Raw genomic sequence first — 103,708 nt, 5'->3', positions numbered from 1 at the left:
TGACAACGAAATCCCAAACCCCAACAAACCCATAAAACAAAACCCCGCCGAAAATGACGGGGTTTGTCAGCGGTCTGAGCGGGCCCGTCGGCCCGCTTTTTGTTTGCCCGCGGGCGGTGGCTGTCCTACTGCTTGGCCGCCCGTGCCGGAGACCGAGATGCCGTCCAGATCCATCGACCACGCCTTTACAGCCCGAAAGCTTTCCGGCGCCGCCGGCGACCCCACCTATGCCGGGGCGCTGTCCTTCATGCGCCGCAGGTTCACCAAGAATGTGCGCGGCGCGGATGCGGTGGTATGGGGCATTCCCTTCGACTCGGCGGTCTCCAATCGCCCGGGCGCGCGCTTCGGCCCACAGGCGATCCGCCGCGCCTCGGCCATCTTCGACAACGACCCGCAATATCCCTTCGCGGCTGACCTGTTCGAGACGCTTGCCGTCGTCGACTACGGCGATTGCCTCATCGACTACGGCCACCCGCAGAAGGCGCCGGCGGCAATCGAACGCGAGGCCGGCGGGATCCTGCGTTCAGGCGCCTTCCTCGTCTCGCTGGGGGGCGACCATTCCGTCACCTGGCCGCTTCTGAAGGCCCATGCGGCGCGCTATGCGGCGCCCCTGGCGCTGGTCCAGTTCGACGCGCATCAGGACACCTGGCCCGACGACGGGCGGCGCGTCGATCACGGCTCCTTCGTCGGCCGCGCCGTGCGTGAAGGGGTGATCGACCCTGCCCGTTCCATCCAGGTCGGCATCCGCACGCATGCGCCGGAGGATTGCGGCATCCGCATCCTGCACGGCTTCGAGCTGGAGGAGATGCGGGCGAGGGAGATCGCCGACCTCATCACCGCGCATGTCGGCGACGCCCCGGCCTACATCACCTTCGACATCGATTGCCTGGATCCCGCCTTTGCGCCCGGCACCGGCACGCCGGTGGCCGGCGGCCCCTCCTCGGCCAGGATGCTGTCCGTCCTGCGGCAGATCGGCGCCCTGAATATCGTCGGCGCCGACATCGTGGAGGTGTCTCCGCCCTACGATCACGCCGACATCACGGCCATTGCCGGGGCGACGGTGGCCATGCACTATCTGGGCCTTCTGGCGGAGAAGAAGCCACGATAACGCTTCACGCAACGATTCAGGCGCTTTACGGATTGATTCCGAACGGCGCTTCAAGCATCTGAAATCGGACTCTTTTTCGGGCAAGACGACATGACGGCAAAAATCTTCATCGACGGAGAGCACGGCACCACGGGCCTGCAGATCCGCGCGCGGCTGGCGGAGCGGCGGGACATCGAAGTGATCTCGGTTCCGGTGGAGCGGCGCAAGGACAAGGCCGCCCGCGCCGAATGTCTCAACAGGGCCGACATCGCCATTCTCTGCCTGCCGGATGATGCGGCGCGCGAAAGCGTCTCCCTGATCGAGAACGGGACGACGCGCGTCATCGACGCCTCCACCGCCCATCGGGTGGCCGAGGGCTGGATCTATGGCTTCCCGGAGATGGACGGCGGCCAGGCGGCGGCGATTGCCGGAGCCAGGCGCGTGGCCAATCCGGGGTGCTGGCCGCAGGGGCCGATCGCCCTTCTGCGCCCGCTTGTGACCGCCGGTCTGCTGCCGGCGGACTTTCCCGTCACCGTCAACGGCATCTCCGGCTATTCGGGCGGCGGGCGCGCGATGATCGAGGATTACGAAGCCAGGGGCGAGGCGGCGCCGGAGTTCCTGCCCTACGGGCTCAGCCTCAACCACAAGCACCTGCCGGAGCTGCGCACCTATGCGAAGCTGGCGCGCGACCCGCTGATGCAGCCGGCGGTCGGCAATTTCGCGCAGGGCATGATCACCGCGGTGCCGCTGCAGCTCGGAGAGCTCGACCGCGTGCCGAAGGGCGAGGAGCTCCACGCGGCAATCGCCGATCATTATGCCGGGCTTGCCGAAAGCGTGGTGGAGGTGGCCCCCTTTGCCGCCATCGAACGCTCGGGCGACATCGAGCCGGAGCGCTTCAACGGCACCAACACCATGCGCCTGCATGTGTTCGCCAACGACGCGCGCGCCCAGGCCCTGCTGCTGGCGGTCTACGACAATCTCGGCAAGGGCGCCTCGGGCGCGGCGGTGCAGAATCTGGACCTGATGCTGAGCGCCATGGGGTGAGGCGGCGGGCGGACTACCGCTGCGCGCCCTGCAACCGCTCCAGCGCATGGTCGCGGCCAGTGACGATAACCTTCCGCATGGCTTCGGAGGCGCCTTCGGCATCGCCACGCGCGATGGCCTCGGCGATGTCCTCGTGCGAGGCGCCGATGCTGCGCGCCTCGCGCGAGGGGGCATGGGGAGAGCTCAGGCCGAAGGCTGCGACCAGAGCCGCTTCGATGAGCGTGCCGACGCCATACATGAAGGGATTTTCCGAGGCTTGCAGCACCGCGAGATGAAAGCGCAAATCGGCCAGGATCAGGTCTTCGTGCGAGGGGGCGGCGGTCATCTCCCCGGCTAGACGCTGGAGATGGCGTGCGGTCTCGGTGTCGGCCCGACTGGCGGCAAGGCCCGCCGCATAGGGCTCGAAGGACAGGCGCATCTCGCTCAAGTGCACGAGAAAGGTGCGGTCCACCCCCTGCTCCAGATGCCAGGCGAGCACGTCCGCATCGAAGAGGTTCCACTGCTTGCGCTCTGTCACACGCGTGCCAATGCGCGCCCGCGGCATGACGAGCCCCTTGGCTGAGAGAGTCTTCATCGCCTCGCGTAGAACGGTCCGCGAGACCTGAAAGCGCGCTGCCAGATCGTTGTCGCCGGGCAATATGCTGCCCACGGGATAGACCCCACCGATGATCGCCTTGCCCAGCTCGTTGACCACATGCGAATGGCTGGTGCGGCGGGCAGAACCGGATATGGCCGTCTCAAGCAATCCCATCAGCTTCCATGTGCATGTTCGAGTGTCGTCGCCCTCTTGTGGGAAAGCCAGAGAATACCCTTCTGCAAAAGTATGAAGACGAACAGGAGCACACCGATCACGATCTTGGTCCACCAGCTCGACAGAGTACCGTCGAAGATGATGTAGGTCTGTATCAGACCCATGATCAAAACGCCAATGAAGGTACCCGCGACAAATCCGCTGCCACCGGTCAGAAGCGTGCCACCGATGACCACGGCGGCAATTGCATCAAGCTCCACACCGACCGCGGAGAGCGAATAGCCGGCTGTTGTGTAAAGGGAGAACACGATGCCCGAGAGGCCTGCAAGGAACCCGGAAAGCGCGTAGATGCCGATGGTCGTTCTGCCCAGTGCGACCCCCATGAGCCGTGCCGTGGCCGCACCGCCCCCCAACGCATACACATTGGCGCCGAAGCGGGTGCGGTGAGCGGCGAGGACGCCCAGGATGAAGACCAGCAACATCAGGCCGCCAATCAGCGTCAGCCGCCCGCCACCGGGCATGCGCCAATACAGAGACTGAAGCGTGTCGTAGAACGGATGCACCACCGGTATGGAATCGATCGACAGGACGAATGCCATCCCGCGCGCGAGAAACATGCCGGCAAGCGTCACGATGAAGGGCGGCATCTCCAGATAGTGGATAACGGCTCCCATTGCGGCGCCGAAAAGCGTGGTAATCGCAAGTGCCAGGGCGAAGACCGCAAGCGGATGCAGCCCCGTGCCGGCGAGCAGCACGGCGACGAAGATACTGGTAAAGGCGATCACCGAACCGACGGAAAGGTCGATCCCGCCCGACAGGATCACGAAGGTCATCCCGACAGCGGTGATGCCGAGAAAGGCGTTGTCGGTCAAAAGATTGCCGATCACCCGCGTGGACAGCATTGCCGGAAACTGCATGTAGCAGAGCACATAGGCGAGGATGAAGATGAGAATGGTCGCCATGAGCGGCAGATGGCGGGACTTCATGGCACCGACCTTTCCTTGCTCTCCGCCGTCGTCTCCCGCATCGGCTGCCTGCTGCTCCAGAAGACGGCTGCCATGCGCAGCGCCGGCGACTGGATGACGAGGATCAGCATGATGATGACGGCCTTGATGATGAGGTTGAATTCGGGCGGGAAGCCCGACAGTAGGATGCCCGTGTTGATGGACTGGATGATCATGGCGCCGATCAGCGAACCCAGAACGGTGAATCGCCCGCCAAGCAGCGAGGTGCCGCCGAGCACGACGGCGAGGATGGCGTCCAGTTCCAGCCACAGGCCGGCATTGTTGGCATCGGCGCCGCGGATGTCGGCCGTCACGATGATGCCGGCGATAGCCGCGCAGAGGCCGGACGCCATGTAGACCATCACCAGCAGGACGCGGCTGTTGATGCCGCTCAGCGTGCTGGCGCGGCGATTGGCCCCAATGGCTTCGATGAGCATGCCGAGCGCTGTTCTGCGTACGATGAATGCGGCCACAACCCCCGTGGCAACCCACAGGATGAACGGCATGGGCAGGCCGAGCAGCGCGCCGCTGCCGAAGAAGGCCAGCCCTTCATTGTTGAAGGTTACAATGATGCCCTCGGTGATGGTCTGGGCAATGCCGCGGCCGGCAACCATGAGGATCAAGGTGGCAACGATCGGCTGGATGCCGAGCACGGCGACCAGGAGCCCGTTCCAGGCCCCGCAGGCCACCCCCACGGCAAGAGCCAGAAAAATTGCCGATGTCGCGCTACCGCCGCCTGCAACCGTCGAGGCGGCCACCGCGCCGCAGATGGCCATGACCGCACCCACAGACAGGTCAATGCCTTTTGTGGCGATGACCAGCGTCATGCCGATCGACAGGAGGGCCACCGGCGCTCCCCGATTGACGATGTCGACCAGGCTTCCATAAAGGCGGCCATTCTGCCAGGTGAGATTCAGGAAGTTCGGAAAAAGCACCGTGATCAGCGCCAGGATCACGAGGAGCGCGACAACCTGAGGCAGAAAACGGCGATAAGCGCCGCCGGGTTCGCCGTTCATGGGGTCTGCTCCCTGTGGTGGTCGGCGGCAATCGCGCGCACGATGTTGCCCGTGTTGATCTCCTCGCCCGCGAGCTCGGCCACGTGCCGGCGGTCACGCAGCACGATCACGCGGTGCGCATAAGCCACCAGTTCGTCCAGCTCCGAGGAGATGACGAGAAGGGACATGCCTTGCTCGCACAGGTTTTCGATCAGGCGGATGATCTCCGCGTGGGCACCGACATCGATGCCGCGCGTCGGCTCGTCGAGGATCAGAAACTTCGGGCTGGTCGCCAGCCAACGGGCCAGGATCGCCTTCTGTTGATTGCCGCCGGAAAGCAGCTTGATGGGCTTCTCCCGATCCGTGGTGCGAATGTCGAGCGCCTTTATGAAGCGGTCGGCGATTTCGATCTGCTCCTGCCGGGACAACGGCCGCGACCAGCCACGCCGCGCCTGAAGCGCGAGGATGATGTTTTCGCGCACCGACAGGTCGCCAATGATGCCGTCGGTCTTGCGGTCTTCGGGACAGAAGCCGAGGCCCGAGGCAATCGCCTTGCGCGGAGCACTCAGGTCGACAGGTTCTCCATCCATTTCCGCTTGGCCGCTGTCATGGGGGACCACGCCGAAGATCACTTCAGCCGTCTCCGTCCGCCCGGAGCCCAGAAGGCCGGCGACGCCCACCACCTCGCCACGGCGCACCTCCAGGTTGAACGGCTCGATGACGCCAGCGCGGCCGAAATCCCGAAAGCGGTAGGCCACGGTTCCGCCGCGCTGGCGCTGCGGCGTGTGGCCCGTCTCCTGCGAAAGCTCATGGCCCAGCATCATTGTAACGAGTTCGAGGCGCTCCATCTCCGCAGTCACGCGCGTGCCAACTCGCCGGCCATTTCGCAGCACGGTAATGCGGTCGGAAAGCTCGAAAACCTGATCGAGGAAATGGGTGATGAAAACGATGCCAAGCCCACGCTGGCGCAGGGTGCGCACGATGTTGAAAACCATCCGCACCTCCTGCGTGTCCAGGCTGGCGGTGGGTTCGTCCAGAATCAGGATCTTGCCGGAGAGATCGACCGCCCGGGCAATGGCGATGATCTGCTGAACGGCTACGGAGTAGGATGAAAGCTCCCGCGTGACATCAAGGTCGAGGCCGTAGCGGGCGAGCAATGTGCGCGCCTCGGCATTCATGCGGCGCGTGTCGACCATCCCGAAGCGCCTTGGCTGGCGCCCGAGATAGAGGTTTTCGGCTACCGTCAGATTGGGCAGCAGGTTCACTTCTTGGTAAACGGTGCCGATGCCCAGAGCCTGGGCCTCGAATGTGTCACGCGGGTCGACCGGGCGGCCATCGAGCATGACCTCGCCGCTGTCGCGGCGATAGGCTCCCGTCAGGCACTTGATGAGGGTGGATTTTCCCGCACCGTTCTCGCCCAGAAGCGCGTGCACCTCTCCTGCCCGCAGGCTGAAATCGACACCGTCCAACGCCAGCGCGCCCGGGAAGCTCTTGGTAAGGCTGACGACGCTGAGCAGCGGTTCCTGCGTTCGTTCCACGGCATTCTCCCGAAGAGCAGGGTGCCCGCCGCGGCCTGCACGTCGGGCAGGAGGGGCGGGCCCGCAAGCGGCCCGCCCGCCTTCTTCTTCCTAGTAGCCGAGGTTCTTCTTTTCCTCGTAGACCTTCATCGGGTCGTCCGCCTGGGTGTAGAGCTTCGACTCGGTCTGGATCCATTTCGGAGGCACGACGCCATCGTTAAGGTAGGCCTCCAGCGCGTCGAAGGCCGGGCCGGCCATGTTGGGCGTCAACTCCACCGTGGCATTGGCTTCGCCTGCATCGAGCGCCTTGAAGATGTCCGGCACCGCGTCGATGGAGACAACAAGAATGTCCTCGCCGGGCTTCAGGCCTGCTTCCTTGATGGCCTGAATGGCGCCGAGCGCCATATCGTCATTGTGGGCGTAGAGGGCGCAGATGTTCGCACCACCATTCTCGGCCTTCAGGAAACTTTCCATCACTTCCTTGCCCTTGGTGCGGGTGAAGTCGCCGGTCTGGCTGCGAATGATCTTCAGATTGTCGTGGCCGGCGATGGCTTCCTCAAAGCCCTTCTTTCGGGCGATTGCCGGGGAGGAGCCCGTGGTGCCCTGCAGCTCCACGATGTTGCACGCGCGGTCGCCGACGTTCTCCACGAGCCATTGGCCGGCCACCCTGCCCTCGTGCACGAGGTCCGACGTGACCGCTGTCAGATAGAGGTCGTCAGAGGCAGACACCGTACGGTCGAGCAGAATCACCGGAATTTCCGCATCCTTGGCTTCCTCCAGAACCGATTCCCAACCCGTTTCGACCACCGGTGCGAGCAAGATGGCATCGACGCCCTGGGCGATGAAGGAACGCAGGGCCTTGATCTGGTTCTCCTGCTTCTGCTGCGCATCCGCGAACTTCAGGTCAATGCCTCGCCTTTCCGCCTCCTGCTTGGTGACGGTCGTCTCGGCCGCACGCCACCCCGACTCCGAGCCAATCTGCGAGAAGCCGACTGTGAGCGCCGACGCCGCGGTCGCGCCAAAAACCGCCGACGCGAGCATGGTCGCGCCAGCCAGGACTGACTTGAAAAACATCTTTCTCCTCCCGAGTTCCTTGCTGGGGTACAGCGAGGGTCAAAAAATCATACAATATGACTTTTGTAAAGTAGATGCTGAAGCCCGACTGCGCCGCCGCCGCCCGGCGCATGGCGTGCGAAGCCACGCCTGGCACGCAGGCCCGGCAGCAGGTGCAGCGTTAGATTTGGATCGGTCAGAAACCCTGCGCAGCCCTGCCCGGCAGGGGATAGGGGCCGCGGGCGGCACGCCAATGGGCGGTGGCGAAGGCGAGCACGGCAAGGGCGGCGCCCTGATGGAGGAGCGCCCAGCCGAGCGGCACCACCATCAAAAGCGTGGCAATCCCGATCGCCGCCTGCACGACGACGAGCAGGAAAAGAAGCGCTGCGCGCCGGGCGTGGGTGGAGGCCGGCTCGGCCCGCCACACGGCGAGGGCATGCGCGAGCGCCAGCGCCAGCACCGCATATGCGCCCAGGCGATGGACGAACTGCACCGTCTTCGGGTTCTCGAACAGGTTGATCCAGAAAGGCTGCTGCACGAACAGCCCGCCCGGCACCAGCGCGCCGTCCATCAAAGGCCAGGTGTTGTAGGTCAGGCCGGCATTGAGCCCAGCCACCAGCCCGCCGAGATAGATCTGCACCAGCACCGCAACCACCAGCCAGCCGGCGAAGCGGCGCGTGCCCTCGCCCGCCGGGCCGGCGCTGTGCGGCGCCAGGCCCCTGGCCACCGCGAAAGTGGCCATGAAAATGATGCACGCGATGGTGAGATGGATGGCCAGCCGATACTGGCTGACATCGGTGCGCTCCACCAGCCCGGAGGCCACCATCCACCAGCCGATTCCCCCCTGCAGGGCGCCAAGCGCCAGAATGCCGAGAAGCCTGGGCTTGAGATGGCTCTCAAGCCGCCCGGTGAGCCAGAAGAAGGCAAGCGGCAGGGCGAAGACAAAGCCCACGCCGCGCGCCAGGAAGCGATGCGCCCACTCCCACCAGTAGATGGTCTTGAACTCCTCCAGGCTCATTCCCCGGTTGATTTCCTGGTACTGGGGGATCTGCCGGTACTTGTCGAACTCCTCCGCCCATTCCTCGGCGCTCAAGGGCGGGACGACACCGTGGATGGGCTTCCACTCGGTGATCGACAGGCCGGATTCGGTCAGCCGCGTCGCGCCGCCCACCAGAACCAGTGCGAACAGCGTGGCGGTGACAGCATAAAGCCAGATGCGCACCCACAGGCGGTTGCGCCCGATCTCGGCATCGGCTGCGGCGGGAAATGCGGAATGGGAGGTCGCGACCATCTCGTGCCCGATCGAAAAGTCCTGCGCGTAGGTGCCCCAAAGCCCCTGCCCTTGCAAGCCCGCGCGCGGCGACATGCGGTCGCGCCGTCCCTTCCCCCTGTCGCCGGGGCGCTGGCTGCGCTATTGCAACGCCTGAAAGGATGGTCGCAATGCCCATACGCATGAGGAAATTCGTCGGCATGCTGGCGCTGTTGGCGCTGGTGGTGCTTTATGCGCTCGTCTCCACGGCGGTGGCCGTTGCGGTGCTGGCCGAACGGGGAACGCTCGTGCACCTTGCCTATTATCTGGTGACCGGGCTTCTGTGGGTTCTGCCGGCCATGCTGCTCATCCGGTGGATGGAGGGCCGGCCGCGCGGCGAGGAATGACAGCCGGTGGAGTTTTGATTCACCTTTTTGCGCTAGCCTGCGGAAAATTGCGCGAAAACGGGCGCCGCCATGGTGAATGTCCCATCCCTTGCCAGACAGGAAGCGCAGGCTGCCGCCACGGTTCGGGCTCGGGGCGCGGCCTACAGGGCGCGCGTGCTTGCCGCGGCCCCGCCGGCATTCGCCGCCTATGGCGAGTTCTGCGCCCAGACCGTGCATTCGCCCACCCAAGGCCCGCTGTGGGCCCGGGCCTGGCTTGAAGGGCGCGGCGCGGAGGGGCTGATTGTCCTCCTCTTTCGCGACGGGCGCCCGGCGCTCGGCCTGGCGCTGGAGGTGGTGCGTCACGGTCCTGTGCACATTGCCCGCTTCGCCGGCGGCTCGCATGCCAATGGAAACTTTCCGGCGCTGGGGGCGGACACCGGCGAGGCAGGGGCGGCGATGGCGGCACTCACCGCCGCCATCCGCGCCGAGCGGCCCGACATCGACATGCTGGCGCTGGAGCGGCAGCGGCGCAGCTTCGAGGGGCTGGCCAATCCGACGCTTGCCCTGCCCCATACGACCAGCCCCAACATCGCGCTGTCGGCCGACCTGAGCGGCGGTTTCGAGCAGGCGCTGGAATGGGGCGGCAAGCGCAAGCGCAGGAAGCACCGCGCACGGGCCCGCAAATTCGAGCAGGCGGGCGGCTATCGGCTCGTCGAGGCGCGCACGCCGGCCGAGGTGGACGCGCTGCTGGACGCGTTCTTTGAAATGAAACATGCCCGTTTCGTCGAATGGGGTCTGCCCGACGTTTTCGCCCCACCGCAGGTGCAGGCGCGGTTGCGCGCCCTGTTCCACGCCGCCCTCGATGCGGACAGGCCGGCCTTCGTGCTGCACGGGCTGGAGGTGGGCGGGCGGCTGCGTGCCGTCACGGGGTCGAGCCGCACGCGTGACAGCATCATCTGCGAGTTCAACGCCTTCGCCCGCGACGAGCTTGCAAACCACAGCCCCGGCGAGTTCCTGTTCCACGAGAATGTGCAGGCGGCCTGTGCGGAGGGCCTCGCCATCTATGACTTCAGTGTTGGCGACGAGCCTTACAAGCGGCTGTGGTGCAACATCGAAACGCAGCATGCGGATGTCTTTGCGGGGCTGAGCCGGCGCGGCAGCCTGCTGGCGGCGGGCTGGCGGATGCTGGCGCGCCTCAAGCGCCGGGCAAAGCAGCACCCCGCCGCAGCACGCCTTGCAAGGCGGGCGCGCAGGATGCTGGGCGGCTGACCGGCGCCCTATGCCACGTCGCGGCCCGGCGGGGCCGGCGGCGGAATGCGACCTGCAGGAGAGACCAGAAGCGGCGTGCCGAGGCCGGCGGCACGCAATGTCTCGGCGGTGGTGGCGACGGCCCCGTCCTTGGGGTCGAGCACGCTCACCAGGAGGCGGGCATCCTCGTCGACGATGCGCGCCAGCGCCGTTGCTTCGGCCGCGCCACACTCCACCACCACCAGATCATAGGCCGTGGTCAGCGAGCTCATGATGATGGGCAACCGGTCGATGCCGCGCATGGCACGCGCGGGATCGGCGGTGCCGATGGGAATGACGTGGCAGGCAGAATAGAGGTCGCCATGAATGACGTCGGAGAAGCGGGCCTCGGCGGCCAGAAGGTTGGTGATGCCGGGATAGACGTCGCTTTCCAGCGTCGGCCACGACGCGGCACCCGTGGCCGTCAGGTCGAGCAGCAGCACGCGCAGTCCGGCATCGGCCACCTCGCGCGCCACGAGCACCGCCGTGGCGGCGGCCTCGTCGCCCTCCGGGGAGATGAAGATGGCGCGCGCCACGCCGGTGGAGATCAGTGCCTCGGCGGCCGCCTCGACGTTCACCTCGTCGGGTGGTGCGCCGCGCCCCGGCGCCGCCTCCTGCGCCCTGGCCGGCGGCATCTCCACCTGTTCCACCGGCGTGAAGGTCGCTGCGGCGGGGCGCAGCGCACGACCGCTGAACAACTCCTGCAGGAGCACCACAACGCCCATGACAAGCAGCGAGCCGGCAAAGGCCGCCAGCGTGATGGGCAGGACCTTGGGGAAATAGGGTTCGGCCGGCGCGATGGCACGGGAGAAGATGCGCGCGTCGACCGGCAGATAGTTGCGCTCGCCGCGCGCCGCGGCCTCGCGGTAGCGCGTCAGGTAGGATTCCAGAAGCTCGCGCTGCGCGGTGGCCTCGCGCTCCAGGGCGCGCAACTCCACCTGTTCCTCCTCGGCGCGCGCCGATTCGGCCTTGAGCGTCGCCAGATCGGCCATCAGCTCGCGCTCGCGCAGGCGCGCCGTCTGCGCCTCCTGCTCCAGCCCCTCCAGCACCTTCACCGTCTCGGCACGGATCTGGGCGTTGAGGTCGGCCAACCGGGACTGCAGCGCGCGAATGCGCGGATGGCTGCTCAGGAGCGCCGTCGACAAGTCGGCAATCTGCGCACGCAGTTCCACCTGCTGCTCGCGCAGGCGCTGGATGAGGCCGGAGGCCAGCACGTCCGGCAGTGTGTCGAGTGCGGTCCCCCGTTCGATGGCGGTGCGCACCGCCTGCGCCTTGGCTTCGGCGGCGGCGCGGCCTGCGCGCACCCGGGAAAGCTCGCTCGAAAGCTCGGCAAGCTGCTGCGTGGCGAGCACCGTGTTGTTCTGGCCGATCAGCAGGTCGGAACGGGCGCGAAACGCCGCCACCCGCTCCTCCGCCTCGCGCACGCGCTGGCGCAGATCGGCGATTTCGGGCTCCAGCCATTCGGTGGCGTCCTCATTGCTCTGTGCCTTGGCGGCCCGCTGGCTCGCCACATAGGCATCGGCAATCGCGTTGGGCACGCGCGCGGCCAGTTCCGGGTCTTCCGACGAGAAGCGGATGACGATGACGCGCGAGTTCTCCACACGATAGACCTGCAGCTTCTCGCGGAAGGCCTCAAGCACCCGCTCCTCCGGCGGGGTGGCGGCGGGATCGCTCTTCAGGCCCAGCGCGATGAGCAGGCGGCCCGGCAGCGAGGGGCCCGCGGCCTCGAACTCCTCCCGCGAGGCCAGATCCAGCTCACGGGCCACCTGGGTCAGAATTTCGGTGGAGGAGATGATCTCCGCCTGGCTTGCCACGCCTTCCGAGTCCAGCGCCGCGCGCTCGCCCGCCTCGGCGAGCTGCGGGCGGGTGTAGACCGACTCGCGCATCTCGATGAGAAGCCGCGTCTCGGCCCGGTAAAGGGGTGTCGCCGTCACCGCGATCAGGAAGGCGATGGCGGTCATGGCGAATGCGAAGACGGCAATGCGCCGCCATCTGCGCCGCAGGCTGGCGAACAGATGTGCCAGATCGACATCGACGTCGAGATCGCCAGCCTTCCTGATGTCGCTGCTCATGCGCCCCCTCCGGACCTTTCCGGCATGGAGGAAAGGTAAATGCTCATGGTTGCCACGAGGTTAACCGGCGCTGCTTAACCGGGTGTTAACCCTGACGGCGCGATAGTCCGCACGGCGAAACTCTGGCGCATCTGGGGGCACCGGCAGAGACATGGGCATCCGGCCATGAAGCATGCAATTCCATTCCTGCTGGCGCTTGCGGGAAGCCTGGCGCTCGCCGGCTGCACGGGCTATCGGCCGCCGCCCCCCGCCTTTCACGAGGCGCTGCACCAGCCCTATGTGATGGATGCGGGCGACCGGCTGCGCATCACCGTCTTCGGCCAGGCCGACCTTACCAACACCTACAATGTGGACCAGGCGGGTTATATCGCCTTTCCGCTCATCGGTTCGGTGCCGGCGCGCGGCCTGACGGCCAAGCAGATCGAGCAGAAGGTGGCCCAGATGCTGCGCGAGGGCTATCTGCGCGACCCCGATGTAACGGTGGAGGTGGACCGCTACCGCCCGGTCTTCATCATGGGCGAGGTCGGCGCGCCGGGACAGTATTCCTATGTGCCGGGCATGACCGTGCAGAAGGCGGTGGCGGCCGCCGGCGGCTTCACGCCACGCGCCAACCAGGCGAACGTGGATGTCACGCGCGCGATCAATGGCGAAGTCATCACCGGCCGCGTGGTCATTTCCGATCCGCTGCTGCCCGGTGACACGGTCTATGTGCGCGAACGGCTGTTCTGATGGGCCGGTGAGCGGGGGGCTACGCATCGTTCACTGCTTCCGTTCGCCCGTCGGCGGCATTTTCCGTCATGTGCGCGATCTGTGCGAGGCGCAGGCTGCCGCCGGGCATCAGGTGGGCATCGTCTGCGATTCCAGCACCGGCGGTGACTTCGAGGACCGGCTGTTTGCCGAGATCAGCCATCTGCTGGCGCTCGGCGTGACGCGCACGCCCATCCAGCGGCATATCGGACCCGGCGACCTCGCCTCGGCCTGGCGGTCCTTCCGCATCGTACGTCGGCTGCGGCCCGATGTCCTGCACGGCCACGGCGCCAAGGGCGGCGCCTATGCGCGGCTGTTCGGCACCGCCCTGCGCCTGACGGGGCGCCCGGTCGCCCGCCTCTACGCCCCCCATGGCGGCAGCCTGCACTATGACGCCGACACGCTGTCCGGGCGCTTCTTCTTCATGCTTGAGGGGCTGATGGGGTGGCTGACCGACCACCTCGTCTTCGTCTCCGACTATGAGCGGCGCACCTATCTCGCCAAGGTGGGCAGGCCGCGGGCGCCGGCCAGCCTCGTCTATAACGGGCTACGCGCAGAGGAGTTTGTGCCCGTGCGCACCGCGCCCGAGGCCGCCGACTTCCTCTATGTGGGCATGATGCGCGATCTCAAGGGGCCGGATCTCTTCATCGAGGCGCTCGCCGAAGCCGGGAGGCGGACGGGGCGGCGCCTGTCGGCGGCCATGGTGGGCGATGGCGAGGACCGCGACAGATATGCCGCCCAGGCTGCGGCACTGGGCCTTGGCGACCGCATCACCTTCCACGCCGCCATGCCGGCGCGGCGCGCCTTCGCCCTCGGGCGCATCATGGTGGTGCCCTCGCGGGCCGAGGCGATGCCCTACATCGTCCTGGAGGCGCTGGCGGCGGGCAGACCGCTCATCGCCACCGCCGTCGGCGGCATCCCCGAGATCCTCGGCGCCTCCTCCCCGGCCCTCACCGCGCCCAGCGCCATGGCGCTGGCGGAGAAGATGGTGCTGGCACTGGGCGACGAGGCAGCCTACGGGCGCGCCATGCCCAGCCGCGAAGCGCTGAAGGCCCGCTTCGGCGTGGAGGCGATGACGGCCGGCGTGGAGGCTGCCTATCGGCTGGCGCTCGGGGAGGATTGTTCGACAATGAAACCGTCCATCAAGGGAATGTTAGGTCGTTGATGCTATAGGCGCGTAAACCGGTTGTTATGCGCCCATGAGCACCATCGACCCCATGCACAGCGACGAGGAACGCGCCAGCGGCGATACCCGGCAGCAGCGCCGGCCCGCAGCGCAGCTCGGCCCCATCGCCCGGCAGGTCGCCCGGCAATACCGCCGCGACACCATGTCCCCGGTCATGGTCAGCGGCGTGATGCGCCTGATCGAGTTTGCCGCCCTGGTGCTTGCCGGGCTGCAGATCTATGCCGGCCATGTGGGGCTCGGCACCCATCTCTTCTGGCAGTATCCGCTCATCATCGTCTGCGTGGCGCTGCTTGCCGTGGTTCTGATGGAGTTCTGCGACTGCTACCAGATGCCAGCGCTGCGCAGCCCGCTCTCGCAGGCCTGGCGCATCCTGGCCGTGTGGTCGGCCACCTTCGCGCTTCTGACGGTGGCGCTGTTCTTCCTCAAGATCTCCTCGCAGTTCTCGCGCTTCTGGCTCGGCGCCTGGTATGTCTCCGGTCTGGGGCTACTCCTCCTCTTGCGGCTGGCCGCGGCGCGGCTCATCCGCCGCTGGGCGCGCAACGGCCGCATCGAGCGGCGCGCCGTCATCGTCGGCGGCGGGCGGCGGGCTGAAACCCTCATCCGCGCCATCGAGCAGCAGCCCTACAACGACATCCGCATCTGCGGCATCTTCGACGACCGCGACGACACGCGCTCGCCGCCCGTGGTGGCAGGCTATCCCAAGCTCGGCACGGTGGACGCATTGATCGAGTTCGCCCGCATCGCGCGCATCGACATGCTGATCGTCTCGCTGCCGGTGACGGCGGAGGCGCGCGTGCTGGCCATGCTGCGCAAGCTGTGGGTGCTGCCCATCGACATCCGCCTGTCGGCGCATTCCGAGCAGCTTCGCTTCCGCCCACGCGCCTATTCCTACATCGGCTCGGTGCCGATGCTCGACATCCTCGACCGGCCCATCAACGACTGGGACTCGGTGGCCAAGCGCGCCTTCGACATCGTCTTCAGCCTGCTTGGAATCGTCGTCTTCTCGCCGGTCATGCTGGCCACCGCCGTCGCCATCAAGCTCGACAGCAAGGGGCCTGTCCTCTTCAAGCAGAAGCGCCACGGCTTCAACAACGAGGTCATCGAGGTCTACAAGTTCCGCTCCATGTATGTGGACCAGTGCGACCCGACCGCGCGGAACCCCGTCACCAAGGGCGATCCGCGCGTCACACGCGTCGGCCGCTTCATCCGCAGGACCTCCATCGACGAGCTGCCGCAATTCTTCAACGCGCTGTTCGGCAGCCTGTCACTGGTGGGGCCGCGCCCCCACGCGGTGGCGGCGGAGGCGCACAACCGGCTGTTCGACGAGGTGGTGGACGGCTATTTCGCCCGCCATCGCGTCAAGCCCGGCATCACCGGCTGGGCACAGATCAACGGCTGGCGCGGCGAGCTGGATACGGAAGAGAAGATCAGGAAGCGGGTGGAGTATGATCTGTACTACATCGAAAACTGGTCGCTGCTGTTCGACCTGAAGATTCTCTTCCTGACGCCGCTGCGTCTTCTCAACGCGGAAAACGCCTATTGAGCGCGCCCGGCCACATGGCCGACGACCTGCGCATGGCGGTGAATGCGCGCCTGGTTTCGCTCATCCGCGCGGCGGCGGTGGGGCTTGCCGTTTTCCTGTCGGGCTTCGTGCTGCGCGAGCCGGCGCCCTACGAGCTCTACATGGCCGGGCTCATGGCGGTGTGGGCGCTTGCCGGTCTGCGCATCTCGCGCCGGGTGGCACCGCTTCTTGCGCTTCTGGTCCTCTTCAATGTCGGCGGCCTCGTTTCCATGAGCCAGCTCGGCACGCTGGGCGACGTCCCGCTCTATCTGGCCGTCTCGCTGTTCCTCGCCTTCACCGCGGTCTTCTTCGCGGCGGTGGTGGAGGCGCAGCCGCAGCTTCTGCGCGTCATCTTCACGGCGTGGCTGATGGCGGCCGCGGCGACGGCGGGGGCCGGCATTCTCGGCTATTTTCAGGCTTTTCCGGGTGCGGAAATGTTCACCCGCTATGGACGGGCAGCCGGCGTCTTCGAGGATCCGAACGTCTTCGGCCCTTTCCTCACCCTGCCGGCCATCTATCTCCTGCAGCGCGTGATGACGGGCAGCCTGCGCACGGCGCTACTGTGCCTGCCCGTCTTCCTTCTTCTGTGCCTGGGCATCTTTCTGTCCTTCTCGCGCGGCGCCTGGGGGCTGCTGCTGGTCTGCGCCGTCATGCTCACCCTCGCCCTGTTCATTCGCAACCGACACGGCCTCGTGCGCCTCAGGATCGCCGTCATGTGCGTGGCGGCCGTGGCGCTGGGGGCGCTCACGCTGCTGGTGGCGCTGCAGGTGCCGGCCGTGGCCGACCTGTTTTCCGAGCGCGCCCGGCTGCTCCAGTCCTACGATGCGGCCCGCCTCGGCCGCTTCGCCCGCCATGCCATCGGCTTTGCGCTGGCAGCCGAACGGCCGCTCGGCATCGGCCCGCTCGAATTCGGCAAGATATATGGCGAGGACACGCACAATATCTGGCTGAAGGCGCTGCTCGCCTATTCCTGGCTCGGCTTTGCCGCCTGGCTGGCGCTCATGGCATGGACGGCGGCAGCCGGCTTTCGCATCCTCTTTCGCGCCCGGCCCTGGCAGCCCTATCTGCTGGCCACCTACGTGGCCTTCATAGGTCACATCGCGCTGGGCACCGTGATCGACACCGATCACTGGCGCCACTTCTACCTGATCCTTGGCATGCTATGGGGCATGATGGCGCTCGAAGGGCGGCATCAGGCGACGCTTGCGGCGGGCGGGAAAAATCGAAAAATGGTCGGAGCGGCGGGATTCGAACCCACGACCCCTTGACCCCCAGTCAAGTGCGCTACCGGGCTGCGCTACGCTCCGAACCGGCAAGAACCCCTATAGTCTCTCGCCGTCCGGCGCAAGGAGAAAATCGGCGCTGCGCGCCCTCCGCCGCGCAGGGACGCCTGGCCACTCCCGATACGTTACTCACGCAAATATTAATGTTATTATTTCAATAATCACTTGCACGAAGACTTAGAATCCTTGTTTCCGAACGAAACAAATGATTACCATCCACAATAATTTTGACACGATTACTCCAACTTGCGGCCATTTTCCATTTCCACATTCTTACCACGGCGCGGGGGCGCAAGTGGCAGGGGTGTGAACCACCTGCCCATAGCAGATGGAGGACTATCACCATGAAACATCTTCTCATCGTCATTGCCGCCGCCGGTTTTGCTGCACCGGCTTTCGCACAGGCTGCCGACTTCGCCACCGTCGATGCCGATCAGAGCGGCACGGTTTCCATGGAGGAGCTGCAGGCTGCGATGCCCGACGTGACGGAAGAGGCCTTCACGGCGGCCGACACCGACGGAAGCGGCGATCTGTCGGAAGACGAGTTTAACGCGGCCTTCGGCGGCTGACGTTCAGGCGACGGACAAGCGAAACGATCATGCCGAAGATCCTGCTTGCCGTGGCCTCGGCTGCCGCTCTCTTCGCCCTTGCGGCGTGCGACGGCGGCGGCAGCAGCCCGCCCGAGGGCAGCACGGCGCCGGAACAGACGAGCCCGGCGCCCGAACAGCCCTCGCAGCCCGCGCAATAGGCCCTCGGGCCTCGGGAGGGGCGCTTCGGCGCCCCTCGCCGCTTGACATGGCCGCCCCGGTGCGCTTGCAAGAGGCCAAAGGGCATCGGCCTGATCTCATTCGTCGGGGGGCGAACATGGATGGACAGGCCCGCAAGGGCTATATCGTGCTGAGCGAGGCGCGCAGCGGAACCAATTGGCTTGGCTCGCTGGCTGACAAGACGGGGCGCATGGGCCGCCTTGGCGAAGCGCTCAATCCGACGCTTTTCAGGCAGCGCCCGCCCGAGGACGGTCAGCGCTTCGTCACATGGGCCGTTGACAACACCAGCACGCCGAACGGCTGCTTCGCCATCAAGATCTTCCCCTCCCATCTCGACTGGTTTCAGGCCCGCTACGGATTCGACTTCATCGCCGAGTGCCAGCGGCGGCACGCCGTGAAGACAGTCCTGCTCAAGCGGCGCGACAGGCTGGCGCAGGCGATCTCCCTCTACCGCGCCAGCGAGACGGCCCGGTGGCGCAGCGTCGAGACGGGCAGGAAGCAGGAGGCCGAATACAGTTTCGAGGGGATCTGCCGCGCCTATTTCCAGATCGACAGAAGCAATGCCTTCTGGAAATCCTATCTGGAAGTCCGGGGTATTTCGCATAGCGTCTTCTTCTACGAAGACCTGCTCGGCGATCCCTCGCCCTATCTGGAGGCGGTTGCCGCGCATTTGCAGGTTGCCCCGCCCGAGGACCATCAAAGCCCGCTTGCCGTGCAGCGCGACGCGCGAACCGCCGCCTGGGCCGAGCGATTCCGGCGCGAGGCGCATTCCAGGGACGTGCTGAACGCCGGCAGCCCGCCGCGGCCGGTGGCACGCACCCTGCCCAATCTCTGGCGCTTCCTGCGCAAGCGGCCGATTCCCGCTTGAGGCGCGCTACCGGACCTGGTCGAGCAGGCGCTTGCACTCCAGAAGGTCGAACAGCGTTTCCTGAAGCAGCGCCCGGTTGTCGCGCGAAAGCCGGCCATCGTCGGCAGAGACCGGCCCTTCCTCCCCGCCGAGACCGAAAAAGCGGCGGCTGGGCTTGGCCCTGGGCTTGCCCACCAGCATCTCCTCCTCGGCCCCCTTCTCCTTCGCCTCGGCCAGCTTCTTCTGGGTGATGGCCTCCACCGCGGCCACGTCGCCACGCCCGATGGCGATGACGAACTGATTGCCGTTCTCGCGCAGCAGCTTCTGCACGCCCTTGATCGTGTAGCCCTGGTCATAGAGCATGTGGCGGATGCCCTTGATCAGGTCTATGTCCTGGGGGCGGTAGTAGCGGCGGCCGCCGCCGCGCTTCATCGGCTTGATCTGCGCAAAGCGCGTCTCCCAGAAGCGCAGCACGTGCTGGGGCAGATCCAGCTCCTCGGCCACCTCGCTGATGGTGCGGAAGGCATCGGGGCTCTTGTCCATCGGATGATCACCTCATGGGCTGGCGACTCGGCGGCGCCATTTCAGCAGCTTCCGGCCTGGAAAGACAAGCGCCCGGCGCATGGACGAGAAAAAGCGCCCTCAGCCTGCCTTCTTCTCCTTGCGCGCGCGCGCCTTGTGGGCCTCGAGGATGCGGTTCTTGAGAACGTTGGACGCCTTGAAGGTCATCACCCGGCGCGGCAGGATCGGCACTTCCTCGCCGGTCTTGGGGTTGCGGCCGATGCGCTCGTTCTTGTTGCGCACCTGGAAGGTGGCGAAGGAAGACAGCTTCACCGTCTCGCCGCGTACCACCGCGTCGCACACCTCCTGGAGAACCATCTCGACGATCTGGGCCGATTCGGTCCGGGAGAGGCCCACCTTTCGGTAGACAGCTTCCGCCAGGTCGGCACGTGTGACTGTCTTTCCCCCCATCCGGCCAGATCCTTTGAAACTATTGGAAAATACAATGCAGTGCACAAGGAAGTTACATAAATCGACCTGCAAAGGTCAAGAACCAGCCGGAAAAGGCATGCGGGCGGGAGGATTCACCAGCGCACCAGCACAGCGCCCCAGGTGAAGCCGCCGCCCATGGCCTCCAGCAACACGAGGTCGCCGCGGCGGATCTTGCCCTGCTCCACCCCGTGGGCCAGCGCCAGGGGCACCGAAGCCGCTGAGGTGTTGCCGTGCAGATCGACGGTGATGATAACCTTTTCCTCGGCAATGCCCAGCTTTTTCGCGGAAGCGTCGATGATGCGCTTGTTGGCCTGGTGGGGCACGAACCAGTCGATGTCCGCGGCGGTGATCCCGGCCTTGGCGAACACGTCCTCGATCACGTCCGTTATCATGCCGACGGCATGCTTGAAGACCTCGCGGCCCTGCATGCGCAGGTGGCCGACCGTGCCGGTGGTGGAGGGGCCGCCATCGACATAGAGCTTTTCCTTCTGGGCGCCGTCGGAGCGCAGCGAGGCGGCCAGAACGCCGCGATCCTCGATGGTGCCACGGCCTTCCGTCGCCTCCAGAACCACCGCGCCGGCGCCATCGCCGAACAGCACGCAGGTGGTGCGGTCGCTCCAGTCGAGAATGCGCGAGAAGGTTTCAGAGCCGATCACCAGCACGCGCCGGGCCAGACCGCCGCGAATGTGCAGGTCGGCGGTGGTGATGGCGTATACGAAACCGCTGCACACGGCCTGCATGTCGAAGGCATAGCCATGGTCGATGCCGAGCCGGTGCTGGATCTCCACTGCGGTGGCGGGAAAGGTATTGTTGGGGGTGGAGGTGGCGAGGACGACAAGGTCGATGTCGTCCGGCTTCAGCCCCGCGTTCTCCAGCGCGTTGCGGGCCGCGGCCTCGCCCAGCGAGGCGGTGGTCTCGTCGTCGGAGGCGATGTGGCGCTGGCGGATGCCCGTGCGCTGGACGATCCAGGCATCCGAGGTTTCGACCAGCTTCTCGAACTCCTTGTTGGTCATGATACGGCGCGGCAGGCTGGAGCCGACACCGCGCACGGCGGACCTTATCATCATACCATCCTATGTATGGGAAACCGCGCTGCCCGCAAGCGCGGCCGGCTTGCGTGCGTGATAAAGGTCGAGGGTGGCGCGCGTCCTGTCGAAAACACCGCTCTTCACCATCTCATAGCCCAGCTCCACGGCGGCGGCAAAGCCTTCCTCGTCGGCGCCGCCATGGCTCTTCACGACGATGCCGCGCAGGCCGAGAAACACCCCGCCGTTGATCTTGCGCACATCCATCTTCTCGCGCAGCCGCTGGAAGGCGCCGTGCGCCAGAAGATAGCCGAGGCGGGCCAGAAACGTCTGGTTCATCGCCTCGCGCAGATACTCGGCGATCTGGCGGGCCGTGCCCTCCGCCGACTTCAGCGCGATATTGCCGGCAAATCCTTCCGTCACCACCACGTCCACCGTGCCCTTGCCGATGTCGTCGCCCTCCACGAAGCCATGGTAATGCATGGAATCGAGCGCCGCCTCACGCAGCATTCGGCCCGCCTCTTTCACCTCTTCCTGGCCCTTGATCTCCTCGACGCCGACATTGAGCAGGCCGACCGTCGGGCGCTCGACATCGAACAGCGCATTGGCCATGGCCGCTCCCAGAATGGCGAAATCCACGAGCTGCTGGGCATCGGCGCCGATGGTGGCGCCGACGTCGAGCACGATGCTCTCGCCACGAATCGTCGGCCAGATGGCGGCAATGGCCGGGCGCTCGATGTCGGCCATGGTGCGCAGGCAGAACTTCGACATGGCCATCAGCGCGCCGGTGTTGCCAGCCGAGATGCAGGCATCGGCCTCGCCGGTCTTGACCGCCTCGATGGCCTTCCACATGGAGGACTTCCACCGCCCCTGGCGCAGCGCCTGGCTCGGCTTGTCGTCCATGCGCACGGCCACGTCACAATGGGTGAAATCGCTGATCGCCTTGAGGTCGGGCAGCCGGTCGAGCACGGGACGGACCGCGTCCTCGCGCCCGAACAGGACGAAGCGCGCATCCGGTCGCCGCTCGGCGACCCGCAGAAGGCCCGGGAGTGTGACCTCGGGGCCGTGGTCTCCGCCCATGGCGTCAATCGAAATGCGTATCACGCGTGCTATGCCTCGGTTGTTGGGCGGATGGGCCCGTCGCGAAGTGCGGCGAAAATAGCGTTTTTGCCGCGCGGTACAACCTCGATCTCATACCTTTTCGCGCAAATTCAGCCCTTTTCGCGCAGCTTTCTGAGCTGCGCGAAAAGGGGGCCCGCTTCCCCGCCGCCATCTTCGCCGCCGGCCGGAATCTCCAGCCTGGCGGCCTCCTTGCGCGGATAGGGGTCGATACCGAGGGCGAAGAATTCCTCCGCCAGCGCGCCGAGGTCGATACGGCCGCCGGTGAAGGTCTCGGGCACGTCCTCCCCTTCCGCCTCCACCACCATCTCGCCGCTCTGCGCGGTGGGGCGGGACAGCCGCGAATCCTCCGGCACGAAGAGGGCGGCGATCTCCTCCTCCACGCGCGCGGCAAGCGGTTCGAGCGTCACCACGCAGGCCTGGGTGATCTCGGCGGCAAGATGGCCCGTCACGCGCACGCCGCCGCGCTTCCAGGGGCGGGCGATGAGCTCGGCGCTGAAGCGCTCGACGGAGAGCAACCCATGGGCATCGGCAAGGGCGGCACGCTGGGCGGCGTCGGCCTCGATCGTCACCGTCTCTCCCTTCGCGGGCAGACGGGCGACCTCGAGACTGCGGGAAACCGGGCTTCTCTCAGCGTGTGGATCGGTCATCCTTCGCTCCCTTCCTCCTGCGGCAGCGGGGCAAAGCGCAGCCTGCCGGCCAGCAGATCCTCGTCGGCCAGGTCCGCAAGGGCCGCGTGGGCCGCAAGCGTGTAGGCGGCCAGGGCCCGGGCCTCCTCCCAGCGCTCGCGCTGCGGTGCCACGTTGCGCCGCAGCGCCTCGGCAAGGGCGGCCGCATCCGCCGCATCGACGGCAGCACCATAGGCCGCCAGCCGGCCATAGAACATGCGCGCCAGCTTCTTCATGCGCTTGGGCACGCCGAGATCGCCCACACCAAGCTCGCGCAGGGAGTGGTCCACCTCCAGGAAGAAGTGGTCGGTCAGCTCCTGCGCGATGTCCCGCAGCGCTCCCTCCCTGCCGCGCAGGCGATGCAGCAGCAGGAAGAGATGCAGCGACATCATCTCGAAACGGCCGAGCGGCGTGTCGGGCACCTGCCAGTCGGAATAAAGCGGCGGCCGCCGCGCGGCTGCCACGATTTCCCCATAGAGCGTATCCAAGACGAGGCGGCGGCTGCGCCGGCGCGCGCCGGAAAGCCACTGGAACATGGGGCTTCCCTCCTTCGGGCTGGTTTTGACCGCGCATCGCAACCGGCCCGGACCGGCAGTCCGGTTGCATCGGCGCGCAAGCTGGTTTACCGGTTTTGCCGGCATGCGCAAGATGGCGGGCCGGAGCCGCCGGACGCAATCGTTTCCAGGGAGATGTCGTTGCCGGTGCGGAAAATCAAGACCAAACGTTCCCGTGAGTTGCTCCTCGCCACGGTTCTCGGCGCCGCCCTTGCCGGATGCAGCACCGTGGAGACGCTGCAGCCCACCGAGACGCTGACCCAGGGCTATGTGATCGACCAGGAGGCGCTGGAGCTGGTGCCCGTGGGCTCCAGCCGCGAGCAGGTGCTGCTTGCCCTCGGCACGCCCTCCACCACCGCCACCTTCGACAACGAGGTGTTCTACTACATCTCGCAGAAGCGGGTGCGCGGCGCCGCCTTCATGAAACCCAGGCTCGTTGATCAGGAGGTGCTGGCGGTCTATTTCGGCGACGATCAGCGCGTCGAGAAGATTGCCCACTACGGCATGAAGGACGGCAAGCTGTTCGACTTCGTCTCGCGCACCACGCCGACCGGCGGCAAGGACCAGAACTTCCTCGCGCAGGTGATCGCCGGCGTGGCGCGCGGCGAGCCGCCGTCCAACCCGCTGGGCGTGCAGTAGCCGCAGGCGCGGAATCGAAAGGCCGGCGGGGTAACCTCCGCCGGCCTTCCCTTTCCTGCCGCCAGCGCCTGCCGGCGGTGCGGCGTCAATGTGCGAGCACCGCCAGCAGCAACAGGGCGATGATGTTGGTGATCTTGATCATCGGGTTCACGGCAGGGCCCGCGGTGTCCTTGTAGGGATCGCCCACCGTGTCGCCGGTGACGGACGCCTTGTGCGCCTCCGAGCCCTTCTCGTGGCGCGTCCCGTCCTTGTCGATGAAACCGTCCTCGAAGGACTTCTTCGCGTTGTCCCAGGCGCCGCCGCCGGCCGTCATGGAAATGGCGACGAACAGCCCGGTCACGATGACGCCGAGCAGCATGGCGCCCACCGCCGCCAGCGCCTCGTTCTTGCCGCCGATCAGATAGATGACGGCGAAGACGACGAGCGGCGAGAGGACCGGCAGCAGCGAGGGAACGATCATCTCCTTGATCGCCGCCTTGGTGAGCATGTCCACCGCGCGGCTGTAGTCCGGCTTCTCCTTGCCCTCCATGATGCCCGGCTTCTCGCGGAACTGCCGGCGCACCTCCTGCACGATGGAGCTGCCGGCGCGCCCTACCGCCGTCATCGACAGACCGCCGAACAGGAAGGGTAGCAGGCCGCCGAACAGCAGCCCCACCACCACATAGGGGTTGGACAGGGCGAAATCGACCGACACCCCCTCGAAGAAGGAGCCGGGCTGTGCATTGGCCGCGAAGAAGCGCAGATCCTCCGTATAGGCGGCGAACAGCACCAGCGCGCCGAGGCCGGCAGAGCCGATGGCATAGCCCTTGGTGACCGCCTTCGTGGTGTTGCCCACCGCGTCCAGCGCGTCGGTGGTCTGGCGCACCTCGCTAGGCAGATCCGCCATCTCGGCGATGCCGCCGGCATTGTCCGTCACCGGGCCGAAAGCGTCGAGCGCCACCACCATGCCGGCCAGCGCCAGCATGGTCGTCACCGCGATGGCGATGCCGAACAGCCCGGCAAGACCATAGCTGACCAGAATGCCGGCGATGATGACGATGGCCGGCAGCGCCGTGGCCTCCAGCGAGACGGCAAGCCCCTGGATGACGTTGGTGCCATGGCCGGTGACGGAAGCCTGGGCGATGGACCGCACGGGGCGGAAGCCGACGCCCGTGTAGTACTCGGTGATCCAGATGATGAGGCCCGTGACCACCAGGCCGACAATGCCGCAGAAGAACAGGCTTGCCCCGGTGAAGCTCGTGCCGCCCGCCTCGAAGGTGGTGGAGCCGCCGAGCCACAGCCAGACGATGAGCCCAAGCGCCACCACGGAGAGCACCGCTGTGGCCCAGAAGCCCTTGTAGAGCGCGCCCATGATCGAGTTGTTGGCGCCGAGCTTCACGAAGAAGGTGCCGATGATGGAGGTGACGACGCAGGCCGCGCCGATGACCAGCGGGAACAGCATGAGCGTCACCGCCGTGGCGCCGGTGAAGAAGATCGAGGCCAGCACCATGGTGGCCACCACCGTCACCACATAGGTCTCGAACAGGTCGGCCGCCATGCCGGCGCAGTCACCGACATTGTCGCCCACATTGTCGGCGATCGTCGCGGGATTGCGCGGGTCGTCCTCGGGGATGCCGGCCTCCACCTTGCCCACCAGATCGCCGCCGACATCCGCACCCTTGGTGAATATGCCGCCGCCGAGACGCGCGAAGATGGAGATGAGCGAGGCGCCGAAGCCGAGCGCCACCAGCGCGTCGATCACCGTGCGGTCCGTCGCGCCATAGCCCATGGGGCCGGTCAGCGCCCAGAAATAGACGGACACGCCGAGCAGCGCCAGGCCGGCCACCAGAAGGCCGGTGATGGCCCCGGACTTGAAGGCGATGTCGAGGCCGGCGGCCAGGCTGCTGGAAGCGGCCTGGGCAGTGCGCACATTGGCGCGCACGGAGACGTGCATCCCGATGAAGCCCGCCGCGCCCGAAAGCACCGCACCGATCAGAAAGCCGAAGGCGGCGGCGGCGGTCAAAAGCCACCAGGCGATGAGAAAGACGACGACGCCGACAATGGCGATGGTGGTGTATTGACGCGTAAGGTAAGCCTGAGCCCCCTCCCGGATGGCACCGGCGATTTCCTGCATGCGCTGATTGCCCTGGTCGGCCGCAAGCACCGACCGCGTTGCCCAAATGGCATAAAGGACAGAAAGCAGGCCGCAGGCGATGACGACGTAAAGCATGGTCATTGCCAACTCTTCCCTTGATTTCGGCCCGCTGAACCCCTCCCGGGCCTTTTGAGAAAGGCCGACGGCGGAATGTGCCGCAGCCCAGGTCCGCGACTTTGTGAAAGAGACCGGCCCCCGTCAAGGCTTTCCTGCGACTTATGTTCGCAGCGCGTGGTCCGCCGCGCTCAGGCGGCCCGCGCCCGGCGGCGGCGCAGCGCCACCACGGCGAGCATGAGAAGGCAGCTGCCGGCCACGGGGAAGATGATCCAGTTGAGCAGATCCCACCCGAAGGCGTTGTAGACGCGGCCCGACATGAGCGAGGAAAAGGCCACGAGGGAGAAGAGAATCAGATCGTGCACACCCTGCACCTTGTTCCTCTCCGAGGGGCGGTAGCAGTCCGCCACCATGGCGGTGGCGCCGATGAAGCCGAAGTTCCAGCCCACGCCCAGCAGGATGAGCGCCAGCCAGAACTGCCACAGCGCAATGCCGGAAAGCGCCACCAGCCCGCAGCCGATGAGAAGGAGAAGGCCCACGGCCACCACCTTCTCTTTCCCGAAACGGGCGATCAGCCGGCCCGTCACGAAGCTCGGGGCGAACATGGCCATGACGTGCCAAGAGATGCCGAGCGTCGCCTCGTCGGGGGTGAAGCCGCAGCCCACCATGGCCAGCGGCGCGCCGGTCATCACGAAGGTCATCAGCGCGAAGGAGCTTACGCCGCAGAAAAGCGCCGCGACGAAGCGCGGCTGCCGCAGGATCTCGAAAAGCGGACGCGGCGGCTGGTGGTCGTCGAGTGCGGCCTGCGGCGCATCCTTGGGCAGGCGCAGGAAGGAAAGGACCACGGCACCGAGCCCAGCAAGCCCGATGATGCCCACGAAGGCGCCCGCAAACATGACCGGCGCGAAGAGCTCGCGCATGTGAATGGCCGTCTGGGGGCCGATGACGGCGGCAAAGATGCCGCCGCTCAACACCCAGCTTATGGCACGCGGCTTGAAATCGGCCGGCGCGTTGTCGGCGGCGGCGAAACGGTATTGCTGCGTGAAGGCGATGCCGCCCCCCACCAGCAGCATGCCGAATGCAAACAGCCAGAAATGCGCGATGAACAGCGCAAATGCCGAGACCGCGCCGCCCAGCGCCGCAACGCCGGCACCGGCCACGAAGCCGTTGCGCCGGCCCACGGCGCGCATCAGCATGGCCGCCGGCAGGGCTGCGAGCGCGACGCCGACGTTGTAGCCCGTGACCGGAGCGGTGGCGAGCGACTTGTCGGTGCCGAGGAGATAGCTGCCGGCAAGCCCGCCCATGGAGATGGCGATGGGGGCGCTGGCGCCCACGAGAGCCTGCGCCGCCGCGAGGATGAGGGCCGTGCGTTGTGCCTCGCGGTAAAGCGCCCGTTCGCTCATGAAGTGCCCCTGCCCTCGTTGCGCAGCCGGCGCGCCACGCGGTCGAGCACGGCGTTGACCAGTTTCGGCTCCTCTTCCTCGTAGAACGCCTTGGCGATGTCCACATACTCGGAAATGATGACCGCGACCGGCACGTCGGAGCGGCGGATGAGCTCATAGACCCCGGCGCGCAGGATGGCGCGGAGGGTGGAATCGAGGCGCGACAGTGGCCAGTCGTCGGTCAGCGAGCGGCGAATGACAGGGTCGATCGTCTTCTGGTTCTCGACGACCCCGGCCAGGATGGCGCGGAACCACTGCGGATCCGCCTCGCGGTAGGTGACGCCGTCGATCTCCTTGCCCAGCCGGAAGATCTCGTATTCGGCGGTGGTCTCCAGAAGGCCGGTGCCGCCCACATCCATCTGATAGAGCGCCTGCACGGCGGCAAGCCGGGCCGCACCGCGCTTGTTGGCGGGACGGAAGCCGGCCGGCTGGCGTTCGTCTGCAGGTTCGGCCACCTCAAGCTCCCAGGCGGTTCTTCAGTTCGATCATGTGCAGCGCGGCGCGCGCGGCGGCATATCCCTTGCCCCCGTCATGGCCGCCCTCTCCCTTCTCGATGCGGGCCAGGGCCTGCGCCTCGTTCTCCACCGTCAGGATGCCGTTGCCGATGGCCAGCCCGTGCTGCACGGAAAGGTCCATCAGGGCGCGGCTCGATTCGTTGGCAACGATGTCAAAATGATAGGTCTCGCCGCGAATCACGCAACCGAGCGCCACATAGCCGTGATAGGCCGTGCCGCCCTTCCCGCCCGCCCGGTGGGCAAAGGCCACCGCCGCGGGAATCTCCAGCGCGCCGGGCACCGTCACCACATCGTAGGCCACGCCTGCCTCCTCCAGCGCCGCCCTGGCGCCCTTCAGCAGGCCATCGGCCAGATGGTCGTAGAAGCGGGCCTCGACGATCAGGAGGTGCAGGTTTTCGGTCGTCATGGTTGCTCCTTGTCAGCGACGGCGCCCGACACCGTGGCCCCGGCTCCGGCCGGGGCCGAAGCGGCGGTCTTCAGGCATGGATTGCCGGGCCTCGACACGGAAATCCATGCCTGAAGGGTTCCAGTCCCGAGCGGTCGACGGGCCGTTGCTATTAGGCTTCTTTTCCCGCCTCCGCAAGCCGTGCAGCATAGCGGGCCATCGTGTCCACCTCGATGTTGACCCTTTCCCCCACCTGCCGCTCGCCCCAGGTGGTGACGGCCAGGGAATGCTGGATCAGAAGCACGTCGAAGCGGTTGCCGTCCACGCGGTTGACGGTGAGCGAGGTGCCATCGAGGGCCACAGAGCCCTTGGGAGCGATGAAGCGTGCCAGCTCCGCCGGCGCCTCGATCACGAAGCGCACCGCCTCGCCTTCCCCGCGCCGCTCGACGATTTCGGCGGTGCCGTCCACATGGCCGGAGACGATGTGGCCGCCCAGCTCGTCGCCCACCTTGAGCGCCCGCTCCAGGTTGACGCGCGTGCCCTCGCGCCAGTGGGCAATGGTGGTCAGCCTGAGCGCCTCCTCCCATGCCTCCACCTCGAACCAGCGCCCGTTGGCACCGGCCTCCGGCAGGGCCACCACGGTAAGGCACACGCCGGCACAGGCGATGGAGGCGCCGATGTCGATGGTGGCGGGATCGTAGGCCGTCTCGATGCGCAGCCGCACGCCCTTCTCGAGCCGGCGCACCGCCTGCACCGTTCCGACATCGCTCACCAGCCCCGTGAACATGGCTCAGGCCCTCACATACTCGAAATGGACATCCTCGCCGAAGCGGTCTTCGCGCCGCTTCCCGAACCCCGCCGGGATATTGCCGGGGCCGACGGGAGATGCAATGCCCTGCGGTCCGATCTCGCCGGGGCCAACGAAAAGGCTCAGCCGGTCCACCAGCCCCTCGGCCAGGAAGGACTGCGCCGTCAGCGCGCCGCCCTCCACCATGAGGCTCGATACGCCGCGTGCGGCCAGATCCTCCATCAGCTCCGGCAGCGCGATGCGCCCGCCCGGCGCCTCCACGGCCAGGAACTCCGCGCCGCACGCCGCCAGCGCCGCGCGGCGCTGCGGTGCTGCCGCGCCCTCGGCGGCCAGGAGCAGCGGCACCTCATGGGCACTGCGCGCCAGCTTGCCGTCAGTCGGCAGACGCAGCCGCCGGTCGAGCACGATGCGCGCCGGCGAGCGCGCTTCGAGCCCCGGCAGGCGGCAGGTGAGCGCCGGATCGTCGGCAAGCGCGGTGCCGATGCCCACCAGGATGGCATCCACCTCGGCGCGCATCATGTGCACCTGGCGGCGCGCCACGGGGCCGGTGATGGGCACCTGGCCCCTGCCCGCAATACCGATCTTCCCATCGGCCGAAAGCGCAAGTTTGAGAATCACTTCCGGGCGCCGCCTCACGGCGCGCGTGAGATAGCCGCGCAGCATGTCGGCCGCCGCCTCGGCCAGCACGTTCTCGCGCACCTCGATGCCGGCAGCGCGCAGGATGGCATAGCCCCCGCCGCTGACGCGCGGGTCCGGGTCGCTTGCCGCCCCGACAACGCGGCGCACCCCGGCGGCCACCAGCGCCTCGGCGCAGGGCGGCGTGCGGCCGTGATGCGCGCAAGGCTCCAGAGTCACATAGGCGGTGGCACCCCTGGCCCGCGGGCCGGCTTCCTCCAGCGCCTGGGTCTCGGCATGGGGGCGTCCGCCGAGCGCCGTCACTCCGCGCCCGACGATGCGCCCGTCAGCCACGATCAGCGTGGCGACGGACGGGTTGGTGCCTGTCAGGCCCCTGTGGCGGCGCGACAGGCGTATGGCGGCGGCCATGAAGCGCCGGTCGTCCGCTTCGCGAGGGGCGCGGCCCGCCATGGCTCACTCCATATCCGGCTCGCTCTTGAGCTCGCCCAGAACGTCCTGAAAGTCCTTCGCCTCGCGGAAATTTCGGTAGACGGAGGCGAAGCGCACATAGGCCACATCGTCGAGCGACTTGAGCGCTTCCATGACCAGGAGACCGATCTGGTCGGACGGGATCTCGCTTTCGCCGGAGTTTTCGAGCTGGCGCACGATGCCGGTCACCGCCCGCTCCACGCGCTCGGGGTCGACGTTGCGCTTCCTCAGCGCGATGTCGAAGGAGCGATGCAGCTTGTCGCGGTCAAAAGGCACCTTGCGGCCCGAGCGCTTCACCACCGTGAGGTCGCGAAGCTGCACCCGCTCGAAGGTCGTGAACCGGCCGCCGCAGTCCGGGCAGGCGCGGCGGCGGCGGATGGCGGCGCCGTCCTCGGCGGGCCGCGAATCCTTCACCTGGGTGTCTTCCGACTGGCAAAAGGGGCAGCGCATGGGCCTTGCTCGGGTGTCCTGTCTTCCCTTACCCCAGATGGGGGTACAGCGGGAAGCGGTCGAGCAGCGTCAGCACCTTCTTCCTCACGGCCTCTTCCACCGCCTGGTTGCCCTCGTCGGAGTTGGCGGCCTTCAGCCCGTCCAGCACCTCGGCGATCAGCTTGCCGATCTCGCCGAACTCGGCAACGCCGAATCCGCGCGTGGTGCCCGCCGGCGTGCCCAGCCGGATGCCTGAGGTGACGAAGGGCTTCTCGGGATCGAAGGGAATGCCGTTCTTGTTGCAGGTGATGTTGGCGCGTCCCAGCGCCGCCTCGGCGCGCTTGCCGGTGGCGTTCTTGGGCCGCAGGTCGACCAGCATGAGGTGATTGTCCGTGCCGCCCGACACGATGTCGAGGCCGGTTTCCTGAAGGCTGGCGGCCAGCGCGCGGGCATTGGCCACCACCTGCTGGGCGTAGGTCTTGAACTCGGGCTTCAGCGCCTCACCCAGCGCCACCGCCTTGGCGGCGATGACGTGCATCAGCGGCCCGCCCTGCAGGCCGGGGAAGACGGCGGAGTTGATCTTCTTGGCGATCGCCTCGTCATTCGTCAGGATCAGGCCGCCGCGCGGGCCGCGCAACGACTTGTGGGTGGTGGTGGTGACCACATGGGCATGAGGCAGCGGCGAGGGATGCACGCCGCCGGCCACGAGCCCCGCGATATGCGCCATATCGACCATCAGATAGGCGCCCACCGCGTCGGCGATCTCGCGGAAGCGCTGCCAATCCCAGATGCGCGAATAGGCCGTGCCGCCGGCCAGGATCAGTTTCGGCCTGTGCTCGTGCGCCAGCCGTTCCACCGCCTCCATGTCGAGGCGGTGGTCGTCGGGCCGCACGCCATAGGAGACGACGTTGAACCACTTGCCCGACATGTTGACCGGCGAGCCGTGGGTGAGATGGCCGCCGGAATTGAGGTCGAGCCCCATGAAGGTGTCGCCGGGCTGCAGGAGGGCCAGAAAGACCGCCTGGTTCATCTGGCTGCCGGAGTTGGGCTGCACATTGGCAAAGTTGCAGCCGAAGAGCTCCTTGGCGCGGGCGATGGCCAGCTCCTCCACCACGTCTACGAACTCGCAGCCGCCATAGTAGCGCTTGCCGGGATAGCCCTCGGCATATTTGTTGGTGAGCACCGTGCCCTGCGCCTCCATCACGGCGCGCGAGACGATGTTCTCCGACGCGATGAGCTGGATCTCGTCGCGCTGGCGGCCAAGCTCGCTGCGGATGGCGTTGAAGATATCACGGTCTGCATCCTCGAGCGGCCGGGAGAAGAAGCTCTCCGTCTCGATCGTCGCGGCGGACGCTTGTGCCATGGCAGTCACCCCTTGCGCTGAATAAGCCCCTTGATACGTGGCGGAACCGGCGCGGCCTTAGCACTTTTCCCGGTCCGCCACCACGTCTTGAACGGATTTTTTAGGCGGCTGCGACATCGTGGGCGACATGCGGCGGCGCGAACCGGCCGAAACGAAAAGGCCGCCCGTTTCTGGGCGGCCGGCAGGAAAAACATCCCGCGGTCTGCCTCAGAGCGCGGTGGAAATCTGCAGCTCCGCCACGCCGTCGCGGCCATAGATGTCGTTGCGGAAGTGCACCACACCGTCGCCGGTGGACCAGGCCGAGACATAGGCGAAGTAAAGCGGCACGGGATCGGCCACCGGAATGCGCTTGTCCTCTTCGGTCTGGATCGTCGTCTCGATGGTGCGCCGGTCCCAGCCCGGTGTGTCGCGCAGGATCCAGGTCACGAGGTCGCGCACGTTCTGCACACGCACGCAGCCGGAAGAGTGGAAGCGCGCCGGGTCGCCGAAAAGCTGCTGCTGCGGCGTGTCGTGCATGTAGACGGCGTGCGCGTTGGGGAAGTTGATCTTCACCGTCGCCATGGCGTTGATGCGGCCGGGATCCTGGCGGAAGCGGTATTTCGCCGCCTCGTCGGTGGACCAGTCGATGCTCAGCGGATCGACCTCGCTGCCGTCGGGCGCAATCAGGCGGATGTTGTTGTCCGCCAGATAGCTCGGGTTCTTGCGCACCATGGGAATGATGTCCTTCTTGACGATGGACACCGGCGCGTTCCAGTAAGGGTTGAGAATGATCTCGTTGATGTTCGATGTCAGGACCGGCGTCTGGCGGTCCACCTTGCCGACGATGGCGGTGTGGCGCAGCACGACACGGCCGTTCTCCACCGCTTCGACGATCGCTGCCGGAATGTTCACCATCACAAAGCGGGGCGGAAGCGGCTTTGCCGTCATGTCGCGCAGACGGCCGAGATTCGTCTGAAGCTGGCCAAGGCGGATGTCGGCCGGCACGTTGAGCGCCGAATAGGTGTATTCGCCGGTCACGCCGTCAGCCTCCAGCCCATGGCGGGCCTGGAAGCGGCGCAGCGCCGCATCGACATAGGAATCGAAGGCGGGCGACATGCCGGCATCCAGTGAAAGGTCGCCAGAGATCATCAGTCGGCGGCGCAGCATCTCCACATCCGGGTCGATGACGCCGAGTTGCAGCTTCTTGCGCGCCGGCACAACCGGCCAGCCGCCGCGCGCCACGAGATCGGTATACTGCGCGATGGCCTGCTCGACGTAAAACACGGTGTCGGAGCTCAGGACGGGTCGCGTGGAGGAGACCTGGCCGCCTTCGCTTGCCCGGGCATCGAAGCGGTCGCCCCACATGCCCCGCTTGGGCGAATTGATGATGGCATCGATGACGTTCTGTGCCCAGGCCGGACCGGCAAGAGCAGTCGCTGCGACGGTGCTGGCGGCACCGGTCAGAAACGTGCGGCGGCTGGATTTCATGTCTCTACCGAACCTTCAACGTGCAATGCGGATCGCCACGGGGCGAAGATCGAACATGGAGTCGACAGCGTTAATTTTTCGCCAAGCGCTCCCTGCGGGCACGAGGTCCGCGGGATCGCTCGCTCTCCATCGTCTGCAATTATGTTATTAACGTGGCGCCGCGCCCAGCCACGCACCATCAAAACAGCGTGATGGCCGGCGCCCGTCCCCGCGCGCCGGCCATGAGCCGCCGTCAAGGATTGCCGGCCGCTACATCCTGTAGGCGATGGTGTCGTTCCAGAAGCGGTCGAGCCGCTGCAGCGCCCGGTTCATCTGGCGGAACTCGTCGGCCTTCAGGCCGCCCACCTGCTCGATGGTGCCGATGTGGCGGTCGTAGAGACCGGAGACGATCTTGGCGATCTCCCGCCCCTTCGGCGTCAGGCTGATGCGCACGGAGCGCCGGTCAACGCGCGAGCGCTGATGGTGCACAAAGCCCATCTCGACCAGCTTCTTCAGATTGTAGGAGACGTTGGAGCCCAGATAATAGCCGCGGGTGCGCAGCTCGCCCGCCGTCAGCTCGGCATCGCCGATGTTGAACAGCAGCAGCGCCTGGATGGCGTTGATGTCGCTGCGGCCCTGGCGCTCGAACTCATCCTTGATGACGTCAAGCAGGCGCCGGTGCAGGCGCTCCACCAGCTGCAGCGCCTCCAGATAGAGGGAGCGCAGCGGCGCCTCCTCTTCCTGGTGGATGGATGTCTTCTGGGTCGCGGAACGCGTGTTGATCATGACTGGAGCCTCTCGTTTTGACGCCGGTGTGTTTTTGTTTTCACCTTGAGGGCGACCCTAGCGAATGCATCTAAAATTCGACTTAAACGCCAAGCTTAACAACGTCTTATAGAGAGAACTCCGCATTTAGGGCTAAAAAGGCGTTAACCTCGGTTAATGCGCCTGCTGCCGCCGTTCGAGATAAAGCAGCGTGCGCAGAGCGGCGAAGGCGGCGGCGATGAGGCCGTAAAGCACCACCAGCCATGGCCAAGGGCCGAACAGATGCGGCAGGAAGCCATACATCATCGTCTCCGTGGCCGCGCACAGGAACCAGACCACCGGCCCCCACGAGACCAACAGCCACAGCCCAACCGCGGCGACGGGAAGGAGGACGGCGAGCGGCGCAGCCGTCGCCTGCCAGTAGAAGGGCATCAGGTCGAAACGCCACTCCGGCCCCTCGAAGAAGCCCATCAGCCGTACCCAGTAACCCACGCCCTGGACGACGCAGAACAGCGCCACGCTGCGCTGAAACAGCTCCAGCCACTGCTCCAGCGGCGACCTTCGCACCGGGATGGGGGAGACCGCATCGTTCGTCACAGCGCCAACTCCCCTTCCGGCAGCGGCGCGAAATAGGCGTCGATGGCCGCGGCCTGCACGGCGTCCAGGGAAGCGGGCTGCCAGGCTGGCGCCTTCGTCCTGTCGATGAGGGCGGCGCGGATGCCTTCGTAGAAATCGGGATTGGCAAGCATGCGATTGACGATGCGGTATTCCATGCGCATGCACGCCTCCATGGAGAGCACTGCCCCCTGACGCAGCGCGCGGAATGCGACGTGAAGGCTGGTGGGCGAGCGGCTGGCGATGGTTCTGAGCGTCTCGCCGGCGAATACATCGCCCGTTGCGGCAGCGCGGGAGAGGCTGTCGATGCACGCCTCCAGCGTGGGATGGCGGAAATGCCGCTCGATGGCGGCGAGCGTGGCGGCGTCCCTGTCGCGCGGCACGGGGCGATGGCGCGCCTTGAGCGCGGCATCGGGGTCTCCGCTCTCGGCAATCTCGCCTGTGAGATCGGCCAGATCCTGCGAATCGACGGCATGGGTTGCAAGGCCGGCGCCCAGGGCCTCCCCCTGCCCGATGCGCTCCCCCGTCAGCGCCAGATACATGCCATAGTGGCCGGCAAGGCGTGACAGCAGATGGCTTGCCCCCACATCGGGAAAGAAGCCGATGCCAACCTCCGGCATGGCGAAGAGCGCCTTGCCTGTCATCACGCGGTGCGAGCCATGCGCCGACACGCCGACGCCGCCGCCCATGACCACGCCGTCGATCAGCGACACATAGGGTTTGGGAAAGCGCGCGATGGCCGCGTTGAGCCGGTATTCGTCGGCGAAGAAGGCGACCGGCGGCCGGCCGGCACGGCCGGCCTCGTAGACGGCCAGAATGTCGCCGCCGGCGCAAAATGCCCGCCCCTCGCCGCGGATAAGGACGACGCGCACCTCCTCTTCGGCCTGCCATGCGGCAAGCGCGCGGCCCATCGCCTTGACCATGGAATGGGTCAGCGCGTTGAGGGCGGCAGGCCGGTTGAGCGTGATGACGCCCGCCCTTGCCCGCCGCTCGAAAAGAACTTCCTCGCCGCCACCGAAATCGACCTGCAACCGCTCCTCCCGTGAAGAAACGTTCGAGCGCTGCTTAGGTGCGGCATGGCGCCGCGTCAATGCCGCTGTGCGGCGCTCACACGCCCTTGGCCGGGTGGACTTCGTGTTGTTCCGGCGTGCCGGCGCGTGATAAATGGTTGCACAAGATGGAGAAGAACCTGTGAACAAGCCTAGCCGTGCCAAGCCGGAAGCCATACGCAGCGTCGACGAGATTACCGCCGGGCGCCGGCTGCGGCGCATGCGCAAGGCCGACTGGGCGCGCCGGCTGGTGCAGGAGAACCACCTGCGCGTCGACGATCTCATCTGGCCGATCTTCCTGGTCGAGGGCGAAGGGCGGCAGGAGCCCGTTTCCGCCATGCCCGGCGTCTTCCGCTACTCGGTGGACCTGGCGGTGCGCCAGGCGGAACGTGCCGCGCGGCTCGGCATTCCCGCCATCGCCACCTTCCCCAACATCGACATGAACCGGCGCGACGCGCGGGGCTCGGCGATTCTCGATCCCGACAACCTGATCAACCGGGCCACCCGCGCCATCAAGGCAGCAGTGCCGGAGATCGGGGTCATTACCGATGTCGCGCTCGATCCCTTCACCGATCACGGGCATGACGGCATCCTGCGCGACGGCATCATCGTCAATGACGAGACGGTGGCGCAGATTGCCGAGGCAGCGGTGCTGCAGGCGGCTGCCGGTTCGGATGTCATCGCCCCTTCCGACATGATGGACGGGCGCATCGGCGCCATCCGCGACGCGCTCGACGGCAACGGCTTCCAGGACGTCGCCATCATGTCCTACGCGACCAAGTTCGCCTCCGCCTTCTACGGTCCCTATCGCGAGGCGATCGGCACCGGCGGGCTCCTGAAGGGCGACAAGAAGACCTACTACATCGACCCCGCCAACACCGACGAGGCGCTGCGCGAGACCGCCCAGGACCTGGCCGAGGGCGCCGACATGGTGATGGTCAAGCCCGGCCTTCCCTATCTCGACATCGTGCGGCGGCTGAAGGACGCGTTCGCCGTGCCCACCTTCGCCTATCAGGTGTCGGGCGAATACGCGATGATCAAGGCCGCCGCCGCCAATGGCTGGATCGACGGCGAACAGGCGATGCTGGAAAGTCTGCTTGCCTTCAAGCGCGCCGGTTGCGACGGGGTGCTGACCTATTTCGCGCCGGAGGTGGCGGCACTCCTGACCGGGCGGTGAGGTGGGAGAGGTTGGCCGGGCCGTCGAAGAGTCTGGCGCTTGAAACCCCGCCTGCCATCCCTATCTGGCAGAGACGTCTTTCCCGATGAGGGCCAAACGCCATGACCTACACCCAATCGCACTCGACCGCGCTCGATGACGGCAACGTCACGCAGCGGCTCGAAGACTGGCGCACCCTGCAGGGCGTGCGCACGCGGCGCGTCTTCGCCTTCATCATCGATTATCTGCTGATCGGCCTGCTGGTCATTCCCATAGGACTGTTCATCTTCCTGCTGGGCATCCTCACCGTTGGCCTCGGCTGGCTGCTTTTCGGCATCATCGGGCCGCTGACCGCCCTCACCTATGTGGCTGCCACGCTCGGCGGGCGGCATCAGTCGACCTGGGGCATGCGGCTGATGGGCATTCGCCTGGAAAGGCTCGACGGCCGGCGGGTCGATCCCCTGCTTGCCATCGTGCATACCGTTCTGTTCTGGGCGGCCAACGCCATCCTGACCCCGCTCATCCTGCTTGTGGCGCTTTTCCTTCGCCACAAGCGCACGCTGCACGACCTGCTGCTCGGCACCGTCGTTGTGCGCGTGGGCTGAGGGCAACGCCATCCCACGGCAAGGCCCGGCAAAGGGGCAAAGTTGCGCATGAGGGCGCGGCGCGGGCAAATCCATGCTTGCGGCGCGGGACGCGGTGCTTATGCTCTGGCCACCAGCGGGCAGCGCTTCGGCCCGCATTGCAGTTGAGTGCGGGACGCGATGGCCGACTTTCACGTCTGGATGACCTATGCGATCATCCTCCTCACCATGCTCGCCTACACCAGCGAGCGCTTTGCGCTCGAACAGGTGGCACTGGCGAGCCTGGCGGCCTTCCTGCTGCTGTTCGCCGTCTTTCCCTATGAGAACGAGGCGCTCGGCAGCCTGCACCCGGAAGAGCTTCTGGCGGGCTTTGCCAACCCGGCGCTGGCCACCGTGCTGGCGCTGCTGATCGTTGGCCAGGGGCTGTTCGCCACCGATGCCATGGACAGGCCGGTGCGCATGCTCGCCCGCGCCGGGGGGCGCTCGGCCACGAGGGCCATCGTCATCACCCTCCTGTCCGCGGCAACACTCAGCGCGGTGCTGAACAACACCCCGGTGGTGGTCATCTTCATCCCCGTGCTCACGGTCATGGCCGCCCATCGCCGTTTCGCCGCCTCCAAGGTGCTGATGCCACTTTCCTTCCTCACCATACTGGGCGGCATGACGACGCTCATCGGCTCCTCCACCAACCTGCTGGTGGCCGGTGTCGCGGCACGGGCGGGCGAGAGCATCGGGTTCTTCGACATCACCGTGCCGGGCATCATCCTGGCAACGGCGGGCGCGGTCTATGTGCTGGGCATCATGCCGCGCATCCTGCAGACGGCGGAGAACGAAAGCAGCCACCAGAAGACGGTCTCCGGCACGCAGTTCATCGGCGAAATCCGGCTGACGGCCGGCCACCCCTTCATCGGCATGGAATCCAAGGCCGGCATGTTTCCCGGCCTGCGCGACCTGACGCCGCGCCTCATCGTGCGCCGCGGCATGATCTTCTATCCACCCTTCGAGAACGTCACCCTGTCGGAGGGAGACCGGCTGGTGGTGACGGCAACGCGCCGCGCCTTCATGGACGCCCTGTCGCGCGGCGGCGCCAGCATCATCTCCAACGGGCAGGAACAGCTCGCCGGAACGGGCGACCCCTCGCAGCCGCTGGGGCCGGACTATCACCTGGCCGAGGCGGTCATCGCGCCGGGCTCGCGCCATGCCGGGCGCACCATCCGCAACGCCGGCATCGACACCACCCACGGCATCCACATGCTGGGGGTGCAGCGCAAGCACCGCATGGGACGCACGCCGATGTCGGAGATCCGCCTGGAGCCCGGCGACACCATCCTCATCGGCGGCACCGACCGGGCGCTCGAAGAGCTGCGCCAGAGCCACGACCTCTTGGTGCTGGAGTGGTCGGCCGAGCCCGTGCCGCAGCGCCGCAAGGCGGGCATCGCCATGGCCATCTTCGCCTTCATCGTCGCCACCGCGGCGCTCGACCTCCTGCCCATCGTTGCCACCTCCATCGCCGGTGCCTTCGCCATGCTGGCGACGGGGTGCCTGACCCTGCCGCAGCTCAGCCGCGCCTTCGACCGGCAGATCTTCCTGCTGGTCGGCTCCTCCATCGCCGCCGCCACCGCGCTGGAGCGCACCGGCGGCGCGCAGCTCATCGCCGACGGTGTCGTCGCCCTGCTCGACGGGCAGAGCCCGGCCATCATCCTGTCTGGCTTCTTCGCCGCCGTGGCGGTGCTCACCAACTTCCTGTCCAACAACGCCACCGCCGTGCTGTTCACGCCCATCGGGCTCGGCATCGCCCATGCCATCGGCGCGCCGCCGATGGCCTTCGTGGCCGCCACCATCTTTGCCGCCAACACCTGCTTCGCCACCCCCATCGGCTACCAGACCAACCTTCTGGTGATGGGGCCCGGCCACTATTCCTTCCGCGACTTCATCCGCGCCGGCGCGCCGCTGGTGGCAATTATGTGGTTGACGTTTTCGCTCGTCGGCCCATGGTATTATGGGCTTTGAGAAAGGGAGCGACGCCCGCGGACCATGACGCAGCAGCCGACCCAGTCCCCGCAGTTCTTCCTGACCGCGCCTTCGCCTTGCCCCTATCTGGAGGGCCAGTACGAACGCAAGGTCTTCACGCATCTGGTGGGCGACAAGGCGTCGGAGCTCAACGACCTGCTCACCCAGGGCGGCTTCCGCCGCTCGCAGAACATCGCCTACCGGCCGGCCTGCGAGACGTGCCGCGCCTGCGTGTCGGTGCGGATCCTCGCGCAGGAATTCTCGCCCACCCGCAACATGAAGCGGGTGATGAAGCGCAATGCCGACCTCATCGGCACCGCCCATGCCGCCCAGCCTTCCTCGGAGCAATATTCCCTCTTCCGCGCCTATCTCAACGCCCGCCACCGGCGCGGCGGAATGTCGGACATGACGGTGCTCGACTACGCCATGATGGTGGAGGACACCCATGTCGACACGCGGGTGATCGAGTATCGCCGCCGCGGGCCGGATTCCTTCGTCACCGGCCGTGGCGAGGGGCCGCTCATCGCCGTGGCGCTGACGGACGAGATGGCCGACGGGCTGTCCATGGTCTATTCCTTCTACGATCCGGCGCTCGAGGAACGTTCCCTCGGCACCTTCATGATCCTTGATCATATCCGCCGCGCCGCCGCCGCCGGCCTGCCCCATGTGTATCTGGGCTACTGGGTCAATGGGGCACGCAAGATGGCCTATAAGGTGCGCTTCAGGCCGCAGGAACATCTGGGGCCCAACGGCTGGGAGCGGTTCGGCTGAGGCGGCTGCTGTCCGCACGAGGGAAAGCGCGCCGTCGTGTCTGACGAGAATCGCAACCACGGCAAGGGGCTGCTGTTGACCGCCACGGGCGGGCTGGCACTCACCTTCGACATCCCGCTCATCCGGCTGGCCGAGGGCGACCCGTGGCCGGTGCTGATGGTGCGCAGCGGGCTCACCGTTCTTGCGGGTCTCGCGGTGTGGGCCGTCTGGCGCGCTTTTTCGCCCAAGGCGCCGCCGCTGGTGCCGGGCCGCCCCGGCCTTGCGGTGGCCGGTCTCTACGGCCTTTCGGCCATCACCTTCCTGGCCGCGGTCTACAACACGGCAACGGCCAACCTGGTCTTCATCCTGGCCTTCAACTCCATGTTCGCCGCGCTGCTTTCCTGGGTGTTTCTGCGCGAGCGGCCGCGCCGGGCAACGCTTGTCGCCATGGCGGTGATGTTCGCCGGTCTTCTCGTTATCGTCGGCGACGGCATCGGCACCGGCCATTTCTTCGGCGACATGATGGCGCTCGTCTCGGCCTTCTCCATCGCGCTTGCCATCACCATCACGCGGGCGAGCGGGCGCGACATGGGCTTTGCCGCGCTGGTGGCTGTCGCCCTGCCCTTCCTGGTCGGCGCCGTGATGACGGCGCACACCGGCTACCGCATCGAGGCGCCGCTGTGGATCGTGCTCAATGGCGGCCTCGTCATCCCGCTGGCCTTCTTCTGCCTCGCCAACGGGCCGAAATATCTTCCCGGCCCCGAGGTCGCGATGTTCTATCTCCTGGAGACCGTCCTGGCGCCCATCTGGGTGTGGCTCATCTTTTCGGAGGTTCCCACCACGGCAAGCCTGGTGGGCGGCAGCATCCTCGTCGTAACACTCGTCGCCCATTCCCTGTGGCAGCTTCACACCGGACGACGGCGGCGCCGCGCCGCCGGCACCATCCGGCACCCGGTCTAGACCGGTTCATCGTTTCAATGAAACGCTGATCCGGTCCATCCATCTGTTTTTGCCGCATTTATGCGACGCCAGATGATTCCATCTGGCTGCAAAATGCCGTAGCGCATCCGGCCCGTCAGGCGAACTTTCCCGTACGCGGAAAGCCCTTCGGCGCCATGCGGCCGGCGGCGGCGCGGCTGCCCAGCCACTCGGTCAGCTCCTGGCGCGCACGGGTGAAGGTCCGCCCGGCCGAATCCTGCCAGGAAAGCCCCTCCTCCATGGCGAAGGTCTTCAGGTCGCTCACGCCGCCGTCTCGGTAGCGCTGCAGGCGTACGCCCTTGCCGCGCGCCATCTCCGGCACCTCCGCGAGCGGGAAGACGAGCAGCTTCCTGTTCTCGCCGACGATGGCCGCGTGGTCGCCCGTCACCGCGACGCAGAGCTTGGCCTCGTCCGGCGTCTTGACGTTCATCACCTGCTTGCCCTTGCGGGTGTTGGCCACCACTTCCTTCTCCGCCACGATGAAGCCGTTGCCGCCGTGAGAGACGAGAAGCAGGCGGCGCTCGGGATCGTGTGCAAAGGCGGTGACGATCGCCTGGTCGGCCTCCAGATCGACCATCAGGCGCACGGGCTCGCCGTGGCCGCGCCCGCCGGGCAGACGGTCGCCCGGCAAGGTGTGGAACTTGCCGCCGGTGGTGAAGATGAGGATCTTGTCCGTGGTCTGGGCATGGAAGGCGAGCTTCAGCGCATCCCCTTCCTTGAAGGAGAGCGAAGCCAGGTCTGAAAGGTGCCCCTTCATGGCGCGGATCCAGCCCTTCTGGGACAGAACGACGGTGATCGGCTCGCGCTCGATCATCGCCTGCTGCACCTCTTCGAGATCATGGACCGGAGCATCGCCGAAGGTGGTGCGCCGCCGCCCCAGCGCCGGGTTCTTCTCCGGGTCGAAGGTCTCGCGCACCTTCGCCACCTCCCAGCGTACGGTCTTCCACTGCTTGTCCGTGGAACCCAGCAGCGCCTCGATCTGCGCCTTCTCCTCGGTCAGCCTGTCGAACTCCTTGCGGATCTCGAACTCCTCCAGCTTGCGCAGCGCCCTCAACCGCATGTTGAGGATGGCCTCGGCCTGCGTGTCGGTGAGCTCGAAGCGGGCCATGAGCACGGTCTTGGGCTCGTCCTCCTCGCGGATGATGCGGATCACCTCGTCGATATTGAGATAGGCGATCAGATAGCCGGCCAGAACCTCCAGCCGCTTCTCGATCTCGCCCAGCCTGTGCCGGGAGCGACGCACCAGCACCTCGCGGCGGTGATCCAGCCACTCGCGCAGGACCTGCTTCAGGGACAGGACGCCCGGCACCTTGCCCCGCGACAGGACGTTCATGTTGAGCGGGAAGCGCGCCTCGAGATCGGTGAGTCGGAAGAGCGATTCCATCAGAAGCTCCGGCTCGACGGTGCGGCTCTTGGGCACCAGCACGATGCGGATGTCTTCCGCGCTCTCGTCGCGAATGTCTTCGAGAAGCGGCAGCTTGCGCGAAAGGATCAGCTCCGCGATCTTCTCGATCAGCCTCGACTTCTGGACGCCATAGGGAATTTCCGTCACCACGGCGTTCCAGGTGCCTCGGCCCTGGTCCTCCTTCACCCAGCGGGCGCGCACGCGGAAGCCGCCGCGCCCGGTCTCGTAGGCTTCGCGGATCGACGCCTTGTCCTCGACGATGATGCCACCGGTCGGAAAGTCCGGCCCCTTCACGAAGTCGAGCAGGCGGGAGACCGGCACCTCGGGATCGTCAATCAGGGCGAGCGCGGCATCGCACACTTCCGCCGCATTGTGCGGCGGGATGGAGGTTGCCATGCCCACGGCGATGCCGGAGGAACCGTTGCACAGGAGGTTCGGAAAGGCGCCGGGCAGCACCACCGGCTCCTCGTCCTCCTCGTTGTAAGTGGGGCGGAAATCGACGGCATCTTCGGTGATGCCGGTGAGCAGCTCGGCCGCCACCTCCGTCATGCGTGCCTCGGTGTAGCGCATGGCAGCGGCATTGTCGCCGTCGATGTTGCCGAAATTGCCCTGCCCGTCGACCAGCGGATAGCGCATGGCAAAGGGCTGGGCGAGGCGCACCAGCGCGTCGTAGATCGACTGGTCGCCATGTGGATGGAACTTGCCCATCACGTCGCCGACGATGCGGGCGCACTTGGCAAAGCCCTGGTCGGGCGACAGCCGCAGCAGCCGCATGGCGTGCACGATGCGCCGATGCACGGGCTTCAGCCCATCGCGCACATCGGGCAGCGCCCGGTGCATGATGGTCGAAAGCGCATAGGCCAGATAGCGCTCCTCGAGCGCCTTTTTCAGATCGACGGCGGTTGCCGGATCGTCGCCGCCGGCGGGCGGAAGAAGCTCTTTTCCCATGGCTTCCGGTTAGACCAGCAGGCGATTCGCGGCAAGTGCGCCTTTCCCGGCAGGCGCAAGCGCCCATCGCCCGTGCGGGAACCGGATGCGCACCGGGTGTTCGGGAGAGCGAAAGGCCAGACGGCAAAGCCAGGTGTGGCAATGGTGGCCGCGCGGGCGCGGATCTTCCGGCGACGGCTCAGCGCGTGACCCGTTCCAGAAAGCGCTCGATCGCGGCGGTGGCGGCGTCGCCCGGCTGGCCGAGGCGGCGGGCAATGGAGCCATGCGTATAACGGCGGCCATCGAAGACCTCGACACGGGCGCCGCGGCTTCTCAGAAGGTTGGCATAGCCGTTGGTGAGCGCGCGCCGGCGCTCGCCATTGGAGCCCGAATGCAGGAAGAGATGCGGCGGATAGCCCGCGCCGTGCCTGGCGTAGGTGGCCGGGGACCAGCGCACCCAGTCCTGCGGGTCGGAGCCGAAGGCATCGAGATAGGGATAGCCGAGCGAGCCGCGCAGGCCGGCATAGGCGACCATGTCATAGGCTTGCACATCGTTGGGGATGACGCCACGCACATTGCCCACCATGCCGCGGGCTGCCGCCAATGCCACCAGATGCGCGCCGGCGGAATGGCCCATGAGCACAATGCGGTCCGGGTCGCCGCCATAGCGGTGGATGTTGGCGCGCACCCAGGCCACCGCCTGCGCGAGGTCGCGCACCTGGCCGTCAATGGTGGTGGACGGCACCTTGCGGTAGTCGATGGCGACGAAGAGATAGCCCTTTTGGTTCAGCCATTCGGGCAGGGAATAGACCTTCTTGCGGCTGCCCCTCACCCAGCCGCCGCCATGGGCGTAGATGACCACCGGCTTGCGCCTGCCGCCCGCAAGGCTGAAAAGATTGAGCTGAAAGACGCTGGCGCGGGCGGGCTCCTCCTCGGGGGTGTGGATGTCGAGCTGCAGGCCGCGCGCATAGACGAGGCCATCGTGCAAGCTGCCGCCGGCCGCCGGTGCGACGGTGAGGAGCGCCAGAAGCGCCGCCAGCATCGACAGAAGCGCGGCCGTTCGTCCAAGCGTCGCGTAAGGCATTGTCCCCCTTCACCCTGTCGGCGTTCATCACGAAACGCGCCGTAAATTGACACAGCCGGCGCCTCCCGTCATCTTTCCGGCGGAAATTTCCGCCACGGAAACGAAAATCATCCAGCCACAATCGGGGAACGCCGCATGGAACGCCACAGCCTCCGCCTGAAATCCTTCCTTCTTGCCGGCCTCCTCGTGGCGACAGGCGCGCCCGCCGCGCTCGCATTGGAGGCGGATGCGGTGGGCGAGCGCCTCAAGGCGCTGCTCGACCGACAGCAGATCGACATCGCCTACGGCGCGGCGCGGCTGAGCGGCGATGACGTCGTCCTCGAAGATGTCACGGTGCGCAGCGAGGCCGGCGGCGGCGCCCTGCCCCTCGGCGAACTCGTGCTGGAGGATGTGCGCGAGGAGGGGGACGGCAGCCTCGTTGTGGGCACGGTGGCCATGGAAGACTTCCGCCACCAGGCGGACGACGTGACCGTCTCGCTCACGGATCTGAGGATCGAGGGCCTGGTATTGCCGGCGGATCTGGCCAGCGATCCCTTCGGCGGCGCCATGCGCTACGAGCGCATGGAGGTCGCGCGCCTCGACGTGGAAGGCCGCGACGGGCCGATCGCCACGCTGGAAAACGCCCATGCCGACGTCGCCATAGCCGAGGACGACACGATGACGGTGGCGGGCGTGGCCGATTCCTTCTCGCTGAACCTGCGGGCCATGATGGCCGATTCGGCCAACGCCGCCGCAGCGCTCGCCGAGCTCGGCTACGAGCAGCTGCGCGGCCATGCGCGGATGGAGGGAAGCTGGCGCCCCTCGGACGGGCGCGTGACGCTCGCGAATTACGAGGCGACCATCGAGAATGCCGGCACGCTCAACATCATGGTCGATTTCGCCGGCTACACGCCGGCCTTCATCGCGACAATGGAAGAGCTGTCGGACAGCATGGAGGAAAGCGGCGGCCAGAACAACTCCGCCCAGGGCATGGCCATGCTGGGCATGATGCAGCAGCTCACATTCCACGGCATGACGCTGCGCTTTACCGACGATTCGCTGACCGGCAGGCTGCTCGACTACACGGCGCGCAAGCAGGGCAGCCGCCCGGCCGACGTCATTGCCCAGGCCAAGGCGGTCATCCCCATGCAGCTCAAGCCCTATCTCGGGGAGGAGCTGACCGGCGCGCTGACCGAAGCCGTGGGCGACTTTCTGGAGAACCCGGAGACGCTGGAAATCAGCGCCCGGCCGGAAACCCCGGTGCCCTTCGCCATGCTGATGGGCGCGGCGATGGGCTCCCCGGATCTCCTCATCAAGCAGATTGGCCTGGCCGTCACCGCAAACCGCTAGAGACAGGCATTTTTGCAGCCAGATGGAATCATCTGGCGTCGCACAAATGCGGCAAGAACAAATAGATGGACCGGATCAGCGTTTCAATGAAACGGTGACCCGGTCTGGAGGCATCAGGAGTCCTTCACCGGGGCGAGCCGCAGATGCAGCTCGCGAAGCTGCTGCGGCGTGGCTTCCGACGGCGCGCCCATCAGCAGATCCTGCGCCTGCTGGTTCATGGGGAACATCGACACCTCGCGCAGGTTCTTCGCGCCCACCAGAAGCATGACGATGCGGTCGATGCCGGCGGCCATGCCGCCATGCGGCGGAGCGCCATACTGGAAAGCGCGATAGAGGCCGCCGAAGCGCTCCTCCACGGTCGCGCGGTCGAAGCCGGCGATCTCGAAGGCCTTGACCATCACCTCCGGCAGGTGGTTGCGGATACCGCCCGAAGCGATCTCGTAGCCGTTGCAGACGAGATCGTACTGGAATGCCTTGATGGACAGCGGGTCCTGGCTTTCGAGCGCGGCCATTCCGCCCTGCGGCATGGAGAACGGGTTGTGGCCGAACTCGATGCGGTTTTCCTCGTCGTTCCACTCGTAGAAGGGGAAGTCGACCACCCAGGCAAGCGCGAAGCGCTCGCGGTCGACGAGGTTCAGCTCCTCGCCGGCGCGCGTGCGCGCGGCGCCTGCGAAGGCGGCGAACTTCCTCGGATCGCCCGCCACGAAGAAACAGGCGTCACCGTCTCCGAGGCCGAGCTGGGTGCGGATCGCCTCGGTGCGCTCAGGGCCGATGTTCTTGGCGATGGGGCCGGCGCCCTCCAGCGCCTCGCCTTCCCGGCGCCAGAAGATGTAGCCGAGCCCCGGCTGGCCTTCGCCCTGCGCCCAGGAATTCATGCGGTCGCAGAAGGCGCGGCTGCCGCCGGTCCTGGCGGGAATCGCCCAAACCTCGGCCTTCGGATCGCTTGCCAGGATGTTGGCAAAGACCTTGAAACCGGAGCCACGGAAATGCTCGGAGACGTCCTGCATCTCGATGGGATTCCTGAGATCCGGCTTGTCCGAGCCGTATTTGCGAATCGCCTCGTCATAGGGAATGCGCGGGAACGTCTGCGTCACCGGCTTGCCGTCCGCAAAAGCCTCGAAGATGCCGCGCATGATCGGCTCCATGGTGGAGAAGACATCCTCCTGTTCGACGAAGCTCATCTCCAGGTCGAGCTGGTAGAACTCGCCGGGCAGGCGGTCGGCGCGCGGGTCCTCGTCGCGAAAGCACGGCGCGATCTGGAAATAGCGGTCGAAGCCGGAGACCATGATGAGCTGCTTGTAGACCTGCGGGGCCTGCGGCAGCGCGTAGAACTTGCCGGCATGAAGGCGCGAGGGCACGAGGAAGTCCCGCGCGCCCTCGGGCGAGGAGGCGGTGAGGATCGGCGTCGAAAACTCCGTGAAACCCGCCTCGCCCATGCGCCGGCGCATCTCTGCGACGATCTTCGTGCGCGCCACGATGTTTCTGTGCAGCGTCTCGCGGCGCAGATCGAGAAAGCGGTACTTCAGGCGGATATCCTCGGGATAGTCCGGCTCTCCGAAGACCGGCAACGGCAGCTCCCTGGCCGGCGAGAGGACTTCGATCTCGCCGGCAAACACCTCCACCTCGCCGGTCGGCAGGTTGGGGTTCACCGTCTCCGCCGTGCGCGCCTTCACCTGGCCGTCGACGCGGATCACCCACTCGCTGCGCACGCGCTCCGCCTCCGAGAAGGCCGGCGAATCCGGGTCGGCGACGATCTGCGTGATGCCGTAATGGTCGCGCAGGTCGATGAAGAGCAGGCCGCCATGGTCGCGCACGCGATGCACCCAGCCGGAAAGGCGGACGGTCTGGCCCACATGCGATGTCCTCAATTCTGCGCAAGTATGGCTGCGGTAGCGATGCATTATCTTCGGTCCATATGTGAAAGGTCACGGGAGGGGCGCCGACGGCCCTCGTCAAATCGCCGGGAAAAGCGCATGCGCGCCCGGTTTTGTCAAGGCGAAGGCCGGGCAGCAGCCGGCCGGCGATACAATTTCTTCACATTTGGCGCTTCAACGCCTAAAGAGGAGACATGGAACTCATCACGACCCGCAAAGCGCTGGAAAAGGCTGTCGGCGCGCTCGAAACCTCCGATTTCATCACCATCGACACGGAATTCATCCGCGAGACCACCTTCTGGCCGGAGCTTTGCCTGATCCAGATGGCTGCGCCCGGCATCACCGCGATGGTCGATCCGCTGGCCCCGGATATGGATCTTTCCCCCTTCTTCCGGCTGATGGCCAACGAGAAGGTGGTGAAGGTTTTCCACGCCGCGCGCCAGGATATCGAGATCGTCTACAATATGGGCGGTCTCATTCCGCATCCGATCTTCGACACGCAGGTGGCGGCGATGGTGTGCGGTTTCGGCGACAGCATCTCCTACGATCAGCTCGTCTATCGCATCACCGGCGAACGGCTGGACAAGGCTTCGCGCTTTACGGACTGGCGCCGCCGGCCCCTGTCGCAGAAGCAGCTCGACTACGCGCTGGCCGATGTGACCCATCTCATTCCCGTCTACGAGCACCTGAAGGCCATGCTGGAACGCGAAGGCCGCGCCCACTGGCTGAAGGAAGAGATGGACGTGCTGACGGCGCGGGAGACCTACGACCTGCATCCCGACGATGCCTGGAAGCGGCTGAAGCTCAGGGTACGCAAGCCGATCGAGCTTGCCGTGCTGCAGCATGTGGCCGCCTGGCGCGAGCGTGAGGCGCGGGAGCGCAACGTGCCGCGCGGTCGGGTGCTGAAGGACGATGCCATCTACGAAATCGCCCAGCAGCAGCCGCGCGATGCCGAGGCGCTGGCCCGGCTGAGGAGCACGCCGAAGGGCTGGGAACGCTCTGCCGCGGCGGCCGGGCTTCTCAACGCCGTCAACACGGCGCTTGCCCTGCCCAAGGAAGCACTTCCCAGGCTGCCCAAGCCGCAGCACGCACCGGAAGGGGCCGCGGCCGCGGCCGAGCTCATCAAGGTGCTGCTCAAGCTGGTGGCGGAGAGAGAGGGCGTGGCGGCCAAGATGCTGGCATCGAGCGACGACATCGAGCGCCTGGCCGCCGAGGGCGAGGAGGCAAAGGTGCCCGCGCTTTCCGGCTGGCGGCGCGAGGTGTTCGGCGAGGAGGCGCTGAAGCTGCTGCGCGGCGAGATCGCCCTGCGCTTTGCGGGCAAGCGGATCGAGACCTTTTCGCCCCCGACGGCCATGGCGCGGGCGGCGGAATAGTCAGTCCGCCGCCACGTCCAGCACCAGATCGAGCCCCGCCACCTTCGCAAGCTGCGCCATGCGGCCGTGCGGGCGCTCACCCATCAGCGCGGCGCGGGCGCGCGGCACCAGCAGGGCGACGGAGCCGTCGCCGCGCCGCTCCCACCGCAGTTGCGGGATGACGCCAGGCATGGAAGCGCTCAGCAGATAGACCACGCGCAGGAGCCCGCCCAGAAGCCGGGCCCGCTCCACATAGCGCGGGGTGGCCAGCTTGCGCATCTCCGGGGACAGCGCATCGTCGAACAGGCCCTCGTGGCGGAACAGATTGGCCAGCGCGATGAAGGCGCGGCCGGGGTGATCTATGCCGATGAAGGAGCCGTGCGAGATGATGTTCAGCGACTGGGTGCCGCGATATTCCGGGTGGGCACGCCAGCCGATGTCGGCCAGCAGGCAGGCGGCACGGCGGTAGCGCGCCTCCTCGTCCGTCTCCTCGATGCCGAGGGCGGCAAAGGCCGCGCCCGACCACTCCGCAAGCTCGCGGGCATGGGTGACGGAGCGGGCGCGCAGCAGCGCCAGCTCCTCGGCCGCCGAGAGGAGCGGATCGGCCTGGCGTTCCTCCTCGCCGAGCAGCGAATAGACGAAGCCCTCGCGCACGCCATTTGCGGAAATGACGATTCGCGCCGGACGGGCGGCACGAATCACCTCCAGAAGGACGGCCGCGCCATAGGGCAGCAGCGCGCGACGGTTCTTGGACACCCGCTCGATGCCCTTCATCTTGCCGATGTCGCCCTTGGCGACGCGCTTCAGGAAGGCAGCGTCGCGCACGGGGTCGAGCTCGTAGTGGTGCATCACAGGCAGCGGGTATTTCGTAACGCTCATGTGAAGGCGGGCGAGGTTTCGCCACGTGCCGCCGACACAGTAGAAGTTGCGCCCCTCCCCCTGGACCAGCCAGGCGGCGCGGGAAAGCTCCTGCCGGGCGATGCGCTGGGCCTCAGCGGTCGAGGCGCCGGACATCTCCTTCAGCTTCAGCCCGCCGAGCGGGGTGGTGATGCCCTCGCCCATCGTCTCGCCCCGGACATCGACGAGCTCAAGGCTGCCGCCGCCGAGATCGCCCATGATGCCGTCGGCGCGATGAAAGGCCGAGATGACGCCGAGGGCCGCATAGCGGGCCTCCTCGCGCCCCGAAAGCACGCGGATCTGGGTGCCCAGGATATCCTCGGCGCGATGGATGAAGTCCGGCCCGTTCCTGGCCTCGCGCGCTGCGGCGGTGGCCAGCACATGCAGCGACTGCGCGCCTGCCTGCTCGGAAAGGGCGCGGAAACGGCGAAATTCCTCGACGGCGCGCGTGACGCCGTCGGGGTCGAGCTCGCCTGTCGTCACGATGCTGCGGCCGAGGCCGGCGAGCATCTTCTCGTTGAACAGCACGGTGGGCGAACGGGCCACCCCTTCATAGATCACCAGGCGGATCGAGTTCGAACCGATGTCGATGACCGAAAGGGGGCGCCGGTCCGGCAACCGGCCCTGAGAGACGGCTGGAGCCACGGTTCAGCCGGCGATGGCCTTCTTGCGCCGCTTGAAGGCGGCTATCCGCTTGGGCGCATGGGACTTCAGCGCCACGCCACGGCCGGACAGGCTGGGATTGGTCATGAAATATTCCTGAGCGTTGAAGGCTTCCTCTCCTTCCTCCGGCGCCAGGCGCCTGGAAGTCCCGTCAGGCAATACTTCGAAACTCTGCTGGTTGTCCATGATGTTTCCCAGCATGATCTGACCCAGAACCTGCTCATGCACGGTGGGATTGGTGATGGGCACCATCGTCTCCACCCGGCGGTCGAGATTGCGCGGCATCAGATCGGCCGAGGAGATATAGACGATGGCCTCGTCGGAGGGCAGGCCGTGGCCATTGCCGAAGCAATAGATGCGGCTGTGCTCCAGGAAGCGGCCGACGATGGACTTCACGCGGATGTTTTCCGAAAGGCCCGGCACCTGTGGGCGCAGGCAGCAGATGCCACGCACCACGAGGTCAATCTCGACGCCGGCGCGACCCGCCTCGTAGAGCGCGTCGATGATCGCGGGATCGACAAGCGCGTTCATCTTCATCCAGATCTGCGCCGGCCGGCCGGCCTTGGCATGTTCCATCTCTGCCTGGATGTGCTCCAGAATGCGGTTTCTCAGGGTGAAGGGCGAGACGGCAAGCCGCATGTTCACGTCCGGCTCGGCATAGCCGGTGATGAAGTTGAAGACCTTGGCCACGTCGTAGGCGATGACCGGATCGACCGTGAAGTAGGAAAGGTCGGTGTAGATGCGGGCCGTGATCGGGTGATAGTTGCCGGTGCCCAGATGCACATAGTTGCGCAGGCCCCTGCCCTCGCGCCGCACCACAAGCGACATCTTGGCATGCGTCTTCAGCTCGATGAAGCCGAAGACCACCTGCACGCCGGCGCGCTCCAGATCGCGCGCCCAGCGGATGTTGGCCTCCTCGTCGAAGCGCGCCTTCAGCTCCACCAGCGCCGTCACCGATTTGCCGGCCTCGGAGGCGTCGATCAGAGCGCGCACGATGGGACTGTCGTTCGAGGTGCGGTAGAGCGTCTGCTTGATGGCCAGCACATCCGGGTCGGCGGCGGCCTGACGCAGGAACTGCACCACCACATCGAAGCTCTCATAGGGGTGGTGGATGACGATGTCCTTCTCGCGGATGGCGGCGAAGCAGTCGCCGCCATGGTCGCGGATGCGCTCGGGAAAGCGCGGATTGTAGGGCCGGAACTTGAGATCGTCGCGCGGCAGCTTGACGATCTCGGAAATCTGGCTGATGGCCAGCGGCCCGTCGAGCACGCTGATCCGCGAGGATGGCACGCCGAGCTCCGTGGCCACGAAATCGCGCAGGCCCTCCGGCATGGAGCTTTCAAACTCGATGCGGATCACAGAGCCGCGACGCCGGCGCTTCAGCGCCGTCTCGAACAGGCGCACGAGGTCTTCGGCCTCCTCCTCCACCTCGATGTCGCTGTCGCGGATGATGCGGAAGGTGCCCGAGCCATTCACCTTGTAGCCGGGGAACAGCTTGGCGATGAACATCTCCACCACATCCTCAAGCGCGATGAAGCGGGCGCTCTTGCCCCGCGTAGGCAGGGCGATGAAGCGCTGCAGGGCCACCGGCAGGCGCAGAAGCGCCGTCATGCTCTCCTTGTTGCCCAGGTGCTGCAGGTCGAGCGCGATGGAGAAGCCCAGATTGGGAATGAAGGGGAAGGGGTGAGCGGGGTCGATGGAAAGGGGCGTGAGCACGGGATAGATGGATTCCAGAAACTGCTCCTCCACCCATTTCCTGTCATCCCGGTTCAGGGCCTCCGGGCGCACGATCTCGATGCCTTCCTTCTTGAGAAGCTCAAGCAGACGGGTGAGACTGGCGTGCTGCTCCACCTGCAGGCGGCTGACCTCGCGCAGCACATGCACGAGCTGCTCCTCCGGCGTGCGGCCATCGGCGCTGCGGGTGACGATGCCCTCCCGCACCTGGCCTGCAAGACCGGCCACACGCACCATGAAGAACTCGTCCAGATTGTCCGCCGAAATGGACAGGAAGCGCAGGCGCTCCAGAAGCGGGTGGCTGGTGTTCTGCGACTCTTCGAGCACCCGCCTGTTGAACTGAAGCCAGGAAAATTCGCGATTGACGAAGCGGTCGGGCCCGAAACGCTTGATCTCGCCCGTCGTCCCCTGCTGGGTCGGAAACTCGCTCTTGACCGGCTTCAGCTCGTTCATCGTCCGCTTTCTCGACTCGTTTTCCTCCGGCGACCGTTCGCCCCCACGATATTATGTCCTGACAGGGTTTTGCGACAGTTTCATATCACGGGGTTGCCAAGAAAGGATTTATGCTCCAAACGCAGCCACAATGTAGGGTCACTGCGGGAGAGATGAAATGGCGGGCCAGGAAACGCCGCATTTCCACAACACCGACGGCCATCGCACCATCGAGATCGGCGTCAAGGAATTCATGTGCATGGGCGCCGTTCCGCCGAACGACCACCCGCATGTCTTTCTCGACATGGGCGATGACGAGGAGCGCGTCTGCCCCTATTGCTCAACGCTCTATCGCTACAATGCGGCGCTGAAGGCGGACGAGACGGTGCCGGTGGGCTGCCGCTACCACGGGGAAACCGTCTGAAGCGCTGCGAAGCCCGTGGACAGCCGCAGCATCGCGATTGCCGGCGGCGGGATCGCCGGACTTGCGGCCGGGCTGTGCCTGGCGGCAGGGGGCTTCACGGTCACCATCCATGAGCGCGCCGAGCGGCTGGAAGAGGTGGGCGCCGGCCTGCAGCTTTCGCCCAATGCGACGCGCATCCTTGCCCGCCTCGGCGTGGTTGAACGGCTGAACGCGGCGGCGGTGCGGCCCTCGGGCGTGGTCCTCACGGATGCGGCAAGCCTGAGGCAGCTTGCGCGGATGCCCTTGGGTGCGGCCGCGGAACGACGCTGGGGCGCGCCCTATCTGGTGGTTCACCGGGCGGACCTGCAGGCCGCCCTCATCGCACAGGTGCGCACGACGGCGGCCATCCGGCTGGAACTCGGCACGGAGGTGGCCAATGCGGAGCTCACACCGGAGGGGGCCATGCTTGTGCTGGAGGATGCCGGCGGGCGGCGCCGCGAGACGGCCTGCGACCTGCTGATCGGCGCGGATGGCGTGTGGTCGCGCCTGCGCGCCCTCGCCGGCGGTCCGGCGAGCCGCTTTACCGGCTATGTCGCCTTCCGCACGGTCGTGGAAGCGGGCGAAGCGGCGGCGCGCACGCTGGCCGGCGATGCCGTCACCGCCTTTCTTTCCCCGCGATTTCACCTGATCGCCTATCCCTTGCGCGGCGGGGCGGCGTTCAATCTGGTGCTGGTGACGCGCGGCGCGCAGACCCCGCGCGGCTGGGCGACACCGGCCGATGCGTCCCATCCGGCGCAGGCGGTGCGCGGCGCAGCCCCCGCCCTGTCGCGCCTCGTCGGGATGGCCGGAGACTGGACGGCCTGGCCGCTCAACGAAGTCCCGCAAGGCGGACGCTGGACCATGAATGGACGGCTGGTGCTGATCGGCGACGCGGCCCACGCGCTCACCCCCCATGCCGCCCAGGGCGCCGCCATGGCGATCGAGGATGCGGCGGCTCTTGCGCACTGCCTGGCGGCAGAGGAACAGGCAACGGCGCTTGCGACCTTCGAGCGCCTGCGCAAGCCGCGACTTGCCCGGGTTGCCCGGCGCGGCGATCTCAACCGCCTGGCCTGGCACGCAGGCGGCGTGACCGCGCTTGCCCGCAACCTGCTCTTTCGGCTGCGCAGCGGAGAAAGCCTTGCCGCCGACCTCGACTGGCTCTATGGCCACGACGCCGCCGGCAGGCGATAGCTCCGCCGTCAGTGCAGGATCTGCGACAGGAACAGCTTGGTTCGCTCGTGCTGCGGGTTGTCGAAGAACTCGGCGGGCGTGTTCTGCTCCACGATCTGCCCCTGATCCATGAAGATCACCCGATTTGCGACCTGCCGGGCAAAGCCCATCTCGTGGGTGACGCAGATCATGGTCATGCCTTCCTGCGCCAGATCCACCATGGTGTCGAGCACCTCCTTGATCATCTCGGGATCGAGCGCGGAGGTCGGCTCGTCGAACAGCATGATGCGCGGGTTCATGCACAGGGCGCGGGCAATCGCTACGCGCTGCTGCTGGCCGCCGGAAAGCTGGCCCGGATACTTGCTGGCCTGCTCGGGGATCTTCACGCGCTCCAGATAGTGCATGGCGATCTCCTCGGCCTCGCGCCTCGGCATCTTGCGCACCCAGATGGGAGCCAGCGTGCAGTTTTCGAGAATGGTGAGATGCGGGAACAGGTTGAAATGCTGGAAGACCATGCCGACCTCGCGGCGCACCTCGTCGATCTTCTTAAGATCATTGGTAAGCTCGATGCCATCGACGATGATCTTGCCCTTCTGGTGTTCCTCCAGCCGGTTGATGCAGCGGATCATGGTGGATTTGCCCGAGCCGGAAGGGCCGCAAACGACGATCCGCTCGCCGCGCATGACCTTGAGATTGATGTCGCGCAGCACGTGAAACTCGCCATACCACTTGTGCATGCCGATGATCTCGATCGCCACATCGGTCTCCGAGATCTGCATCCTGGAGGGATCGACCTTCCTTTCCTGCGGGTCGACTGCGCTCGCGTTCTGGGCTGCCATCTTCTTTCCCCTTGAGCGGCCGTTGGCCGGTTATCGTTCGTGACCGGTGTGAAGCCGGCGTTCGGTATAGATGGAATAGCGCGACATGCCGAAGCAGAAGAGCCAGTAGACGAAGGCGGCAAAGACAAGCCCCGTGGCCGCCGTGGTCGGCGTGATCCAGTTGGGATCGGAAAAGCCGCGCCGCACCGTGCCCAAAAGATCGGCAAGGCCGATGATGTAGACCAGGCTCGTGTCCTTGAACAGGCCGATGAAGGTGTTGACGATGCCCGGAATCACCAGCTTGAGCGCCTGCGGCATGATGACGAGCCGCATCATCTGCCAATAGCCGAGGCCCAGCGCCATCGCGCCTTCATACTGCCCCTTGGGGATCGCCTGCAGGCCGCCGCGCACCACCTCCGCCATGTAGGCGGCGGAGAACAGCGCGACGCCGATGAGCGCCCGCAGGAGCTGATTGAAGGTGACACCGTCGGGCAGAAACAGCGGAATCATGAAAGCCGACATGAACAGGACGGTGATCAGCGGCACGCCGCGCCAGAACTCGATGAAGATGATGGAGAACAGCCTCACCGCCGGCAGGTGCGAACGCCGCCCCAGCGCAAGCAGGATGCCGAGCGGCAGCGAGGCGGCAATGCCGATGAGGGCGACGACCAGCGTGACCAGAAGACCGCCCCAAAGATTGGTGGGCACCGGCTGGAGGCCGAAATCGCCGGCAAGCAGGACGATGAGGGCCAGAACAGCCAGCGGCGCGGCAAGCACGGCCATCAGGTTTCCCCGCCCCCCGCCGGCGCGCGTGGACAGCGCGCTTGCCGCCACCGAGGCGAGTGCGACCAGAAGCGCGACAAGGGACAGGCCGGAGAAGCGGAAGACCATGATCCTCACCTGCCCGCTGGAGACGAGGTTGGAGAGGACGAGAACGGCAAACGCCGCCAAGGCGAGCCACGTTGCCCAGCGCACCAGCCGCTGCGACACGGCGACCTGACCGGCTGCAAGGGCGGCGGCCACGAGGCTCGCCGAGGCGAACAGGAAGGCCACCCAGCCGCCGCTGACCGTGAAATGCCCGCCCGTCAGAAGCACGAGCGCCACGAAGGGAAAGGCGCCCAGAAGCGCCAGGGCATTGAGCCGCTTGAAGGGGGCTGCGGGAATCGCCAGCGGCAGCGCGAGCGCCACCAGAAGCGCGATCACCACATCCACGCGCCAGCGCTCGGCCACCGGGTAGAGCCCGTAGACGAACTGGCCGAACTTGGCGTGCACGAACGCCCAGCAGGCACCCACCGCCTGCCCTTCCTGCGCCAGGCACGCCTCGCGGTTCTCGCCGGAAAAGACCGCCGAGAGGAAGGCCCACTGGAAGATGTTCCAGGCTGCCCAGAGGGAAAACAGGCCCAGCACCACCGTCAACATGGAATCGAACGGGGTGGCGAACAGGTTCCTGCGCAGGATGCCCCAAAGGCCGACCTCGCTGGGCGGCGGCGGCAGGGCCGGCTTCTGCTCGCTGGCGACATAGGCAGTCATATGCTCCTTCATCGCCGCCTCCTATCGCTCCACCAGCGCCATGCGCGCGTTGAACCAATTCATGAAGGCCGAGGTGGCCAGGCTGAGGCCCAGATAGACGACCATCCAGACCGCCACGACCTCCACCGACTGGCCGGTCTGGTTGAGCACCGTGGACCCCACGGCGACAAGCTCCGGGTAGCCCACGGCCAGCCCCAGCGAGGTGTTCTTCGTCAGGTTGAGATACTGGCTTGTGAGCGGCGGGATGATGACGCGAAAGGCTTGCGGCACGATGACCAGCCGCAGCGCCTGACTGCGCGTCAGCCCGAGTGCGGAAGCCGCCTCCGTCTGCCCCCAAGAGACGGCGAGAATGCCGGCGCGCACGATCTCGGCAATGAAGGATGCGGTGTAGAAGGAAAGCGCCAGAAACAGCGCCAGAAACTCCGGCTGCACGTTCCAGCCGCCGACAAGGTTGAAGCGCGTGGCCTCGGGATACTCGAAAGAGACGGGAAAGCCCGACAGCGCGAAAATGACGAGCGGCAGCCCGACGATCAGCCCGAGCCCAGGCCAGAGGGTGGAGCGCTGCTCGCCGGTGCGCATCTGGTGCCGCCTGTTGACCCGCGCAAGCACGAGCGTTCCGGCAATGCCGGCCACAATGGCCAGGAAAGTGAAGAGGGCCGATGGCTCGAACAGGGCAGCCGGCGTCTGCAGCCCGCGATTCGACAGATAGGAACCGAACGGCAGCTCGATGGCCTGGCGCGGCAGAGGCAGCACCGCCAGCACGCCGAAATACCAGAACAGGATCACGAGCAGCGGCGGGATGTTGCGGAAGACCTCGACATAGATGGTGCTGAGTCCGCGCACCAGATAGTTGCGCGACAGCCGCCCGATGCCGATGATGAAGCCCACGATGGTGGCGAGCGTGATGCCGGCACCCGCCACGATGATCGTGTTGGTGATGCCAACCAGCAGCGCCCGGCCATAGCTCGAGTTCGCCGTGTAGTCGATCGGCACCTGGCCAATGTCGAAGCCGGCGCGCGTCGACAGGAAGCCGAAGCCGGAGGCGATGTTGGCCTGGGCCAGGTTGCGCACCGTGTTGTTGACCAGCCATGCGGCGAAGGCCAGGATGGCAATGATCATCACGATCTGAATGATCAGACCGCGCGTGCGCGGGTCGCGCATGAGCGACACGCGCGGCTCGGAAACGCTTTGAATGTCAGCCGTCATTTGATCCGCCATGCGCAGCGGCGAACGCACGGCAGCCGGTGTGGCCCTCGCGCTCGCCCGGGTCCAAGCGGGCGGCGCCGCGTCTGCGCGCGCGGCGCCGGCTCAAGCGATCAGCGGATCGGCGGAGCGTATTGCAGACCGCCCTTGGTCCACAATTCGTTCATGCCGCGCTGGATGCGAAGCGGCGTATCGGGGCCGACATTGCGATCGAAGATCTCGCCATAGTTGCCGACCGCCTTGATGACATGGACCATCCAGTCGTTGGTCAGGCCGATATCCTGTCCGAACGAACCGTCGACGCCCAAGAGCCGGCGGATGTTCGGATTGTCGGAGTTCAACATCTCGTCGACATTGTCCTGGGTAATGCCCAGCTCCTCGGCGTTGAGCAGGCCGAAATGCACCCACTTGACGATGTCGAACCACTGTTCGTCACCCTGGCGGACCACCGGACCCAGCGGCTCCTTGGAGATGATCTCGGGGAGCACCACATGCTCCTCCGGGTTGGCAAGCTCCAGGCGCGTGGCGTAAAGGCCGGAGGAATCCGTCGTCAGCACGTCACAACGGCCCTGCTCGTAGGCGGCGTTGACATCCGACTGGGACTCGATGACGACCGGGTTGAACTCCATGTTGTTGGCGCGGAAGTAGTCCGTCAGGTTGAGCTCGGTCGTCGTGCCGCTCTGCACGCACACGGTGGCGCCGGAAAGCTGCAGGGCGGAGGTGACGTTCAGATCCTCGCGGACCATGAAGCCCTGGCCGTCATAGAAGTTGACACCCACGAAGTTGAGGCCGAGCGCGGTGTCGCGGTTCATCGTCCAGGTGGTGTTGCGCGCCAGCATGTCGACTTCGTTGTTCTGCAGGGCCGGGAAGCGCTGCACCGCCGAGAGCGGCACGTACTGCACCTTGCTGGCGTCGCCCTCGAAGACGGCCGCGGCCACGGCCTTGCAGTAGTCGACATCCAGGCCCTGCCATTCGCCCTGGTCGTTCTGCGATGCGAAGCCGGGAAGGCCTGTGTTGACACCGCAGCGCAACTGGCCCGCGCTCTTCACATCATCGAGCGTGGCTGCGGAGGCCGGAACGGCAGCGAAGGCCATCGCGACCGAGCCGAGCAGTGCCTTGACGAGATTGTTCATGATTGTTGACCCTTTTTCTGTCGTTGAGGGTTCATCCCCTAATGGTTCTGTGCGGAAGCAGACGCTGGCCGGCCAGCCTGGACGACTTCGGGCGCACGCTTCCTCTCCCAAGCACGCCGCCATCGAATGCCATAAATCCGCGCTGGTCAAGAGCGAATGGCCCCCGTTCACACCCTCCGGCAGGGTTGAGAATGCGACGCGAAGCTTCTATGCGGGAGCGGGTGCCCGCCGGCACGGGACGGCAAAGCAAGAGGATGACGCGATGGGACAGAAACGGCAGAAAGCGGGCGTCAACACCAGGCTTGCCCATATGGGAAACGACCCGCGCGACTTCTTCGGCTTCGTCAATCCGCCGGTCGTGCATGCCTCCACGGTGCTGTTTCCCGATGCCGCCACCATGGCCGCGCGCAACCAGAAATACACCTATGGCACGCGCGGCACGCCGACCACGGATGCGCTGGCTGCGGCGATGAACGAACTGGAGGGGGCGGCCGGCACGATCATCGTGCCTTCCGGGCTTGCCGCCGTGTGCGTGCCGCTTCTGGCCTTCCTGTCGGCCGGCGATCATGTGCTGATCGTCGATTCGGTCTACCATCCGACGCGCCGCTTTGCCGACACCATGCTGAAGCGGCTGGGGGTGGACGTCCAATATTACGACCCGCTGGCCGGGGCGCAGATCACCGGGCTGATGAAGCCCAACACGAAGGTGGTGTTCACCGAATCGCCCGGCTCCAACACTTTCGAGATGCAGGACATTCCGGCCATTGCCGCCGCCGCCCACGAGGGCGGCGCGGTGGTGATGATGGACAACACCTGGGCGACGCCGCTGTACTTCCGCCCGCTCGACCACGGGGTCGACATTTCCATCCACGCGGCGACGAAATATCCGGCCGGCCATTCCGACCTGCTGCTGGGAACGGTCTCGGCCAACGATGCCTGCTTCGAGCGGCTCTACGACACCTTTCTCACGCTTGGCGCGTGCGCGGGGCCGGACGATGTCTACCAGGTGCTCAGGGGGCTGCGCACCATGGGCGTGCGGCTGGCACGCCACCAGGAAAGTGCGCTTGAGATCGCCCGCTGGCTGGAAGGACAACCCGGCGTGGCGCAGGTTCTCCACCCGGCGCTCGAATCGCACCCCGGCCATGCCATCTGGAAGCGCGATTTCTCCGGCGCCAGCGGCATTTTCTCCATCGTGCTCGACGGCGGGGGCGAGCCGGCGGCTCACGCCTTCCTCGACGCGCTGGAAATCTTCGGCCTCGGCTATTCCTGGGGCGGCTATGAAAGCCTCGCCGTCCATGTCTTCCTCGGCGACCGGACGATCGCCACGGGCCCCTATGCCGGGCCGGTCATCCGGCTGCAAATCGGTCTTGAAGACGTGGACGACCTGAAGGCGGACATCGAGAAGGGTCTGAACGCCGCCCGCACTTGCTGAATGGCGCGGCAGGTCTTGCCGAGAAAAAGGCAAGGGCCCGAACCACGCGCAAGCCCATTCGCGCCGGAGAATGTGTCAACCATCTCTCCGGTATAAACCGTAACCTATGTCTCCGGAAGGCGACCATGCACGCGATCCTGTCTGCTCCCGCCTTCCTTTCCGGGCTTACGGAGGAGCAGGTGGCGCTTGCCCGCAACGAGGCGGCCAGGGTCGTCGCGGCGCAGGATTTCGAGCAGTTGCAGGCGCTGCAGAACGTGATTGCGGCTGTGGAGCAGGCCGGGGGAAAGATCGTCCTGCGCACGGGCGAATTAGCCCGCTACCGCAATGGCACGGGAGCCCACGTCGGCCGGGCCGTGAAGGGGCTGAAGGAGATCCGGTGATGACGTACGACCACGACACGCGCGAAATGCAGCGGCTTCGCGAGGAGAGGGCCCGGATGGAAGGCCAGCTTGCGGCCCATCGTCAGTTGCTTCTTCGTGACCCCGAATTTCTGGACGCCCTCCGGGCCCAGGCATGGCTCGTGCGGGACCGGAGCCGGGTCCGCTTAGGCGAAGACGGCCAGTCGGTGATCTTCCCCGACGAGTGGCCAGAGGGCGTAAACCCCGCCGCCTACGCCGAGCGGTTCCTTGATCGGTACCAGGAGCGTGCGGCGTTGCGGGCCCGGCTCCAGGAATTGGACGAGGGCGATGACTGAGCGGGAGCTAAAGCTGTCAGAGCAGCGCCGCATTGACCAGCAGCAGGTGCTGCTTCAGGCCACGTGACTCATGATTGCCTTTGGAAGTGAAGAGCCTGAGAGATAGCTCGTGATCCACCGAATGTGGCAGAGCATTCGCCTGGCTCGTTCCTCGGTAGAAAGGGCGGGCGTAAAGTAGGCTGCCTGTAGCAAATCGATTGCGAAGAGTCCCAGCATCCCATGCTCGTCATCGCAATCAGAGAGGTACTCCGCCGCATTCCGAAGATCATTCGCGATGACATCCCAATCGGGCTCGAACAGTTCGGGGTCTTCATCGGTAGAATAGCAAATGCGCATGTCTGCGCCTCCTTTCGCGGAAGGCGCTGACCGGATGGCAATGTCCATAGTAAATGCCGACGGCCAGCGCACAGTGTGGATTTTCTGTGGCTTATTCCGTCGGCTCGCTGGGTCCACGCGGCCGACCAAGCGGCCTGAAAAGCGATTTAAGGGGCTTGGCGTGTCGCCCGCCGGCTCGGTCCCGGACTGCACCGTCGTTGGTCATGCTGTCCCGAGCAGATTGACACTAAGCCGTATTCCCGGCGCTCGTCTACAGTTTTCTGATTCGCCCTTACGCACACACGGCACGAGCAATGCGCTTCACTTCATTCCATATGTATCATCCTAGTCCAATACCAGTAGAATTCTGTTTCGATGCGATAATTGCTTTGCTTTTCAATGCCTTACATGACGGACGAAATACATAAGAAACCGACATTGAGACCTGTCCATACACACCAATACATAATTCTTGCACAGGGAGCTTTTTCAAGTTACATAGATGAACTTGCAGTTGAAGGAGCGATGCTGTGGAAGAAAGCGAACCCAAAGAAACTTTTGCCATCACAATAAAGGGTGATGGCATTTCGATTGAGAAGAGCGTTTCCAGTCAAACTGCGCGGCAACTCATCAACATCATATTGGGTGGTGGTGGGAGTACGTATGAGAATGTACCGCGCCAAGAGCACCCGGTATCCAGTAACCGCGTTTCTGCTGAAGAACGCTCATCCGGCCCATTAGGCTCTCCTGGCCCCTCTGTCTCCCCTGGTCGCCGTGTATCGTTGCGTGAGTTTCTTGATGACGCGCAGGCCCAACGCAATCCGGACAAGATCGTAGCCATAGCCGAATACCTTTACGTCCACGACAGCATTGACCTGTTCACGCGAGATGACATTAAGGGACGGTTTCGCGTGGCGGGTGAGGCAGCGCCAGCCAATTTCCCGAGGGACTTCAGTTGGGCAGTAAGGAACGGATGGATCGCAGAGGATCTCAAGTCTGCGGGATCGTTTTATGTCACGCAGAAAGGGCGAACCGCTATTGAGAATAAGTTCTCAGGCGAGATTAAGAAAGCCACTTCCCAGCCAACTCCCCGAAAAAGGTCCCGCAAGACAAATAGCGCACCAGCAGTCGGAGAGGCTGCTGAATGACTCCGAAAGCACATGTCGCTCGGTTTCTTACTGCTCGCGACCCAGCTCTGGGTGATCCCCATGGTCTTGCTGATGATCGATTGCGCGTATTGTGGGTCTTAGCAGCTGTTCGCGAAGACCCTGAACTCGCTTATATGACTCCATCCCAGGTAGCGGACGTTCTCTGCGACGGAGAAGCTATTCACGTTCCCCGTCAGCGAGCCGCAGGTATCTTACAAAAGGAACGAGGCACAGTTGCCAAGAAGCGTTACCAAGGCCGTATCCACTACAGAATTATGAAGCAAGGACTTGAAGAAGTTGCACCTGCTTCTTTGTCCTCCGTCTATGTCGATCCTGAACAAGCGCTGTCTCAGATTCGGCGAATGGAGGAGGTTTTAGCTTCGCTGAAGGGTGATTTGAAAATTTGTGATCCGTACATTGAGAACAAGACGCTTGACTTCATCGCAGAGTGCACTGCGTCTTCATCGATAAAGCTGCTTACGGTCAATGTCCTAAAGGAGACAAAATTCCGGCGCGACTTAGCAGCTTATCAAAAGGAGCACACAAAACCGCTTGAGGTAAGGGTGGCGCCCAACGGCGGGCTCCACGATCGATATATTCTTCATGAAGATGGAATGCTGCTTATGGGTACTAGCCTAAACGGCTTTGCAAAAAAGCAATCGTTCCTGGTGACGCTCGGTCCTGATATAAAGGCTGCTACTGAAACTGCATTCAATAAAACTTGGGCCTCAGCTACGAAGTTTTGATGGCGACCCCGGCGTGACTCGAACACGCAACCTGTGGATTAGAAGTCCACTGCTCTATCCAGTTGAGCTACGGGGCCTCAACACGGTTCGCTACACGGTTCTACCGCATTGCAGCAAGACCTAAGTTACTAATCCTCCACCGCTTTTCCCATCGAAAGCCGCCACTTAGAAGGCCGGTGCTCTATCCAGCTGAGCTACGGGGCCGGTGCGGGTGGCGGGCTTCAGTGCGTCCACGGAATTTTGCGGTCATAGCGGAAATTGTCCGCATAGGAAACCTGGCGCCGCTTTGCCCGCTTGGCTTCCTCGACCTGATAGGGGATGCCGTGCCGCCGGGCATAGGCCACCGCCTCCTCCTTGGTGGGAAAGGTCAGGCGGATCTGGCTTCTGGCATCGGTGGTGCTGGTGTAGCCCATCAGCGGGTCGATGCGGCGCGGCGATTCGGGCTCGAACTCCAGCACCCACTTGCCGGTCTTGGCGGTGCCGGACTGCATGGCTGTTCTGGACGGGCTGTAGATGCGCGCGGACACTTGGGCCACCCTCACACTGTTGACGTCTTCCCATCCCGGCCCTTCCGGCCCGGGAGGCGCTGGTCGGAGCGGCAGGATTCGAACCTGCGACCCTCTGCTCCCAAAGCAGATGCGCTACCAGGCTGCGCTACGCTCCGCGGCGCAAAATTCCCTATAGCGTCCCGATCGGCGGGGCAAGCCCCGGCTGCGGCTTTCTTGCCGCACGGGCGCCCTGCCCCCAAAGGAGCTCAGCCCGCCTCCATGGCGCCGATCACCTCCGCCGCCAGGGCGCGCGTGATGCGCGCCTTGCGCTCCAGCGCGGCGCGGTCGAGACGCTCCACCACCTGCTGTGCCGCCGAAAGCGAGCGCTCGATCCGGCGCACCAGGAACTGCACCACATGCGGCTCCACCGCCACCTGGCGGTCGGCAAAGAGCTTGAAGATGACGCCCGACAGCAGCATGTCGTCGGGCTCGCCGATCTCCACCAGCGCGGCCGCCTTCAGCCGCGACAGGAGATCGGGCAGCGCCACGCCCCAGGCGGCGGGAAAGCGCCGGGCGGTGAGAAGCAGGTGATGGCCTGCACTCCTTGCCGTGTTGATGAGGTGGAAAAGCCCCCGCTCGTCGCGCCCAGGCGCATCGGCGTCGTCGATCAGCACCGGGCCACGCTCGGCAGCGGCAAACGCATCGGCACCGACATGGCCGGCGGGAACCGCCAGCGCGTCGGCGCGCGCGCACCAGATGGCGCCCAGATGCGACTTGCCGGCGCCGGCCGGCCCTGCCAGCACCACAACGGGCGACGGCCAATCGGGCCAGCCCTCCACCAATGCGACAGCGCGCGCATTGGCCGGCGTGACCACCAGATCGTCGCGCGAGCGCGCTTCCTCATGCGCCAGCTCGAGCGGCAATTGCCGCGGACGCCCCTTCGTCATCGCCGGCCTGCCGCGTCGCTGCCGTCTCTCTCCTGCGCGCCATAAAGGGGCGAGGCGAGGTAGCGGGCCAGGGCGAAGCGTACCAGGACGGCGATCGCCGCCGCCGCCGGCACGGCAATCAGAAGCCCTACGAAACCGAACAGATAGCTGAAGGCGAAAAGCGAGAACATCAGCCACACCGGATGCAGGCCGACGCTGCGGCCCATGAGAAGCGGATGGAGGATATTCCCCTCGATGAACTGTCCGACGAAGAAGATCACCGCCACGGCGGCCACCCAGTACCACTCCGGCCAGAACTGCACCACGGCAACGCCCACCGAAAGGGCGAGCCCCAGCAGCGAGCCGACATAGGGGATGAAGCTGATGAGCCCGGCGAACAGGCCGATGAGCAGGCCGAAATTGAGCCCCACGGCCGTCAGGCCCGCGGCGTAGAAAATGCCGAGGATGAGGCACAGCGTGCCCTGCCCGCGCACGAAGCCGGCCACCGCCGTGTCGATGTCGCGGGCGATCTGGCGCACCGTTTCCAGATGGTCGCGCGGGATCCATCCATCCACCTTGTCGATCATCCGGTCCCAGTCGAGCAGCATGTAGAAGGCGACGACCGGGGTGACCACGAACAGGCTGACGAGATTGACCAGCGCCAGCCCGGAGCTCCACAGCGAGCGGAAAAGGGTGGCGACGAAGCCGGTGCCCTGGGTAAGGAGAGAGTTCAACCCCTCCTGCAGGGTCTGCTGGTTGACGCCCACCGCCGCCTCGAACCAGCCCGGATCGAGACGGGAGATGAGCGCCTGCAGGCGGGAGAGATAGTCCGGCAGGCGGGCTGCGAACTCGACAAGCTGGTTGCTGAGCACCGGGATGACGAGCATGAGCGCCAGGACGAGCGCGATCACGAAGGCAACCAGGATGACGATGGTGGCGGCCAGCCGGCCGAGACCCAGCCGCTGCAGCCGGTCGGCCACCGGATCGAGGAAATAGGCGAGCACCATGCCGGCCAGGAAGGGCAGCAGGATGGAGCTGAACACATAGAGAAACAGGACGAGGCCGCCCGCCGCGGCAAGCCAGAAGGCAATCTGACGCGCCAGCCCGTTGCGCGCCGGCGCCCGGTCAGTCGCGTCCTTGTGGGGTGCCGGTATCGACATAGCCGCCCATGTGCTTGATCCAGGAGACGAGATAGGCCGCACCGGAAGCCACGGTCAAGAGGCCCGACAGATACACCAGGCCGCTATAAACGATGCCAGGCGTGAAGGACAGGGCAAGGCTGGCCAGCACGAGCGCGGCAAGCAGGATCTGCACCAGCGTGTTGGCCTTGGAGACGAGAAGCGGCTTCATGGGCACGGGATTGCCCATGACCGTGGACAGGACCACGCCGCCGACGATCAGCGCATCGCGCGAGACGGCGGCCACCACCAGCCAGAGCGGCAGATGCCCCATATAGCCCAGAACCACGAAGACGCTGACGAGAAGCAGCTTGTCGGCGATGGGATCGAGATAGGCGCCGAGTTCGCTGCGCTGGTCGAACTGGCGGGCGATGAAACCGTCGACGGCGTCGGACACGCCGGCAGCCAGGAAGCCCGCGAAGGCCCAGTCCACCTCCTGCGTGATGAGCGCGAACACCACCGCCGGCACGAGCAGAAACCGGAACAGTGTGATGATGTTGGGGATGGTCACGCCTTTCGTCTCCCTGCCTGCGGCGCGGAACCTGCCTCAAAGGCCTGATAGATGGCGGGTCGCCCTTTCCGCTTCAAGGGAAAAGATTTGGTCCACCGCCGGCGCGGGCCGCTTGCGATCACGGCCTGCTTCGTGCCAATAGCCGGGAAACCTGCCAGGAAGGGACAGTCTGGATGAGCGGGAAGAAGAACGGGCTCTCCTATGCCGATGCCGGCGTGGACATCGACGCGGGCAATGCGCTGGTGGAGAAGATCAAGCCGCTGGTGCGCGCGACGCGCCGGCCGGGCGCAGACGGCGAGATCGGCGGTTTCGGCGGCCTGTTCGACCTCAAGGCCGCAGGATTTGCCGATCCCGTGCTGGTGGCGGCCAATGACGGGGTGGGCACCAAGCTGAAGGTGGCCATCGAATCGGGTCGGCATGGCACGGTGGGCGTGGACCTTGTCGCCATGTGCGTGAACGACCTCGTGGTGCAGGGGGCGGAGCCGCTGTTCTTCCTCGATTATTTCGCGACCGGCAGGCTCGATCCCGAGCAGGGTGCGGCCGTCATCGCCGGCATCGCCGAGGGCTGCCGGCAGGCCGGCTGCGCGCTCATCGGCGGCGAGACGGCCGAGATGCCGGGCATGTATGCCGAGGGCGACTACGACCTGGCCGGCTTTGCCGTGGGCGCGGCGGAACGCGGCCGGCTGCTTCCCACGGACGACATCGTGGAGGGCGACGTTATCCTTGGCATCGCCTCCTCCGGCGTGCATTCCAACGGCTTCTCGCTGGTGCGCAAGATCGTCGCGGCAAGCGGACTGGGCTGGGACGACCCCGCCCCCTTCGACAGCGGCAGAACGCTGGCCGAGGCTCTTCTGGAGCCCACGCGCATTTATGTGAAGCCGGTGCTTTCGGCCATCAGGAACACGCATGGCATCAAGGCGCTGGCGCACATCACCGGCGGCGGCTTTCCCGAGAACCTGCCGCGCGTGCTGCCACCGGCCTATGCGGCGGAGATCGACCTGTCGGCCATCGAGGTGCCGCCGGTCTTCTCCTGGCTGGCCGCGCAAGGCGGCGTGCAGGCGCAGGAGATGCTGCGCACCTTCAACTGCGGCATCGGCATGGTGGCCGTGGTGGCGGCCGGCCAGGCGGCGCAGGTGGCAGCGGTGCTGCAGCAGGCGGGCGAGCACGTGGAAACATTGGGCGGCATCGTGGCGCGCCGCCAGCATGGCGTGATCTATCGGGGAGCACTCGACCTATGACGGCAAGGAAGAAGGTGGCGATCCTGATCTCCGGCCGCGGAAGCAACATGGGCGCGCTCATCCGCGCGGCGGCGGAGGGCGACTATCCGGCCGAGATCGCCGGGGTCATCAGCGACCGGGCGGACGCGCCGGGCCTGGCCGCCGCCGGGGCCGCCGGCATTCCCGCACGCGCCGTGGCGCGCGACGAGCACGCCGACAAGGCCGCCCACGAGGCCGCCATCGAGGCGGCCCTGCAGGAGCTTGGGGCCGAACTCGTCTGCCTTGCCGGCTTCATGCGCCTGCTCAGCGCCGGGTTCGTGAGCCGCTGGAGAGGGCGGATGATCAACATCCACCCCTCGCTTCTGCCGCTCTTCAAGGGCCTTTCCCCACACGCCCAGGCGCTGCAGGCCGGGGTGCGCGTGCACGGCTGCACGGTGCATTTCGTGACCGAGGAGACCGATGGCGGGCCGATCGTCGCCCAGGCGGCGGTGCCGGTCCTTGCCGACGATACCGAAGAAAGGCTTGCCGAAAGGGTGCTGAAGGCGGAGCACAAGCTCTATCCCCTCGCCCTGGCCCTCGTCGCCTCCGGCGCGGCCCGCATGGAGGACGGCAAGACGGTGTTTCCCACCCCCGGCGACATCGGCTGGGGCGAACGCATGAGCCTGCTCGTCCCGTCCACGGTGGAAAGAGCGGCGAACCTGGAGGACCTGGCGCGACGCACGCCGTGAGCCACCCGCCCGCCTTCAAATACGCTCGCCGCCTGGCAGGAGCCTTCCCAATCCGGTGGGATCAACCTCGTCCCAACTGCCGTCCAGCGCCTCGTAAATCTGCTCCGGGTCGAAACCCATGTCGCGGATGAGGCGTGGGTCCAGACGAGAGATTTCGACGATTGCCCGGCGTTCCTGGCGATGGAGCCGCATGGCGCGCCAGCCCGCCATCAGCGTGCCCAGAACGTCGTACCTGACGCGTTTCTGTTGGAATCGTGCGGAAATGGCTGTCGTGGGCATCTTGCCGCTCCTTCCCTGGCGGTCGCGCTCCGTTCAGCGCAAACTCGCTTATTGAACCGGTTCAAAATCCATTTAGTCCAAAACTTGGACCGGTTCAATAATGTACATCCTTCCAGAAACGCTCGTCAAGCAAAATTTGAACCGGTTCAATCTTTGTGCTAGCTTGAAACCCTGCACGTCGTCCGAAAGAGGAAACATGGCGAAGATCGATTTCGGAAAGGCGCCCACCCTGCACGACGTGGCCAAGGCAGCGGGCGTTTCCAAAGGTACGGCCTCCAATGTCTTCAACCGGCCCGACATCGTGAGGGAGGAAGTTCGGGAGCGGGTGCTGAAGGCGGCCAAATCCATCGGCTATCGCGGCCCGGATCCGAAGGGGCGAATGCTCAGCGCCGGCAAGGTCAACGCCATCGGCGTCGCGACGGTGGAACCGCTGTCCTATTTCTTCGAAGATCCGTATGCGCGGGTGCTGATGGCTGGCATTACCGAAGCCTGCGACGCCAACGGCACGGGCATTTCGCTGGTCTCCGCCGCGAACGAGGAAGAGCTCGCCTGGAACGTGCACAATGCGCTGGTCGACGGTTTCATCCTTTTCTGCCTCAAAGGCGCGGAGCGGCTGATCGCGCTGTCGCGCGAGCGGCAACTTCCTTTCGTGGCGTTGGATTTCGGCTCCGAGGACGAAGGCATGTCGGTCGTCGGCATCGACAATATCGAGGGCGCAAGCCGCGCCGCCCGCCATCTGGCCGAGCTCGGCCATCGCCGCTTCGCCGTTCTCGCCATGGAGTTCATCGAAGGTCGGTCTGGACGGGCGACCATGGAGCAGGTGAACGCCGCCAGCTATTCGGCCTCGCGCGACCGCGTGAAGGGCTACTTCGAAGCGCTGGAGGCGTTCGGCATCGATACGAACAACGTGCCGATCTTCGAGACCTTGAGCGACAGGGAGACAGTCCAGTCGGCGCTTGAGGAGGCGTTTGCCTCGCCCTCTCCACCGACGGCAATCCTTGCTCAATCCGACCGGATTGCACTCCTCGCGCTCGACTGGCTCAAGGAAAAGGGCCTTTCGGTGCCTGCCGATGTCTCCGTCGTCGGTTTCGACGGCGTGCCGGAGAGCGCCACCTCCACCCCTCCCCTTACGACGATCCGGCAGCCCATCGCCGAGATCGGCCGCCGGGCCGTGCTGGCGATCCTGAACCATTCCGGCGGGACCCGGCGGGAGAGGATCGACACGGAACTCGTGGTGCGCGGTTCGACAGCACCGCCGCGAGATCGGGAGGATTAGGCCGCTCTCACCCAAACCTTCGTGTCGTGAAAGGCGGCGCCGCCATAGGGGGCGATGGCGTCGGCGCCGACGAGCACGTTGATGCCCTCGCCGCGCTCATGCGCGCTGTTGGGCCAGATGCCCTCGGCGACCACGACGCCGCGGCGCACGCCTTCAAACACCTTCGCGTGCAGGACCACCTCGCCGCGCCTGTTGCCAATCTCCACCCGGGCGCCGTCTGCAATGCCGAGCTCGGCGGCATCCTCGGGATGCAGCATTACCTCGGGCCGGCCCTCGCGCTTTCGCGAACCGGGCGTTTCGGTGAAGCTCGAATTGAGAAAGGTGCGCGCCGGTGCGGTGACAAGGCGGAAGGGGTGTTCCATGTCCACCGTCTCGATGAAATCCACATGGTCGGGAAATTCCGGCAGATGCGCGTGCGGGCCCTGAAGGCCGATCGACTCCGGCGGCCGGTTCGGGGCCGGAGTTCCCGTCCAGTCCGGCCGGAAACGGAACCTGCCATCGGGATGGGCAAACCCGTTCAGGAAGTGCGCCGTCTCGAAATCCGGCTGCACATCGGCCCAGCGCTCGTGACGGAAGCTGTCGAAGGTGCCGAGGCCACGCCGGCCCAGCATCCAGTCGAGATGCTCGCGCGCCGAAAGGCCGAAGCCCGGCAGATGGGCGACGCCGAGACGGCGCGCCAGCTCTTCGATGACGAAGAGGTTTTCCCGCGCCTCGCCCGGCGCCTCGATGAGCTTCGGCCCAAGCAGGATGTGCTGGTGGCCGCCGCCACGATAGATGTCGTCATGCTCCAGGAACATTGTGGCCGGCAGCACAACATCGGCCAGGCGCGCCGTGTCGGTCATGAACTGCTCATGCACGCAGACGAACAGGTCGTCGCGCAAGAACCCCTGCTTCACCAGCCGCTGCTCCGGCGCAACATTGGCCGGATTGGTGTTCTGGATCAGCATCGCGGTGACCGGCGGGCCGCCGTGAAGCGCTGCCTGATCGCCCGTCAACACACGGCCGATCTGCGACTGGTCCAGCGCACGCACGGCGGGGTCGCGCAGGGCGTGCCCCTCGATCAGCGACTTGTCGAGGCCGAAGATCGCGGAATTGGAATGAAAGGCGCCGCCGCCTTCGTGCTTCCAGGCGCCGGTCACGGCGGCAATGGACAGGGCGGCGTGCATGTTGACTGCGCCATTGCGGTTGCGCGTGAAGCCGTAGCCGAGGCGGAAATAGGTGCGTTTCGTCTCGCCTACCAGCCGCGCGAACGCGTCGATCGCGGCTGCCGGCACCCCGGTGATGGCCTCGGCCCATGCCGGCGTGCGGGTGGCGAGATGCCGTTCGAGCCCGCGTGGATCGTCTGTATACCGCTCCAGATAGTCCCAGTCGGCAAGACCGTCGCGAAACAGCACATGCATCACCGCGCAGGCAAGCGCTCCGTCCGTGCCCGGCCGCACCATGAGCGCCATGTCGGCCTGCTTCATGGTGGCGTTCTCATAAACGTCGATGACGACGATCTTCGCCCCGCGCTCCTTGCGCGCGCGCACGGCGTGGGTCATCACGTTCACCTGGGTGGTCACCGCGTTGGTGCCCCAGATGACCACGCAATCGGCCCTTGCCATCTCGCGGGGATCCGGCCCGCGCAACGCTCCGGCCCCCATGACGAAGCCGGTCCAGGCGGGGTTGGTGCAGATGCTGTCGAACTGCTGGGAATAGCGTTTGGCGTGGCGCAGACGATGAATCGAATCGCGCTGCACGAGGCCCATCGTGCCGGCATACTGATAGGGCCAGACGGTCTCGCTGCCGTGCTTCTCCTCGGCCTTCACAAAGGCTTCGGCCACGCGGTCGAGCGCTGCCTCCCAACTCGCCTCCTTCCAGGCGCCCTCCCCCTTGGCACCGGCGCGCACCAGCGGCTTGAGCAGGCGCTCGGGATGGTGCACGCGCTCGGCATAACGCGCCACCTTGGCGCAGATGACGCCGGCCGTATAGCTGTTGTCCCTGGCACCGTGCAGGCGGCGGATGCGGCCGTTCTCGATCTCGATGTCGAGCGCGCAGGTGGAAGGACAGTCGTGCGGGCAGGCCGAATGGCCGATGCTGATGTTGGCATGCGTGTTCATGGGCCGCACGTTAGCGGTTTTGCACACCGGCGCGTAGACCCAGATCGGTCAAAAATGCTTGGGCCATCCATGCATGGGATTGATGTCTCGGCAGATGCGCCCCCTTCGGGCACGCGCAGCCGGCGCCCGTGACACAAGCACGGATGCGGCATCTTGACCGCGGCGGGCGGCTGGTCGAAACTCGCCGCGGCGCTTCACGCTCAGACGGGAGAGATTCGCTCATGGCACGCCCATCCGCCTTTCTTGCAGGTCTTGCGGTTTCCATCGCGGCGATGGCGCCGCTTTCTCCTGCCGGTGCGGCGGACATGCCCGGCACCTACGGCATGGACGATGCCATCTGCGGGCACCCCAATGTGAGGGGCGCCATTGCGCACCGTTTCCGCCACCAAGTGGCCCATGTGCCACACCTGCCGGACGTCGCCATTGCCGATTTCCAGGGCGTGCGCCAGACGCGCTACGAGCCGGCGGGGCCCAGAAGCCCCATCGAGCGGCGCTATTGCGCGGCAACGGTGCGACTGAGCGACGGGCAGGACCGGCAGATCTGGTATCTGATTGAATATGGACAGGGTTTCGCCGGGCTGGGCGACAACGTGGAATTCTGCGTCTCCGGCTTCGACCGCTGGAACGTCTACAACAGCGCATGCCACGTGCTGCGCTAGGCAGGCGGCTCCTCGCCGCTGCGGCGCTTCTGGCGGCGGCAGGGACTGCCTTCGCCGAGGAACCGGGCGCGACATCCGGCAGTTTCGATTTCTACGTCCTGTCGCTCTCCTGGTCGCCCAGCTATTGCGCGGCCGAGGGGGCAGATGCCAATCCCCGTCAGTGCGGGCGGGAACGGCCCTATGCCTTCATCGTGCACGGGTTGTGGCCGCAGCATGAGGACGGCTACCCGGAGTTCTGCCGCAGCGACCAGCCTGATCGCGTGCCGGAGCTTCTGGTGCGGCAATATCTCGACATCATGCCCTCGGCGGGTCTTATCGGCCACCAATGGCGCAAACACGGCTCCTGCTCCGGCCTCGCGCAAGCGGACTATCTGGCGCTGACGCGCAGGGCACGCGAACGGATAAACATCCCCGCGGAGGTCACGCGGCTGGAAGAGCCGCGCATGGTGGCGCCCGAGGCGGTGGAGGCAAGCTTTCTTGCCGCCAATCCGGGTCTTGCCGGCGATGGCATCGCCGTGACCTGCGACCGGCGCTACCTGCGCGAGGTGCGCATCTGCATGACCCAGGATCTTGAGTTCCGGTCCTGTCCGCAGGTCGACCGCCGTGCCTGCAGCCGAAAGAAAGTGCTCATGCCGCCGGCGCGCGGCGGCTGACATCTCTCCCTCCTTTCCGGGAGGGCGGCAAAGAAAAGGCGCGCGCGGTTTCCCGCGCACGCCGTTGCGCACATTCGCTTGCGCGTCGTCCTAGAACTGCATGCCGATGCCGACCAGAACCTTGTTGCTGCGGGTTTTGACGTCGTAGTCCGAGCCGCCCACGGAGAAGGTCCTGCTGCCGAGATCCGTATAGCGGTACTCGACGCGCGCGAAAGCCTTCTCGGTAACTTTCATGTCGGCGCCGACACCGGCCGTCCAACCCCACATCGAGTGGGAATCGGAGGAGGAGCCAGCCGACAGCTTATGGCGGCCGCCTGCACCACCGGCGGTGGCGTAGAGCAGCACGTTGTCGGTCGCCGCGACGCCGACACGGGCACGCAGCGTGCCATCGACGCCACCCTTGGAGCTCAGACCGGCGTTGCGGCCCTCGATGCCGTTGTAGCCGACATCGCCTTCCACACCATAGACGAAGCTGCCGGACTGCCAGTTCCAACCGGCGAAGCCGTTACCGACGAAGCCATCGGTGTTGATCTTGGTGTTCGGGCCACCGGCCTGGTCGGCGTTGGTGCGGCTGGAGAAGCCGTAACCCGCCGCAACACCGGCATAGCCACCTTCCCAAGAGGCCACGGGAGCCTGCGGCATGGGAGCCGCGACAGGCGGCGCCGGAGGCGGCTCGGCGATCATATCGGCAGCCTGTGCGGGGATGGCCGCGGCGGCAAAAAGGCCGGCTGCCGCCGCGCCCATCATCAAATTCCTGACTTTCATGTGTCAACTCCTTGCCACATCTGCATAACTGGGGAGGCGCTCCTGCCGGGAGGTAGCAGAAAGCACCCCGATGTGCCCCCAAAACCGCCGGGTCTGCGCATCTCTTCGAGGCATCCGACGGCTTCCGCCAACGCGAGTGAAAAACAGTTCAAAAATGGCCGGATAATGGCCAACGGTATAAAACGCCGCCGCCGGCCTGCAACGACTGCGCGCTGTGGCTGCCAGGACACAGTCTGCCGGCGGCCATTACGGGCACGACGCGTCAGCAGCGCGCCGCAGGGCGCTATGAATGGCCGTATCAGACCTTATATAAGGAGCTTGCCAAGCAACGGGTGAGACATGCGGCAGACAGGCGACGGTGCGCTGGTGACGGGCGGCGCGAGACGAATCGGCAGGGCGATCGTGCTCGATCTGGCGGCACACGGCTTTCGCGTGGCGATCCACTGCAACAGCGCGCGCGAGGAGGCCGAGCGCCTGGCGGCGGCGATTCGCGCCGAGGGAGGCGACGTCTGCGTGCTGCCGGCCGACCTCACCGATGCACGGCAGGCCGCGCAGCTCGTGGAGACGGCGGCCGAGGTCCTCGGCTCCCTGCGCCTCGTGGTCAACAACGCCTCCGTCTTCGAGGAGGACCGGGTCACGGATTTCGACGATGACATCTGGGAGCGGCACTTCGCCCTGCATGTGAAGGCACCGGCCGTCATCGCGCGCGGCTTCGCCCGGCTGCTGCCCAAGGAAGAACAGGGGCTGATCGTCAACATGATCGACCAGCGCGTCTGGAAGCCGACGCCGCGATTCTTCAGCTACACGCTGTCGAAATCGGCGTTGTGGATGGCAACACGCACCATGGCGCAGGCGCTGGCGCCGCGCATCCGGGTCAATGCGATCGGGCCCGGCCCTTCCCTGCCCAACGCCCGCCAGAACGAAGCCAACTTCCGCCGCCAGACGAACGCGCTGCCGCTCGGGCGCGGGCCGGAGCTGCCGGAGTTCGGCGCTACGATCCGCTATCTGTGGGAGACGCCCTCCGTGACCGGGCAGATGATCGCCCTCGACGGCGGGCAGCACCTCGCCTGGCAGACGCCGGACACCACCGGGGTGGCCGAATGACCCAGCCCCAGAGCCAGGAAAACGCAAGCCGCGAGATCGACACCCTTGGCGGCGGGGCGATCGAATGGGACAGCGCGCCGAGCGAGAGCGGGACCATCGGCGTGGAGGTGATCCAGACGATGGTCGGGCGCCTGCCCAACGCGCCCGGCGTCTACCGCATGATGAACAGGCAGGGCGATGTGCTCTATGTCGGCAAGGCGCGCAGCCTGAAGAAGCGTGTGGCCAATTACGCCCAGGGGCGCGGCCATTCCAACCGCATTGCGCGGATGATCCGCGAGACGGCATCCATGGAGTTCGTCGTCACGCGCACGGAGACCGAGGCGCTGCTTCTGGAGGCCAACCTCATCAAGCGCCTGAGGCCGCGCTTCAACGTGCTTTTGCGGGACGACAAGTCCTTTCCCTATATCCTTCTGACCGGGGACCACCCGGCCCCCGGCATCTTCAAGCATCGCGGGGCTCGCACCAGGAAGGGCGACTATTTCGGCCCGTTCGCCTCTGCCGGCGCCGTGGGACGCACGATCAATGCGCTGCAGCGGGCATTCCTGCTGCGCACCTGCACCGATTCGGTCTACGAGAGCCGAACGCGCCCCTGCCTGCTCTACCAGATCAAGCGCTGCTCGGGTCCGTGCACGGGTGAGATCGGCACGCAGGACTATGCGCGGCTGGTGGCGGAAGCGAAAGCCTTCCTTTCGGGGCGCTCCAGCAAGGTGAAGGCGGACATTGCCGCAGCCATGCAGGAGGCTGCGGAGGCGCTCGATTTCGAGCGCGCGGCGGTCTATCGCGACCGCCTGGCGGCCCTTTCCCACGTCCAGGCGCATCAGGGCATCAATCCGCAAAGCATCGAAGAGGCGGATGTCTTCGCCATCCATCAGGAGGGCGGGCAGAGCTGCATCCAGGTGTTCTTCTTCCGCACCGGACAGAACTGGGGCAACCGGGCCTATTTCCCCAAGGCGGACCCGGCACTGGGGCCGGCGGAGGTGCTCGGCGCCTTTCTCGCCCAGTTCTATGACGACAAGCCCTGCCCGCGCACCATCCTTCTGTCGCATCCCGTGGAGGAACAGGCCCTGCTGGCAGAGGCCCTGTCGACACGCGCCGGGCACAAGGTGCAGGTGCAGGTGCCGCAGCGCGGCGAGAAGAAGGATCTTGCAGGCCATGCCCTGCAGAACGCCCGGGAGGCGCTGGCGCGCAGGCTGGCCGAGACCTCGTCGCAGGCGCGGCTGCTCGAAGGCTTTGCGCAGACCTTCGGCCTGGAGAGCGTGCCACGGCGCATCGAGGTCTACGACAACTCGCACATTATGGGCACCAACGCGGTGGGCGCCATGATCGTCGCGGGGCCGGAAGGCTTTGCGAAGAACCAGTATCGCAAGTTCAACATCCGCTCCACCGACATTGCGCCGGGCGACGATTTCGGCATGATGCGGGAGGTGATGCAGCGGCGCTTCTCCCGCCTTTTGAAGGAGGAAGGGCTGCCGGAGAACGGCCGCGACGGGGAGGAGAAGGACACCCTGCCCGCATGGCCGGACGTCATCCTGATCGACGGGGGGCAGGGACAGATGAGCGCCGTGCGCCAGATCCTTTGCGATCTCGGCATCGCCGAGGCGGTGACGGCCATCGGCATCGCCAAGGGGCCGGACCGCGACGCCGGGCGCGAGCGCTTCTTCATGGAAGGGCGGCAGCCCTTCTCTCTTCCGGTGCGCGATCCCGTTCTCTACTTCGTGCAGCGCCTGCGCGACGAGGCGCATCGCTTTGCCATCGGCTCGCACCGGGCACGGCGGAAGAAGGAGATGGTGAAGAACCCGCTCGACGAGATCGCCGGCATCGGGCCGGGCCGTAAAAGGGCGCTGCTCCACCACTTCGGCACCGCCAAAGCGGTGAGCCGGGCCGGCATCGAGGACCTGATGGCGGTGGACGGCATCTCCGAATCCATCGCGCGGCAGATCTACAACCACTTTCACGAGGGCGGATGAGGCTTTACGGCTCCGGCAGGGCCCCATATGTCATGGTGGAGCGGTGTCCGAGGCTTCCGATTTGAAAGACCCCCCATGAGCCAGCAATCCATGCAACATCAACACACCTTCAACCTGCCCAACCTGCTGACCTATGCGCGGATCATGGCCGTGCCGCTCATCGTGCTGTGCTTCTTCCTGGAAGGGCGGCTGCAATCGAGCGACTTCGCGCGCTGGTCGGCCCTCGCCATCTTCCTGGCGGCGAGTGTGACCGACTATCTCGACGGCTATCTGGCGCGCACCTGGAAGCAGACCTCGAACATCGGCCGGATGCTGGATCCCATTGCAGACAAGCTTCTCGTGGCCACCTGCCTGCTTCTGCTGGCGGCCGACACGGACCATACCATCGCCGGATGGACGCTGTGGGCGGCGATCATCATCCTGTGCCGGGAAATCCTGGTCTCGGGCCTGCGCGAGTATCTGGCGGAACTGAAGGTGAGCGTGCCGGTCACCCAGCTCGCCAAGTGGAAGACGACCATCCAGATGGTGGCGATCGGCTTTCTGCTCGCCGGGCCCGCCGGCGACAAGGTGGTGCCCTACATTACAGAGGCGGGCATCGCGCTGTTGTGGTTCTCGGCGCTGGTGACGCTTTACACCGGCTACGACTACTTCCGCGCCGGGCTCAAGCACATCATCGAGGAATGAGCGCCATGAAACTCGTCTACTTCGCCTGGGTGCGCGAGCGCATCGGAAAGGAGAGCGAGACCGTGGCGCTGCCGCCGGAGGTGGGCACCGTGGCCGAGCTGCTTTCCTGGCTCAGGCAACGCGGCGAAGGCTATGCGGCAGCCCTCGAACAGCCGCAGGTCATCCGCGTCGCCATAGACCATGAACACGTCACGCACGAGACGCGGCTGCCGGCGGACGGCGAGGTGGCGCTGTTTCCGCCCATGACGGGAGGCTGACCGTGGCAGAACCCTGCCAGCCCCGGGTGCGCGTGCAGGCCGAGGACTTCGACGCCGCCCTCGAAATCGAGCGGCTGACGGCCGGACGCCGCGACATCGGTGCGGTGGTGACGTTTACCGGCCGCTGCCGCGACGAGGGCGGAAGGCTGGCGGCGCTGGAACTGGAACACTATCCCGGCATGGCGGAGGCGCAGATCCGCCGCATTGCCGAGGAGGCGGCGCGACGCTGGGCGCTTTCGGGCCTGAGCGTCATCCACCGCTTCGGCAGGCTGGCACCGGGAGAGAACATCGTGTTGGTGGTCGCCGCCTCGGCGCACCGCAGGGCCGCGCTCGAAGCGGCGGATTTTCTGATGGACTATCTGAAGTCCTGCGCGCCCTTCTGGAAGAAGGAGCATCTGGCCGGCGGCGGGGAAGGCGACTGGGTGGCGGCAAAGGCAGAGGACGAGGCAGCACTCGAACGCTGGCGCAAATAGCCCCCTTGCCCTTCCGCCAGCAAAAAGCCGGGCTGGGCCCGGCTTTCTTGGAGTCTTCCCAAGCGGTTGCGGCAGAAAGCTGCAAGCCCGATTCAACCGACGAGCTCGACCTCGGAAAACCAGTAGCGGATCTCCTGCTCGGCCGTCTCGGGCGCATCGGAGCCATGAACGGAGTTCTCGCCGATGGACTTGGCATAGAGCTTGCGGATGGTGCCCTCCGCGGCATCGGCCGGGTTGGTGGCGCCCATGATCTCGCGGTTCTTCGCAATGGCGTTCTCGCCTTCCAGCACCTGCACCACGGTGGGGCCGGAGGACATGAACTCGCACAGCTCGTCGAAGAAAGGACGATCCTTGTGGACGGCGTAGAAGCCCTCGGCCTGGCGGCGGCTCATCCAGACGCGCTTGGAAGCGATGACCCTGAGGCCCGCATCCTCCAGCATCTTGGTGATGGCGCCCGTGAGGTTGCGGGCCGTCGCGTCCGGCTTGATCATGGAAAAGGTGCGTTCGATCGCCATGTGTGATCCTTGCGTTTGACGGGAAAGAAGTGAGATGGCGGGTCTATAGCGGCGCGCGCGGCCCGTGTGAAGAGTGTTCAGGCTGCCGCCGGCACACGACGGCACAGCCCGTCATAGAGATCGAGGCAGCGCGCGAACCATTCGGCCACCGGATCGTCCGCCGCCAGGAAAGAAAAGGGCGAGGTGACGCGCGCCCACTGGAGGGCGCCGGCAACGATGTGATCGGCAAACAGCGGGCGCTCGCCGCCCATAAAGGGCTGCTGCCGGAAGAGCGTGCGCAGCGGCGCCAGGCTTTCCCGAAAGGCTGGCAGCCTTGCTTCCCGATCCGCCGGCACCTCCTCCAGCCGCCTTCCGAAACGTGCCTCGCGGCTTTCGCGGAAATAGGCGCGGTCGGCAGGTCCCAGCATGTCGTGGATGTCCATCAGCGCAGCCTCGCCGATGAAGGTGTGCAGCGTAAGCTGCGACCAGCGCTCGACAAAGCGCGCCATCGCCTTGCCGCCCTCCCCGGCGAAAAGCGTCGGCCGGTCGGGATAGGTCTCCTCAAGATAGAGCGCAATGGCAAAGGAATCGCTTATCAGGCGATCGCCGTCGCGGATGAGCGGCAGCTTGGCGGTGGCCCCGTTCTCGATGCCGGCAATCTCGGTAAAACGGACAGGAACTGTCCGAAAGGCCAGGCCCTTGTGGGCAAGGGCGAGTGCCGCCTTCCAGCAGTGCGGGCTGAAGGGACGGCGCTCGTCGGCCCCCACCAGTTCATAGAGCAGAATCGTCATCGGTCTCTCCCTCTCGGCCTGCGCTGCCCCAAGCATTGACCCTGCTGGACCAAGCCTCCGGCGTTGACAGGCGCCGGCAAGGAGGATGCGCTAGCCGCGTTACATTGCAAGAGCGGGAGACGGCATGAAGAAACATTTCGAGATGATGGCAGCCTACAACCATTGGGCAAACAGCCTGCTGTACGCGGCGGCGGCCGAGCTGAGCGAAGAGGAATACGGACGCGACGTGGGCGCCTTCTTCAAGTCCATGAAAGGCACGCTGAACCATATTCTGGTGGCCGATCGCATCTGGATGAAGCGCTTTACCGGCAAGGGAAACGCGCCGGCCAGGCTCGACGCCGTCCTCTACGAGGCGTTTCCCGCGCTCAGGCAGGCACGGGAGGCAGAGGATCAGCGCATCATCGAATGGGTGGCCAGCCTCGACCGGACCACGCTGGAGGGCCGTTTCACCTATATGACCGTGGTTAACCCGCGCATGGTCTCGCAACGGCTGGCGCCGGCGCTTACCCACTTCTTCAACCACCAGACCCACCACCGCGGCCAGGCGCACATGATCCTGTCGGTGCTGGGAAAGGAGCCGCCATCCCTCGATATCATCTATTTTCACAGAACGCCGGAGGGGCAGGCATATTCATGAGGCGAGCCCGCCTTCTCCCACGAAGGGGCTTGCCAGCATCGAGCGCCTCGGCCTAAACCGCGCCGGTCATGCTTTCGATCAACGACCTTTCACTGCGCGTCGCCGGGCGGCTGCTCATCGAGGGGGCTTCGCTCTCCCTGCCCGCCGGCACCAAGGCGGGGCTGGTGGGCCGCAACGGCACCGGCAAGACGACGCTTTTTCGCGCCATCACCGGCGAGCTTGCGCCGGAGACGGGTTCCATCAGCCTGCCGAAGGGAACGCGCATCGGCCAGGTGGCGCAGGAGGCGCCGGGCACCGAAGAGCCGTTGATCGACATCGTTCTGAAGGCGGATGCCGAGCGCGAGCGGCTGCTGCGGGAAGCGCAGGAAGCGCAGGACCCCCACCGCATCGCCGAGATCCAGGTACGGCTGGCCGACATCGACGCGCATTCGGCAGAGGCGCGAGCGGCGGCGATCCTCTCCGGCCTGGGCTTCGACGCGCAGGCCCAGAAGCGCCCGGCTTCCTCCTTCTCCGGGGGATGGCGGATGCGGGTGGCGCTGGCGGCGGTGCTGTTTGCCGAGCCCGACCTTCTGCTGCTCGACGAGCCGACCAACTATCTCGATCTCGAAGGCACGATGTGGCTGGAAAGCTATCTGGCGCGCTATCCGCACACCGTGCTGCTCATCAGCCACGATCGCGACCTGTTGAACAATGCCGTCTCCTCCATCGTGCATCTGGAGCGCAGAAAGCTGACCCTCTGGCGCGGCGGCTACGACCAGTTCGCCCGGCAATATGCCGAGAAGGCGCAGCTTCAGGAGAAGATGCGCGCCAGGCAGGAGGCGCAGCGCAAGCACATGGAAGCCTTTGTCGAGCGCTTCCGCTACAAGGCGTCCAAGGCCAGGCAGGCGCAGTCGCGCCTGAAGGCGCTGGCACGCATGCAGCCCATCGCCGCGGCGGTGAACGAGCATGTCGCGCCCTTCCGCTTTCCGGGTCCGGCAAAGGAAGTGGCCTCGCCCATCGTCGCCATCGAAGGAGGGGCCGTGGGCTATGAACCGGGCAAACCGGTGCTGAAGGGCCTCAACCTGCGCATAGACAATGACGACCGTATCGCACTTCTGGGCGCCAACGGAAACGGCAAGTCCACCTTCGCCAAGCTGGTGGCGGGGCGACTTGCCCTGGAAAAGGGCAGCATGACGCTGGCGCCGGGACTGAAGGTTTCGATCTTCGCCCAGCATCAGCTCGAGGAGCTGCGCCCCGAGGAGAGCGCCTTCCAGCACGCGCGGCGGCTGATGCCTGAGGCGCCGGAGGCGAAAGTGCGCGCCCGCGTGGCGCAGTTCGGCCTCGCCACGGAAAAGATGGACACGCCGGCCAGGGACCTTTCGGGCGGCGAGAAGGCGCGGCTCCTGATGGGGCTCGCCGCCTTTGCCGGCCCCCACCTCTTCATCCTCGACGAGCCGACCAATCACCTCGACATCGACAGCCGCGAGGCGCTGGTGGAAGCACTCAACGCCTATGAGGGCGCGGTGATCCTCATCAGCCACGACCGGCACCTGATCGAAGCCTGCGCTGACCGGCTGTGGCTCGTCAGCGACGGCACGGTGCGCCCGTATGACGGCGACATCGAAGACTACAGGGCGCTGACGACCGGCGGAGCGGGGCGCGCCAGGCAGAGACGCGAGGCGGAACGGGCCGAGAAGACCTCCAAGGTGGAACGCCGGCGCGAAGCGGCAAGGAAGCGCGCTGCGCTGGAGCCCCTCGCCAAGGAGATCAAGGCGACCGAGGGCCTGATCGAGCGGACGCGGAAACGCATCGCCGCCATCGAGGCGGAGATGGCGGATGCCGGCCTCTATGAACGCGACCCGGCGCGCGCCTCCAGGCTTGCCAAGGAGCGCGCGGAACTGCAACGCCTGGTGGAGCGGCAGGAGGAGAAATGGCTGGAGCTTTCGACGGAATATGAGGAGGAAATGGCGGAGTGAGCCTGCGCCTGATCGGCTTCGATGCCGACGACACGCTGTGGCACAATGAACGCTTCTATCGGCTGACGGAAGCGCGCTTTGCCGAGCTTTTGGGCGACTTCGCCGAGCCGCAGGACCTTTCCGCCCGGCTTCTGGAGGCAGAAAGGCGCAATCTCGGCAGATATGGCTTCGGCATCAAGGGCTTCACCCTGTCGATGATCGAAACCGCCATCGAGGTCACCGGGGGCCGGGTTCCGGCGCCGACAATCCAGGCCATTCTGGACGCCGGGCGCGAGATGCTGGACCACCCGGTGGAAACGCTGCCGCATGCCCGCGAGACGCTGGAGCGGCTTTGCGGGCGCTTTCGCATCGTGCTCATCACCAAGGGCGACCTCTTCGACCAGGAGCGCAAGCTGGCGGCGTCCGGGCTCGGAGATTTCTTCGACGCGGTGGAGATCGTCAGCGACAAGAACCGCGCCGTCTACGAGCGCATCTTCGCCCGTCATGGCGAGGGCCCCGAGAGGGCGCTGATGGTGGGAAATTCGATGAAATCGGATATTCTGCCGGTGATCGAGGCGGGCGGCTGGGGCGTGTTCGTCCCTCATGAGCTGACCTGGGCGCACGAACATGCCGAAGCGCCGGAGGCTGCGGAGCGCTTCCGCCGGATCGGGCATCTGGGCGAGCTGGAGCCTCTGATCGAGGAAATCGCAGGCGGTTGAGCGGCACGCCGCAACGCCCCGCCTAGGGCATTTTGCAGCCAGATGGAATCATCTGGAGTCGCACAAATGCCGCAAAAACAAAGAGATGGACCGGATCAGCGTTTCAATGAAACAATGAACCGGTCTAGCCCTTCTTCTGCCACCGTCGATCCGGCCCCTGTTGCCAATAGGTAACGGTGTGGCCGGCGGCCTTCATCGCCTTCCACTGGGCGCGGGCAGCCTCGAGCTGGGCAGTGTCGTGGCCGTCGAAGAGGAAGACCGCGCGCTCGTAGCCGTCGAGCGGGCCGGGCTCGGCGCCGTCCACCAGAAAACGGATGGTGGCGCCGTTGATGTTTTCCCTGCCGGTGGTGATGAGGATGGGCTGGGCCCCGGCATTCGGCTCCCGGTCGGTGCCATGGGGCAGGAAGCTGTCGTCGCGGAAGGTCCACAAATGGGCGTCGAGGGCGTCCCGGCGCTCCTCGCCGGCGGTCTGGACCGCAACCCTCCACCCCCGCTCGAGGCTCTTCTCCACGAGCGGGGGCAACGCTTCTTCAAGCGTCGATTCGGTGAGGTGGTAGAAGAGAGCCTCCACCCTACCCCTCGTAGTGATCGGCCACCAGCCTGTCGAGCAGGCGCACGCCATAGCCGGATGCCCAGGACTGGTTGATCTCGGAAGACGGTGAGGCCATGGCGGTGCCGGCCACATCCAGATGCGCCCAGGGCGTCTCGCCGACAAAACGCTTCAGGAACTGGGCGGCGGTGATCGCGCCGGCATAGCGGCCGCCCGTGTTCTTCATGTCGGCGTTCTTGGTGTCGATCAGCTTGTCGTACTCAGCACCCAGCGGCATGCGCCACACCTTCTCGCCAGTGGCGCTGCCCGCCACGCTCAGGCGCTCGGCCAGCGCGTCGTCGTTGGAGAAGAGGCCGGCATGGGCATTGCCCAGCGCGATGAGAATGGCGCCGGTGAGCGTGGCCAGGTTGACCATGAATTGCGGCTTGTATTCCTCCTTGCAATGCCAAAGCAGGTCGGCAAGCACGAGGCGCCCCTCGGCATCGGTGTTGATGATCTCGATCGTCTGCCCGGACATGGATGTGACGATGTCGCCCGGCCGCTGGGCATTGCCGTCGGGCATGTTTTCCACCAGGCCGATGATGCCCACCGCATTGACCTTCGCCTTGCGGGCCGCCAGCGCATGCATGACGCCGACGACAGCGGCTGCGCCGGCCATGTCACCCTTCATGTCCTCCATGCTGGCGGCGGGCTTGATGGAAATGCCTCCGGTATCGAAGACGACGCCCTTGCCGACGAAGGCCACGGGCTTCTGCTTTGCCTTGCCACCGTTCCAGCGCATCACCGCCACGCGCGGCGGGCGGGCCGAGCCCTGGGCGACGCCAAGAAGCGCACGCATGCCAAGCTTCTTCAGCTCCTTCTCCGTGAGGATGTCGACCTTGACGCCGAGATCCTCCAGCTTCTTCGTGCGCTCGGCAAACTCCACCGGCCCCAGAACATTGGCCGGCTCGTTGACGAGATCGCGCGCCAGAAGCACGCCATCCCCCACCGCAGCCATCTCGGCGAACGCCTTCCTGGCAGAGGCGGGATCGGCGCACTGGATGGTGAACTTCGATGGCTTTGCCGCTTCCTTGGATTCGCCGTCGTTCTTGCGGGTCTTGTACTTGTCGAAGGTGTAGGAGCGCAGGACGATGCCCAGGGCGAGCAACGCGGCCTCGCGCGGCGAGGGTCCGCCATCGGCAACCTCGGCGACCAGGGTCGCCTCCTTGGCCTTGCCGGCAGCGGCAAAGGCGGCGCCGCCGATCCTGAGCCATGCCTGCTCGTCGAGTTCCTCCGTCTTTCCGGCACCAACCACCGCAAGGCGATCATAGTCCGTACCGCGCGGCGCCAATGCCTCCACCGTCGCGGCGAGCTTGCCGGAAAAGTCCGCTGCGGCAAAGACCTTCGGCAGGACATCCTCCGGGTCGCAGGCTCTTGCAGCCTCCCCGAGCTTGCCCCCATCGGACGCCAGGACGATGACAGTGCCCTTGGCAGGCACGGCGAATTTGGCGAAGGCGACGGTCGGTTTCTCTGTCATGGAACTTCCTGTGCGGTAAGGTTTTCGCAGGTGGCGCGATCTTGGCGGTTTTGAACGAATTGACAAGGGGGTGGCAAGGGCTATGACACTTGAGCCGCGGGAAGCAATTCGTTAACCGCGTTTCTTTCCGCTTCCTTAGGGCTGCCTGCGACAGGCTCGACGCGGGGACGATCTCTGCCCGCGCGCAAGCGCGGGGTTGCGCCATGGCTTGTCCGGCGTTGGGACTCCCTGCCACACGGTGGCCTTCAAAACGGGTGACACATCGGCCGATGAAGGTTTTGGAACGCTATATCCTGCGGCGCACCCTGTCGATCTTCGCGGCCGCCCTTGCCTGGGTCCTCGTCATCGTGTGGACCACGCAGGTGTTGAATCGCATCGACCTGGTGACCAACAGCGGGCAGTCCGTGGCCACTTTCTTCTTGGCGGGAATGCTGACACTGCCGTCGGTGATCCCGATCATCATGCCGTTCGCCATCGGCATCGCCGTGGCCCACACGCTGGCGACCATGAACACCGACTCGGAGCTGGTGGTGATCAGCGCTGCCGGCAGCCCGCGGATCACCATCATCCGGCCGATCCTGCTCATCGCCATCGTTGCGAGCATCGCCGCCTTTGCCATCAACAACACGCTGGAGCCCTTCTCGCGGCAGAAGCTGCGCCAGATCCTGGCCAATGCGAATGCCGACCTGATCTCCAGCCTGCTGCAGGAAGGCACCTTCGAGGAGGTGGACGACGGGGTCTTCGTGCAGATTTCGCAGCGCCTGCCGGACGGGCAACTGGGCGGCATCATCGTGGCCGACACGCGCGAGAAGGACACCAAGCTTATCTATCACGCCCGCCGCGGCGTAACCGTCGAGCAGGACAACGGCAGCATTCTCGTCATGCAGGACGGGCAGGTGCAGCGGCAATCGGCGGATGGCGATGTCTCGGTGATCCGCTTCCAGACCTATGCCTTCGACCTGTCGCAGTTCACGCGCGGTGGCGGGGAGCCGACCCTGTTTCCCAAGGACCGCTACCTGACCTATCTGCTCAACCCGGATCCCAACGACAAATACTATGCGACCAAGCCGCAGCAATATCACGCCGAGGTGCACAAGCGGCTGACGGAGTGGCTCTATCCGATCGTCTTCGCGCTCATCGGCATCGCGGTGGCGGGCGATGCGCGCTCCTTCCGCGAGGCGCGCATGCACCCCATGGTCACGACGCTGACCATCGGCCTGCTGGTGCGCTGGGCGGGTCTCTATGCCGAAAACGAGGCGGAGACCCAGCCCTTCTTCTCCTTCGTGCTCTATGCCGTGCCGGTGGCCATGATGGGCATCTGCTGCGTCTTCATCGCCACCAACCGCATGATGGAGCTGCCCACCCACTGGGTGGAAAAGCTCAATGAACATGTCCAGCGCCTTCGCGACAACTCCTCGCGCCGCTTCGGCCGGGCATGGAGGCGCGTATGATCGGCCGCACGCTGGGCGGTTATTTCTTCCGCCGCTACGCGGTCATCACCGCGTGGAACTTCGTCGGCATCGCGGCGCTGGTCTTCGTCGTCACCTTTACCGAAATCGCCGGGCGCTTCGGCGATCTGCCCGGCTATTCGGCGCAGTGGGCGCTCGGACTTGCGGCGCTGCAGATGCCCTTCATCATGCAGCAGGTGGTGCCCTTCATCGGCCTCATTGCCGCCATGGCCACCCTCATCAGCCTCAACCGTAAGTACGAACTGGTGGTGGCGCGCGCCGCCGGCATCTCGGCCTGGCAGTTCCTCACGCCGATTGCGCTCGGCGCCTTCGTCTTCGGCCTTTTTGCCGTTCTGGTGCTCAACCCCGTGGCCGCCACGGCCTTCGCCAAGGCGCAAGCCGTGGAGGCGCAGGTGCGCGGTGCGAAGAGCCGCGCCGGCGAGAACAAGGAGCGCTGGATCAAGCAGCGCACCGATGCGGGCGAGACGGTGATCGGCGCCGCGGCGACGCTCGACGGCGGCACGGAACTGGTGCGCCCGGTCTTCATCGTCATCGACGATTCGGGAAACATCGTGGAGCGGCTCGACGCCGCGCGCGCCTGGCTGCGCGAGGGCTATTGGGAGCTGAGGCAGGTCACGCGGCGGCGCGGCAACAATGCACCGGAGCGCCTGGAGAGCGCGAGCGTGGAGACGAATCTGGAGCCCGAATTCGTCAGCCAGCAGCTTACCCAGCCCGAGGCCGTGTCGATCTTCGACCTCCCCTCGAAGATCGAGGTGGCGCGCTCTTTCGGCTTTCGCGCCAATGACTTCGCCATGCATTTTCACTCTTTGATAACGCTGCCGCCGCTGCTGGTGGCCATGACGCTGATTGCGGCCACGGTCTCCATGCGATTTGCACGCATGGGACTGCCCGTCACAGTGATTCTGGGTGGCATCGTCGCCGGCTTTCTGCTTTATGTCGTCTCGGTCCTGGTAAAGGCGTTCGGCAGCGCCGGTCTCGTGCCGCCCTTCGTGGCGGCGTGGATGCCGGTGATGGTGGCATTGTTCTATGGGATAACGTTCCTGTTGTTCAAGGAGGACGGGTAGTGGTGGGGGATGCGGCGAAGGGCAAGCGCAAAGGCGTCTGCTCGAGGCGCAGGCTGCGCGCAAGGACCGGTGCTGCGCTCGTCGCCCTCATCGCGGCGACATCCGTGGCGCTTGCGCAGGTGGATCCGCTTGTCGGGCGCGACCTGCCGCAGGATGCGCAGATGCTGCTCAGCGCCGACACGCTCGTCTACGACAACGACCGCAACACCATCAGCGCGGTGGGCGGCGTACAGATCGAATATGCCGGCTACCGGCTGGTTGCCCAGCGCGTTACCTATGACCGCGGCACCTCTCGCGTGATCGCCAGCGGCAAGGTGGAGATCGTCGAGGAAGACGGCAACCGCATCTATGCCGACCAGATCGACGTGACCGACACGCTGAGCGACGGGTTTGCCCGGGCGCTGCGCGTGGAGACTGTCGATAAGACCTATTTTGCCGCCGAAACCGCCGAGCGCGCGGCGGGCCGGCTGACCACCTTCAACAAGGCGGCCTACACGGCCTGTGCGCCATGCGAGGAGAAGCCCGACAGGCCGCCCCTCTGGCAGATCAAGGCACAGAAGATCATCTGGGACGGACAGGCCAAGACGGTGCGCTTCGAGCGCTCGCGATTCGAGTTCTTCGGCCTGCCGATCGCCTATCTGCCCTATTTCGAGATCGCCGACCCGACGGTAAAGCGCAAGTCCGGCTTCCTGATCCCCAGTTTCAAGAGCAGCAGCGAGCTCGGCTACGGGGTGAAGGTGCCCTACTACTTCGCGCTCTCCCCCACCTACGATCTCACCGTCTCGGTAACCGGCTACACCAAGCAGGGCTTCCTCGGCGAGGCGGAGTGGCGGCAACGTTTCAACAATGGCTACTACAATCTGAAGGTGGCGGGCATCCGCCAGCAAAGCCCCGAGGAGTGGAAGTCCAACGAGCTCGACAGCCAGCAGACAGACCGCGGCATGATCGGCTCCTCGGGACGCTTCGACATCAACCCGCGCTGGGCCTTCGGCTGGGACGTGCTGGTGCAGTCGGACAAGAATTTCTCGCGCACCTACGACATCGAGGGCTTTTCCGACCAGGTGTTCCGTTCGCAGGTCTATCTGACGGGCCTCGAAGACCGGAATTTCTTCGACCTGCGGGCGTACCGCTTCACGGTCCAGGAGAGCTCGTTGAACGGCCGCAACGACAAGCAACCCGACGTTCTGCCGAGCTTCGACTATTCCTTCACGCCCGACCGCCCCGTGGCCGGCGGCGAGCTGAGCATCGATGTCAACATCCAGGCGTTGCGGCGCGATGAAGGGATGTACAGCCCCAACAACAACCCCACCAAGCTGCAGGGGCTTGAAGGGGATTCGGCCCGGCTGACGGCGGAGGCGGAGTGGAAACGCTCCTTCGTCACCAGCGCGGGCCTGGTGCTGACGCCCATCCTTCATGCCCGCGGCGACGGCATCTATAGCGACCTGTCGGCCGATGCCCAGAAGAGGATCATGGACTTCACCATCGACGGGCAGGCCACCAACGCCGACATCCGCTCCTCCTATTACCGGGCGATGGTGACGGCGGGGCTCGAGGCACGCTGGCCGATCCTCTTTTCCACCAGCAGCGCCTCGCATGTGCTGGAGCCGATGGCGCAGATCTTCGTGCGGCCCAACGAGCCCTATCACGACACGCTGGGCATTCCCAACGAGGACGCGCAATCGCTTGTCTTCGATGCCTCGACCCTGTTCGAGCGCGACAAGTTCTCCGGCTACGACCGCATGGAGGGCGGCACGCGGGCCAATCTCGGCATCCGCTATTCCGGCAGCTTTGCCAATGGCTGGACCGCGCACGGCCTTTTCGGCCAGTCCTATCATCTGGGCGGCGTCAACTCCTATGCCTCGCCCGATCTGGTGAACGCCGGCGCCTATTCCGGGCTGGAGTCGGATGTGTCCGATTTCGTGGGGCTTGTCGGTTTGACGGCGCCGAACGGTTTCTCCGCCTCGCTTGCCGGTCGTTTCGACCAGGAAACGTTCGACCTGCGGCGCGCCGATGTGCGAGCGGGCGCGACCATCGGCCCGCTGAACCTCAACGCGCAGTATGCCTTCATCGCGAGCCAGCCGCTCTATGGCTTCGATGAGGACCGCCGCGAGATCAGTGGCCAGGCTTCGCTGCGCTTCCACGAGAACTGGCGCGCCTTCGCCTCCGGCACCTACAATCTGGAGGAGAGCACGCTGGTGAAAAACGCGTTCGGCTTTGCCTATGACGACGAGTGTTTCATCTATACAATGACCTTTACGCGCAAGCGCAAGGATGGAGAGTGGGAAACCACATACGGCTTCAACATCGCATTGCGCACGCTCGGCGAGTTCGGCAGCAGTTCGGGCGCCTTCTCCTCGCAATAGGAGTGCTGGCAGGCGGTGCCACGGTTTTGCCGCTCGGACCGGTTAAAGACGGGAAAACCGCATGCGAATGGTCGATGTGAGATGAGAAGAACGAGAGCAGCCACACCCGCCGCCAAGGCACGCCTCGTGGTGACGGCGATGCTGGCGGCCGCCCTGTCTGCCGCGGTGCTGGCACCGGCCGGCCCTGCCCGGGCGGCGGAGATCCGCTATGTGGTCAACAACCGCGCGGTCACGAGCTACGACATTCAGCGCCGTGTGGCGCTGCTGCGGCTGATGCAGCGGAAGGGCAATCTCAACGAGATTGCCGCCCAGGAGATGATCGACCAGACCCTGCGCCTGCAGGCCATCGAGCGGCGGGGCTTGCCCATCACCGACGAGATGGTCAATCAGTCCTATGCCAACTTCGCCAGCTCAAACAATCTCTCGGTCGCGCAGCTCGACCAGATCCTGGCGCAGGCCGGGGTGACGAAGCAGCACTTCAAGGACTTCATCCGCACACAGATCGGCTGGGGTCAGCTGGTGCGGGCACGCCAGCGCTCGTCGGACTCGCTTTCGGAGCAGGACGTGGTGCGCCGCATGCTGCAGCAGGGCGGCCAGAAACCGTCGGCCACCGAATACATCCTGCAGCGCGTGATCTTCGTCATTCCCTCCGGCGAGCGCGCCCGGCTTCTCGAAAAGCGCCGGCGCGAGGCGCGGGCCATGCGCGACCGCTTCGAAAGCTGCGACACGACCGTGGAGTTTGCCAAGGGGCTGATCGACGTGACCGTGCAGGACATGGGGCGCGTTCTGGCCCCCGAACTGCCGCCGGAATGGCGCGAGGCGGTGCAGAACACGCGCCCGGGCGGCGCCACGCCGGTGCGGGAGACCGCGCGGGGCGTGGAATTCATCGGCGTCTGCAGCGCGCGCGAGGTCTCCGACGATTATGCCGCAAGGCTGGTGTTCCAGAGCCAGGAAGGTGGCGACGAGAACATCGAGAAGCTGTCGGAGGAGATGATGGCGGAACTGCGCGAAAGAGCGCGCATCGACAGGCGCTGACGAAACCGGCGGCGGGGCACCGTGAGCGGCAATTCTTCTCCGCCCCTGGCGGTGAGCATCGGCGAGCCGGCTGGTATCGGGCCGGAGATCCTTCTGACGGCATGGTCGGCGCGAAAGGCGCTGGCGCTGCCGGCCTTCTACGTGCTTGGCGATACGGAGCTTCTTGCGGCGCGGGCGCGGCGGGTGGGCCTTGACGTGCCGATTCGCGAGACGACGCCGGAGAGCGCTGCGGAGGCGTTTTCCGCCGCCCTGCCGGTGGTGCCGCTCGAAAACCGGCTTTCGGATGTGCCGGGTGCGCCCTCTCCCGCCAATGCTACTGGGGTGATCGAGGCCATCAGACGCGGGGTGCAGGACGTGCTGTGCGGCCGGGCCGCCGGGCTCGTCACCTGTCCCATCGCCAAGAAGCCGCTCTATGACGCGGGATTCGAGCACCCCGGCCATACCGAATATCTCGGCCATCTGGCAGAGCAGGCCACGGGCCAGCCCGCCAACGCGGTGATGATGCTGGCAGGGCCGGAGCTGCGCACCGTGCCGGTGACGGTGCACCAGGCGCTGGAGACCGTTGCGGGAAGCCTGAACCAGGAGACGATCGAACGGACGGGCGAAATCGTGGCGCGCGACCTTGCCACGCGCTTTGCCATCCCCTCCCCGCGCCTGGCGGTGGCCGGTCTCAACCCCCATGCGGGCGAAGGCGGCGCCATGGGGCGGCAGGAGATCGAGATCATCGCGCCGGCGGTCAGGGCGCTGCGCGCGGCGGGCATCAACGCCTTCGGGCCGCTGCCGGCCGACACGATGTTCCACGCCGCGGCGCGAAAGAACTACGACGCCGCGCTTTGCATGTATCACGACCAGGCGCTGATCCCGGTCAAGACGCTGGCCTTCGACGAGACTGTGAACGTGACGCTGGGCCTGCCCTTTATCCGCACCTCGCCCGACCATGGGACGGCCTTCGACATCGCGGGCAAGGGGATCGCCCGTCCCGACAGCCTGGTCGCTGCGATCAGGCTGGCCCGGCTGCTGGCGGACAACGAGAGAAAGCAGACGCCATGACGGCGGACGGGTTGCCGCCGCTGCGGGCGGTGATCGAGCGGCACGGGCTCTTCGCAAAGAAGGCGCTCGGCCAGAACTTCCTGCTTGACCTCAACCTCACCGGACGCATCGCACGCCAGGCCGGACGGCTGGACGGCGTGCGCGTGATCGAGGTGGGCCCCGGGCCGGGCGGGCTGACGCGGGCGCTGCTGGCCGAGGGCGCGGCGCACGTCGTGGCGATCGAGCGCGACGAACGCTGCATCGCCGCGCTTGAAGAAATTGCGACGCACTATCCCGGCCGGCTGGAAATCGTGGCCGGCGATGCGCTGAAAACGGATTTCGCGGCCCTCGCCACCGGGGCGGAACGGGTGAAGATCGTCGCCAACCTGCCCTACAATATCGGCACGGAGCTTCTGGTGCGCTGGCTGACGCCGGAAAGCTGGCCGCCCTTCTACGAATCGATGACGCTGATGTTCCAGCGCGAGGTGGCCGAGCGAATCGTCGCCCGACCCGGCAGCAGCCAGTACGGGCGGCTGGGCGTGCTGGCCGGTTGGCGCTGCGAGGCGCGAATCGCCTTCGACGTACCGCCGCAAGCCTTTACGCCGCCGCCCAAGGTGACCTCCTCGGTGGTCAACATCATGCCGCGCCGGCAGCCTTTTCCGGCCTCCGTGGAGGTGCTGTCACGCGTCACGGAGGCAGCCTTCGGCCAGCGGCGCAAGATGCTGCGCCAGAGCCTGAAGGCCCTGGGCGGCGAGGCGCTTCTGGAAAAGGCCGGCATCGAGGGCACGCGGCGGGCGGAAACCCTGTCTGTGGCGGAGTTCGTGGCGCTGGCAAACGCCTATGCCGGTGAGAGCGGCCAGCCGCCGAAGGAAGCGCCTATTGCGGCTTCTCCTCCAGAAGCTGCGCCACGAAATCGAACAGCCCCGGCCGGCGGTCGCGGCGCAGGCGCTCGGCGGTGACGATGGCGCGAACGCTCTCGAAGGCGCGGTTGAGGTCGTCGTTGATGATCACATAGTCGTAGTCCCGCCATTGCTCGATTTCCAGGCGGGCATTGCTGAGTCGCGTCTCGATGACATTCTCGGGATCCTCGGCGCGCCGCTTCAGCCGGGCCAGCAGCTCGCGCATGGAGGGCGGCAGGACGAAGATCGAGACCAAGTCTCCACGCATCTTGTCGCGAAGCTGGGCCGCACCCTGCCAGTCGATGTCGAAGAGCATGTCGCGCCCCTCGGCAATGGCCACCTCGACCGGCTTTCGGGGCGTGCCATAGAGGTTCCCGTGCACCTCCGCCCATTCGAGAAGCTCGTCATTGTCGCGCAGGATCTCGAACTCGCGCTGCGATTTGAAGTGATAGTGCACACCCTCGATCTCGCTGCCCCGGCGCGGGCGCGTGGTCACGCTCACCGACAGCTCGAAGCCTGGAACCTTTTCCAGCAGATTGCGCGCGATGGTGGACTTGCCAGCCCCCGAGGGCGAGGACAGAACGAGCATGACGCCCCTGCGGCGGATGCCGTTTGAGGAGGGATCGGGTTCCATGGGCCTTTATTCCAGATTTTGAACCTGCTCGCGAAACTGGTCGACAACCGCCTTGAGCTCCAGGCCGATGGCCGTCACCGAGGCGGCGTTGGACTTGGAGCACAACGTATTCGATTCGCGATTGAATTCCTGCGCCAGAAAGTCAAGCCTGCGGCCGACCGCGCCCCCGTCGGCCAAGAGCACGCGTGCGGCGGCAACGTGGGTCTTCAGCCGGTCGATCTCCTCCCGGATGTCCGCCTTGGCCGCCAGGAAGGCTGCCTCCTGATGCAGCCGGTTCTCATCGAGCTGGGGAGCGGCATCGAGAAGCAGGCGCACCTGCTCTTCAAGCCGCGCGCGGATGCTGGCGGGTTCGCGCGAAGGGTCGGTCTCGGCGCGCAGGGTGAGCGCCTCGATCTCGTCCAAATGCCTCTCCAGCACTGCCCTGAGCGCAGCGCCTTCGGCGCTGCGGGCGGCGGCGAGTTCGTCGAGAGCAGTCTCCAGCGCCTCCAGGGCAAGCGCTTCAATGCGCGTGCGCGCCGTCTCGTCGGCACCGACATCCGGCGTCTCCATGACGCCGCGCAGCGCCAGAAGGCCGTCGGCCGTGGCCGGCGCGGCTCCATGCTGCTCGTGCAGGCGGCGGGCAATCTCGGCCAGCTCGGCCAGCAGCGCCTCGTCGACCATGGGCCGGCTCAACGCCTCCCCCCGGGCAAGCGAGAGGCTTGCCTGGATATTGCCGCGCGAGAAACGCCGGGTGATGGCGTTCTTGGCCGGCTGCTCGAGCCGCTCGAAGCCGGGAGGCAGGCGCAGGCGCGCTTCCAACCCGCGGCCGTTGACCGAGCGCAGCTCCCAGGCGAGGGAAGCCACCTCGTCGTCCAGCGCAGCGCGGGCAAAGCCCGTCATGCTTTGCAGCGTCATCCTTCCCCCCTGAAGCGGGAGCCAGGGCCCCTCACTCGCTGCCGCCTTCGGCCCCGTTTCCGGCGTCGCCGCCGGCAGCACGCTCCCGCTCGATCCGGCGCCAACGGGCCACATTCTCGTTGTGCTCCTTCAGCGTGGTCGCGAAGACGTGGCCGCCCGTGCCGTCGGCGACAAAGTAGAGCTCGTCGGTGCGGGACGGGTTGGCCACGGCCTCCAGCGCGGCCCGGCCCGGAATGGCAATCGGCGTGGGTGGCAGGCCGTCTATCAGATAGGTGTTGTAGGGCGTCGGCTTCTCGAGATCCGAGCGATAGATGGGCCGGTCCGCCGGCTTTCCCTCTCCGCCGAACAGGCCATAGATGACCGTGGGATCGGACTGCAGGCGCATGCCGCGCTCCAGCCGGTTGAGAAAGACGGCTGCCACACGCGAGCGCTCGTCCGCGCGGCCGGTCTCCTTTTCCACGATCGAAGCCAGCGTGACGAACTCCTCGATGGTGTCGATGGGCAGATCTTCGTCGCGCCGTTCCCAGATGCTCTGCACGAGCTCCTCCTGCTGGGCCCTGAGCTTGGCGATGATCTCCTTGCGCGGCGTGCCGCGGGTGAAGCGCAGCGTGTCTGCCGCGAGGCTTCCCTCGGGGGGCAGCTCCTCCGGCATCTCGCCGGAAAGCTCGTCGGTGGCCGCAATCTCCTCGAAAACCCGCGCAACCGTCCAGCCCTCGGGGATGGTGAGCGAATAGAGGACAGACTTGCCGCTCTCCAGAAGCCGCATGATCTCGTACATGGAAGCGCCGGCCTTGATCTCGTACTCGCCGGCCTTCAGCCTGGAATCGGCGTCATGCATGCGCAGGCCGAGAAGAAAGATCCGCTGATCGCTGATGAGGCCCCGGCGTTCCAGCATCTCGGCAATCTCGCGCACGCCGGTATTGGGGCGAATGAGGACGGTTTCGGCCGTCTGCGAGGGGCCGGGGCCGTCGAACTCGTGTTTGCCCAGATAGAACGCCACGCCGGCGAGAATCACCAGAAAAACGATGGACGAGAGCACGAAGTTCAGGAACACGACAAACTGGTTGCGCGAGTGGCGCGAACGGCGCGGCGGCGGCGGCGTGCCGGCTTCGGGACGCAGCGCCTCGCGCGGGGACTTGGCGGCGATGGGCCGCGTGCGCGGCTCGGTCTTTCTGTCGAGTTGATCCGGTTCTTCCGTCATCGCGTTCAAGCAGTCTCCTCTCCGCCCGGGAATCAGCGGATAATTGCCGGAAAGTGCGGCACAATAGCGACAAATCTCCGGCGTGGAAGGCGGAAGGCGCGGCCCGCTCAGCCCTCGAAGCGCCGGAAGACGAGCGATGCGTTGGTGCCGCCGAAACCGAAGGAGTTGGACAGCGCAACATCGATCCGGCGTTGGCGCGGCTTGTGCGGCACGAGGTCGATGGGCGTTTCGACTTCCGGGTTGTCGAGGTTGATTGTGGGAGGCGCCACATTGTCGCGTATGGCGAGGATCGAGAAAATCGCCTCCGCCGCACCCGCAGCCCCCAGAAGATGGCCAATGGAGGACTTGGTGGACGACATCGACACCTTGGCAGCCGCCTCGCCCACCAGACGCTCCACCGCCTTCAACTCGATGGTATCAGCCATGGTGGAGGTGCCATGGGCGTTGATATAGTCGACGTCGGATGGCTCCAGGCCGGCCCTCTTGAGCGCCGCCTTCATGCAGCGATACGCCCCGTCGCCATCCTCGGCGGGCGCGGTGATGTGATAGGCATCGCCCGAGAGCCCGTAACCCACCAGCTCCGCATAGATCTTGGCGCCGCGTGCCTTGGCGTGTTCGAGTTCTTCGAGCACCACGACACCCGCACCCTCGCCCATGACGAAGCCGTCACGGTCCCGGTCATAGGGGCGCGAGGCGCGTTCCGGCGTGTCGTTGAAGCTGGTGGACAGCGCCTTGCAGGCGGAGAAACCGGCGATGGAAAGGCGCGTCACCGGCGCTTCCGCACCGCCGGCCACCATGACATCCGCATCGCCCAGCGCGATCAGCCTTGCGGCATCGCCGATCGCATGGGCCCCGGTGGAACAGGCCGTCACGACGGCGTGATTCGGCCCTCTGAGCCCATGGCGGATCGACACCTGGCCGGAGACCAGGTTGATGATGTTGCCGGGAATGAAGAACGGGCTTATGCGCCGCGGCCCCCGCTCATGCAGGATGAGGGCGTTCTCGGCAATGCCCTCGATTCCGCCGATGCCGGAGCCGATGAGAACGCCGGTGGTGTTGCGCTCCTCATCCGTCGCCGGCTTCCATCCCGAATCGGCCAGCGCCTGGTCGGCAGCGGCGATTCCGTAGACGATGAACTCGCCCACCTTGCGCTGCTCGCGCGGCTCCATGAAGGCATCGGGATCGAACGCGCCCTCGCCCTCACGGGGGATGATGTTGGCGATCTTGCACGGCAGGTCATCGACCTCGAAACGGTCGATGCGCCGTGCAGCACTCCTGCCGGAAAGCAGGCTCTTCCAGCTATGCTCGGCGCCGAGGCCGAGCGGCGAGAGGAGCCCCAGACCGGTGACGACAACGCGTCTCATCTTGCGGAATGTCCACCCTTGCTTTGCAGCCCGACCGGGCCGCAGCGCTGCCGAATGTCAGGCAGTGGCCTTCTCGATGTACTTTATGGCATCGCCGACCGTGAGGATGGTTTCGGCCGCGTCATCCGGGATTTCCACGCCGAACTCCTCCTCGAAGGCCATCACGAGCTCGACGGTGTCGAGGCTGTCGGCGCCAAGATCGTCGATGAAGCTGGCCTGTTCGGTGACCTTGTCGGCGTCGACGCCAAGATGCTCGACCACGATTTTCTTGACGCGTTCTGCAGTATCGCTCATGTGAGAACCCTCGACTTCATGAATTTCCGGTCTTCGTTAGCGGCAGGCTTACCGCTAATCAAGCTGAAAAGATGACCGCATCAACGGCTTTCTCGCCCCTGACCGGCCGCTTTCGCCCTCTCCTGCAGGCTGCCCGGCCGCGCCGGGCGCGCATACCACGAATATCGCCGGCCCGCCAAGCTCGGCCCGTCAGATCATCACCATCCCGCCGTTGACATGGATCGTCTGGCCGGTCACGTAGCCCGCTTCCTCCGAGGCCAGATAGACGACGGCAGCGGCGATGTCGCCACCCGACCCCATGCGTTTCATGGGGATGACGCTCATGATCGCATCGCGCTGCTTTTCGTTCAGCTTTTCGGTCATGGCCGTTTCGATGAACCCCGGCGCCACGCAGTTGACCGTGACGTTGCGCGTCGCGATTTCCTGGGCCAGCGACTTGGAGAAGCCGATGAGCCCCGCCTTGGAGGCGCAGTAGTTGGCCTGACCGGGGTTTCCGGTGACACCGACGACGGAGGAGATGTTGACGATGCGGCCGAAGCGGCGGCGCATCATCGGATGGGCAAGCTCCCTCGTGAGGCGGAAGGCGGCGGTGAGATTGACCTCCAGCACCGCATCCCAGTCCTCGTCCCGCATCCGCACGAACAGCCCGTCGCGCGTGATCCCCGCGTTGTTGACGAGGATGTCGATTCCCTCAAGCTCCGATTCCGCTTTCTCGGCCAGGGCCTTGACTTCATTGCGATCGGACAGGTTGGCAACGAATGTCCTGGCGCGCTCGCCAAGCTCGCCCGCGAGGCTCTCCAGCCGATCGGCCCGGGTGCCGTGAAGGCCCACCGTGGCCCCCTGCTTGTGGAGCGCGCGGGCAACGGCCTCGCCGATGCCACCCGAGGCTCCGGTGACGAGTGCCTTGCGGCCGCTGAGATCGAACATGGGCTGATCCTTCTGCGATTCGGGTGGGGAAACTGGCTACCACAATTCCTACAGGAGTGCCTTCATTGCCGCCTCGATATCGGCGGGTGTACTGACGGCAACCGCCTCCATGTCGCGGTCGATGCGGCGGGCAAGGCCTGTCAGCACCTTGCCGGCACCGATCTCATAGAGCGTGCGGACGCCATTTTCGCCGAACCAGGCCACCGTCTCGCGCCAGCGCACACGGCCGGTGACCTGCTCGACCAGGCGAGCGGCAATCTCCTGCGGTTCCGTCAGCGGGCTGACCGTCACATTGGCGACGACCGGAACGGCCGGGGCCTTCATCGTCACGCCGGCCAGCGCCTCGCGCATGCGCTCGGCCGCCGGCGCCATCAGCGCGGAATGGAACGGCGCCGAGACCGGCAGCATGATGGCGCGTCGGGCACCCTTCGCGCTGGCCAGGCTGGCCGCCTCCTCGACCGCCTTGCGGGCACCGGAGATGACGAGCTGGCCGCCGCCATTGTCATTGGCAATCTGACAGACGGCATCCCTGCCCGCCTCGGCACAGATCGCCTCCACCATGTCCGCCTCCAGGCCGATGATCGCGGCCATCGCGCCCTCGCCCACCGGCGCGGCCTCCTGCATGGCATTGCCGCGGATGCGCAGAAGCCGGGCGGTATCGGCCAGGGTGAAGGTTCCCGCCGCGGCGAGCGCGGAATATTCGCCCAGCGAATGGCCGGCGACATAGGCCACCTTTTCAGGAAGAGACAATCCACCCTTCTCCATGACGCGCATGACGGCCAGCGAGACGGCCATCAATGCGGGCTGGGCATTGGCCGTGAGCGTCAGCTCGTCCTCGGGGCCCTCCCACATGATCGCCGAGAGCTTCTGGCCGAGGGCATCGTCCACCTCCTCGAAAACCTCGCGCGCCTCGGCAAAAGCCGAGGCCAGATCGCGCCCCATGCCGACAGCCTGACTGCCCTGGCCCGGAAAGGTGAAAGCGATGCTCATCGCCGGCAACTCCCGCATCTTAATCCGTTTGGGGCGCAGGTGGTGGCGCAACTGCCAGCCCGCGTCAAGCCTTTTGCCGCCGGCGGGCATGGCCCGCCATGAAAATCCCACAATCAGCTCCACTAGCTGGCGCCGCTCCTCCGCTTCGATGCGGTGACGTTCGGGGTGTCCGTCGATGTCTCTTCCTTCCGCTTCTGCAACCAACTCTCTGACTTCCGCCAGCAAGACCAACGCCCAGGAGGGCCCGGCTGCCGCCCAGCGCAGATGGACGGCCATGCGGTTGCTCGGCTTCGTCTCGGTCACGCTGTTCGTCGCCTCGGAGGTGGTGGCGGCCACCGGCGCCGGGGTGTGGGCCCTTTCCGGCCTGCTGGGCCTCGGCCTGACGGGGACGGAGGTGCTGGCCGCGCTGTTCGGCGTGCCGGCGCTCTACGTCATCTTCAAATGCGCCCAGTTCGCGCTCATTGCCGAGACGGACCCGGCGAACGACTGACCCCGCGGGAGACCGTTCCCGGCCTGTCAGGAGATGTCACGCTCTCCTGCCTGCGCTATGGCAACGGCAGGGCAACTGGCCTATATGAGACCGGCTCTGGCGGCCGGCGCCCTTCTCGTGCGCCGCACCATGGCGAAGCAAGTGTCTGTTCCGTTCCCATAGCAGCGACGGTCTTCCATGCAGCCAGCCATCTCGGTCTCACAGCTCTCGAAGGTCTATGATTCGGGGTTTCAGGCCCTGCACGCGGTCGACCTCGACATCATGAACGGCGAGATTCTCGCCCTGCTCGGCCCCAACGGGGCGGGCAAGACGACCCTGATCTCCATCATCTGCGGCATCGTGAACCCAACGGGCGGCACGGTGCGCGTGCAGGGCCACGACATCGTCACGGATTTCCGCGCCGCCCGCCAGCTCATCGGCCTCGTGCCGCAGGAGCTGCACGTCGAAACCTTCGAGACGGTGTGGGACACGGTGAGCTACAGCCGGGGGCTGTTCGGCAAGAAGCCGAACCCGCCGCTCATCGAACGGATCCTGAAGGACCTCTCTTTGTGGGAGAAGAAGGACAGCAGGATCCTGGAGCTTTCCGGCGGCATGAAGCGGCGCGTGATGATTGCCAAGGCCCTGGCCCACGAGCCGCGGATCCTGTTCCTCGACGAGCCGACCGCTGGGGTGGACGTGGAGCTGCGCAAGGACATGTGGCAGCTCGTGCGCGGCCTGCGCGAAGGCGGCGTCACCATCATCCTGACCACGCACTACATCGAGGAGGCGGAGGAGATCGCCGATCGCGTGGGCGTCATCAACAAGGGGCGGCTCATCCTGGTGGAAGAGAAGGAAGAGCTGATGCGCAAGCTCGGCAAGAAGCAGCTCACCCTTGAGCTCAACGCGGCGCTGGACAGCCTTCCCGAAGCGCTCGCCCGCTACGATCTCGACCTCGAGCAGGGCGGGGAGCGCATCGTCTACCGCTACGACACCCAGGCCGAGCGCACGGGAATCGGCTCGCTTCTGGCCGATCTGAACCGGGCGGGCATCTCCATCAAGGATCTCGCCACAGAGCAAAGCTCGCTCGAAGACATCTTCGTCACCCTCGTGGAGGAAACGCGGTGAATTTCGAGGCCATCAAAGCAATCTACTTCTTCGAGATGGCGCGCATGCGGCGCACGCTCCTGCAAAGCGTGGTCTCGCCCGTGCTTTCCACCTCCCTCTATTTCATCGTCTTCGGGGCGGCCATCGGCTCGCGCATCGAGGAGATCGACGGGGTGGGCTACGGCTCCTTCATCGTGCCGGGGCTGATGATGCTCACCTTGTTGCAGAACTCCATCTCCAACGCCTCCTTCGGCATCTATTTTCCGAAGTTCGTGGGCACCATCTACGAAGTGCTGTCGGCCCCCATCTCCTTCGTGGAGATCGTGCTCGGCTATGTGGGGGCGGCGGCGACGAAGTCGCTCATCCTCGGCGCCATCATCCTGGCGACGGCGCATCTCTTCGTGCCCATCGAGATCCGTCATCCCTTCTGGATGGTCTTCTTTCTTGTGGCCACCGCCGTCACGTTCAGCCTGTTCGGCTTCATCATCGGCATCTGGGCGGACAACTTCGAGAAATTGCAGCTCATCCCGCTGCTGGTGGTCACACCGCTGGTTTTTCTGGGCGGCTCTTTCTATTCCATCCAGATGCTGCCTGAGTTCTGGCAGAAGGTGACGCTCGCAAACCCCGTGCTCTACCTCATCAGCGGCTTTCGCTGGAGCTTCTACGAGACGGCGGATGTGAGCGTGGAAGTGAGCATCGCCATGATCATTCTCTTCCTCGTGCTGTGCATCGGGCTCGTGTGGTGGATCTTCAGGACCGGCTACAAGCTGAAGACGTGAAGACGGCCTTGCATCCCGGCCGAAAAGCGTTATAAGCGCGCGGTCTGCCGGTCTCAGCCGGGGGCTGAACGGAGGGCCGGGCCGCTAGCCCGTTGCGAAGGCAGAAGTCTTCCGCCTCCCGTGTCTCCGCTCTCGACCGTCTCGAACGCGCCTTTCTTCTCCGGCCATGCCGCCGGCAAAGAGGGTCGCTGAGGCTTTAGCCGCTGGGCCGGACGGACGGAAACGGAAGAAAGGCAAGACCATGGCACTTTACGAGCACGTGTTTCTTGCCCGGCAGGATCTCTCACCGCAGCAGGTCGAGGCCCTTGTGGAACAGTACAAGGGCGTGATCGAGAGCGGCGGCGGCAAGGTCGGTCGGGTGGAGAACTGGGGGTTGAAGTCCCTCGCCTACCGCATCAAGAAGAATCGCAAAGCCTATTTCGCGCTGATGGACATCGACGCGCCCTCCGACGCCGTGAAGGAGATGGAGCGCCAGATGGGCATCAACGAGGACATTCTGCGCTTCATGACCATTCGCGTCGAGGCGCACGAGGACGGTCCCTCCGCGATGATGCAGCGGCGCGACGAGCGCGGCGGTGGACGCCGCGACCGTGACGATCGCCCGCGCCGGCAGCGCGACGCAAGCGAGGGAGGCCAATAATGGTCGACATCAACCAGATTCCGACGCGGCGCCCCTTTCACCGTCGCCGCAAGACCTGTCCGTTCTCCGGCGCCAACGCGCCGAAGATCGACTACAAGGACGTCAAGCTTCTGCAGCGCTACATCTCCGAGCGCGGCAAGATCGTGCCGTCGCGCATCACGGCGGTGAGCCAGAAGAAGCAGCGCGAGCTCGCCCGGGCCATCAAGCGCGCCCGCTTTCTGGGCCTCCTGCCCTACGTGGTGAAGTAGCAAGGGCGGCGGGCGCATGGGCGCCCGCACCCCCTCCCCGCGGCGGGACGCGGGACAAGAGGACATGAAACCCGAGTTGGGGCGGAGAACGCCTCTAACTGCCGCGAAGGCAGGACAGCGAACCCAAAGCCGAACGGCACCGTTTCCTGACCTGTCTTCGACACGCAAGCCGGCAGATTGCCGCCAGACCAAGGAAACGGAACGATGGAAATCATTCTCCTGGAACGCATTCCACGACTGGGCCAGATGGGCGATGTCGTGAAGGTGAAGGACGGCTTTGCGCGCAACTTCCTGCTGCCGCAGGGCAAGGCGCTGCGCGCCAACGAGGCCAACAAGAAGAAGTTCGAGGCGCAGCGCGCCGAGCTTGAGGCGCGCAACCTGGAGCGCCGGAAGGAAGCGGAGGCGGTGGCCGAGAAGCTCGACGGCCAGACCTTCATCGTCATCCGCTCGGCCGCCGAAACCGGCCAGCTCTACGGCTCCGTCTCGCCGCGCGACATCGTCGAGGTTCTGGAAGAGAACGGCTTCAAGATCAGCCGCAACCAGGTCGACCTCAACCAGCCCATCAAGACCATTGGCCTGGTCAATGTGGCCATCGCGCTGCATCCCGAGGTCATCGTCACCGTCACGCTCAATGTGGCCCGTTCGGCCGAT

104 protein-coding genes and 3 tRNA genes (1 of these 107 cut by a window edge) are annotated in these 103,708 nt (G+C 65.9%); 51 read left to right on the top strand and 56 right to left on the bottom strand.

Annotated features, from left to right (window positions below):
- Positions 1-157: 157 nt before the first annotated feature.
- On the top strand, positions 158-1,108 hold the full coding sequence (speB, locus tag NYR58_RS11765; RefSeq protein WP_261520951.1) for an agmatinase: 951 nt from the start codon (positions 158-160) through the stop codon (positions 1,106-1,108).
- 90 nt (positions 1,109-1,198) lie between these two features.
- Positions 1,199-2,131 (top strand): N-acetyl-gamma-glutamyl-phosphate reductase, encoded by a 933-nt coding sequence (argC, locus tag NYR58_RS11760; RefSeq protein WP_261520950.1) that lies wholly within the window; start codon positions 1,199-1,201, stop codon positions 2,129-2,131.
- Between the two features lie 13 nt (positions 2,132-2,144).
- Here argC and NYR58_RS11755 read toward each other — a convergent pair whose 3' ends face one another.
- The 6 genes from NYR58_RS11755 to NYR58_RS11730 all read right to left on the bottom strand — a co-directional run bounded on the left by NYR58_RS11755 (position 2,145) and on the right by NYR58_RS11730 (position 8,742).
- Entirely contained in the window at positions 2,145-2,882 is a 738-nt protein-coding gene (locus NYR58_RS11755) for a FadR/GntR family transcriptional regulator (RefSeq protein ID WP_261520948.1), read from the bottom strand.
- The gene (gene yjfF / locus NYR58_RS11750; protein ID WP_261520946.1) at positions 2,882-3,868 is read right to left on the bottom strand and encodes a galactofuranose ABC transporter, permease protein YjfF; all 987 of its coding nucleotides are present in this window, start codon (positions 3,866-3,868) and stop codon (positions 2,882-2,884) included. Before yjfF ends, NYR58_RS11755 begins: the two co-directional genes overlap by 1 nt.
- Complete coding sequence (locus NYR58_RS11745; protein WP_261520944.1) at positions 3,865-4,902, bottom strand: ABC transporter permease; 1,038 nt, start codon at positions 4,900-4,902, stop codon at positions 3,865-3,867. Before NYR58_RS11745 ends, yjfF begins: the two co-directional genes overlap by 4 nt.
- Positions 4,899-6,419: a galactofuranose ABC transporter, ATP-binding protein YtfR gene (gene ytfR, locus NYR58_RS11740; protein WP_261520943.1), complete on the bottom strand. Its 1,521-nt coding sequence runs from the start codon at positions 6,417-6,419 to the stop codon at positions 4,899-4,901. Before ytfR ends, NYR58_RS11745 begins: the two co-directional genes overlap by 4 nt.
- Before the next feature lie 90 nt (positions 6,420-6,509).
- Positions 6,510-7,472: a galactofuranose ABC transporter, galactofuranose-binding protein YtfQ gene (gene ytfQ, locus NYR58_RS11735; RefSeq protein WP_261520942.1), complete on the bottom strand. Its 963-nt coding sequence runs from the start codon at positions 7,470-7,472 to the stop codon at positions 6,510-6,512.
- A gap of 175 nt (positions 7,473-7,647) precedes the next feature.
- The gene (locus NYR58_RS11730; protein ID WP_261520974.1) at positions 7,648-8,742 is read right to left on the bottom strand and encodes a COX15/CtaA family protein; all 1,095 of its coding nucleotides are present in this window, start codon (positions 8,740-8,742) and stop codon (positions 7,648-7,650) included.
- Positions 8,743-8,891: 149 nt separating this feature from the next.
- Between NYR58_RS11730 and NYR58_RS11725 the strand changes: the two genes are divergently transcribed.
- Positions 8,892-9,107, top strand: coding sequence for a DUF2842 domain-containing protein (locus NYR58_RS11725; RefSeq protein WP_261520941.1), 216 nt, complete (start codon positions 8,892-8,894; stop codon positions 9,105-9,107).
- A gap of 69 nt (positions 9,108-9,176) precedes the next feature.
- Positions 9,177-10,355 carry a GNAT family N-acetyltransferase gene (locus NYR58_RS11720; RefSeq protein ID WP_261520939.1) on the top strand — a complete coding sequence of 393 codons (1,179 nt, stop codon included), beginning with the start codon at positions 9,177-9,179 and terminating at the stop codon, positions 10,353-10,355.
- A gap of 8 nt (positions 10,356-10,363) precedes the next feature.
- Here the strand turns inward: NYR58_RS11720 and NYR58_RS11715 are convergent, their stop codons facing one another.
- Positions 10,364-12,445, bottom strand: coding sequence for a GumC family protein (locus tag NYR58_RS11715; RefSeq protein WP_261520936.1), 2,082 nt, complete (start codon positions 12,443-12,445; stop codon positions 10,364-10,366).
- Positions 12,446-12,610: 165 nt separating this feature from the next.
- Here NYR58_RS11715 and NYR58_RS11710 point away from each other — a divergent pair, with 165 nt between their 5' ends.
- From NYR58_RS11710 to NYR58_RS11695, 4 genes are read left to right on the top strand one after another with little or no spacing between them, the layout of a single operon-like run.
- Entirely contained in the window at positions 12,611-13,174 is a 564-nt protein-coding gene (locus tag NYR58_RS11710) for a polysaccharide biosynthesis/export family protein (RefSeq protein WP_261520934.1), read from the top strand.
- Between the two features lie 7 nt (positions 13,175-13,181).
- A complete protein-coding gene (locus tag NYR58_RS11705; RefSeq protein ID WP_261520932.1) occupies positions 13,182-14,357 on the top strand; it encodes a glycosyltransferase family 4 protein in 1,176 nt (391 codons plus the stop codon).
- A 52-nt stretch (positions 14,358-14,409) separates the two neighbouring features.
- Complete coding sequence (locus NYR58_RS11700; RefSeq protein ID WP_261520967.1) at positions 14,410-15,921, top strand: undecaprenyl-phosphate glucose phosphotransferase; 1,512 nt, start codon at positions 14,410-14,412, stop codon at positions 15,919-15,921.
- A 14-nt stretch (positions 15,922-15,935) separates the two neighbouring features.
- Complete coding sequence (locus tag NYR58_RS11695) at positions 15,936-17,207, top strand: O-antigen ligase family protein (protein ID WP_261520962.1); 1,272 nt, start codon at positions 15,936-15,938, stop codon at positions 17,205-17,207.
- Here NYR58_RS11695 and NYR58_RS11690 read toward each other — a convergent pair.
- Positions 17,170-17,246, bottom strand: a tRNA-Pro gene (locus tag NYR58_RS11690). The genes NYR58_RS11695 and NYR58_RS11690 overlap by 38 nt on opposite strands.
- A gap of 320 nt (positions 17,247-17,566) precedes the next feature.
- Between NYR58_RS11690 and NYR58_RS11685 the strand changes: the two genes are divergently transcribed.
- The 3 genes from NYR58_RS11685 (at position 17,567) to NYR58_RS11675 (ending at position 18,857) form a co-directional block, all read left to right on the top strand.
- On the top strand, positions 17,567-17,791 hold the full coding sequence (locus tag NYR58_RS11685; RefSeq protein ID WP_261520930.1) for a hypothetical protein: 225 nt from the start codon (positions 17,567-17,569) through the stop codon (positions 17,789-17,791).
- A 29-nt stretch (positions 17,792-17,820) separates the two neighbouring features.
- Entirely contained in the window at positions 17,821-17,970 is a 150-nt protein-coding gene (locus tag NYR58_RS11680) for a hypothetical protein (protein ID WP_261520928.1), read from the top strand.
- A gap of 116 nt (positions 17,971-18,086) precedes the next feature.
- Positions 18,087-18,857, top strand: coding sequence for a Stf0 family sulfotransferase (locus NYR58_RS11675; RefSeq protein WP_261520925.1), 771 nt, complete (start codon positions 18,087-18,089; stop codon positions 18,855-18,857).
- A gap of 6 nt (positions 18,858-18,863) precedes the next feature.
- On the opposite strand, the gene NYR58_RS11670 is transcribed toward NYR58_RS11675, so the two are convergent.
- The 6 genes from NYR58_RS11670 to NYR58_RS11645 form a co-directional block, all read right to left on the bottom strand.
- Complete coding sequence (locus NYR58_RS11670) at positions 18,864-19,379, bottom strand: MerR family transcriptional regulator (RefSeq protein WP_261520924.1); 516 nt, start codon at positions 19,377-19,379, stop codon at positions 18,864-18,866.
- Positions 19,380-19,478: 99 nt separating this feature from the next.
- Positions 19,479-19,808 carry an integration host factor subunit alpha gene (locus NYR58_RS11665; protein WP_261520923.1) on the bottom strand — a complete coding sequence of 110 codons (330 nt, stop codon included), beginning with the start codon at positions 19,806-19,808 and terminating at the stop codon, positions 19,479-19,481.
- Between the two features lie 113 nt (positions 19,809-19,921).
- Positions 19,922-20,893 (bottom strand): beta-ketoacyl-ACP synthase III, encoded by a 972-nt coding sequence (locus tag NYR58_RS11660; RefSeq protein WP_261520922.1) that lies wholly within the window; start codon positions 20,891-20,893, stop codon positions 19,922-19,924.
- Between the two features lie 9 nt (positions 20,894-20,902).
- Positions 20,903-21,958, bottom strand: a complete 1,056-nt coding sequence (gene plsX / locus NYR58_RS11655; RefSeq protein ID WP_261520921.1) for a phosphate acyltransferase PlsX — start codon at positions 21,956-21,958, stop codon at positions 20,903-20,905.
- Between the two features lie 107 nt (positions 21,959-22,065).
- The gene (locus NYR58_RS11650; protein ID WP_261520919.1) at positions 22,066-22,623 is read right to left on the bottom strand and encodes a YceD family protein; all 558 of its coding nucleotides are present in this window, start codon (positions 22,621-22,623) and stop codon (positions 22,066-22,068) included.
- On the bottom strand, positions 22,620-23,177 hold the full coding sequence (locus NYR58_RS11645; protein ID WP_261520918.1) for a ubiquinol-cytochrome C chaperone family protein: 558 nt from the start codon (positions 23,175-23,177) through the stop codon (positions 22,620-22,622). Before NYR58_RS11645 ends, NYR58_RS11650 begins: the two co-directional genes overlap by 4 nt.
- A gap of 153 nt (positions 23,178-23,330) precedes the next feature.
- On the opposite strand from NYR58_RS11645, the gene NYR58_RS11640 reads away from it, so the two are divergent.
- Positions 23,331-23,834 carry an outer membrane protein assembly factor BamE gene (locus tag NYR58_RS11640; protein ID WP_261520916.1) on the top strand — a complete coding sequence of 168 codons (504 nt, stop codon included), beginning with the start codon at positions 23,331-23,333 and terminating at the stop codon, positions 23,832-23,834.
- Between the two features lie 85 nt (positions 23,835-23,919).
- On the opposite strand, the gene NYR58_RS11635 is transcribed toward NYR58_RS11640, so the two are convergent.
- The 12 genes from NYR58_RS11635 to NYR58_RS11580 form a co-directional block, all read right to left on the bottom strand.
- Positions 23,920-26,049, bottom strand: a complete 2,130-nt coding sequence (locus NYR58_RS11635) for a sodium-translocating pyrophosphatase (protein ID WP_261520915.1) — start codon at positions 26,047-26,049, stop codon at positions 23,920-23,922.
- Between the two features lie 164 nt (positions 26,050-26,213).
- Positions 26,214-27,425 carry an MFS transporter gene (locus NYR58_RS11630; RefSeq protein ID WP_261520914.1) on the bottom strand — a complete coding sequence of 404 codons (1,212 nt, stop codon included), beginning with the start codon at positions 27,423-27,425 and terminating at the stop codon, positions 26,214-26,216.
- On the bottom strand, positions 27,422-27,919 hold the full coding sequence (gene nusB, locus NYR58_RS11625) for a transcription antitermination factor NusB (protein WP_261520913.1): 498 nt from the start codon (positions 27,917-27,919) through the stop codon (positions 27,422-27,424). The genes NYR58_RS11630 and nusB overlap by 4 nt, the downstream gene beginning before the upstream one ends.
- A 1-nt stretch (position 27,920) precedes the next feature.
- On the bottom strand, positions 27,921-28,385 hold the full coding sequence (gene ribH / locus NYR58_RS11620; RefSeq protein WP_261520912.1) for a 6,7-dimethyl-8-ribityllumazine synthase: 465 nt from the start codon (positions 28,383-28,385) through the stop codon (positions 27,921-27,923).
- 151 nt (positions 28,386-28,536) lie between these two features.
- On the bottom strand, positions 28,537-29,151 hold the full coding sequence (locus tag NYR58_RS11615; RefSeq protein WP_261520911.1) for a riboflavin synthase: 615 nt from the start codon (positions 29,149-29,151) through the stop codon (positions 28,537-28,539).
- 3 nt (positions 29,152-29,154) lie between these two features.
- Positions 29,155-30,258: a bifunctional diaminohydroxyphosphoribosylaminopyrimidine deaminase/5-amino-6-(5-phosphoribosylamino)uracil reductase RibD gene (gene ribD, locus NYR58_RS11610; protein ID WP_261520909.1), complete on the bottom strand. Its 1,104-nt coding sequence runs from the start codon at positions 30,256-30,258 to the stop codon at positions 29,155-29,157.
- A 3-nt stretch (positions 30,259-30,261) separates the two neighbouring features.
- Positions 30,262-30,726, bottom strand: coding sequence for a transcriptional regulator NrdR (nrdR, locus tag NYR58_RS11605; protein ID WP_261520908.1), 465 nt, complete (start codon positions 30,724-30,726; stop codon positions 30,262-30,264).
- A gap of 28 nt (positions 30,727-30,754) precedes the next feature.
- Complete coding sequence (glyA, locus tag NYR58_RS11600) at positions 30,755-32,068, bottom strand: serine hydroxymethyltransferase (protein WP_261520907.1); 1,314 nt, start codon at positions 32,066-32,068, stop codon at positions 30,755-30,757.
- A gap of 207 nt (positions 32,069-32,275) precedes the next feature.
- Positions 32,276-33,535, bottom strand: a complete 1,260-nt coding sequence (locus tag NYR58_RS11595) for a L,D-transpeptidase family protein (protein ID WP_261520906.1) — start codon at positions 33,533-33,535, stop codon at positions 32,276-32,278.
- 249 nt (positions 33,536-33,784) lie between these two features.
- Positions 33,785-34,300: a transcriptional regulator LdtR gene (ldtR, locus tag NYR58_RS11590; RefSeq protein ID WP_261520905.1), complete on the bottom strand. Its 516-nt coding sequence runs from the start codon at positions 34,298-34,300 to the stop codon at positions 33,785-33,787.
- A 153-nt stretch (positions 34,301-34,453) separates the two neighbouring features.
- Positions 34,454-34,876 carry a DUF6163 family protein gene (locus NYR58_RS11585; protein ID WP_261520904.1) on the bottom strand — a complete coding sequence of 141 codons (423 nt, stop codon included), beginning with the start codon at positions 34,874-34,876 and terminating at the stop codon, positions 34,454-34,456.
- Positions 34,873-35,925 carry an enoyl-CoA hydratase/isomerase family protein gene (locus NYR58_RS11580; RefSeq protein ID WP_261520902.1) on the bottom strand — a complete coding sequence of 351 codons (1,053 nt, stop codon included), beginning with the start codon at positions 35,923-35,925 and terminating at the stop codon, positions 34,873-34,875. The genes NYR58_RS11585 and NYR58_RS11580 overlap by 4 nt, the downstream gene beginning before the upstream one ends.
- Positions 35,926-36,085: 160 nt before the next feature.
- Between NYR58_RS11580 and hemB the strand changes: the two genes are divergently transcribed.
- From hemB to NYR58_RS11555, 5 genes are all read left to right on the top strand, one after another.
- The gene (gene hemB / locus NYR58_RS11575; RefSeq protein ID WP_261520901.1) at positions 36,086-37,120 is read left to right on the top strand and encodes a porphobilinogen synthase; all 1,035 of its coding nucleotides are present in this window, start codon (positions 36,086-36,088) and stop codon (positions 37,118-37,120) included.
- Positions 37,121-37,221: 101 nt separating this feature from the next.
- On the top strand, positions 37,222-37,704 hold the full coding sequence (locus NYR58_RS11570; RefSeq protein WP_261520900.1) for an RDD family protein: 483 nt from the start codon (positions 37,222-37,224) through the stop codon (positions 37,702-37,704).
- Positions 37,705-37,863: 159 nt separating this feature from the next.
- On the top strand, positions 37,864-39,693 hold the full coding sequence (locus NYR58_RS11565; protein ID WP_261520899.1) for an SLC13 family permease: 1,830 nt from the start codon (positions 37,864-37,866) through the stop codon (positions 39,691-39,693).
- 24 nt (positions 39,694-39,717) lie between these two features.
- Positions 39,718-40,464, top strand: a complete 747-nt coding sequence (locus NYR58_RS11560; RefSeq protein WP_261520896.1) for an arginyltransferase — start codon at positions 39,718-39,720, stop codon at positions 40,462-40,464.
- A 36-nt stretch (positions 40,465-40,500) separates the two neighbouring features.
- Positions 40,501-41,403: a DMT family transporter gene (locus tag NYR58_RS11555; protein WP_261520895.1), complete on the top strand. Its 903-nt coding sequence runs from the start codon at positions 40,501-40,503 to the stop codon at positions 41,401-41,403.
- Between the two features lie 115 nt (positions 41,404-41,518).
- Here the strand turns inward: NYR58_RS11555 and parC are convergent, their stop codons facing one another.
- Together parC and NYR58_RS11545 are read right to left on the bottom strand one after the other, a co-directional pair.
- The gene (gene parC / locus NYR58_RS11550) at positions 41,519-43,774 is read right to left on the bottom strand and encodes a DNA topoisomerase IV subunit A (protein ID WP_261520894.1); all 2,256 of its coding nucleotides are present in this window, start codon (positions 43,772-43,774) and stop codon (positions 41,519-41,521) included.
- 178 nt (positions 43,775-43,952) lie between these two features.
- On the bottom strand, positions 43,953-44,837 hold the full coding sequence (locus NYR58_RS11545) for an alpha/beta hydrolase (RefSeq protein WP_261520892.1): 885 nt from the start codon (positions 44,835-44,837) through the stop codon (positions 43,953-43,955).
- A 135-nt stretch (positions 44,838-44,972) separates the two neighbouring features.
- Between NYR58_RS11545 and NYR58_RS11540 the strand changes: the two genes are divergently transcribed.
- Positions 44,973-46,166 (top strand): hypothetical protein, encoded by a 1,194-nt coding sequence (locus tag NYR58_RS11540; protein ID WP_261520891.1) that lies wholly within the window; start codon positions 44,973-44,975, stop codon positions 46,164-46,166.
- A gap of 113 nt (positions 46,167-46,279) precedes the next feature.
- Here the strand turns inward: NYR58_RS11540 and aspS are convergent, their stop codons facing one another.
- The gene (gene aspS / locus NYR58_RS11535) at positions 46,280-48,067 is read right to left on the bottom strand and encodes an aspartate--tRNA ligase (protein ID WP_261520890.1); all 1,788 of its coding nucleotides are present in this window, start codon (positions 48,065-48,067) and stop codon (positions 46,280-46,282) included.
- A 167-nt stretch (positions 48,068-48,234) separates the two neighbouring features.
- Here aspS and rnd point away from each other — a divergent pair, with 167 nt between their 5' ends.
- Complete coding sequence (rnd, locus tag NYR58_RS11530; RefSeq protein WP_261520888.1) at positions 48,235-49,413, top strand: ribonuclease D; 1,179 nt, start codon at positions 48,235-48,237, stop codon at positions 49,411-49,413.
- On the opposite strand, the gene ppx is transcribed toward rnd, so the two are convergent.
- Both ppx and NYR58_RS11520 read right to left on the bottom strand, forming a co-directional pair.
- A complete protein-coding gene (gene ppx / locus NYR58_RS11525) occupies positions 49,414-50,934 on the bottom strand; it encodes an exopolyphosphatase (protein WP_261520886.1) in 1,521 nt (506 codons plus the stop codon).
- Positions 50,935-50,937: 3 nt separating this feature from the next.
- The gene (locus NYR58_RS11520) at positions 50,938-53,139 is read right to left on the bottom strand and encodes an RNA degradosome polyphosphate kinase (protein ID WP_261520885.1); all 2,202 of its coding nucleotides are present in this window, start codon (positions 53,137-53,139) and stop codon (positions 50,938-50,940) included.
- Between the two features lie 157 nt (positions 53,140-53,296).
- On the opposite strand from NYR58_RS11520, the gene NYR58_RS11515 reads away from it, so the two are divergent.
- Both NYR58_RS11515 and NYR58_RS11510 read left to right on the top strand, forming a co-directional pair.
- Positions 53,297-53,542, top strand: coding sequence for a zinc-finger domain-containing protein (locus tag NYR58_RS11515; protein ID WP_261520884.1), 246 nt, complete (start codon positions 53,297-53,299; stop codon positions 53,540-53,542).
- 15 nt (positions 53,543-53,557) lie between these two features.
- Complete coding sequence (locus NYR58_RS11510) at positions 53,558-54,751, top strand: FAD-dependent monooxygenase (RefSeq protein ID WP_261520876.1); 1,194 nt, start codon at positions 53,558-53,560, stop codon at positions 54,749-54,751.
- An 8-nt stretch (positions 54,752-54,759) separates the two neighbouring features.
- On the opposite strand, the gene NYR58_RS11505 is transcribed toward NYR58_RS11510, so the two are convergent.
- The 4 genes from NYR58_RS11505 to NYR58_RS11490 form a co-directional block, all read right to left on the bottom strand.
- Positions 54,760-55,569 carry an amino acid ABC transporter ATP-binding protein gene (locus NYR58_RS11505; protein ID WP_315903335.1) on the bottom strand — a complete coding sequence of 270 codons (810 nt, stop codon included), beginning with the start codon at positions 55,567-55,569 and terminating at the stop codon, positions 54,760-54,762.
- Positions 55,570-55,599: 30 nt separating this feature from the next.
- Positions 55,600-57,090 (bottom strand): amino acid ABC transporter permease, encoded by a 1,491-nt coding sequence (locus tag NYR58_RS11500; protein ID WP_261520875.1) that lies wholly within the window; start codon positions 57,088-57,090, stop codon positions 55,600-55,602.
- A 9-nt stretch (positions 57,091-57,099) separates the two neighbouring features.
- Positions 57,100-58,284: an amino acid ABC transporter permease gene (locus tag NYR58_RS11495; RefSeq protein WP_261520874.1), complete on the bottom strand. Its 1,185-nt coding sequence runs from the start codon at positions 58,282-58,284 to the stop codon at positions 57,100-57,102.
- A 110-nt stretch (positions 58,285-58,394) separates the two neighbouring features.
- Positions 58,395-59,417, bottom strand: a complete 1,023-nt coding sequence (locus NYR58_RS11490) for an amino acid ABC transporter substrate-binding protein (protein WP_378074574.1) — start codon at positions 59,415-59,417, stop codon at positions 58,395-58,397.
- A 259-nt stretch (positions 59,418-59,676) separates the two neighbouring features.
- On the opposite strand from NYR58_RS11490, the gene NYR58_RS11485 reads away from it, so the two are divergent.
- The 3 genes from NYR58_RS11485 (at position 59,677) to NYR58_RS11475 (ending at position 61,540) form a co-directional block, all read left to right on the top strand.
- On the top strand, positions 59,677-60,846 hold the full coding sequence (locus NYR58_RS11485; RefSeq protein WP_261520872.1) for a cystathionine beta-lyase: 1,170 nt from the start codon (positions 59,677-59,679) through the stop codon (positions 60,844-60,846).
- Positions 60,847-60,971: 125 nt separating this feature from the next.
- Positions 60,972-61,226, top strand: coding sequence for a hypothetical protein (locus NYR58_RS11480; RefSeq protein ID WP_261520871.1), 255 nt, complete (start codon positions 60,972-60,974; stop codon positions 61,224-61,226).
- Positions 61,226-61,540: a hypothetical protein gene (locus NYR58_RS11475; protein WP_261520870.1), complete on the top strand. Its 315-nt coding sequence runs from the start codon at positions 61,226-61,228 to the stop codon at positions 61,538-61,540. The genes NYR58_RS11480 and NYR58_RS11475 overlap by 1 nt, the downstream gene beginning before the upstream one ends.
- 54 nt (positions 61,541-61,594) lie before the next feature.
- Here the strand turns inward: NYR58_RS11475 and NYR58_RS11470 are convergent, their stop codons facing one another.
- On the bottom strand, positions 61,595-61,876 hold the full coding sequence (locus NYR58_RS11470) for a hypothetical protein (protein ID WP_261520869.1): 282 nt from the start codon (positions 61,874-61,876) through the stop codon (positions 61,595-61,597).
- A gap of 509 nt (positions 61,877-62,385) precedes the next feature.
- Here NYR58_RS11470 and NYR58_RS11465 point away from each other — a divergent pair.
- Positions 62,386-63,003 (top strand): hypothetical protein, encoded by a 618-nt coding sequence (locus NYR58_RS11465; RefSeq protein ID WP_261520868.1) that lies wholly within the window; start codon positions 62,386-62,388, stop codon positions 63,001-63,003.
- Complete coding sequence (locus tag NYR58_RS11460; RefSeq protein ID WP_261520865.1) at positions 63,000-63,749, top strand: hypothetical protein; 750 nt, start codon at positions 63,000-63,002, stop codon at positions 63,747-63,749. The genes NYR58_RS11465 and NYR58_RS11460 overlap by 4 nt, the downstream gene beginning before the upstream one ends.
- Here NYR58_RS11460 and NYR58_RS11455 read toward each other — a convergent pair.
- From NYR58_RS11455 to NYR58_RS11430, 6 genes are all read right to left on the bottom strand, one after another.
- Positions 63,750-63,826, bottom strand: a tRNA-Arg gene (locus NYR58_RS11455).
- A gap of 144 nt (positions 63,827-63,970) precedes the next feature.
- Complete coding sequence (locus NYR58_RS11450; protein WP_261520863.1) at positions 63,971-64,276, bottom strand: ETC complex I subunit; 306 nt, start codon at positions 64,274-64,276, stop codon at positions 63,971-63,973.
- Between the two features lie 60 nt (positions 64,277-64,336).
- A tRNA-Pro gene (locus NYR58_RS11445) sits at positions 64,337-64,413 on the bottom strand.
- A 90-nt stretch (positions 64,414-64,503) separates the two neighbouring features.
- Complete coding sequence (gene hdaA / locus NYR58_RS11440; protein WP_261520861.1) at positions 64,504-65,184, bottom strand: DnaA regulatory inactivator HdaA; 681 nt, start codon at positions 65,182-65,184, stop codon at positions 64,504-64,506.
- Complete coding sequence (locus tag NYR58_RS11435) at positions 65,181-66,323, bottom strand: AI-2E family transporter (RefSeq protein WP_261520859.1); 1,143 nt, start codon at positions 66,321-66,323, stop codon at positions 65,181-65,183. The genes hdaA and NYR58_RS11435 overlap by 4 nt, the downstream gene beginning before the upstream one ends.
- Positions 66,289-66,852 (bottom strand): CDP-alcohol phosphatidyltransferase family protein, encoded by a 564-nt coding sequence (locus NYR58_RS11430; protein WP_261520857.1) that lies wholly within the window; start codon positions 66,850-66,852, stop codon positions 66,289-66,291. Before NYR58_RS11430 ends, NYR58_RS11435 begins: the two co-directional genes overlap by 35 nt.
- A gap of 173 nt (positions 66,853-67,025) precedes the next feature.
- Here NYR58_RS11430 and purM point away from each other — a divergent pair, with 173 nt between their 5' ends.
- Positions 67,026-68,090 carry a phosphoribosylformylglycinamidine cyclo-ligase gene (purM, locus tag NYR58_RS11425; protein ID WP_261520855.1) on the top strand — a complete coding sequence of 355 codons (1,065 nt, stop codon included), beginning with the start codon at positions 67,026-67,028 and terminating at the stop codon, positions 68,088-68,090.
- Complete coding sequence (gene purN, locus NYR58_RS11420; protein ID WP_261520854.1) at positions 68,087-68,797, top strand: phosphoribosylglycinamide formyltransferase; 711 nt, start codon at positions 68,087-68,089, stop codon at positions 68,795-68,797. The genes purM and purN overlap by 4 nt, the downstream gene beginning before the upstream one ends.
- A gap of 15 nt (positions 68,798-68,812) precedes the next feature.
- On the opposite strand, the gene NYR58_RS11415 is transcribed toward purN, so the two are convergent.
- The gene (locus NYR58_RS11415; RefSeq protein ID WP_261520853.1) at positions 68,813-69,076 is read right to left on the bottom strand and encodes a DUF1127 domain-containing protein; all 264 of its coding nucleotides are present in this window, start codon (positions 69,074-69,076) and stop codon (positions 68,813-68,815) included.
- A 196-nt stretch (positions 69,077-69,272) separates the two neighbouring features.
- On the opposite strand from NYR58_RS11415, the gene NYR58_RS11410 reads away from it, so the two are divergent.
- The gene (locus tag NYR58_RS11410) at positions 69,273-70,352 is read left to right on the top strand and encodes a LacI family DNA-binding transcriptional regulator (protein WP_261520850.1); all 1,080 of its coding nucleotides are present in this window, start codon (positions 69,273-69,275) and stop codon (positions 70,350-70,352) included.
- Here NYR58_RS11410 and NYR58_RS11405 read toward each other — a convergent pair.
- Positions 70,349-72,451: a molybdopterin-containing oxidoreductase family protein gene (locus tag NYR58_RS11405; protein WP_261520842.1), complete on the bottom strand. Its 2,103-nt coding sequence runs from the start codon at positions 72,449-72,451 to the stop codon at positions 70,349-70,351. The two genes, NYR58_RS11410 and NYR58_RS11405, sit on opposite strands and share 4 nt — an antisense overlap.
- Positions 72,452-72,672: 221 nt before the next feature.
- Here NYR58_RS11405 and NYR58_RS11400 point away from each other — a divergent pair, with 221 nt between their 5' ends.
- On the top strand, positions 72,673-73,110 hold the full coding sequence (locus NYR58_RS11400; protein WP_261520840.1) for a hypothetical protein: 438 nt from the start codon (positions 72,673-72,675) through the stop codon (positions 73,108-73,110).
- Positions 73,092-73,763: a ribonuclease T2 gene (locus NYR58_RS11395; protein ID WP_261520834.1), complete on the top strand. Its 672-nt coding sequence runs from the start codon at positions 73,092-73,094 to the stop codon at positions 73,761-73,763. Before NYR58_RS11400 ends, NYR58_RS11395 begins: the two co-directional genes overlap by 19 nt.
- 90 nt (positions 73,764-73,853) lie before the next feature.
- Here the strand turns inward: NYR58_RS11395 and NYR58_RS11390 are convergent, their stop codons facing one another.
- Positions 73,854-74,528, bottom strand: coding sequence for an outer membrane protein (locus NYR58_RS11390; protein WP_261520833.1), 675 nt, complete (start codon positions 74,526-74,528; stop codon positions 73,854-73,856).
- A 339-nt stretch (positions 74,529-74,867) separates the two neighbouring features.
- Here NYR58_RS11390 and NYR58_RS11385 point away from each other — a divergent pair, with 339 nt between their 5' ends.
- The 5 genes from NYR58_RS11385 (at position 74,868) to NYR58_RS11365 (ending at position 79,013) form a co-directional block, all read left to right on the top strand.
- Positions 74,868-75,632: an SDR family oxidoreductase gene (locus NYR58_RS11385; RefSeq protein WP_261520830.1), complete on the top strand. Its 765-nt coding sequence runs from the start codon at positions 74,868-74,870 to the stop codon at positions 75,630-75,632.
- A complete protein-coding gene (uvrC, locus tag NYR58_RS11380; protein WP_261520828.1) occupies positions 75,629-77,599 on the top strand; it encodes an excinuclease ABC subunit UvrC in 1,971 nt (656 codons plus the stop codon). Before NYR58_RS11385 ends, uvrC begins: the two co-directional genes overlap by 4 nt.
- Positions 77,600-77,674: 75 nt before the next feature.
- Positions 77,675-78,283, top strand: coding sequence for a CDP-diacylglycerol--glycerol-3-phosphate 3-phosphatidyltransferase (gene pgsA, locus NYR58_RS11375; RefSeq protein ID WP_261520826.1), 609 nt, complete (start codon positions 77,675-77,677; stop codon positions 78,281-78,283).
- A 5-nt stretch (positions 78,284-78,288) separates the two neighbouring features.
- Positions 78,289-78,540, top strand: coding sequence for a molybdopterin converting factor subunit 1 (moaD, locus tag NYR58_RS11370; protein ID WP_261520825.1), 252 nt, complete (start codon positions 78,289-78,291; stop codon positions 78,538-78,540).
- A gap of 2 nt (positions 78,541-78,542) precedes the next feature.
- The gene (locus NYR58_RS11365) at positions 78,543-79,013 is read left to right on the top strand and encodes a molybdenum cofactor biosynthesis protein MoaE (protein ID WP_261520823.1); all 471 of its coding nucleotides are present in this window, start codon (positions 78,543-78,545) and stop codon (positions 79,011-79,013) included.
- A gap of 92 nt (positions 79,014-79,105) precedes the next feature.
- On the opposite strand, the gene ndk is transcribed toward NYR58_RS11365, so the two are convergent.
- Together ndk and NYR58_RS11355 are read right to left on the bottom strand one after the other, a co-directional pair.
- Positions 79,106-79,528, bottom strand: a complete 423-nt coding sequence (ndk, locus tag NYR58_RS11360) for a nucleoside-diphosphate kinase (protein WP_261520821.1) — start codon at positions 79,526-79,528, stop codon at positions 79,106-79,108.
- 77 nt (positions 79,529-79,605) lie between these two features.
- Positions 79,606-80,298 carry a glutathione S-transferase family protein gene (locus NYR58_RS11355; RefSeq protein WP_261520819.1) on the bottom strand — a complete coding sequence of 231 codons (693 nt, stop codon included), beginning with the start codon at positions 80,296-80,298 and terminating at the stop codon, positions 79,606-79,608.
- Positions 80,299-80,422: 124 nt separating this feature from the next.
- Here NYR58_RS11355 and NYR58_RS11350 point away from each other — a divergent pair, with 124 nt between their 5' ends.
- The 3 genes from NYR58_RS11350 (at position 80,423) to NYR58_RS11340 (ending at position 83,588) form a co-directional block, all read left to right on the top strand.
- Entirely contained in the window at positions 80,423-80,935 is a 513-nt protein-coding gene (locus tag NYR58_RS11350; protein ID WP_261520818.1) for a DinB family protein, read from the top strand.
- A gap of 68 nt (positions 80,936-81,003) precedes the next feature.
- Positions 81,004-82,890 carry an ABC-F family ATP-binding cassette domain-containing protein gene (locus NYR58_RS11345; protein WP_261520817.1) on the top strand — a complete coding sequence of 629 codons (1,887 nt, stop codon included), beginning with the start codon at positions 81,004-81,006 and terminating at the stop codon, positions 82,888-82,890.
- Positions 82,887-83,588, top strand: coding sequence for an HAD family hydrolase (locus NYR58_RS11340; RefSeq protein WP_261520816.1), 702 nt, complete (start codon positions 82,887-82,889; stop codon positions 83,586-83,588). The genes NYR58_RS11345 and NYR58_RS11340 overlap by 4 nt, the downstream gene beginning before the upstream one ends.
- Before the next feature lie 124 nt (positions 83,589-83,712).
- On the opposite strand, the gene NYR58_RS11335 is transcribed toward NYR58_RS11340, so the two are convergent.
- Positions 83,713-84,159 carry a DNA polymerase III subunit chi gene (locus NYR58_RS11335; RefSeq protein WP_261520812.1) on the bottom strand — a complete coding sequence of 149 codons (447 nt, stop codon included), beginning with the start codon at positions 84,157-84,159 and terminating at the stop codon, positions 83,713-83,715.
- Position 84,160: 1 nt separating this feature from the next.
- On the bottom strand, positions 84,161-85,654 hold the full coding sequence (locus tag NYR58_RS11330) for a leucyl aminopeptidase (RefSeq protein ID WP_261520810.1): 1,494 nt from the start codon (positions 85,652-85,654) through the stop codon (positions 84,161-84,163).
- A 269-nt stretch (positions 85,655-85,923) separates the two neighbouring features.
- Here NYR58_RS11330 and lptF point away from each other — a divergent pair, with 269 nt between their 5' ends.
- The 6 genes from lptF (at position 85,924) to rsmA (ending at position 93,573) form a co-directional block, all read left to right on the top strand.
- Positions 85,924-87,105 carry an LPS export ABC transporter permease LptF gene (gene lptF / locus NYR58_RS11325; RefSeq protein ID WP_261520808.1) on the top strand — a complete coding sequence of 394 codons (1,182 nt, stop codon included), beginning with the start codon at positions 85,924-85,926 and terminating at the stop codon, positions 87,103-87,105.
- Positions 87,102-88,187, top strand: coding sequence for an LPS export ABC transporter permease LptG (gene lptG / locus NYR58_RS11320; protein ID WP_261520807.1), 1,086 nt, complete (start codon positions 87,102-87,104; stop codon positions 88,185-88,187). The genes lptF and lptG overlap by 4 nt, the downstream gene beginning before the upstream one ends.
- A 2-nt stretch (positions 88,188-88,189) precedes the next feature.
- The gene (locus NYR58_RS11315; RefSeq protein ID WP_378074573.1) at positions 88,190-90,550 is read left to right on the top strand and encodes an LPS-assembly protein LptD; all 2,361 of its coding nucleotides are present in this window, start codon (positions 88,190-88,192) and stop codon (positions 90,548-90,550) included.
- Between the two features lie 81 nt (positions 90,551-90,631).
- Positions 90,632-91,585 carry a SurA N-terminal domain-containing protein gene (locus tag NYR58_RS11310; protein ID WP_378074569.1) on the top strand — a complete coding sequence of 318 codons (954 nt, stop codon included), beginning with the start codon at positions 90,632-90,634 and terminating at the stop codon, positions 91,583-91,585.
- Between the two features lie 21 nt (positions 91,586-91,606).
- Positions 91,607-92,635 (top strand): 4-hydroxythreonine-4-phosphate dehydrogenase PdxA, encoded by a 1,029-nt coding sequence (pdxA, locus tag NYR58_RS11305; RefSeq protein WP_261520806.1) that lies wholly within the window; start codon positions 91,607-91,609, stop codon positions 92,633-92,635.
- The gene (gene rsmA / locus NYR58_RS11300) at positions 92,632-93,573 is read left to right on the top strand and encodes a 16S rRNA (adenine(1518)-N(6)/adenine(1519)-N(6))-dimethyltransferase RsmA (protein WP_261520805.1); all 942 of its coding nucleotides are present in this window, start codon (positions 92,632-92,634) and stop codon (positions 93,571-93,573) included. Before pdxA ends, rsmA begins: the two co-directional genes overlap by 4 nt.
- On the opposite strand, the gene gmk is transcribed toward rsmA, so the two are convergent.
- From gmk to fabD, 7 genes are all read right to left on the bottom strand, one after another.
- Positions 93,491-94,147 (bottom strand): guanylate kinase, encoded by a 657-nt coding sequence (gene gmk / locus NYR58_RS11295; protein ID WP_261520804.1) that lies wholly within the window; start codon positions 94,145-94,147, stop codon positions 93,491-93,493. The genes rsmA and gmk overlap by 83 nt on opposite strands.
- Before the next feature lie 6 nt (positions 94,148-94,153).
- Positions 94,154-95,041, bottom strand: a complete 888-nt coding sequence (locus NYR58_RS11290; protein WP_261520803.1) for a YicC/YloC family endoribonuclease — start codon at positions 95,039-95,041, stop codon at positions 94,154-94,156.
- Positions 95,042-95,072: 31 nt separating this feature from the next.
- Positions 95,073-96,242 carry an endolytic transglycosylase MltG gene (gene mltG, locus NYR58_RS11285; RefSeq protein ID WP_261520955.1) on the bottom strand — a complete coding sequence of 390 codons (1,170 nt, stop codon included), beginning with the start codon at positions 96,240-96,242 and terminating at the stop codon, positions 95,073-95,075.
- A 107-nt stretch (positions 96,243-96,349) separates the two neighbouring features.
- A complete protein-coding gene (fabF, locus tag NYR58_RS11280; protein WP_261520801.1) occupies positions 96,350-97,606 on the bottom strand; it encodes a beta-ketoacyl-ACP synthase II in 1,257 nt (418 codons plus the stop codon).
- A gap of 57 nt (positions 97,607-97,663) precedes the next feature.
- On the bottom strand, positions 97,664-97,900 hold the full coding sequence (locus NYR58_RS11275; protein ID WP_261520798.1) for an acyl carrier protein: 237 nt from the start codon (positions 97,898-97,900) through the stop codon (positions 97,664-97,666).
- Positions 97,901-98,089: 189 nt separating this feature from the next.
- Positions 98,090-98,827 (bottom strand): 3-oxoacyl-[acyl-carrier-protein] reductase, encoded by a 738-nt coding sequence (gene fabG, locus NYR58_RS11270; RefSeq protein WP_261520797.1) that lies wholly within the window; start codon positions 98,825-98,827, stop codon positions 98,090-98,092.
- A 48-nt stretch (positions 98,828-98,875) separates the two neighbouring features.
- Positions 98,876-99,817, bottom strand: a complete 942-nt coding sequence (gene fabD, locus NYR58_RS11265; protein ID WP_261520796.1) for an ACP S-malonyltransferase — start codon at positions 99,815-99,817, stop codon at positions 98,876-98,878.
- 175 nt (positions 99,818-99,992) lie between these two features.
- Between fabD and NYR58_RS11260 the strand changes: the two genes are divergently transcribed.
- The 6 genes from NYR58_RS11260 to rplI form a co-directional block, all read left to right on the top strand.
- On the top strand, positions 99,993-100,307 hold the full coding sequence (locus NYR58_RS11260) for a hypothetical protein (RefSeq protein ID WP_261520794.1): 315 nt from the start codon (positions 99,993-99,995) through the stop codon (positions 100,305-100,307).
- Positions 100,308-100,484: 177 nt separating this feature from the next.
- On the top strand, positions 100,485-101,411 hold the full coding sequence (locus NYR58_RS11255) for an ABC transporter ATP-binding protein (protein WP_261520792.1): 927 nt from the start codon (positions 100,485-100,487) through the stop codon (positions 101,409-101,411).
- Positions 101,408-102,169: an ABC transporter permease gene (locus NYR58_RS11250; RefSeq protein ID WP_261520791.1), complete on the top strand. Its 762-nt coding sequence runs from the start codon at positions 101,408-101,410 to the stop codon at positions 102,167-102,169. The genes NYR58_RS11255 and NYR58_RS11250 overlap by 4 nt, the downstream gene beginning before the upstream one ends.
- Before the next feature lie 241 nt (positions 102,170-102,410).
- Entirely contained in the window at positions 102,411-102,809 is a 399-nt protein-coding gene (gene rpsF, locus NYR58_RS11245) for a 30S ribosomal protein S6 (protein ID WP_261520789.1), read from the top strand.
- Positions 102,809-103,057 carry a 30S ribosomal protein S18 gene (gene rpsR / locus NYR58_RS11240; protein ID WP_011581252.1) on the top strand — a complete coding sequence of 83 codons (249 nt, stop codon included), beginning with the start codon at positions 102,809-102,811 and terminating at the stop codon, positions 103,055-103,057. Before rpsF ends, rpsR begins: the two co-directional genes overlap by 1 nt.
- A 204-nt stretch (positions 103,058-103,261) precedes the next feature.
- On the top strand, positions 103,262-103,708 hold the 5' portion of the coding sequence (gene rplI, locus NYR58_RS11235; protein ID WP_261520788.1) for a 50S ribosomal protein L9. The gene runs 177 nt beyond the window's last position; the window shows 447 of its 624 coding nt (coding positions 1-447); its start codon is at positions 103,262-103,264; its stop codon lies off the right edge, out of view.

It is taken from the genome of Chelativorans intermedius (assembly GCF_025398255.1).
Classification (GTDB): Bacteria; Pseudomonadota; Alphaproteobacteria; order Rhizobiales; family Rhizobiaceae; genus Chelativorans; species Chelativorans intermedius.
Note: the sequence above shows the minus strand (reverse complement) of the source record. Positions and strands in the feature narration are given on the sequence as shown.

Bases quoted from the DNA above. Each gene is read 5' to 3' on its own strand.
- lptG (WP_261520807.1), top strand. From the start codon at position 87,102: ATGATCGGCCGCACGCTGGGCGGTTATTTCTTCCGCCGCTACGCGGTC.
- NYR58_RS11410 (WP_261520850.1), top strand. From the start codon at position 69,273: ATGGCGAAGATCGATTTCGGAAAGGCGCCCACCCTGCACGACGTGGCC.
- fabG (WP_261520797.1), bottom strand. From the start codon at position 98,827: ATGTTCGATCTCAGCGGCCGCAAGGCACTCGTCACCGGAGCCTCGGGT.
- NYR58_RS11700 (WP_261520967.1), top strand. From the start codon at position 14,410: ATGCACAGCGACGAGGAACGCGCCAGCGGCGATACCCGGCAGCAGCGC.
- NYR58_RS11345 (WP_261520817.1), top strand. From the start codon at position 81,004: ATGCTTTCGATCAACGACCTTTCACTGCGCGTCGCCGGGCGGCTGCTC.
- NYR58_RS11710 (WP_261520934.1), top strand. From the start codon at position 12,611: ATGAAGCATGCAATTCCATTCCTGCTGGCGCTTGCGGGAAGCCTGGCG.
- hdaA (WP_261520861.1), bottom strand. From the start codon at position 65,184: ATGACGAAGGGGCGTCCGCGGCAATTGCCGCTCGAGCTGGCGCATGAG.
- NYR58_RS11680 (WP_261520928.1), top strand. From the start codon at position 17,821: ATGCCGAAGATCCTGCTTGCCGTGGCCTCGGCTGCCGCTCTCTTCGCC.
- NYR58_RS11495 (WP_261520874.1), bottom strand. From the start codon at position 58,284: ATGACGGCTGACATTCAAAGCGTTTCCGAGCCGCGCGTGTCGCTCATG.
- NYR58_RS11520 (WP_261520885.1), bottom strand. From the start codon at position 53,139: ATGAACGAGCTGAAGCCGGTCAAGAGCGAGTTTCCGACCCAGCAGGGG.
- NYR58_RS11715 (WP_261520936.1), bottom strand. From the start codon at position 12,445: ATGAGCAGCGACATCAGGAAGGCTGGCGATCTCGACGTCGATGTCGAT.
- NYR58_RS11645 (WP_261520918.1), bottom strand. From the start codon at position 23,177: ATGTTCCAGTGGCTTTCCGGCGCGCGCCGGCGCAGCCGCCGCCTCGTC.
- NYR58_RS11595 (WP_261520906.1), bottom strand. From the start codon at position 33,535: ATGAAATCCAGCCGCCGCACGTTTCTGACCGGTGCCGCCAGCACCGTC.
- NYR58_RS11635 (WP_261520915.1), bottom strand. From the start codon at position 26,049: ATGACCATGCTTTACGTCGTCATCGCCTGCGGCCTGCTTTCTGTCCTT.
- NYR58_RS11675 (WP_261520925.1), top strand. From the start codon at position 18,087: ATGGATGGACAGGCCCGCAAGGGCTATATCGTGCTGAGCGAGGCGCGC.
- NYR58_RS11630 (WP_261520914.1), bottom strand. From the start codon at position 27,425: ATGAGCGAACGGGCGCTTTACCGCGAGGCACAACGCACGGCCCTCATC.
- NYR58_RS11290 (WP_261520803.1), bottom strand. From the start codon at position 95,041: ATGACGCTGCAAAGCATGACGGGCTTTGCCCGCGCTGCGCTGGACGAC.
- NYR58_RS11695 (WP_261520962.1), top strand. From the start codon at position 15,936: ATGGCCGACGACCTGCGCATGGCGGTGAATGCGCGCCTGGTTTCGCTC.
- NYR58_RS11560 (WP_261520896.1), top strand. From the start codon at position 39,718: ATGACGCAGCAGCCGACCCAGTCCCCGCAGTTCTTCCTGACCGCGCCT.
- NYR58_RS11615 (WP_261520911.1), bottom strand. From the start codon at position 29,151: ATGTTCACGGGGCTGGTGAGCGATGTCGGAACGGTGCAGGCGGTGCGC.
- fabF (WP_261520801.1), bottom strand. From the start codon at position 97,606: ATGAGACGCGTTGTCGTCACCGGTCTGGGGCTCCTCTCGCCGCTCGGC.
- lptF (WP_261520808.1), top strand. From the start codon at position 85,924: ATGAAGGTTTTGGAACGCTATATCCTGCGGCGCACCCTGTCGATCTTC.
- NYR58_RS11685 (WP_261520930.1), top strand. From the start codon at position 17,567: ATGAAACATCTTCTCATCGTCATTGCCGCCGCCGGTTTTGCTGCACCG.
- rpsF (WP_261520789.1), top strand. From the start codon at position 102,411: ATGGCACTTTACGAGCACGTGTTTCTTGCCCGGCAGGATCTCTCACCG.
- ytfQ (WP_261520942.1), bottom strand. From the start codon at position 7,472: ATGTTTTTCAAGTCAGTCCTGGCTGGCGCGACCATGCTCGCGTCGGCG.
- NYR58_RS11400 (WP_261520840.1), top strand. From the start codon at position 72,673: ATGGCACGCCCATCCGCCTTTCTTGCAGGTCTTGCGGTTTCCATCGCG.
- NYR58_RS11665 (WP_261520923.1), bottom strand. From the start codon at position 19,808: ATGGGGGGAAAGACAGTCACACGTGCCGACCTGGCGGAAGCTGTCTAC.
- purN (WP_261520854.1), top strand. From the start codon at position 68,087: ATGACGGCAAGGAAGAAGGTGGCGATCCTGATCTCCGGCCGCGGAAGC.
- NYR58_RS11390 (WP_261520833.1), bottom strand. From the start codon at position 74,528: ATGAAAGTCAGGAATTTGATGATGGGCGCGGCGGCAGCCGGCCTTTTT.
- aspS (WP_261520890.1), bottom strand. From the start codon at position 48,067: ATGCATCGCTACCGCAGCCATACTTGCGCAGAATTGAGGACATCGCAT.
- NYR58_RS11415 (WP_261520853.1), bottom strand. From the start codon at position 69,076: ATGCCCACGACAGCCATTTCCGCACGATTCCAACAGAAACGCGTCAGG.
- NYR58_RS11650 (WP_261520919.1), bottom strand. From the start codon at position 22,623: ATGACCGATCCACACGCTGAGAGAAGCCCGGTTTCCCGCAGTCTCGAG.
- uvrC (WP_261520828.1), top strand. From the start codon at position 75,629: ATGACCCAGCCCCAGAGCCAGGAAAACGCAAGCCGCGAGATCGACACC.
- NYR58_RS11515 (WP_261520884.1), top strand. From the start codon at position 53,297: ATGGCGGGCCAGGAAACGCCGCATTTCCACAACACCGACGGCCATCGC.
- NYR58_RS11565 (WP_261520899.1), top strand. From the start codon at position 37,864: ATGGCCGACTTTCACGTCTGGATGACCTATGCGATCATCCTCCTCACC.
- NYR58_RS11275 (WP_261520798.1), bottom strand. From the start codon at position 97,900: ATGAGCGATACTGCAGAACGCGTCAAGAAAATCGTGGTCGAGCATCTT.
- NYR58_RS11745 (WP_261520944.1), bottom strand. From the start codon at position 4,902: ATGAACGGCGAACCCGGCGGCGCTTATCGCCGTTTTCTGCCTCAGGTT.
- NYR58_RS11470 (WP_261520869.1), bottom strand. From the start codon at position 61,876: ATGCGCATTTGCTATTCTACCGATGAAGACCCCGAACTGTTCGAGCCC.
- parC (WP_261520894.1), bottom strand. From the start codon at position 43,774: ATGGGAAAAGAGCTTCTTCCGCCCGCCGGCGGCGACGATCCGGCAACC.
- NYR58_RS11660 (WP_261520922.1), bottom strand. From the start codon at position 20,893: ATGATAAGGTCCGCCGTGCGCGGTGTCGGCTCCAGCCTGCCGCGCCGT.
- NYR58_RS11500 (WP_261520875.1), bottom strand. From the start codon at position 57,090: ATGAAGGAGCATATGACTGCCTATGTCGCCAGCGAGCAGAAGCCGGCC.
- NYR58_RS11505 (WP_315903335.1), bottom strand. From the start codon at position 55,569: ATGGCAGCCCAGAACGCGAGCGCAGTCGACCCGCAGGAAAGGAAGGTC.
- gmk (WP_261520804.1), bottom strand. From the start codon at position 94,147: ATGGAACCCGATCCCTCCTCAAACGGCATCCGCCGCAGGGGCGTCATG.
- nrdR (WP_261520908.1), bottom strand. From the start codon at position 30,726: ATGCGCTGCCCCTTTTGCCAGTCGGAAGACACCCAGGTGAAGGATTCG.
- mltG (WP_261520955.1), bottom strand. From the start codon at position 96,242: ATGACGGAAGAACCGGATCAACTCGACAGAAAGACCGAGCCGCGCACG.
- NYR58_RS11725 (WP_261520941.1), top strand. From the start codon at position 8,892: ATGCCCATACGCATGAGGAAATTCGTCGGCATGCTGGCGCTGTTGGCG.
- NYR58_RS11255 (WP_261520792.1), top strand. From the start codon at position 100,485: ATGCAGCCAGCCATCTCGGTCTCACAGCTCTCGAAGGTCTATGATTCG.
- NYR58_RS11670 (WP_261520924.1), bottom strand. From the start codon at position 19,379: ATGGACAAGAGCCCCGATGCCTTCCGCACCATCAGCGAGGTGGCCGAG.
- NYR58_RS11475 (WP_261520870.1), top strand. From the start codon at position 61,226: ATGACGTACGACCACGACACGCGCGAAATGCAGCGGCTTCGCGAGGAG.
- NYR58_RS11545 (WP_261520892.1), bottom strand. From the start codon at position 44,837: ATGCCTTACGCGACGCTTGGACGAACGGCCGCGCTTCTGTCGATGCTG.
- NYR58_RS11435 (WP_261520859.1), bottom strand. From the start codon at position 66,323: ATGTCGATACCGGCACCCCACAAGGACGCGACTGACCGGGCGCCGGCG.
- NYR58_RS11460 (WP_261520865.1), top strand. From the start codon at position 63,000: ATGACTCCGAAAGCACATGTCGCTCGGTTTCTTACTGCTCGCGACCCA.
- NYR58_RS11730 (WP_261520974.1), bottom strand. From the start codon at position 8,742: ATGGTCGCGACCTCCCATTCCGCATTTCCCGCCGCAGCCGATGCCGAG.
- speB (WP_261520951.1), top strand. From the start codon at position 158: ATGCCGTCCAGATCCATCGACCACGCCTTTACAGCCCGAAAGCTTTCC.
- argC (WP_261520950.1), top strand. From the start codon at position 1,199: ATGACGGCAAAAATCTTCATCGACGGAGAGCACGGCACCACGGGCCTG.
- NYR58_RS11405 (WP_261520842.1), bottom strand. From the start codon at position 72,451: ATGAACACGCATGCCAACATCAGCATCGGCCATTCGGCCTGCCCGCAC.
- NYR58_RS11485 (WP_261520872.1), top strand. From the start codon at position 59,677: ATGGGACAGAAACGGCAGAAAGCGGGCGTCAACACCAGGCTTGCCCAT.
- pgsA (WP_261520826.1), top strand. From the start codon at position 77,675: ATGAGCCAGCAATCCATGCAACATCAACACACCTTCAACCTGCCCAAC.
- NYR58_RS11540 (WP_261520891.1), top strand. From the start codon at position 44,973: ATGGAACGCCACAGCCTCCGCCTGAAATCCTTCCTTCTTGCCGGCCTC.
- NYR58_RS11395 (WP_261520834.1), top strand. From the start codon at position 73,092: ATGCCACGTGCTGCGCTAGGCAGGCGGCTCCTCGCCGCTGCGGCGCTT.
- purM (WP_261520855.1), top strand. From the start codon at position 67,026: ATGAGCGGGAAGAAGAACGGGCTCTCCTATGCCGATGCCGGCGTGGAC.
- NYR58_RS11755 (WP_261520948.1), bottom strand. From the start codon at position 2,882: ATGGGATTGCTTGAGACGGCCATATCCGGTTCTGCCCGCCGCACCAGC.
- ribD (WP_261520909.1), bottom strand. From the start codon at position 30,258: ATGGCGGGCCGCGCCCCTCGCGAAGCGGACGACCGGCGCTTCATGGCC.
- moaD (WP_261520825.1), top strand. From the start codon at position 78,289: ATGAAACTCGTCTACTTCGCCTGGGTGCGCGAGCGCATCGGAAAGGAG.
- NYR58_RS11350 (WP_261520818.1), top strand. From the start codon at position 80,423: ATGAAGAAACATTTCGAGATGATGGCAGCCTACAACCATTGGGCAAAC.
- NYR58_RS11570 (WP_261520900.1), top strand. From the start codon at position 37,222: ATGACCTACACCCAATCGCACTCGACCGCGCTCGATGACGGCAACGTC.
- rsmA (WP_261520805.1), top strand. From the start codon at position 92,632: ATGACGGCGGACGGGTTGCCGCCGCTGCGGGCGGTGATCGAGCGGCAC.
- NYR58_RS11330 (WP_261520810.1), bottom strand. From the start codon at position 85,654: ATGACAGAGAAACCGACCGTCGCCTTCGCCAAATTCGCCGTGCCTGCC.
- NYR58_RS11640 (WP_261520916.1), top strand. From the start codon at position 23,331: ATGTCGTTGCCGGTGCGGAAAATCAAGACCAAACGTTCCCGTGAGTTG.
- NYR58_RS11720 (WP_261520939.1), top strand. From the start codon at position 9,177: ATGGTGAATGTCCCATCCCTTGCCAGACAGGAAGCGCAGGCTGCCGCC.
- NYR58_RS11260 (WP_261520794.1), top strand. From the start codon at position 99,993: ATGTCTCTTCCTTCCGCTTCTGCAACCAACTCTCTGACTTCCGCCAGC.
- ribH (WP_261520912.1), bottom strand. From the start codon at position 28,385: ATGACGACCGAAAACCTGCACCTCCTGATCGTCGAGGCCCGCTTCTAC.
- NYR58_RS11385 (WP_261520830.1), top strand. From the start codon at position 74,868: ATGCGGCAGACAGGCGACGGTGCGCTGGTGACGGGCGGCGCGAGACGA.
- NYR58_RS11355 (WP_261520819.1), bottom strand. From the start codon at position 80,298: ATGACGATTCTGCTCTATGAACTGGTGGGGGCCGACGAGCGCCGTCCC.
- ldtR (WP_261520905.1), bottom strand. From the start codon at position 34,300: ATGATCAACACGCGTTCCGCGACCCAGAAGACATCCATCCACCAGGAA.
- ndk (WP_261520821.1), bottom strand. From the start codon at position 79,528: ATGGCGATCGAACGCACCTTTTCCATGATCAAGCCGGACGCGACGGCC.
- rpsR (WP_011581252.1), top strand. From the start codon at position 102,809: ATGGTCGACATCAACCAGATTCCGACGCGGCGCCCCTTTCACCGTCGC.
- yjfF (WP_261520946.1), bottom strand. From the start codon at position 3,868: ATGAAGTCCCGCCATCTGCCGCTCATGGCGACCATTCTCATCTTCATC.
- fabD (WP_261520796.1), bottom strand. From the start codon at position 99,817: ATGAGCATCGCTTTCACCTTTCCGGGCCAGGGCAGTCAGGCTGTCGGC.
- NYR58_RS11480 (WP_261520871.1), top strand. From the start codon at position 60,972: ATGCACGCGATCCTGTCTGCTCCCGCCTTCCTTTCCGGGCTTACGGAG.
- NYR58_RS11310 (WP_378074569.1), top strand. From the start codon at position 90,632: ATGAGAAGAACGAGAGCAGCCACACCCGCCGCCAAGGCACGCCTCGTG.
- rnd (WP_261520888.1), top strand. From the start codon at position 48,235: ATGGAACTCATCACGACCCGCAAAGCGCTGGAAAAGGCTGTCGGCGCG.
- glyA (WP_261520907.1), bottom strand. From the start codon at position 32,068: ATGGCACAAGCGTCCGCCGCGACGATCGAGACGGAGAGCTTCTTCTCC.